General features: G+C 70.6%; 100 protein-coding genes, 1 tRNA gene and 4 pseudogenes (2 of these 105 cut by a window edge). 49 read left to right on the top strand and 56 right to left on the bottom strand.

The genetic code is table 11. From position 1 onward, the window contains the following. The 5 genes from KIS93_RS22730 to KIS93_RS67590 all read right to left on the bottom strand — a co-directional run. Positions 1 to 250, bottom strand: the start of a protein-coding gene (locus KIS93_RS22730; RefSeq protein WP_080045752.1) for a GNAT family N-acetyltransferase. The gene continues 881 nt to the left of window position 1, outside the view; 250 of the gene's 1,131 nt are visible here — the first part of the coding sequence; its start codon is at positions 248 to 250; the stop codon falls past the left edge of the window. Continuing rightward, a complete protein-coding gene (locus KIS93_RS22725; protein WP_080045753.1) occupies positions 247 to 618 on the bottom strand; it encodes a hypothetical protein in 372 nt (123 codons plus the stop codon). The genes KIS93_RS22730 and KIS93_RS22725 overlap by 4 nt, the downstream gene beginning before the upstream one ends. Positions 619 to 885: 267 nt before the next feature. Beyond that, positions 886 to 2,439 carry an RNA polymerase sigma factor gene (locus KIS93_RS22720; RefSeq protein ID WP_155129239.1) on the bottom strand — a complete coding sequence of 518 codons (1,554 nt, stop codon included), beginning with the start codon at positions 2,437 to 2,439 and terminating at the stop codon, positions 886 to 888. A 112-nt stretch (positions 2,440 to 2,551) separates the two neighbouring features. Beyond that, complete coding sequence (locus KIS93_RS22715; protein WP_080045755.1) at positions 2,552 to 4,234, bottom strand: substrate-binding domain-containing protein; 1,683 nt, start codon at positions 4,232 to 4,234, stop codon at positions 2,552 to 2,554. A 262-nt stretch (positions 4,235 to 4,496) separates the two neighbouring features. Further along, entirely contained in the window at positions 4,497 to 5,051 is a 555-nt protein-coding gene (locus KIS93_RS67590) for a cation diffusion facilitator family transporter (protein ID WP_230465852.1), read from the bottom strand. A 235-nt stretch (positions 5,052 to 5,286) separates the two neighbouring features. On the opposite strand from KIS93_RS67590, the gene KIS93_RS22705 reads away from it, so the two are divergent. The 3 genes from KIS93_RS22705 to KIS93_RS22695 all read left to right on the top strand — a co-directional run bounded on the left by KIS93_RS22705 (position 5,287) and on the right by KIS93_RS22695 (position 7,175). After that, positions 5,287 to 6,057 carry a DUF4184 family protein gene (locus tag KIS93_RS22705; protein WP_080045757.1) on the top strand — a complete coding sequence of 257 codons (771 nt, stop codon included), beginning with the start codon at positions 5,287 to 5,289 and terminating at the stop codon, positions 6,055 to 6,057. Next, positions 6,050 to 6,862, top strand: a complete 813-nt coding sequence (locus KIS93_RS22700; protein WP_080045758.1) for a TrmH family RNA methyltransferase — start codon at positions 6,050 to 6,052, stop codon at positions 6,860 to 6,862. Before KIS93_RS22705 ends, KIS93_RS22700 begins: the two co-directional genes overlap by 8 nt. Positions 6,863 to 6,929: 67 nt before the next feature. Continuing rightward, positions 6,930 to 7,175, top strand: a complete 246-nt coding sequence (locus KIS93_RS22695) for a DUF4235 domain-containing protein (RefSeq protein WP_080045759.1) — start codon at positions 6,930 to 6,932, stop codon at positions 7,173 to 7,175. A gap of 10 nt (positions 7,176 to 7,185) precedes the next feature. Here the strand turns inward: KIS93_RS22695 and KIS93_RS22690 are convergent, their stop codons facing one another. Beyond that, positions 7,186 to 7,482: a hypothetical protein gene (locus KIS93_RS22690; RefSeq protein ID WP_080045760.1), complete on the bottom strand. Its 297-nt coding sequence runs from the start codon at positions 7,480 to 7,482 to the stop codon at positions 7,186 to 7,188. 90 nt (positions 7,483 to 7,572) lie between these two features. Continuing rightward, positions 7,573 to 8,622: a LacI family DNA-binding transcriptional regulator gene (locus KIS93_RS22685; RefSeq protein ID WP_080045761.1), complete on the bottom strand. Its 1,050-nt coding sequence runs from the start codon at positions 8,620 to 8,622 to the stop codon at positions 7,573 to 7,575. A 73-nt stretch (positions 8,623 to 8,695) separates the two neighbouring features. Between KIS93_RS22685 and KIS93_RS22680 the strand changes: the two genes are divergently transcribed. Together KIS93_RS22680 and KIS93_RS22675 are read left to right on the top strand one after the other, a co-directional pair. Continuing rightward, positions 8,696 to 8,875, top strand: a complete 180-nt coding sequence (locus tag KIS93_RS22680) for a hypothetical protein (protein ID WP_080045762.1) — start codon at positions 8,696 to 8,698, stop codon at positions 8,873 to 8,875. A 54-nt stretch (positions 8,876 to 8,929) separates the two neighbouring features. Continuing rightward, complete coding sequence (locus KIS93_RS22675; RefSeq protein WP_080045763.1) at positions 8,930 to 9,472, top strand: hypothetical protein; 543 nt, start codon at positions 8,930 to 8,932, stop codon at positions 9,470 to 9,472. A gap of 48 nt (positions 9,473 to 9,520) precedes the next feature. Here KIS93_RS22675 and KIS93_RS22670 read toward each other — a convergent pair whose 3' ends face one another. Then, on the bottom strand, positions 9,521 to 10,330 hold the full coding sequence (locus tag KIS93_RS22670; protein WP_230465853.1) for a D-alanyl-D-alanine carboxypeptidase family protein: 810 nt from the start codon (positions 10,328 to 10,330) through the stop codon (positions 9,521 to 9,523). 139 nt (positions 10,331 to 10,469) lie between these two features. Between KIS93_RS22670 and KIS93_RS22665 the strand changes: the two genes are divergently transcribed. The 3 genes from KIS93_RS22665 (at position 10,470) to KIS93_RS22655 (ending at position 13,581) form a co-directional block, all read left to right on the top strand. Continuing rightward, positions 10,470 to 10,667 (top strand): YegP family protein, encoded by a 198-nt coding sequence (locus tag KIS93_RS22665; RefSeq protein ID WP_080045765.1) that lies wholly within the window; start codon positions 10,470 to 10,472, stop codon positions 10,665 to 10,667. A gap of 116 nt (positions 10,668 to 10,783) precedes the next feature. Then, positions 10,784 to 11,140, top strand: a complete 357-nt coding sequence (locus tag KIS93_RS22660) for a VOC family protein (RefSeq protein WP_080045766.1) — start codon at positions 10,784 to 10,786, stop codon at positions 11,138 to 11,140. Between the two features lie 56 nt (positions 11,141 to 11,196). After that, positions 11,197 to 13,581 carry an ATP-binding cassette domain-containing protein gene (locus tag KIS93_RS22655; protein ID WP_222107750.1) on the top strand — a complete coding sequence of 795 codons (2,385 nt, stop codon included), beginning with the start codon at positions 11,197 to 11,199 and terminating at the stop codon, positions 13,579 to 13,581. Between the two features lies 1 nt (position 13,582). On the opposite strand, the gene KIS93_RS22650 is transcribed toward KIS93_RS22655, so the two are convergent. Continuing rightward, entirely contained in the window at positions 13,583 to 14,122 is a 540-nt protein-coding gene (locus KIS93_RS22650; protein ID WP_080045768.1) for a DedA family protein, read from the bottom strand. A 170-nt stretch (positions 14,123 to 14,292) separates the two neighbouring features. Here KIS93_RS22650 and KIS93_RS22645 point away from each other — a divergent pair, with 170 nt between their 5' ends. After that, the gene (locus tag KIS93_RS22645) at positions 14,293 to 14,802 is read left to right on the top strand and encodes a hypothetical protein (RefSeq protein WP_080045769.1); all 510 of its coding nucleotides are present in this window, start codon (positions 14,293 to 14,295) and stop codon (positions 14,800 to 14,802) included. On the opposite strand, the gene KIS93_RS22640 is transcribed toward KIS93_RS22645, so the two are convergent. The 3 genes from KIS93_RS22640 to KIS93_RS22630 all read right to left on the bottom strand — a co-directional run bounded on the left by KIS93_RS22640 (position 14,771) and on the right by KIS93_RS22630 (position 20,179). Continuing rightward, positions 14,771 to 18,172, bottom strand: coding sequence for an ATP-binding protein (locus KIS93_RS22640; RefSeq protein WP_080045770.1), 3,402 nt, complete (start codon positions 18,170 to 18,172; stop codon positions 14,771 to 14,773). The two genes, KIS93_RS22645 and KIS93_RS22640, sit on opposite strands and share 32 nt — an antisense overlap. A 78-nt stretch (positions 18,173 to 18,250) precedes the next feature. Next, complete coding sequence (locus KIS93_RS22635; protein WP_080045771.1) at positions 18,251 to 19,309, bottom strand: lysylphosphatidylglycerol synthase domain-containing protein; 1,059 nt, start codon at positions 19,307 to 19,309, stop codon at positions 18,251 to 18,253. Between the two features lie 51 nt (positions 19,310 to 19,360). Continuing rightward, positions 19,361 to 20,179, bottom strand: a complete 819-nt coding sequence (locus KIS93_RS22630) for a PIG-L deacetylase family protein (RefSeq protein WP_230465854.1) — start codon at positions 20,177 to 20,179, stop codon at positions 19,361 to 19,363. Positions 20,180 to 20,217: 38 nt separating this feature from the next. Between KIS93_RS22630 and KIS93_RS22625 the strand changes: the two genes are divergently transcribed. After that, the gene (locus tag KIS93_RS22625) at positions 20,218 to 21,315 is read left to right on the top strand and encodes a glycosyltransferase (RefSeq protein WP_080045773.1); all 1,098 of its coding nucleotides are present in this window, start codon (positions 20,218 to 20,220) and stop codon (positions 21,313 to 21,315) included. Between the two features lie 446 nt (positions 21,316 to 21,761). Here KIS93_RS22625 and KIS93_RS22620 read toward each other — a convergent pair whose 3' ends face one another. Together KIS93_RS22620 and KIS93_RS22615 are read right to left on the bottom strand one after the other, a co-directional pair. Beyond that, entirely contained in the window at positions 21,762 to 22,124 is a 363-nt protein-coding gene (locus KIS93_RS22620) for a hypothetical protein (RefSeq protein WP_080045774.1), read from the bottom strand. A gap of 89 nt (positions 22,125 to 22,213) precedes the next feature. After that, the gene (locus KIS93_RS22615) at positions 22,214 to 22,777 is read right to left on the bottom strand and encodes a TetR-like C-terminal domain-containing protein (RefSeq protein WP_080045775.1); all 564 of its coding nucleotides are present in this window, start codon (positions 22,775 to 22,777) and stop codon (positions 22,214 to 22,216) included. Between the two features lie 50 nt (positions 22,778 to 22,827). Between KIS93_RS22615 and KIS93_RS22610 the strand changes: the two genes are divergently transcribed. Together KIS93_RS22610 and KIS93_RS22605 are read left to right on the top strand one after the other, a co-directional pair. Continuing rightward, positions 22,828 to 23,919, top strand: a complete 1,092-nt coding sequence (locus KIS93_RS22610; RefSeq protein ID WP_080045776.1) for an FAD-dependent oxidoreductase — start codon at positions 22,828 to 22,830, stop codon at positions 23,917 to 23,919. A 62-nt stretch (positions 23,920 to 23,981) separates the two neighbouring features. Next, complete coding sequence (locus KIS93_RS22605; protein WP_080045777.1) at positions 23,982 to 25,094, top strand: aromatic ring-hydroxylating oxygenase subunit alpha; 1,113 nt, start codon at positions 23,982 to 23,984, stop codon at positions 25,092 to 25,094. Here the strand turns inward: KIS93_RS22605 and KIS93_RS22600 are convergent. Next, a complete protein-coding gene (locus KIS93_RS22600; RefSeq protein ID WP_230465855.1) occupies positions 25,064 to 25,615 on the bottom strand; it encodes a DUF1707 SHOCT-like domain-containing protein in 552 nt (183 codons plus the stop codon). The genes KIS93_RS22605 and KIS93_RS22600 overlap by 31 nt on opposite strands. A gap of 180 nt (positions 25,616 to 25,795) precedes the next feature. On the opposite strand from KIS93_RS22600, the gene KIS93_RS22595 reads away from it, so the two are divergent. Beyond that, positions 25,796 to 26,716 (top strand): sensor histidine kinase, encoded by a 921-nt coding sequence (locus KIS93_RS22595; RefSeq protein WP_080047567.1) that lies wholly within the window; start codon positions 25,796 to 25,798, stop codon positions 26,714 to 26,716. A gap of 45 nt (positions 26,717 to 26,761) precedes the next feature. Here the strand turns inward: KIS93_RS22595 and KIS93_RS22590 are convergent, their stop codons facing one another. Continuing rightward, on the bottom strand, positions 26,762 to 27,736 hold the full coding sequence (locus KIS93_RS22590; protein WP_080045779.1) for an aldo/keto reductase: 975 nt from the start codon (positions 27,734 to 27,736) through the stop codon (positions 26,762 to 26,764). Then, positions 27,733 to 28,086, bottom strand: coding sequence for a MerR family transcriptional regulator (locus tag KIS93_RS22585; RefSeq protein ID WP_080045780.1), 354 nt, complete (start codon positions 28,084 to 28,086; stop codon positions 27,733 to 27,735). Before KIS93_RS22585 ends, KIS93_RS22590 begins: the two co-directional genes overlap by 4 nt. A 216-nt stretch (positions 28,087 to 28,302) precedes the next feature. Between KIS93_RS22585 and KIS93_RS22580 the strand changes: the two genes are divergently transcribed. From KIS93_RS22580 to KIS93_RS22550, 7 genes are all read left to right on the top strand, one after another. Next, positions 28,303 to 28,923, top strand: coding sequence for a DUF998 domain-containing protein (locus tag KIS93_RS22580; RefSeq protein WP_080045781.1), 621 nt, complete (start codon positions 28,303 to 28,305; stop codon positions 28,921 to 28,923). An 85-nt stretch (positions 28,924 to 29,008) separates the two neighbouring features. Continuing rightward, complete coding sequence (locus KIS93_RS22575) at positions 29,009 to 29,470, top strand: universal stress protein (protein WP_080045782.1); 462 nt, start codon at positions 29,009 to 29,011, stop codon at positions 29,468 to 29,470. A 430-nt stretch (positions 29,471 to 29,900) separates the two neighbouring features. Further along, entirely contained in the window at positions 29,901 to 31,160 is a 1,260-nt protein-coding gene (locus KIS93_RS22570; RefSeq protein ID WP_268966920.1) for an APC family permease, read from the top strand. Between the two features lie 81 nt (positions 31,161 to 31,241). After that, on the top strand, positions 31,242 to 32,219 hold the full coding sequence (locus KIS93_RS22565) for a phosphotriesterase family protein (RefSeq protein ID WP_080047569.1): 978 nt from the start codon (positions 31,242 to 31,244) through the stop codon (positions 32,217 to 32,219). A gap of 41 nt (positions 32,220 to 32,260) precedes the next feature. Next, complete coding sequence (locus KIS93_RS22560) at positions 32,261 to 32,647, top strand: STAS domain-containing protein (protein ID WP_168010020.1); 387 nt, start codon at positions 32,261 to 32,263, stop codon at positions 32,645 to 32,647. A gap of 10 nt (positions 32,648 to 32,657) precedes the next feature. Continuing rightward, positions 32,658 to 33,551, top strand: coding sequence for a sigma-70 family RNA polymerase sigma factor (locus tag KIS93_RS22555; protein ID WP_080045784.1), 894 nt, complete (start codon positions 32,658 to 32,660; stop codon positions 33,549 to 33,551). Between the two features lie 166 nt (positions 33,552 to 33,717). Continuing rightward, positions 33,718 to 34,113 carry a hypothetical protein gene (locus tag KIS93_RS22550; RefSeq protein ID WP_155129242.1) on the top strand — a complete coding sequence of 132 codons (396 nt, stop codon included), beginning with the start codon at positions 33,718 to 33,720 and terminating at the stop codon, positions 34,111 to 34,113. 38 nt (positions 34,114 to 34,151) lie between these two features. Here KIS93_RS22550 and KIS93_RS67585 read toward each other — a convergent pair whose 3' ends face one another. From KIS93_RS67585 to KIS93_RS22540, 3 genes are all read right to left on the bottom strand, one after another. Next, entirely contained in the window at positions 34,152 to 34,274 is a 123-nt protein-coding gene (locus KIS93_RS67585; protein ID WP_268966921.1) for a hypothetical protein, read from the bottom strand. Between the two features lie 43 nt (positions 34,275 to 34,317). After that, entirely contained in the window at positions 34,318 to 35,967 is a 1,650-nt protein-coding gene (gene ilvD / locus KIS93_RS22545; protein ID WP_080045786.1) for a dihydroxy-acid dehydratase, read from the bottom strand. Positions 35,968 to 36,042: 75 nt separating this feature from the next. Then, a complete protein-coding gene (locus KIS93_RS22540) occupies positions 36,043 to 37,263 on the bottom strand; it encodes a saccharopine dehydrogenase family protein (protein WP_080045787.1) in 1,221 nt (406 codons plus the stop codon). Positions 37,264 to 37,363: 100 nt separating this feature from the next. Between KIS93_RS22540 and KIS93_RS22535 the strand changes: the two genes are divergently transcribed. Both KIS93_RS22535 and KIS93_RS22530 read left to right on the top strand, forming a co-directional pair. After that, positions 37,364 to 38,062 carry a TetR/AcrR family transcriptional regulator gene (locus tag KIS93_RS22535; protein WP_080045788.1) on the top strand — a complete coding sequence of 233 codons (699 nt, stop codon included), beginning with the start codon at positions 37,364 to 37,366 and terminating at the stop codon, positions 38,060 to 38,062. Positions 38,063 to 38,240: 178 nt separating this feature from the next. Continuing rightward, entirely contained in the window at positions 38,241 to 38,990 is a 750-nt protein-coding gene (locus KIS93_RS22530; RefSeq protein ID WP_080045789.1) for an Fpg/Nei family DNA glycosylase, read from the top strand. Between the two features lie 404 nt (positions 38,991 to 39,394). Here KIS93_RS22530 and KIS93_RS22525 read toward each other — a convergent pair whose 3' ends face one another. The 5 genes from KIS93_RS22525 to KIS93_RS22505 all read right to left on the bottom strand — a co-directional run bounded on the left by KIS93_RS22525 (position 39,395) and on the right by KIS93_RS22505 (position 45,537). Next, positions 39,395 to 39,778 carry a VOC family protein gene (locus tag KIS93_RS22525; protein WP_080045790.1) on the bottom strand — a complete coding sequence of 128 codons (384 nt, stop codon included), beginning with the start codon at positions 39,776 to 39,778 and terminating at the stop codon, positions 39,395 to 39,397. 62 nt (positions 39,779 to 39,840) lie between these two features. Continuing rightward, complete coding sequence (locus KIS93_RS22520; RefSeq protein WP_155129245.1) at positions 39,841 to 40,902, bottom strand: hypothetical protein; 1,062 nt, start codon at positions 40,900 to 40,902, stop codon at positions 39,841 to 39,843. A 287-nt stretch (positions 40,903 to 41,189) separates the two neighbouring features. Next, positions 41,190 to 43,613, bottom strand: a complete 2,424-nt coding sequence (locus KIS93_RS22515; protein WP_080045792.1) for a Tex family protein — start codon at positions 43,611 to 43,613, stop codon at positions 41,190 to 41,192. 27 nt (positions 43,614 to 43,640) lie between these two features. Next, positions 43,641 to 44,807 carry an amidohydrolase gene (locus KIS93_RS22510; RefSeq protein ID WP_080047570.1) on the bottom strand — a complete coding sequence of 389 codons (1,167 nt, stop codon included), beginning with the start codon at positions 44,805 to 44,807 and terminating at the stop codon, positions 43,641 to 43,643. 319 nt (positions 44,808 to 45,126) lie between these two features. Next, complete coding sequence (locus KIS93_RS22505) at positions 45,127 to 45,537, bottom strand: organic hydroperoxide resistance protein (protein WP_080045793.1); 411 nt, start codon at positions 45,535 to 45,537, stop codon at positions 45,127 to 45,129. An 86-nt stretch (positions 45,538 to 45,623) separates the two neighbouring features. Here KIS93_RS22505 and KIS93_RS22500 point away from each other — a divergent pair, with 86 nt between their 5' ends. Further along, entirely contained in the window at positions 45,624 to 46,184 is a 561-nt protein-coding gene (locus tag KIS93_RS22500; protein ID WP_155129248.1) for a TetR/AcrR family transcriptional regulator, read from the top strand. A gap of 113 nt (positions 46,185 to 46,297) precedes the next feature. On the opposite strand, the gene KIS93_RS22495 is transcribed toward KIS93_RS22500, so the two are convergent. Then, positions 46,298 to 46,732, bottom strand: coding sequence for an RpiB/LacA/LacB family sugar-phosphate isomerase (locus KIS93_RS22495; protein ID WP_080045795.1), 435 nt, complete (start codon positions 46,730 to 46,732; stop codon positions 46,298 to 46,300). A 76-nt stretch (positions 46,733 to 46,808) separates the two neighbouring features. Here KIS93_RS22495 and KIS93_RS22490 point away from each other — a divergent pair, with 76 nt between their 5' ends. The 7 genes from KIS93_RS22490 to KIS93_RS22460 are packed head-to-tail and all read left to right on the top strand — an operon-like array spanning position 46,809 to position 54,534. Next, positions 46,809 to 47,876, top strand: coding sequence for a DUF917 domain-containing protein (locus KIS93_RS22490; protein ID WP_080045796.1), 1,068 nt, complete (start codon positions 46,809 to 46,811; stop codon positions 47,874 to 47,876). Continuing rightward, positions 47,869 to 49,428, top strand: a complete 1,560-nt coding sequence (locus tag KIS93_RS22485; protein WP_080045797.1) for a hydantoinase/oxoprolinase N-terminal domain-containing protein — start codon at positions 47,869 to 47,871, stop codon at positions 49,426 to 49,428. The genes KIS93_RS22490 and KIS93_RS22485 overlap by 8 nt, the downstream gene beginning before the upstream one ends. A 23-nt stretch (positions 49,429 to 49,451) precedes the next feature. Then, on the top strand, positions 49,452 to 51,068 hold the full coding sequence (locus tag KIS93_RS22480) for an ABC transporter substrate-binding protein (RefSeq protein ID WP_080045798.1): 1,617 nt from the start codon (positions 49,452 to 49,454) through the stop codon (positions 51,066 to 51,068). A gap of 4 nt (positions 51,069 to 51,072) precedes the next feature. Continuing rightward, entirely contained in the window at positions 51,073 to 52,089 is a 1,017-nt protein-coding gene (locus KIS93_RS22475) for an ABC transporter permease (RefSeq protein ID WP_080045799.1), read from the top strand. Next, positions 52,086 to 52,934 carry an ABC transporter permease gene (locus KIS93_RS22470; protein ID WP_080045800.1) on the top strand — a complete coding sequence of 283 codons (849 nt, stop codon included), beginning with the start codon at positions 52,086 to 52,088 and terminating at the stop codon, positions 52,932 to 52,934. The genes KIS93_RS22475 and KIS93_RS22470 overlap by 4 nt, the downstream gene beginning before the upstream one ends. Further along, on the top strand, positions 52,934 to 53,665 hold the full coding sequence (locus tag KIS93_RS22465; protein ID WP_080045801.1) for an ATP-binding cassette domain-containing protein: 732 nt from the start codon (positions 52,934 to 52,936) through the stop codon (positions 53,663 to 53,665). The genes KIS93_RS22470 and KIS93_RS22465 overlap by 1 nt, the downstream gene beginning before the upstream one ends. A 2-nt stretch (positions 53,666 to 53,667) precedes the next feature. After that, the gene (locus KIS93_RS22460; protein ID WP_230466625.1) at positions 53,668 to 54,534 is read left to right on the top strand and encodes an ABC transporter ATP-binding protein; all 867 of its coding nucleotides are present in this window, start codon (positions 53,668 to 53,670) and stop codon (positions 54,532 to 54,534) included. Here the strand turns inward: KIS93_RS22460 and KIS93_RS22455 are convergent. Continuing rightward, the gene (locus KIS93_RS22455; RefSeq protein WP_080045803.1) at positions 54,504 to 54,983 is read right to left on the bottom strand and encodes a MarR family winged helix-turn-helix transcriptional regulator; all 480 of its coding nucleotides are present in this window, start codon (positions 54,981 to 54,983) and stop codon (positions 54,504 to 54,506) included. The genes KIS93_RS22460 and KIS93_RS22455 overlap by 31 nt on opposite strands. A gap of 73 nt (positions 54,984 to 55,056) precedes the next feature. Here KIS93_RS22455 and KIS93_RS22450 point away from each other — a divergent pair, with 73 nt between their 5' ends. Beyond that, positions 55,057 to 56,451: an MFS transporter gene (locus tag KIS93_RS22450; RefSeq protein WP_080045804.1), complete on the top strand. Its 1,395-nt coding sequence runs from the start codon at positions 55,057 to 55,059 to the stop codon at positions 56,449 to 56,451. 16 nt (positions 56,452 to 56,467) lie between these two features. On the opposite strand, the gene KIS93_RS22445 is transcribed toward KIS93_RS22450, so the two are convergent. Both KIS93_RS22445 and KIS93_RS22440 read right to left on the bottom strand, forming a co-directional pair. Continuing rightward, positions 56,468 to 56,824, bottom strand: a complete 357-nt coding sequence (locus KIS93_RS22445) for a DUF742 domain-containing protein (RefSeq protein ID WP_043630385.1) — start codon at positions 56,822 to 56,824, stop codon at positions 56,468 to 56,470. Next, entirely contained in the window at positions 56,817 to 58,718 is a 1,902-nt protein-coding gene (locus tag KIS93_RS22440) for a sensor histidine kinase (protein WP_230465857.1), read from the bottom strand. Before KIS93_RS22440 ends, KIS93_RS22445 begins: the two co-directional genes overlap by 8 nt. Before the next feature lie 174 nt (positions 58,719 to 58,892). Between KIS93_RS22440 and KIS93_RS22435 the strand changes: the two genes are divergently transcribed. Continuing rightward, positions 58,893 to 60,452 carry an ABC transporter substrate-binding protein gene (locus KIS93_RS22435; RefSeq protein ID WP_080045806.1) on the top strand — a complete coding sequence of 520 codons (1,560 nt, stop codon included), beginning with the start codon at positions 58,893 to 58,895 and terminating at the stop codon, positions 60,450 to 60,452. Here the strand turns inward: KIS93_RS22435 and KIS93_RS22430 are convergent. Then, a complete protein-coding gene (locus KIS93_RS22430) occupies positions 60,428 to 60,613 on the bottom strand; it encodes a hypothetical protein (protein WP_080045807.1) in 186 nt (61 codons plus the stop codon). The two genes, KIS93_RS22435 and KIS93_RS22430, sit on opposite strands and share 25 nt — an antisense overlap. An 18-nt stretch (positions 60,614 to 60,631) precedes the next feature. Here KIS93_RS22430 and KIS93_RS22425 point away from each other — a divergent pair, with 18 nt between their 5' ends. Then, the gene (locus KIS93_RS22425; protein WP_080045808.1) at positions 60,632 to 61,261 is read left to right on the top strand and encodes a hypothetical protein; all 630 of its coding nucleotides are present in this window, start codon (positions 60,632 to 60,634) and stop codon (positions 61,259 to 61,261) included. Here the strand turns inward: KIS93_RS22425 and KIS93_RS22420 are convergent. Beyond that, positions 61,227 to 62,354, bottom strand: coding sequence for an MFS transporter (locus KIS93_RS22420; RefSeq protein WP_222107593.1), 1,128 nt, complete (start codon positions 62,352 to 62,354; stop codon positions 61,227 to 61,229). The two genes, KIS93_RS22425 and KIS93_RS22420, sit on opposite strands and share 35 nt — an antisense overlap. 73 nt (positions 62,355 to 62,427) lie before the next feature. Between KIS93_RS22420 and KIS93_RS22415 the strand changes: the two genes are divergently transcribed. The 4 genes from KIS93_RS22415 (at position 62,428) to KIS93_RS22400 (ending at position 67,311) form a co-directional block, all read left to right on the top strand. Further along, positions 62,428 to 65,064 (top strand): ATP-binding protein, encoded by a 2,637-nt coding sequence (locus tag KIS93_RS22415; RefSeq protein WP_080045809.1) that lies wholly within the window; start codon positions 62,428 to 62,430, stop codon positions 65,062 to 65,064. Between the two features lie 7 nt (positions 65,065 to 65,071). Continuing rightward, entirely contained in the window at positions 65,072 to 66,043 is a 972-nt protein-coding gene (locus KIS93_RS22410; RefSeq protein WP_080045810.1) for an inositol-3-phosphate synthase, read from the top strand. A gap of 142 nt (positions 66,044 to 66,185) precedes the next feature. Continuing rightward, positions 66,186 to 66,986: an exodeoxyribonuclease III gene (locus KIS93_RS22405; protein ID WP_080045811.1), complete on the top strand. Its 801-nt coding sequence runs from the start codon at positions 66,186 to 66,188 to the stop codon at positions 66,984 to 66,986. Positions 66,987 to 67,167: 181 nt separating this feature from the next. Then, positions 67,168 to 67,311: a hypothetical protein gene (locus KIS93_RS22400; RefSeq protein WP_186404389.1), complete on the top strand. Its 144-nt coding sequence runs from the start codon at positions 67,168 to 67,170 to the stop codon at positions 67,309 to 67,311. An 881-nt stretch (positions 67,312 to 68,192) separates the two neighbouring features. On the opposite strand, the gene KIS93_RS22395 is transcribed toward KIS93_RS22400, so the two are convergent. The 3 genes from KIS93_RS22395 to KIS93_RS67575 are packed head-to-tail and all read right to left on the bottom strand — an operon-like array spanning position 68,193 to position 70,022. Next, a complete protein-coding gene (locus KIS93_RS22395; RefSeq protein WP_080045813.1) occupies positions 68,193 to 69,236 on the bottom strand; it encodes a cobalamin biosynthesis protein in 1,044 nt (347 codons plus the stop codon). After that, a complete protein-coding gene (locus KIS93_RS67580) occupies positions 69,220 to 69,627 on the bottom strand; it encodes a phosphotransferase (RefSeq protein WP_281261991.1) in 408 nt (135 codons plus the stop codon). The genes KIS93_RS22395 and KIS93_RS67580 overlap by 17 nt, the downstream gene beginning before the upstream one ends. A gap of 29 nt (positions 69,628 to 69,656) precedes the next feature. Continuing rightward, positions 69,657 to 70,022: a phosphotransferase gene (locus tag KIS93_RS67575; RefSeq protein ID WP_281261978.1), complete on the bottom strand. Its 366-nt coding sequence runs from the start codon at positions 70,020 to 70,022 to the stop codon at positions 69,657 to 69,659. 90 nt (positions 70,023 to 70,112) lie between these two features. On the opposite strand from KIS93_RS67575, the gene KIS93_RS22385 reads away from it, so the two are divergent. Both KIS93_RS22385 and KIS93_RS22380 read left to right on the top strand, forming a co-directional pair. After that, entirely contained in the window at positions 70,113 to 70,847 is a 735-nt protein-coding gene (locus KIS93_RS22385) for a ZIP family metal transporter (protein ID WP_080045814.1), read from the top strand. A 54-nt stretch (positions 70,848 to 70,901) separates the two neighbouring features. Further along, positions 70,902 to 70,975 (top strand) — tRNA-Arg (locus KIS93_RS22380). 172 nt (positions 70,976 to 71,147) lie between these two features. Here the strand turns inward: KIS93_RS22380 and KIS93_RS69065 are convergent. Further along, positions 71,148 to 71,294, bottom strand: a complete 147-nt coding sequence (locus tag KIS93_RS69065; RefSeq protein WP_080047573.1) for a tyrosine-type recombinase/integrase — start codon at positions 71,292 to 71,294, stop codon at positions 71,148 to 71,150. Positions 71,295 to 71,350: 56 nt separating this feature from the next. Here KIS93_RS69065 and KIS93_RS22370 point away from each other — a divergent pair, with 56 nt between their 5' ends. Beyond that, on the top strand, positions 71,351 to 71,506 hold the full coding sequence (locus tag KIS93_RS22370) for a hypothetical protein (protein ID WP_186404388.1): 156 nt from the start codon (positions 71,351 to 71,353) through the stop codon (positions 71,504 to 71,506). Between the two features lie 491 nt (positions 71,507 to 71,997). Here KIS93_RS22370 and KIS93_RS69060 read toward each other — a convergent pair. The 6 genes and pseudogenes from KIS93_RS69060 to KIS93_RS22340 form a co-directional block, all read right to left on the bottom strand. Next, positions 71,998 to 72,123: pseudogene (locus KIS93_RS69060) on the bottom strand (hypothetical protein); the annotation flags it as partial. A gap of 533 nt (positions 72,124 to 72,656) precedes the next feature. Next, complete coding sequence (locus KIS93_RS22360) at positions 72,657 to 73,709, bottom strand: Wadjet anti-phage system protein JetD domain-containing protein (RefSeq protein WP_080045816.1); 1,053 nt, start codon at positions 73,707 to 73,709, stop codon at positions 72,657 to 72,659. Then, positions 73,706 to 78,121 (bottom strand): coiled-coil domain-containing protein, encoded by a 4,416-nt coding sequence (locus KIS93_RS22355; protein WP_080045817.1) that lies wholly within the window; start codon positions 78,119 to 78,121, stop codon positions 73,706 to 73,708. The genes KIS93_RS22360 and KIS93_RS22355 overlap by 4 nt, the downstream gene beginning before the upstream one ends. Next, the gene (locus tag KIS93_RS22350; RefSeq protein ID WP_080045818.1) at positions 78,118 to 78,849 is read right to left on the bottom strand and encodes a hypothetical protein; all 732 of its coding nucleotides are present in this window, start codon (positions 78,847 to 78,849) and stop codon (positions 78,118 to 78,120) included. The genes KIS93_RS22355 and KIS93_RS22350 overlap by 4 nt, the downstream gene beginning before the upstream one ends. Continuing rightward, positions 78,846 to 80,378 (bottom strand): hypothetical protein, encoded by a 1,533-nt coding sequence (locus KIS93_RS22345; RefSeq protein WP_080045819.1) that lies wholly within the window; start codon positions 80,376 to 80,378, stop codon positions 78,846 to 78,848. Before KIS93_RS22345 ends, KIS93_RS22350 begins: the two co-directional genes overlap by 4 nt. 1,620 nt (positions 80,379 to 81,998) lie before the next feature. Then, positions 81,999 to 84,593, bottom strand: a complete 2,595-nt coding sequence (locus KIS93_RS22340; protein WP_080045821.1) for a tetratricopeptide repeat protein — start codon at positions 84,591 to 84,593, stop codon at positions 81,999 to 82,001. A gap of 752 nt (positions 84,594 to 85,345) precedes the next feature. On the opposite strand from KIS93_RS22340, the gene KIS93_RS63530 reads away from it, so the two are divergent. Continuing rightward, on the top strand, positions 85,346 to 86,062 hold the full coding sequence (locus tag KIS93_RS63530) for a transposase family protein (RefSeq protein WP_080045823.1): 717 nt from the start codon (positions 85,346 to 85,348) through the stop codon (positions 86,060 to 86,062). A 14-nt stretch (positions 86,063 to 86,076) separates the two neighbouring features. Here KIS93_RS63530 and KIS93_RS69055 read toward each other — a convergent pair. The 3 genes and pseudogenes from KIS93_RS69055 to KIS93_RS22330 all read right to left on the bottom strand — a co-directional run. Then, a pseudogene (locus tag KIS93_RS69055) lies at positions 86,077 to 86,235 on the bottom strand (hypothetical protein); the annotation flags it as partial. Positions 86,236 to 86,557: 322 nt separating this feature from the next. Beyond that, a pseudogene (locus tag KIS93_RS69050) lies at positions 86,558 to 86,902 on the bottom strand (hypothetical protein); the annotation flags it as partial. A 179-nt stretch (positions 86,903 to 87,081) separates the two neighbouring features. Beyond that, the gene (locus KIS93_RS22330; protein WP_155129254.1) at positions 87,082 to 87,450 is read right to left on the bottom strand and encodes an SIR2 family protein; all 369 of its coding nucleotides are present in this window, start codon (positions 87,448 to 87,450) and stop codon (positions 87,082 to 87,084) included. Positions 87,451 to 88,259: 809 nt separating this feature from the next. On the opposite strand from KIS93_RS22330, the gene KIS93_RS22325 reads away from it, so the two are divergent. Together KIS93_RS22325 and KIS93_RS22320 are read left to right on the top strand one after the other, a co-directional pair. Continuing rightward, positions 88,260 to 90,830, top strand: coding sequence for a DNRLRE domain-containing protein (locus tag KIS93_RS22325; protein ID WP_080045825.1), 2,571 nt, complete (start codon positions 88,260 to 88,262; stop codon positions 90,828 to 90,830). 14 nt (positions 90,831 to 90,844) lie between these two features. After that, positions 90,845 to 91,243: a hypothetical protein gene (locus tag KIS93_RS22320; RefSeq protein WP_155129260.1), complete on the top strand. Its 399-nt coding sequence runs from the start codon at positions 90,845 to 90,847 to the stop codon at positions 91,241 to 91,243. Positions 91,244 to 91,339: 96 nt separating this feature from the next. On the opposite strand, the gene KIS93_RS22315 is transcribed toward KIS93_RS22320, so the two are convergent. The 4 genes from KIS93_RS22315 to KIS93_RS22300 form a co-directional block, all read right to left on the bottom strand. After that, positions 91,340 to 91,714 carry a hypothetical protein gene (locus KIS93_RS22315; protein WP_155129263.1) on the bottom strand — a complete coding sequence of 125 codons (375 nt, stop codon included), beginning with the start codon at positions 91,712 to 91,714 and terminating at the stop codon, positions 91,340 to 91,342. A gap of 54 nt (positions 91,715 to 91,768) precedes the next feature. Beyond that, the gene (locus KIS93_RS63525; protein WP_222107592.1) at positions 91,769 to 92,248 is read right to left on the bottom strand and encodes an integrase core domain-containing protein; all 480 of its coding nucleotides are present in this window, start codon (positions 92,246 to 92,248) and stop codon (positions 91,769 to 91,771) included. Positions 92,249 to 92,693: 445 nt separating this feature from the next. Beyond that, the gene (locus KIS93_RS22305) at positions 92,694 to 93,566 is read right to left on the bottom strand and encodes an IS3 family transposase (RefSeq protein WP_080045828.1); all 873 of its coding nucleotides are present in this window, start codon (positions 93,564 to 93,566) and stop codon (positions 92,694 to 92,696) included. Then, complete coding sequence (locus tag KIS93_RS22300) at positions 93,563 to 93,862, bottom strand: transposase (RefSeq protein ID WP_186404387.1); 300 nt, start codon at positions 93,860 to 93,862, stop codon at positions 93,563 to 93,565. Before KIS93_RS22300 ends, KIS93_RS22305 begins: the two co-directional genes overlap by 4 nt. A 95-nt stretch (positions 93,863 to 93,957) precedes the next feature. Here KIS93_RS22300 and KIS93_RS22295 point away from each other — a divergent pair, with 95 nt between their 5' ends. Next, positions 93,958 to 94,155, top strand: coding sequence for a hypothetical protein (locus tag KIS93_RS22295; protein ID WP_155129270.1), 198 nt, complete (start codon positions 93,958 to 93,960; stop codon positions 94,153 to 94,155). Between the two features lie 146 nt (positions 94,156 to 94,301). On the opposite strand, the gene KIS93_RS22290 is transcribed toward KIS93_RS22295, so the two are convergent. Both KIS93_RS22290 and KIS93_RS22285 read right to left on the bottom strand, forming a co-directional pair. After that, positions 94,302 to 94,967: a DUF6461 domain-containing protein gene (locus tag KIS93_RS22290; protein ID WP_155129272.1), complete on the bottom strand. Its 666-nt coding sequence runs from the start codon at positions 94,965 to 94,967 to the stop codon at positions 94,302 to 94,304. A gap of 24 nt (positions 94,968 to 94,991) precedes the next feature. Then, complete coding sequence (locus KIS93_RS22285; protein WP_155129275.1) at positions 94,992 to 99,506, bottom strand: NucA/NucB deoxyribonuclease domain-containing protein; 4,515 nt, start codon at positions 99,504 to 99,506, stop codon at positions 94,992 to 94,994. A gap of 405 nt (positions 99,507 to 99,911) precedes the next feature. Between KIS93_RS22285 and KIS93_RS69045 the strand changes: the two are divergent. Then, positions 99,912 to 100,061 (top strand): annotated as a pseudogene (locus KIS93_RS69045) (transposase); the annotation flags it as partial. A gap of 126 nt (positions 100,062 to 100,187) precedes the next feature. Here the strand turns inward: KIS93_RS69045 and KIS93_RS22280 are convergent. The 3 genes from KIS93_RS22280 to KIS93_RS22270 form a co-directional block, all read right to left on the bottom strand. Then, positions 100,188 to 100,442: a hypothetical protein gene (locus KIS93_RS22280; protein WP_186404386.1), complete on the bottom strand. Its 255-nt coding sequence runs from the start codon at positions 100,440 to 100,442 to the stop codon at positions 100,188 to 100,190. Between the two features lie 760 nt (positions 100,443 to 101,202). Next, the gene (locus KIS93_RS22275; protein WP_186404385.1) at positions 101,203 to 103,551 is read right to left on the bottom strand and encodes a WD40 repeat domain-containing protein; all 2,349 of its coding nucleotides are present in this window, start codon (positions 103,549 to 103,551) and stop codon (positions 101,203 to 101,205) included. Beyond that, positions 103,527 to 104,654 (bottom strand): serine/threonine-protein kinase, encoded by a 1,128-nt coding sequence (locus KIS93_RS22270; RefSeq protein WP_186404384.1) that lies wholly within the window; start codon positions 104,652 to 104,654, stop codon positions 103,527 to 103,529. Before KIS93_RS22270 ends, KIS93_RS22275 begins: the two co-directional genes overlap by 25 nt. Positions 104,655 to 105,368: 714 nt before the next feature. On the opposite strand from KIS93_RS22270, the gene KIS93_RS67570 reads away from it, so the two are divergent. Then, the gene (locus KIS93_RS67570) at positions 105,369 to 105,503 is read left to right on the top strand and encodes a hypothetical protein (RefSeq protein WP_281261977.1); all 135 of its coding nucleotides are present in this window, start codon (positions 105,369 to 105,371) and stop codon (positions 105,501 to 105,503) included. Next, positions 105,500 to 106,117 carry a hypothetical protein gene (locus KIS93_RS22265; RefSeq protein WP_186404383.1) on the top strand — a complete coding sequence of 206 codons (618 nt, stop codon included), beginning with the start codon at positions 105,500 to 105,502 and terminating at the stop codon, positions 106,115 to 106,117. The genes KIS93_RS67570 and KIS93_RS22265 overlap by 4 nt, the downstream gene beginning before the upstream one ends. Before the next feature lie 6 nt (positions 106,118 to 106,123). Here KIS93_RS22265 and KIS93_RS65530 read toward each other — a convergent pair whose 3' ends face one another. From KIS93_RS65530 to KIS93_RS22250, 3 genes are all read right to left on the bottom strand, one after another. Then, entirely contained in the window at positions 106,124 to 108,079 is a 1,956-nt protein-coding gene (locus KIS93_RS65530) for a serine/threonine-protein kinase (RefSeq protein ID WP_155129281.1), read from the bottom strand. Beyond that, positions 108,076 to 110,277, bottom strand: a complete 2,202-nt coding sequence (locus KIS93_RS22255; RefSeq protein WP_080045838.1) for a serine/threonine-protein kinase — start codon at positions 110,275 to 110,277, stop codon at positions 108,076 to 108,078. Before KIS93_RS22255 ends, KIS93_RS65530 begins: the two co-directional genes overlap by 4 nt. 75 nt (positions 110,278 to 110,352) lie before the next feature. After that, complete coding sequence (locus KIS93_RS22250) at positions 110,353 to 111,207, bottom strand: hypothetical protein (RefSeq protein WP_080045839.1); 855 nt, start codon at positions 111,205 to 111,207, stop codon at positions 110,353 to 110,355. Positions 111,208 to 111,799: 592 nt separating this feature from the next. On the opposite strand from KIS93_RS22250, the gene nhaC reads away from it, so the two are divergent. Both nhaC and KIS93_RS22240 read left to right on the top strand, forming a co-directional pair. After that, positions 111,800 to 113,317, top strand: a complete 1,518-nt coding sequence (gene nhaC, locus KIS93_RS22245; protein ID WP_080045840.1) for a Na+/H+ antiporter NhaC — start codon at positions 111,800 to 111,802, stop codon at positions 113,315 to 113,317. A gap of 232 nt (positions 113,318 to 113,549) precedes the next feature. Continuing rightward, positions 113,550 to 113,824: the start of a threonine/serine exporter family protein gene (locus tag KIS93_RS22240; RefSeq protein ID WP_080045841.1), read on the top strand. The gene runs 1,021 nt beyond the window's last position; the window shows 275 of its 1,296 coding nt (coding positions 1-275); the start codon lies at positions 113,550 to 113,552; its stop codon lies off the right edge, out of view.

Below are 113,824 nucleotides of genomic sequence, written 5' to 3'. Positions count from 1 at the left end.
ACGTGGTCAGGAAGCCGCCGAGCGGCTTGCCGATGCCGAAGCTGTGCCGCTCGTACGGGAAGAACCCCTGGATGCCGCCGCTGTCGGAGATGACCGCCACCCTCACGTAGTCGCGCAAGCGGTCCATCGCCACGGCGAACTCGACGGACAGGAACGGGTTGTCCAGACTGCGGTCGGCCTTCTGCAGCTCCCGCCATCGGGCCCGCTCGGAGTCTCCGAGCTCTCTCGGCCGAACTACCTGGATGTTCACCTTGCCCTGGCCCCCTGTTCGGTTTGCATGCTCTTCCCCCGGTACAACACGCGAAGCACGTACATGAACCCTCCGAGCACGGCGACCGTCGCGACACCGGCTCGGGGCGACCAAGCGTTGAAGAGCAGCATGGCCTCGGCGAGGAGCACGTTGAGTACGAGACTCGCCGCGGCCCCTACGGATAGGGCGGCGAGGGGGTCACGATCGCGCAACAGTCCCACCACTGCCGCTCCTGGTACGACCAGAAGGAACAAGGAGATGAGGAACGGGCGCAGCGGTGTCTCGATATCGAACAGCGCAATGACCGCTCCCGCTATGCAGGCGAGCGCGACCAGCCAGGCCAGCGCTCTGCGGTGCTGCTTGAGCATCTCCTGATCTCTCTCCTGCCTTGCTGGTTGAAGCGCGGTTGATCGCAGTTCATGGGACCAATCCACGCTACGACACGTCAATGCCGACGCTTGGCCACGCGCTCCGGTTTACAGGCATGCCGAAGTTTCTTATGTGACCTTCGACACACGGTCAAAAGATTGCCTTGCCCCGGTGCGGTTCCCAAGCACACCAGAATGCCCTATGTAGCCTAGGGTTCACGAGTCAGGGTCCGATTTATATACGTTTGTCGTGTTAAATGTGTGAAGTCACTGTGAGTTCGGGCTCGGCTCCCGCACGGGAGCGCCGCCCGACGTGGTGGCCACGCCGGGGCCCGGAGAGCCGGTCGGCTCCTCGGTCGCCGTCGGGCCGTCGGTCGGGGGCTCGGGGCCTTCGTCGCCCTCCCAGGACAGCGCGCACGTGGCGGTGCCGCCGTTCGAGGTGAAGGTGACGCGGCCGCTGCCGGAGACGTCCGGCTCGGCGACCGCCACCGTCACCCACGCCGACCCGCCCGCCCTGACCGAGCCGCTCGCCGGGCGCACGTCGAGGCCCGGCGAGGCGGTCGCCACCCAGGACACGGCCGCGTGGCGGGCGCCGAGCCCGATGCGGGCGACGCCGTCGACCGCGCTCGGGCACGAGAGCCGCAGCCGGGCAGCGGGCACGGGCCTGCGCCGCGTGACCGCCGGCGCGGGGGCCCGCCTGGCGCTCCTGCGCGGGGCCGCCGCCGTCGGCGTGACCCGGGGGGACGGGGTGCGGCTGGGGCTCGCGCTCGGTGTCGGGCTGGGCTCGTCCTCCTGCGTGGGGCTCTCCTCCTCCACGGAGAGCGTGGGCGCGGGGGAGTGGACCGGCCGCAGGGCGGTCGTCCCCGACGTGCCGCTCCCGTTGACCATCACCACCGCGCCCGTCGCCGCCAGCAGGCACGCGCCCGCCAGCACGAGCGGCGCCAGGCGCCGCGACCGGCGCCGCCGCGAGCGGCGATCGGCCGGCACCGGGAACCCCGACCGGTCGAAGCTGTCACCCCGATCCGTGATCAGGACCCGCGTCTGGTCCAGCTCCGGTCGCACGCACGTGTCGATCACCCGGCGGCGCAGCGAGATCGGCGGGTACGCGACCGGCACCAGGTCCAGCAGCCGCGCCGCCGAGACCTGCCGGTGCCGGCCCTCGGTGCACACCTCGCACCCGCCGATGTGCCCCGACAACCTGCGGCGCAGCAACGGGGTGAGCGGGCCCTCCCAGGAGTCGAGCAGCGCCGACAGGTCGGGGCAGTGCGCCCGGCCGTTCCTGGCCAGCAGCACGGCCGCGGCGGCGTTCTCCAGATGGTCGCGGCCCCGGCCCAGCCGGGCGGCCGACTGGCGAGAGGTCAGGCCGAGCACCGCCCCCACCTCCGCCGGGGTCAGCCCGTGACGCAGCGACAGCCTCAGCACCTCGCGCTGGCCCCTGCTCAGCTCGCCCAGCGCCTCCCGGACCAGGCTCGCCAGCTCGGGATCCGCGGGCTCGTCGAGCTCGGGCAGCGGCATGCCGCCGGACGGGGTGCCGGGGCGGCGCGCCATCCTGGCCCGTACCTGGAACCTGGTCAGCGCGTACAACCAGGGCCGCAGCCGGGCGGGCTCCCTGAGCCTGGCCACGCACCCCTGCGCGGTGACCAGCGCGTCGTGCACGGAGTCGGCCGCCACGTCGCCGTCCCCTGACAGGGAGAAGGCGTAGTCGTACAGCCGTTCGCCGTAGGAGTCGTAGAGCGTGGCGGGAGCGGCGGTCTCCGCGCGACGCAGAGCCTCGACCAGCTCCTGATCGCCCGCGCGATCGACGGTCGGCCATCCAGGCACGGATTTCCCTCCCCGCAGGTCGGACGCTCACTCGAGCCCCACGCGGAGAGGACGCCGCCTCGATCGTCCGGGTTTTCCCGCCATGCCCAATGAGCATGGCGGGCCCGGCGGATCAGCCGTCGCAGTTCGGCATGCAGAGGCGGCGTTCCATGCCCTGGAGGAAGAAGTCGCGGACCTGGAGGATGTTCTCGGCGATGTACGCCTCGCCGCCCGTGGCCTTGGCCACCGCCTCCATCTGCGCCTTGCCCTTCTTGGCGTCCGGGCCGAACGCGATGAGCAGGATGGTGAGCGGCCGCTTCGGGTTGTAGGTCTTCTTGAGGAACTGCAGGAGCTCGGCGTTCTTGACGCCGCCGTCCGGGTCGTCGTTGCCCGCGCCGTCGGTCAGGATCAGCAGGGTGTTGACCTTGTCCTCCTGGAACGTCCTGGTCAGCTCGGTGTAGGCCGCCTTGATCGTGTCGTTCAGGCCGGTGTCACCGGTGGCCTTGGCCTGGAGCTGGGCGAACGTCCTGACGAGCTGCTCCTTGCGGGTCGCCCCGTTGATCGACTCGCTCAGCGGGCCGACGGAGACGAGTTCCTTCCAGTCCTTGCCGCGCCCGTCCATGTGGGTGGAGAACGACCACAGGCCCATCTCGGAGCCGGCGGGGAACAGCGCCAGTCCCTCGGTGGCGATCCGGTTGATGGCCTGCATGCGGGTCATGTTCGTGCCGGGGACCGGCAGCGCCATCGTCCCGGAGACGTCGAGGAGGGTGAGCAGGCGGGTGCCGAGGTTCAGCCGGGTCCAGGTCTGCACCATGCGGGCCACGGTCGCGCCGTCCGGCGGGTCCAGCGCCGCCGGGGTCTCCGGGGTGAAGCCCTTGTCCTCCGACAGCGCGTCGCCGGCCTTGCCGTCGGTGCCGCGGAAGCCGGCGTCACGCAGGACCTTCTTGGCCGACTCGGCGGTCAGCGCCTGCTTGAAGTCCGTCGCGGCCTTCAGCACCTGCGGGTCCTTGGTCAGGATCGTGACCGGGTAGTCCAGGCTGAGCGTGCCCTCCTTGGGGTAGAGAGCGACCACCGGCACCTCGGGCTTCTTCGTGTTGTGCGCGTAGATGGCCTGCTCGGAGGTGACGCCCACCGGCACCCGGCTGCCCGACTTGACGGTGAGGCTGGCCAGCAGCGCCGTCGAGTCGGAGGCGAGCTGGCCCGACAGCTCCTTCAGCGCGCCCACCAGCGCCTTGTCCTGCTTGGCCGCCTTGGCCGTGCCCGCCGCGGCCAGCAGCGCCGCCAGGCCCGCCGAGTTCTTCTGCGGGTCGAGGGCGAGCACCCGCACCTTCCTGCCGGGGCCGTCCACGTTGGCCACGTTCGCCGCCGAGATCATGGACACCCAGCTCGGCTGGAGCGAGCCGGACAGCTTCGACGCGGCCGACTTCGCCGCCGCCAGCACCACGGGGGAGGTCGCGATCGACCCCTCCACCTGCGGCAGCGCGGCGCCGCCCTCGGTGGCGCGCATGCTCTCCATGAGCAGGCTGGAGTCGGCCACCCAGAAGTCGGCGCTGACCTTGCCCGCCGCCAGCGCGTTCGCCGTCCTGGCCGCGGCCTCCTTGGCCACCGTCACCTCGACGCACTTGCTGTCGATCGAGTGCAGGGCCTTGTTGTAGGTGCCGGCGATCTTGTTCAGCGCCGGCTGGATGTCGGGGGTGGCGACCACGCGCAGCGCCAGCTTGCCGCCCGAGCAGTCATGGTCGCGATTGAAGATCACGAACGCGGCGACGCCGAGGAGCACGGCCAGGGCGACGGCCCCCGCCAGCGGTACGAGCACCCTCCCCCGGCCGCGCCTGGCTCTCCTGCGCGGTGGTGGTTCGCTGGCCCTGTATCCGCCGTCGAGATCGTCTGTCCGGTGTCGCCCCACGATGTCCTCTTAGGTGTTCTCGTGACCTTCCGGAGACCCTAGCGGGAGATGCTCCGCAATACTTCGGAGACGATACTCGGTGCGGTGGATGCGGCAAAACAGCCCTTTTGATGCGACGATTACCCTCCGCAGTGGGCATTCGCCACGAGCGTGACGATTCTCACCATGAGCATCAGTGGCAGCAGGCGTGGCCGTGCCAGGCCCGCCGGCCCTCCCGTACGGCGAGGGCCGCCAGCAGCACCGCCACCATCGGATCCACCCACCACCAGCCCACCGTGTTCAGCCACAACCCCGCCAGCACCCCCGCCGCCATGACCGCGCACAGCAGGTTCTGGGTGCCCTCGCCCGACGTGGCCGCCGACGCCAGCCGCGCCCCGAGCCGCCGCTTGACCACCCCCAGCACCGGCATGCTGACCAGGCTGACCGTCGTCACCACGATCCCCAGCACGCTCGGCACCGCCCGGTGCCCCGCGTCCAGATCGTGCGCGACGTGAAGGACGAGATACGGGGCCAGGAGCCAGAAGCTCACCGCCACCGCCCGCCTGGCGGTGCTCTCCGCGCTCGGCGACAACGTGCGCGCCCCCGTGAACCGCCACACCACGATCAGGCTCGCCGCCGCCTCCACGAAAGCCGACAGCCCCCACCCGATGAGCGCCACCGAGTGCGCCGCCAGCCCCGCGGCCAGGCCGAGCGTGCTCTCCACGCCCAGCCAGGCCAGCGTCGCCACGGAGAGCGAGCGTGCCGCGCGCGCGGCACGCAACCATTCGGCTGACGCGGCCGGAAGCTCCTGAATCCGCTGATCAGGCACCATGAACCCCCGAACTCCCGGCTGTCCGGCCGTCGACAGCGATGAGTACCGTACCCACTACCGCCCGTGACCTGGTGAAACGCCGGCAAAGCAGGGTCAAGATCCGGCCCGCATAATGATCGCTGGGGGATGTCAACGAGGGGGAGACGACACCGTGCCGTTCACGCCCAGCCATGTCGCCGCCGTGCTGCCGCTGATCGGCTCCCGGCGCATCCGCAGGTATGTCGACCCGTGGGCGCTGGCGATGGGCGCCATGGTGCCCGACCTGCCGGTCTTCCTGCCGTTCATGCCCGACTACACCGACACGCACTCCTGGCTCGGCGTCGTCACCATCGACCCGCTCGCGGTCCTCGTCCTGCTGCCGCTCTTCCACGCCGTCCTGCGCGACCCGCTCATCGCCCTGCTCCCGCCCGGCCTCGCCGGGCGGGCCGCGCTCCTCGTGCCCGACCGGCTGCGCCTGCTCCCCATGGCGGCCGGCGCCGTGATCGGCGCCGCCACCCACGTCCTGTGGGACTCCTTCACCCACTCCACCGGCCCCGCCGAGTGGGGCGCGTGGCTGGGCGTCTCCGTCCTCGGCGTGATCAGGCTCTTCCGCCTCCTGCAGTACGTCTCCTCCGCGATCGGCCTGGCCGTGGTCGTGTGGTGGGGGTGGCGCGGGCTGTCCCGCATGGCGGCGGCACCCGTACCGGAGCGGCTGCGCCTGCCCGCCCGTGCCCGCTGGACCGTGCTGGCCGCCTCCGCCGCCGGCATCCTCGCCGGCGCCCTCCTGTGGCCGCTGATCGACGAGCCGAACCCGAAGTTCGGCATCGCCTCCGTCATCACCAAGACGGGCGCCGGCACCGTGATCGGCCTGGCCGCGGTGCTGCTCTGCTACGCCGTGGTCTGGCAGGTCAGGCGGCGCGTGGCAGTATCGGAAGGTGCTTGAGTACGTCACCGACGCCGCCGACCCCCGCCTGTCCGACTACACCCGGCTGCGGGACGTCGAGCTGCGCAAGAGCCTGGAGGCCGAGCGCGGCCTGTTCCTCGCCGAAGGGGAGAAGGTGATCAGGCGGGCCATTGGCGCCGGCTACCCGATCCGCTCCGTCCTGACCACCCGCCGCTGGCTCGCCTCCCTGGAGGACGTCCTCGGCGACGCCACCGTCTACGTCGTCAGCGACGAGATCATGTCCGGCATCGCCGGCTTCCAGGTCCACAGGGGCGCGCTCGCCTCGATGGAACGCCTCCCCCTGCCCAGCCTCGACGCCCTCCTCAAGAACGGCGCCCGCCGCCTCCTCGTCCTGGAGGACCTCGTCGACCACAGCAACGTGGGCGCGATCTTCCGCTCCGCCGCCGCGCTCGGCGTGGACGCCGTCATCCTGTCGCCCCGCTGCGCCGACCCCCTCTACCGGCGCGCGGTGAAGGTCTCGATGGGCGCGGTCTTCTCCATCCCGTACGCCCGCATGGACGACTGGTTCACCGGCCTCGCCCAGCTCCGCGCCGCCGGCTACCGGACCCTCGCCCTCACCCCCGACCAGAGCGCCGCCCCCATCGACTCCGTCGAACCGGCCGACCGGGTCGCGCTGCTGCTCGGCGCCGAGGGCGACGGCCTGTCCTCGCACTGGCTGGAGGAGGCGGACCAGGCGGTCTGCATCCCGATGAGCGCCGCCGCCCTGTCCAACGGCGTCGACTCCCTCAACGTGGTGGCCGCCGCCGCCATCGCCTGCCACGGGCTCATGCGCGCCGAGAGGTGATCCGTCCGGGGGTTTAAGCGGCTGGCACGGGGCACGGGCAGACACCACGTCAACGTAAGGAGATGCCATGCAACCGGTAGAGAAGGTCACGTCGCTGGGGATGGGTCTGCTGGGTGGTGCGCTGGCGTCGGCGCTGTTCAAGCGGGCCTGGAAGCTGGCGTCCGGTCAGGACGACGCGCCGGACGCCGACGACCTCGAGCGCGGCTGGACCGAGGTCCTCGTCGCCGCCGCCCTGCAAGGGGCGATCTTCGGGCTGGTCAAGGCCGCCGTGCACCGGGCCGGGGCGCAGACGTTCCACCAGCGGGGCCACTAAGGGGGCGTGCTTACGACTGGCCGTCCATGAGCCAGTCGGGGTAGCCCTCGAAGTCCTGGATCACCGGGCGGCAGTCGAGGGGGGCGGTGGCGCCGGTGCTCCTGAGGTGCCCCTCCAGCGCGGGGACCTGCTCGTTCGTCGTGATGAGCGTGAGCTGCCAGGTGGGCGTGTCGCGGTGGACGGGCTGGTGCGGGGCTTCCGCGATGTCGATCGACGTGGCCAGGCCCGCGAGGAGGATGCCGTGCGCGAGCTCGGCCGCCCTCTCGTGACTCTCGATCGTCATGCGGATCTCGACGAATTCCGCCATGAGGGTTCCTTTGTGGAGAGGTGTGCACCTCACCCTACGTGGGCGGCGCGGTGTTCGCGGGCGTTTCCGGCGGTGTCCGGGGCGCGGGCGTCAGGAGCGGGGCGGGGCGGTGGAGGCGCGCACCACCAGCTCGTACGGGAACAGCAGCCGCTCCGGCGCGGCCGTGCCGCCCGACAGGAGCAGCCGGCCCGCCGCCGCGCCCATCTCCTGCTTGGCCTGGCGGATCGTGGTGAGCCCCGCCTCCTCGGCCGCGCTGTCGGAGAAGCCCACCACCGACAGCTCCTCGGGCACCTTGAGCCCCAGGTCGGCGGCGGCGTCGAGGACGCCGAGCGCCAGCACGTCGGTGTTGGTGAGTATCGCGGTGGGGCGCGGGTCGCGGCCGAGCAGGGCGTGGCCCGCCCGCCGGCCCGCCTCGCGCGAGTTGCGCGCCACTTCGTAGAACGGCACCTGCTCCCAGTCGAGGCCGGCCTCCTCGCAGGCCCGCTGGTAGCCCTCGCGGCGGGCCCGCATGGCCGCGAAGGTCGCCGCCCGCTGCCGCTCGGGGCCGGCCCAGCCGGTGTGCCCGTCTTCGTGCAGCCCGACCATGGCCACCCCCAGGCGCCGGTGGCCGAGCTCCAGCACGTGCCGCGCCGCCGTGGCGCCCGCCGCCGGCTCGTCGATGCCGAGGAACGGGTGCCCCGGCACGTACGGCTCGTCCACCACCACGACGGGCAGCTTTCTGGCCAGCACCTCCGCCAGTGCGGGGTGCCCGTCGGGCAGTGACATCACGCAGAACGCGTCGACCACGGCGTCTCTGACCGTGTCGCTGCGCCGGTCGCCGTGCGGCAGGGGCAGGATGAGCAGGCCCACGCCCGCGTCCTCGGCGGCGGTGGCCAGGCCCTGGAAGAAGCCGATGGAGTAGGGGTCGGCGAACGCGTAGGCCAGCGTCTCGCTGAAGATCAGCCCGAGGGCGCCGGCGCGGCCGAGCCTGAGTGAGCGGGCGGTGGGGTTGGGGCCGGCGTAGCCGAGCTCGTCGGCCACCTCAAGGATGCGCCGGCGCAGGCCGTCGCTGAGCTGGTCGGGGCGGGAGAAGGCGTAGGAGACGGTGGCCCGGGACACGCCGAGGCGGTCGGCGATCGTCTGCAGGGTGACCTTGGCCATGGTGCAACGGTAGCGAAGAGCTTGCCGGGCCGTTCTTAATCAATTAAGGTCTTAATGGATTAAGGAGGATCGGATGGATGCCATGCAAGTCCTCGCCCATCAGACCGCGATGGGGTACGAAGGGTCGCTCGGGGCGGCCCTGCCAGGAGCGCCGCGGCGTGCCGAACGGCCGCGGGCCAAGGTGCGGGTGCGGCTGGCGTGCTCGCTGAGATGGACCGCCGACCGGCTCGATCCCGCGTGCCGCGCCGCCTGATGGTGCACAATGTGATCGATCGGACACGGTGAGTGCGCGCACGGGAGGGGCTCTGTGAACGTGGCCTGGGTGATCGCGTTGGCGGTTGCGGCGGGAACGCCGGGTTCGGGGGCGTTCTGGCCCGGGGCGGCGGAGGCCGTCGCGCTGAGCTGTGCCGCCGCCACGCCCGCCGGGCGGCCGCTGGTGTTCCAGCCCAAGGTCGGGCTCACGCCCCGGCGGGTCGAGGCGCGCGGGCACCTGGAGCTGACCGGGTGCACCTCGCCCGACGGCTCGGCCACCGCCCTGCGCTCGGGATGGGCGAGCGTCAAGGCCACCGCCCAGGCGTCCTGCGCCAGCGCCCGCCAGGTGCGCGGCAGCGCCGTCATCACCTGGTTCGGCACGAACGGGCGGCCCGTCGGCACCTCACGGCTGCGCGTCCGGGCCGACCGGCTCGTGGCCCAGCGCCCCGCCGACACGCTCCTCACCGGCAGCGTCACGGCGGGCCGGATGGCGGGGGAGCGGGTCAAGGGCGGCATCAGCCCCGCCACCGCCCTCCTCGACTGCGCCACCCAGGGCATGGCCGCCCTCCCCGGGAGCGGCCGCATCGTGTTCGGCTGAAGGGCCGGCGGGGGTGCCGCGAGCCCCGGGTGACAGGGGCCTGAGCCGTCAGCCGAGGGTGATCTGCTCCTCGGCGAAGTCCAGCAGCTTCTTCGCCGCCGTGAAGCGGCTCGGGTCCTTGCCGTCGCCGAGCAGCGCCCCCACCACCTGGAGGCCGCCCCGTTCGGCGGCGAACAGCAGGCAGTGGCCGGCCGCGTTCGTGTAGCCGGTCTTCACGCCCAGCACCCCGTCGGCCTGCGCGAGCAGCTTGTTCGTGTTCTTCCAGGTGTGCGCCCGGTGCACGCCCGTCTTGGCGACCTTGTGCGAGGTGGTGCCGACCACCGTCGTGAAGACGCTGCTCCGCAGCGCGAGCCTGGCCAGCTTCACCTGGTCGACGGCCGTGGAGTAGCCGCCGTTGGCGGGGGTGGGCATGCCGTCGGGGTTGGTGTAGCGGGTGTCGGTGAGGCCGAGGGCGCGGGCCGTGCTGTTCATCTTGGCCACGAAGGCCGTCTTGCCGGGCCCGTAGTGGCGGGCCAGGGCGTTGGCGGCGTCGGCGCCGGAGGGCAGCATGAGCGCGTACAGCAGGTCCCGGGTCGTGAAGCGCTCGCCCTTGCGCAGCCCGGCGGTGGCGGCGCCGTTCTTGGCGGCGTACTTGACGTCGGTCGCGGAGATCGTGATCGTGTCGCTCAGCCTGCCCTCGCGGAGCACCACGTACGCGGTCATGATCTTGACGAGGCTGGCCACCGGCATCCGCTTCGTCTCCCGCTTGCCGAAGTGGACCGTTCCTGCCGAGTCGATGACGTACGCCGCCTTGGCCCCCACGGTCGGCTCGTCGGCGGCCATGGCGGGGGAGGAGACCCCCACGACCAAGGCGATCACGACAGAGCTCATCAAACGCCCAATACGCATGCCCATCATGTTGACAGAGACAGAGCCGCCGTTTGCCGGACTTCGCCGCGCGGCGGCCTCAGATGGGGGTAAATCATTGATAGATCCGATATGGCGGGGGGCGGCGGCCATGGCAGGAAGATTCATCATCAGCGAGGACGGTCAGGGCGGGTACCGGTTCGCGCTCGTCGCGAGCAACGGGCAGACGCTGGCGGTCGGCGAGGGCTATCCGAACAAGGTGGCGTGCGTGAACGGCATCGAGACCGTGCGCAGGAACGCCCCCGACGCGCCGATCGACGACCGCAGCGGGGACCCCGAGGACGCCTGACCCCGGCCGCGCCAACCGATCAGGAATCGAGAAGCGCCGGCCGGCGAAGCCCGCCTAACCTGCAGATACACCGCCATCCGGGCGGTGCGCATCAAACCGCGACCGCAGGAGGAACCATGGGCGACTCGTCCACCCAGGGCATCAAGACCGTGCTGCACCCCGTCTCCGACCTCGACGCCGCCAAGGCGGTCTACACGGCCCTGCTCGGCTTCCCGCCCCAGACCGATGAGCCCTACTATGTCGGGTTCGAGGCCGAGGGCCAGCACATCGGGCTGGTCCCGGGCGGCGCCGCGCAGGGCATGACGGGGCCGGTGGCGTACTGGCAGGTGGCGGACATCGAGGCGAAGCTCGCCGAGGTGACCGCCGCCGGCGCGACGGTCAAGGACAAGCCGCGGGAGGTGGGCGGCGGCCGCGTGGTGGCCACGTTCACCGACCCCGACGGCAACGTCCTCGGCGTGCTCCAGGACCGCTGACGCGCCGACGGAGACCGTGAGAGCCGGGTCTTGAGGAAGAAGGAGACACGATGAGCATGGAGACGACCACGGACACGCAGCCGGCCGCGCCGCACGTTGCCGACAGTCACGGCTTGATCCGCGTGCACGGCGCGCGCGAGAACAACCTCAAGGACGTCAGCATCGAGATCCCCAAGCGCAGGCTGACCGTGTTCACCGGCGTGTCCGGCTCGGGCAAGAGCTCGCTGGTGTTCAACACGATCGCCGCGGAGTCGCAGCGGATGATCAACGAGACCTACAGCGCCTTCGTGCAGGGTTTCATGCCGACGCTGGCCAGGCCCGAGGTCGACGTGCTCGACGGGCTGACCACGGCGATCATCGTCGACCAGCAGCGGATGGGCTCGGACCCCCGCTCCACGGTCGGCACCGCGACCGACGCCAACGCGATGCTGCGCATCCTGTTCAGCCGGCTCGGGCAGCCGCACATCGGCTCGCCCAACGCGTTCTCCTTCAACGTCCCCACCGTGCGGGCGAGCGGCGCGATCACCGTCGAGCGCGGCAACAAGAAGGCCGAACGGGCGACGTACACCCGCCTGGGCGGCATGTGCCCGCGCTGCGAGGGCCGCGGCACGGTCTCCGACATCGACCTCACCCAGCTCTACGACGACTCCAAGTCGATCGCCGAGGGCGCGTTCACCATCCCGGGCTGGAAGTCGGACAGCTGGTGGACGGTGCGGACCTACGCCGCGTCCGGCTTCCTCGACCCGAACAAGCCCATCCGCGACTTCACGAAGCAGGAGATGCAGGACTTCCTCTACAGGGAGGCCACGAAGGTGAAGGTCGAGGGATCGACGCTCACCTACGAGGGGCTGATCCCGAGGATCCAGAAGTCGTTCCTGTCGAAGGACCGGGAGGCGATGCAGCCGCACATCCGGGAGTTCGTGGACCGGGCGGTGACGTTCACCACCTGCCCGGAGTGCGACGGCACCCGGCTCAGCGAGGCGGCCAGGTCGTCGCGCATCGCCGGGATCAACATCGCCGACGCCTGCGCCATGCAGATCAGCGACCTCGTCGAGTGGGTGCGAAGCCTGGATGAGCCGTCGGTGAAGCCGCTGCTCACGGCGTTGCTGCGGACGCTGGAGTCGTTCGTGGAGATCGGGCTGGGCTACCTGTCGCTCGACCGGCCCGCCGGCACGCTGTCCGGCGGCGAGGCGCAGCGCACGAAGATGATCCGGCACCTCGGCTCCTCGCTCACCGACGTCACGTACGTCTTCGACGAGCCCACCGCCGGCCTGCACCCGCACGACGTCCAGCGCATGAACACGCTGCTGCTGCGGCTGCGCGACAAGGGCAACACGGTGCTCGTCGTGGAGCACAAGCCGGAGGTGATCGCGATCGCCGACCACGTCGTGGACCTCGGCCCCGGCGCCGGCACGGCGGGCGGCACCGTCTGCTACGAGGGCACCGTCGAGGGCCTGCGGGCCTCCGGCACGATCACCGGCCGCCACCTCGACGACCGGGCCGCGCTCAAGCCGGCGGTGCGCCCGCACACCGGCAAGCTGGAGATCCGCGGCGCCACCACCCACAACCTGCAGAACGTGGACGTGGACCTGCCGCTCGGGGTGCTGACCGTGATCACCGGCGTGGCCGGCTCGGGCAAGAGCTCGCTCGTGCACGGCTCCATCCCCAAGGGGGCGGGCGTGGTGTCGGTCGACCAGAGCCCGATCAAGGGCTCGCGGCGCAGCAACCCGGCGACGTACACGGGGCTGCTGGAGCCGATCCGCAAGGCGTTCGCGAAGGCGAACGGCGTGAAGCCGGCGCTGTTCAGCGCCAACTCCGAGGGCGCCTGCCCCGGCTGCAACGGCGCCGGCGTCGTCTACACCGACCTCGGGATCATGGCCAGCGTGTCCAGCACGTGCGAGGAGTGCGGGGGCAAGCGGTTCCAGGCGTCCGTGCTGGACTACCGGCTCGGCGGGCGGGACATCAGCGAGGTGCTGGCGATGTCGGTGACGGAGGCGGAGGAGTTCTTCGGTACGGGCGAGGCGCGCACGCCGGCCGCCCACGTCATCCTCGAACGGCTCGCCGACGTCGGGCTCGGCTACCTCACCATCGGCCAGCCGCTCACCACGCTGTCCGGCGGCGAGCGGCAGCGGCTCAAGCTCGCCACGCACATGGCGGACAAGGGCGGCGTCTACGTCCTGGACGAGCCGACGAACGGCCTGCACCTCGCCGACGTCGAGCAGCTGCTCGGGCTGCTCGACCGGCTGGTGGACGCCGGCAAGTCGGTGATCGTCATCGAGCACCACCAGGCGGTGATGGCGCACGCCGACTGGATCATCGACCTGGGGCCGGGCGCGGGGCACGACGGCGGCCGGGTCGTCTTCGAGGGCACGCCCGCCGAGCTGGTCGCGGCCCGCTCCACGCTCACGGGGCAGCACCTGGCCGACTACGTCGGCGCGTGATTCAGGACGCCAGGGCCTCGTCCTCGGAGGAAGCGGCGGCGGCGCGCCGCCGCTTCCGCCGCCGGATCACCAGCCAGGCGACGAGAGCGACCACGGCCACGGCGACGACCGCGGCCGTGGCGGGCGAGCGCCTGGCCAGCTCCAGCCAGCCGAACACGGCCGCGGTGCCGCCGAACCACCACAGCGGCGCCCACGTCAGGCAGCCCAGCGCGCTGGCGACGACGTACCAGGGGTAGGACACGCGCAGTGCCCCCGCCACCCACGGCAGCGTGTGCCGCAGCATGGGCACCCAGAAGCAGCCGTAGACGGCCAGCGCGCCCCACCGCTCGACGACGCGCTCGACCTTCTGGATGCGCTCGCGGCCGAACCTGACGCCGACGCGGGAGTCGTACAGCCGCTCGCCGAGCCTGCGCCCGACCCAGTAGTAGACCTGGAACGCGCCGAACAGCGCCAGGATCAGGATGGCGCCCACCAGCCAGTAGGGCAGGTTCAGCCAGTACGGTTCGGTGGGCGCGGGGACGGCGATCAAGGCGTGCCACATGTCCGACCCACCATCCCTCCACAAACCTTAGGTCAGGCTTACCTTACCCCGCCGGTGTCGGCGAAAGCCACACCGCCCTGCAAGCCCCCCGCAAAGGGGTGCAACCCGCCGACAACCAGCACTCAACCACCCGGCCGCACCCTGAGCGTGAGCCAAAAGGGGTGTTGAGAATGCCGACCAGAAGCGCAGCCGTCCTGACCAGTGGGACCGCCAGCGCCGCCCGGATCTTCGTGGCGGCCCTCGCGTTCACCAGCGCGTACGTCGGCTTCTCCGCCTACAGTAACGCCAGCTCCGCCCCCGAGCCCGCCGCCCGGGTCACGCTGTCGGCCCGCGAGCTGCCCGTCACCGCCCCGGCCCAGCAGGCCGCCACGCCGGGCCAGGTGACCGTGAGCGTGCTGACCGGCGCCGGAGCCGGCTGCGCCAAGTCGTACGTCGCCCGCAGCCTCGTGGTCAACGCCGACCCGGCCGAGCCCGTCTCCTACCACTGGCGGCTGGCCCGCTGGAGCCCGTCGGCCAGGACGTGGCGCACGTACCTGGCCGACCACGACGGCTTCGCCGCCCCCGAGCGGACGGTCGAGTGGCTGCCCCAGGTCTCGGGGAACCCCGGGTGGTACCGCGTCGAGCTCGAGATCGACGGCGGCAAGACCCTCAGGAGTGACCGTTTCCAGGTGAGCTGCTGACCGACTGCCTGGCTGCCTCCACCCAGCGCGGCACGCCCACCCGCTCGGCCACCTCCAGAGCCTTCTGATAGTGCTCGCGCGCGGCGTCGGGCTGCCCCAGGCGGATGGCCAGGTCGCCGAGCGTCAGCGCCACGGGCCACAGCGCCACCACGCCGGTGCCCGCGCCCGCCACCCGGTCGGAGAACGGCTTCAGCTTGTCGTAGCAGTCGACCATCCGCTCGCGGTCGTCGAGCAGCATGCCGGCCAGCGCCCGCCAGGTCATCGCCAGCTCGTACAGGAAGTCGGGGCGCACCGGCGGCCGGGTGGCGGCCACGGCCTTGGCGTCGTTGTGGTGCCCGGCCGAGGCCAGGGCCAGCGCGTAGGCGTCGAGTGTCCACTTGGCGCCCCGCATGTGCGCCTCGGCGAGCGGGTCGACCATCTCGGCAGCCCGCCCCGCCACCAGGTGCAGGCAGAACGCGGTGATCAGCGGCAGGTCTTGGCGGCCTTCCAGCATGCCCGCCCGCGCGGACACCCTGGCCGCCTCCCGGTAGGCCCGCTCGGCCCCCTCGTAGTCGCCGGCGATCATCAGCCGCTGCCCGGAGTACCAGACGACGACGGCGGCGGGCGCCGACAGGTCGTACTGCCTGGCCAGGCGGTCGGCCGCGGCCGCGTGCTCGTCGGCCACGGCGAAGTCGCCCCTGGCCGCCGCGCACTCCAGCAGCACCAGGTGGGCCAGCGCCTGCGTGGCCATCTGCCCGGAGCGCTGGGCGACCTCCAGCAGCTCCCTGCCGATGCTCTCGCGGGTGTCGACCGCGGGGATGTCGTAGGACTGCCGCAGCCGCCCGCTCAGCGCCGCCGCGATCAGCGTGGGGTCGCCGCTCTGCCGGGCCAGCTCCAGCGCCTCCAGCGACGCCTGGCGGCCCCGCTCGGGCGAGGAGGAGCCCTCCAGCTCCAGGGCCAGCGTGGTCAGCAGGCTGGCGCGCAGCCGCTGCTCGCCGGCGGGCAGCTCGATGAGCGCCTTCTCGGTGACGTCGACGATCTCCCACGCGGTGCGGGTGAAGTCGCGCGTCATGCCTTTGTGCGGCACCGCCAGCGACGCCGCCACCTTCGCGGTGATCTCCAGGTCGCCCAGCGGGAGGGCGGCGTCCATGGCCTGGCGGCGCAGCAGCCGGGCCGCCGTCATGTCGCCGCACAGGGCCAGGGCCCTGATCTGGCGCAGCATGAGCCGCAGGCGCTCCTTGGCCCGCTCGGGCGGCTGCTCGCCGCTCTGCTGGGCCGCGGGCGAGCGGTCGAAGGCGGCGATGGCCTGCTCCCACAGCGTGGCCGCCTCGCGGTGCGCGAAGCGCCGCTCGGCCTGCTCGGCCGCCAGCCCCGCGTAGTGGACCGCCTTGTCGGCGGCGTCGGCCAGGTAGTAGTGGTGCGCCAGCGCCGCCACGTCGGACGGCGTGCGCTGCTCGATGACCGCGGCCACGGCGGCGTGCAGGCGGGTGCGGCGCAGCCGGGAGGCGTCGGAGTAGATCGTGTCGCGGACGAGGTCGTGGTCGAAGCGCAGCAGCCCGGGGCCCGGCTCGGTGACGAGCCCGGCCAGCAGCGCCGCCTCGACGGCCTCGATCACGGCGTCCTCGTCGCCGGAGACCGCGATGAGCACGTCGAGGTCGACGTCGCGGCCGATCACGGCGGCCTGGAGCAGGATCTGCTGCGCTCCGCCGGGCAGCCGCGAGATGCGCCGCCGCAGCACGTCGCGCACGCCCGAGGGCACCCGCGAGAGCACTTCGGTGGCGCTGGCCCGGTCGGCGGCGCCCTCGGCGTCGAGCAGGCGCACGGTCTCGCGGACGAAGAACGGGTTGCCGCCGGTGCGCTCGACGATCGACTCGACCGCGTCCTCGTCGATCTCGCGCACGCAGGTGGCCTTGACCAGCTCGGCCACGGCCTTCGGGTCGAGCCCCGACAGCCCGACCCGTACGGGGCCGAGCCGCGCCAGCGCGGCCAGCACGTCGGACTGGCGGTCGTCGAGCTCGCTCTCCCTGCACGTCACCACGAGCAGCACCCGGCTGGTGGCGAGCAGGCTCGGCAGCGCGCGCAGCAGGGCGAGCGTCTGGTCGTCGGCCCAGTGCAGGTCTTCGAGGGTCAGCAGGACGGGGCCGCGCCGCGCCACGCCCGCCAGGTAGCCGCCGACGGCCCGGTGCAGCCGGAACCCGCCGGACGCCTCGTCCTCGTCGGGGTCGGGGGCGGCGTCGTCGAGCAGCGGCGCGAGGAGCTGGGCGTACTCGCCGGCGCCCGTCATGCCGATGAGCGTGCGCAGGATCTCCACCCACGCCCAGCCGGGCGGGGTGGCGCTGGAGTCGGGGCAGGCGCCGGAGGCGGTGGTCCAGCCGTCGGCGCCGAGCCGGCTCTCCAGCTGGCGCAGCAGCGTGGTCTTCCCCGCGCCGGCGACGCCGGTCACGATCGCGACCTGGAAGCGGCCGGTGCGCGAGGCGGCCGTGGTGAGCCTGGACAGCTCGGCGTCGCGGCCGACGAACGGCTCGGGCTCCAGCGGCGGCGGCTCGATCGGCGTGGCCGGGCGGGGCGGCCACGTGTCGCTGACCGGCGCGGCCGGCCTGGGCGCCCGCGCGGGCGGCGGCGCGAGGTCCAGCTCGGGCGACTGGGCCAGGATGTCGGACTCCAGCTTGCGCAGCGCCGGCCCGGGGTCGATGCCGAGCTCGTCGGCCAGGATGTTCCTGGCGCGGCGCAGCGCGGCCAGCGCGTCGCCCTGCCGCCCGCAGCGGTAGAGGCCGAGCGCCAGCAGCCGCCAGCCCTCCTCGCGCAGCGGGTGCTCGGTGGTGAGCGCCTCAAGGTCGGGGACGGTCTCGGCGTGCAGGCCGAGGCGCAGCCCGGTGTCGGCGTGCCGCTCGCGGGAGACCAGGCGCAGCTCGGTGAGCCGGTTGACCTCGGCCTCGGCCCACGCCTGGTCGGCGAAGTCGGAGTAGGGGGTGCCGCGCCACAGGCCCAGCGCCTTCTCCAGACGGTCGCGCGCGGACTGCGGGTCGCCCTCTTCGAGGTGCTCGCCGGCCGCGCGGACGAGCTGCTCGAAGCGCAGCGCGTCGACCTGGTCGGGGGCCACGCGCAGCGCGTAGCCGGACGCGACCGTCACCAGCAGCCGGTTGGGGCCGCCGCGCGGGCGGCCGGGCTCCAGCACCCTGCGCAGGCGGGAGATGTAGACCTGGAGCCCCGACTGCGCGCCCTTGGCCGCGTCGTCGTCCCACAGATCGTAAAGAAGCGTGTCAACCGGCACGACCTGACCTCTGGCCACGAGAAGTCGGGCGAGGACGGCCCGCTGCCGCAACCCGCCGAGGTCGAGTTCGTCGTCGTGTTCGTACGCCTCGACTGGCCCCAGAACTCGGAACGCCACCATGTCAGCCGCCACGCTATGCGGGCCTGCGAATCACGCACAAGGCCCGTGGTCGATTAGGAGGCGATGGGTTTGGGATTGTCACTGGGTGGCCTTCGAGATCGCGGACGGGGGCTCCGCGCCGGCGTTCCGGCCGTTGCGCCTGCGCAGCAGTGCCCATGCGCCCAGTGCCAGGCCGCCGAACGGGATCTCGATAGTGTAAGTCCAGAACCCGAAAAGCAGTGCGGTGGCTATGGCCGGGGTGTCTCCTGCCCCGAAGTAGATGAGCGAGGCGGCCACGCCGGTCTCCATGATCCCCGCGCCGCTGGGGGTGACGAGTGCGCTGGTCAGCACCCGTGACAGGGCGAAGACCGCGATCGACTCTGCGAGGCCCGGCCAGGCGCCGGTGGCCTGCATGCAGGCCGCCATGATGGCCCACTGGAAGCCGAGGAAGAACACCATGCCGAGCGACAGCCCCGGCCACCGGCCGCGTACGACGTCGGCGGTGTCGGCGCGCAGCCGGTGGAACGCCTCGGAGGCGTGGATCTTGAGCCGCAGCAGCCGGGTCACCTTGTCGAGGCCCTTGCCCAGCACGACGGCGGCGCGGTCCCAGTAGAGGGCGACAGCCACGACCACGCACAGCACGAGGATGGAGATCGCGCCCGTCCAGCCCGCGTTGGCGACGGCCGCGTTGGGCACCCGCCCCGCCACGAGCAGCGCGATGATGCCGACGGCGGGCAGGATGAACCTGAACAGCGTGTTCCACACGCCGCTGACCAGCGTCATCACCACGAAGGGGCGGCTGGTGAAGCCCCAGCCCTTGGTCATCGCCCACGACAGCGCGACGCCCACCGCGCCGCCGAAGGGCACCAGGTTGCTGACCGCGCTGCCGGCCGCGTTGAGCGTGAGCGCCTGGAGGTTGTTCAGGCCGGGCAGGGAGTTGGTCAGCACGAACGTGTACGCCAGCAGGCTCAGCAGCCACAGGCCCGTCATCAGCGCGATCTGGCCCGCGCTGATCGAGCCGAAGAGCCTGCCGATCTCGGCCCACGAGACCTGCTTGCCGGTGAGTGCCTGCACGAGCTGGGGGAGGTAGATCACGAGCAGCACGGCCAGCCCGAGCGACAGCACGGACAACGCGATCTGGAGCCACTTGTTCTTCATGAGGAGTCCAGTCTGCCGGGTCGGGGGGTGCGGCCTCGTCGTCCTCAGGTACTAGGTGGGCCACCGGTCGAAGGGATGAGTGAGGCGGGCGCCGGGGGGAAGGTCGCGGCGGACGTACCACTCGGTGCCGAAGACGAAGCGGTAGAGCGGGCGGGGGACCTTGAGCATGACGGCGAGCGTGCGGTCGCTGTCGCCGCCGCTGGCCTGGGAGGCGTGCGCGGCCATGGAGGCCCGCTTCTGCTTCGTGTACTTCCGGACGTTGACGCGGTGGGTGATCACCTCGCCCGGCGAGTACGCGCTCTCGAACGTCCGCACGTCGAACTCCGGCGGGAACTTGTAGAACCGGCCCGCCACCCGCAGCAGCCACAGCAGCGGATCGCGGTTGACCGTCGCCTCCAGGACGATCTCCGTTCCGGCGATCTTCGCCGCGCGTTTGCCCACCCGGTGCACCTGCACGTGGTCGGGATGCCCGTAGCCGCCCGCCGGGTCGTAGATCGCCAGCAGGTCGGCCCGCTCCTCCTGGAGGATCGCGGCCAGCGCCTTGGCCGCCGCCTCGGTGTCGGCGTCGATGAAGGCGTTGTCGGGCCGCTCCTCGGCGCTGCCGCCCTTGGGGCTCAGCCCCGAGTCGCCGTAGCCGAGACACTCGACGCGCGCGCAGCCGAGCAGCGCGGCCGACTTGTAGAGCTCTTCGAGCCGGGTCTCGCCCAGAGCCTCGCCCGGCTCCATCTCGGCCAGGCCGCGCTCGCCCGCCGTGGCCACCACGAGCACCACGCGGTGCCCCTCGGCCGCGAGCATCGCCATGGTGCCCGCCGTCAGCAGGGCCTCGTCGTCGGGGTGGGCATGGAAGAACACAGCGGTACGTGGAGGCACACGCCCAGATTAGTCTGGGAGGGGTGCGGATCTTTCACGTGAGTGACTGTTACCTGCCGCGACTCGGAGGGATCGAGGTCCAGGTCGCCGATCTGGTGCGCACGCAGCGGGAGGCGGGGCACGAGGTGTCGGTGGCCACGGCGACCAGGGGCGAGCCGCTGCCCGGGGTGCACAGGATCGTCGCGAAGATGCCGTTCGACCTGCCCGTCCACCCGTTCGGAGTGGGGCATCTCACGCGCGCTCTCACCTCGGCGCGTCCCGACGTGGTGCACGTGCACGCCGGGGCCGTCTCGCCGTTCGCGTGGATGGGCGTGCGGGCCGCGTGGCGGGCGGGGCTGCCGTGCGTGGTGACCGTCCACAGCATGTGGGATCCGGTGACGCGGGGGATGTACCGGCTGCTGCGGCTGGCGTACGGGTGGCAGCGCTGGCGGCTGGTGGCCACCACGGTCAGCAACGCCGCGGCCGCCCCCATCCGCGCGGTGGCGGGGCCGGGCGTGCCCGTGCGGGTCGTCTCCAACGGGCTCGACCTGTCGGGCTGGGCGCCGCCCCCCGGCACTCCCGACCGGCGCGAGGAGGTGCACATCGTGGCCGTGGGCCGGCTGGCCCCGCGCAAGCAGCCCGTACGCCTGCTGAAGCTGCTCCAGGCGGCGCGGGCGCGCGTGCCCGCCCGGATCCCCATGCGGGCCACGATCGTCGGCGACGGGCCGGCTCGGGGGCAGATGGAGCGCTTCCTCGAACGGCACGGCATGACCGGCTGGGTGTCCCTGCCGGGGCGGCACACGCGGGAGGAGATCGCGAAGGTGCTGGCGTCGGCCGACGTGTTCGTGGCGCCCGCGCCGCGCGAGTCGTTCGGCATCGCGGCACTGGAGGCGCGGGCCGCGGGGCTGCCGGTGGTGGCCAGGGCCGAGAGCGGGGTGGCCGACTTCGTCAAGGACGGCGTCGAGGGGCTGCTCGGGCGCACCCTCGGCGACCTGGCGCGGGCGGTGGCCCGCCTGTGCGTGGACGCGGAGCTGCGCGAGTCGATCGCCGCGCACAACCGGGCGACCCTGCCCGCCGCCGGATCGTGGCCCACCGTGCTGGAGGGGTTCGAGCGGGCGTACGAGCAGGCGCGCGAGCTGCGCGCCTCCCGGAGATAGACGCCGGAGACAGGCGCCCGGGACAGGCGCCCGGGACAGACGCCGGAGACAGACGTAGGCCACCGCGGCGCTCGACGCGCGCGCGGTGGCCGGACGTTCGTGACGGGGAGGTGCCGTGACGCGCGCCCCCACGCTGCGCCACGACCGGGACGAGGTGCGCCCCCATGCGCCGCACCCGCCGGCGCGCCCCCCGGCCGCGCCGCTGTCCCTGAACGACCGACGCGCCCCCCGGCTGCGCCGTCGTTCCCGGACGGCCGGCGTGCGCCCCCGCGCCGCCCGCCATCCCCGGGACGACCGGCGTGCGCCCCCACGCCGCACCGGTCGTCCCTGCCGGGCCGGCGCGCGCCCCCACGCGCGCCGGCCCCCTTCTCATCCCGTCACGACGCGGCCGCCGTCGCTCCGACCTGCCCCCCACAGGCGGTCGCGGGCGACGGCCGCGAGCCTGGTCAGCTGCAGGCAGCCGTGATCTTGCTGGTGAAGCCGTTGATCTTGGTGCTGAACTCCGTCAGGCTGGCCGCGTCGCCCGGCTTGATGGAGCTGTAGGCGTCGGCCAGGTCGTTCAGCGCGGCGGCGACTTCGCCGTCGTACTTGCCGGCCAGCTCCTTCGTCTTGTCGGACGCGGTCTTCGCGGCCGTCTCCATGGCGCCGGCGTCGGCGGTCATCGAGGAGCTGAACTCTGTGGCGATCTTGGTGGCGTCGCTGGCGGCGGTGTTGCAGTCAACGGCCTGGCCGATCGCACCACAGGCGGTGGTGAAGGCGGCAAGAGTCAGCGTCGCGGCCGCGACGGCGAGGCGACGAGGGGGAGTCATTATCCGTGCCCTTCGTAGGTTTAGCGAACGAAGGGAACATTATGGGCCCTAACTTGATCGTCACTTGCACCCCGCTAACACCAGGGGTGTCAAGCGGGCGTAAAGCCGTGCAAGAGGACCTGCACGACCTCCTCCGGCTCGGGCAGCGGAAGATCCAGGAGCCCCCGGTAGGCGACGAACCCGACGAACAGGTCCGTCAGCATCCACAGGTCGGCGTTCGGCGGCAGCTCGCCGCGCTCGATCGCGCGCTCGTACACGACCCATGAGCGCTCCATCCGGGTGCGCATGGACGTGCGGATGAGCTCGGCCACGGCCGGGTCGCGGCCCGCCTCGCCGTACACCTGCCTGGCCATGCGGGCGATGCCCGGCTGCTGCCACATGGCGAGCGTTTCGGCGATCACCACGCGCAGGTCGCCCTCCAGGGAGCCGGTGTCGGGGATGGCGACGTGCGCGTTCATCAGGCCGGTGAGGGTTTCGAGCAGCATGTCGCGCTTGGAGGCGTAGCGGCGGAACACGCTCGCCCTGCCTACGCCTGCCGCGGCGGCCACGTCGTCCATGGTGAAGTCGAGCCCGTGGGAGAGCACCAGCCCGGCGGCGGCCTGCCTGATGCGGTGATCGACCGTGGGGTCGGGCTTGCGGCCGCGCGACGACATTGTGATACTCCTAGTATCTGATATTCGGGGTCTCACAGTGGGGAGACGTAATGAGGGTAATCGTGATCGGCGCGGGCGTCGCGGGGCTCGCCCTGGCGCGCGGCCTGCTCGCCGCGGGCCACGAGGCCGAGGTGTACGAGGAGGCCCCCGAGCTGCGCACGGCCGGCGGCTCGGTCTCCCTGTGGCCCGGCAGCACCGCCATCCTGGAGGAGTTGAAGGCCGACCACGCGGGCGTCGGCCGCCGCCTGGAGACGCTGGAGTCGTGGGGCAGCGACGGGCGGCGGCTGCTCACCGTCGATTTGACCGTGCCCGAGCGCCGCTACGGCCACCCTGTCGTGCACGTGGCCCGGCGTGAGCTGGTCGAGCTGCTGTCCGACGGCGTGCCCGTCACGTACGGCGTGCGGGCCGAGCAGGTGGTGCCGGAGCGGGCCGAGGCGCGGCTGTCCGACGGCCGCACGGTGCGCGGCGACGTGCTCGTGGGCGCCGACGGCCGCCGCTCGGTCGTGCGCGAGGCCCTGTGGGGCGAGGACCGGGCGAAGCTGAGCGGATGGGTCACCTGGCAGGGGTTCACCACCATCCCGACCGCGCTGACGGAGGACCATCGCGCCGTGATGATCGCGGGCCGGCAGGGGTTGTGCGGGCTCATCCCGGCGGGGCGGGGGCGACTGCTGTGGTGGTTCGACGTCAAGGCGGCTCCCGGCGGACCTTTCTGGGCCGACGACCCGCACGTGGTGGAGCGGCTGCGGGAGCGCTTCCGCGGCTGGGCGGACCCCGTGCCGGGCATCCTCGACACGATCACCGACATCGACTTCTTCCCCCACCACAAGCAGCCGATCCCCGAGGTGTGGGGCAAGGGTCCGACGACGCTGGCCGGCGACTCCGCGCACACCATGCCGCCCACCATGGCCCAGGGCGCCAACCAGGCGCTGGAGGACGCCTGGCTGCTGGCCCGCTCGCTCGGGGACCTGCGCGCGTACGAGAGGGCCAGGTCGAGGGTGGTGCGCAGGCCGGCCAGGATGGCCGGCACGGAGCTGACCGACCGGCAGGGGCCGATCGTGCGGCTGATCCCCGACGGGCTCGCGACCACGGTGTACGCGTCCATGCTGCGCCGCTACAGCACCTACCTCTTGACAGCCTCCTGAGGCCGCCTGACGATGTCGCATATAGAGCAACTCGGTGCGTAATACGCAACAAGGGGTGTCGGTTGACCACCACGTCGAGCTTGATCTCCACGCTTCCCGGCCGTGCCTACACCGACCCCGAGATCTTCGCCGAGGAGCAGGCCAAGATCTTCGAAAGCCTCTGGTTCTGCGCCGTCAGGGCCGGTGACCTGCCGCGTCCAGGCGCGTTCAAAACAGTGCAGGTCGGCCGCGAGAGCGTGATCGTGGTGCGCGGGCGCGACGGCCTGCTCCGCGCGTTCCTCAACGTCTGCCGGCACCGCGGCGCCCGCCTGTGCCTGGAGGAGGCGGGCGAGGTCAGGCGCACCATCAGGTGCGCCTACCACGCCTGGTCCTACGACCTCGACGGCCGGCTCGCCGCCGCCCCCAACCTCGCCAAGATGCCCGACATCGACCGCGTGGAGTACGGGCTGGTGCCCGTCCACCTGCGCGAATGGCTCGGGTACGCGTGGGTGTGCCTGGCCGCCGAGCCGCCCTCGTTCGAGGAGCACGTCACGTACGCGGCCACCGAGCGGCTCGGCGACCCCGCCGCCATCGAGCACTACCAGGTGGACCGGCTCGCGCTCGGCCGCCGCATCGTCTACGACGTCAAGGCCAACTGGAAGCTCCTCGTCGAGAACTTCATGGAGTGCTACCACTGCGCCACCATCCACCCCGAGCTGACCGCCGTGCTGCCCGAGTTCGCCGGCGGCTACGCGGCGCAGTACTACGTGGGGCACGGCGCCGAGTTCGCCGAGCGGGCCGAGGGGTTCACCGTGGACGGCAGCCCCGGCTTCGGCCGCCTGCCCGACGTCTCCGACGACCAGGACCGCCGCTACTACGCGATCACCGTCAAGCCCCAGGTGTTCGTGAACCTGGTGCCCGACCACGTGATCCTGCACCGGATGTTCCCCATGGCCGCCGACCGCACGGTCGTGGAGTGCGACTGGCTCTACCACCCCGACGTCGTCGCGTCGGGTGCCGACCTGACGCTGTCGGTCGAGCTGTTCCACCGGGTCAACGAGCAGGACTTCGACGCCTGCGAGCGGACGCAGCCCGGCATGTCGTCACGGGCGTACCGGGAGGGCGGGGTGCTCGTGCCGAGCGAGCACCACATCGCCCTGTTCCATCAGTGGGTGAACCAGCGCCTGCGCGGATAGCGCACGGTGAGACCGCCGTACCTCGACCGGCCGGTGATCACCACGCTGAGCACGCCGGGCCGGGGCCTGCTCGGCACCTTGGACGTCGGATGGCCCCAGTCGCTCTGGAACCCGTCCACGTTCGCCACCGCGCCCTCGGGCAGGATGATCTTCGCGGAGCCGTAGGTGAGGTCCAGCTCGATGTCCACGACCTGATGGGGGACGACGGCCTCGGTGAAGTCCAGCTCGACGCTGCCGTACTTGGAGGAGACCCGCAGCCGGCGCGGCACGGCCCAGTCGCCGGAGCGCTTGACGTTGCCGTTGCCCGAGCCCAGCTCCACGACGTCGCTGACCTGCGGCTGCGGGCTCGGCAGATCCGCGACCAGCTCGAGCAGGTCGCCGTACGTCTTCGCGCTCAGCGCCAGCCCGAGCCGCTCATCGAGCTCCGAGGGGGTCAGCCGGCCCTCGGAGAACGCCTGCTGGAGCTGCTGCGTCGTGCGCTCCCGGTCCTCGTCGGAGACCCGCATCTGCAAATCCGACATGTGCCGAGCATAGGCGCGACGCGGTCAGAACGGGAGGCGTCGCCCGGAAGGGGTGCGAAGATCGAGAGGGGACGGACGGCGTTCGGGACGGGGGCGGCGGATGAGCTGGACTCTCTTCACATCTCAATAGGTACCCAACAGATTGCCGTGAAGTCCTCAACGTTAGGTACCGTGGTGCTGATGTGGGCGGAACCGTTCGTGCATCCGGCGCTCTTCTACAGGGGCGACGGCGAGTACGTCTCTGCCACGACCGCGTTCGTCCTGGAGGGCCTGGCGGCCGGGGAGCCCGTCGCCGTGTCCGTCCCGCCACGCAACCTGGCGCTGATCGAGGCCGCACTCGGCGACCAGGCCAAAGACGTGCTCCTGCTCGACATGACCAAAGCCGGGCGCAACCCCGGCCGGATCATCCCCGGCGTGCTGCGGGCCTTCGCCGACCGGCACCCCGACCAGCACGTGCGGATCATCGGCGAGCCCATCTGGCCGGGCCGCACCGCGACCGAATACCCCGCCTGCGCCCAGCACGAGGCCCTGATCAACCTGTCGTTCACCGGCCGCAGGGTGACGATCCTGTGCCCGTACGACCTCGACGGGCTGACCGAGGAGGTCATCCGCGAGGCCGCGCGCACCCACCCCGTGCTGCGCGACGCCACCGGAGAGTGGGCCAGCGACGACTACGCCCCCGAGCTGGTCGTCGACGGCCACAACCGGCCGCTCGGCGAGCCGGAGAAGTTCGTCTCGCTGAGCTTCGACCACACCAACCTGTCGGCGGTGCGGGGCCTGGCCGCCCGGGAGGCCATCGCGGCCGGCTTCCAGGGCGACCGGCTCGACGACATCCGGCTCGCCGTGGCCGAGCTCGGCGCCAACAGCCTCGACCACGGCGGCGGCTCCGGCGTCCTGCGGGTCTGGATCGAGGACGACCGGCTGGTGTGCGAGGTCAGCGACTCCGGTCACATCACCGACCCGCTGGTGGGGCGCAGGCCGGTCGACCCACGTGACGCGGGATCGCGCGGCCTGCTCATCGTCAACCTCCTCAGCGACCTCGTACGCCTGCACACCCGCGAGGGCGCCACCACGGTGCGGGCCTACTTCGACCTGCCGTAGCCCCAGCCCTCAGCGCTCGACTTCGACCTGCCGTAGCCCCGGCCCTCAGCGCTCGACCTCGTTCATGCTGAGGTAGCGGGTGCCGCGCACGGCGTCGGCGGGCACGGCCGCGGCCAGCGCGTCGAGCTGCTGCGGCGTGAGCGTGATGTCCGCGGCGGCGGCGTTCTCCTCCAGGTACTTCAGCCGCTTGGTGCCCGGGATCGGCACGACGTCCTCGCCCTGGGCCAGCAGCCAGGCCAGGGAGAGCTGGGCCGCCGTCACCCCGGCCGCGTCGGCGATCTTCTTCACCTCGGCGGCCAGCGCCCGGTTGTGCTCGGCGTTCTCGCCGCTGGTGCGCGGCAGGTGGCGGCGGAAGTCGTCGGCGGGCAGCTCCTCCGGCCTCGGCAGCGCGGCCGACAGCAGGCCGCGGCTGATCGGCGAGTACGCCACCAGCCCGACCCCCAGCTCCCTGGCCGCCGGCAGGATCTCCGCCTCCAGGCCCCTGGTGAACAGCGAGTACTCGCTCTGCAGGGCCGCGATCGGGTGCACGGCGTTCGCCTTGCGCAGCGTGTCGGCGCTCACCTCCGACAGACCCAGATGGCGGACCTTGCCCTGCTCCACCAGCTCCGCCATGGCCCCGACCGACTCCTCGACGGGGACGTCGGGGTTGCGGCGGTGCATGTAGTACAGGTCGATGTGGTCGATGCCGAGACGCTGGAGCGAGGCGTCGCAGGCGGCCCTGATGTACTCGGGGCTGTTCTCGATCGTGCGGGAGTCGCCGTCGCGCTTGACGCCGAACTTGGTGGCCAGGACGACCTCGTCCCGACGGCCCTTGATGGCCCGGCCGACCAGCTCCTCGTTGGCCCCCTTGCCGTACATGTCGGCGGTGTCTAGAAAATTCATGCCAAGGTCGAGGGCGCGGTGAATGACCGCGATCGACTCGTTCTCGTCGCCCTGGCCGTAGAACTCGGACATGCCCATGCAGCCGAGCCCGAGCGCGGAGACCTCCAGGCCGTCGCGGCCGAGAGTGCGCTTGTTCATGCCTGCCCCCTGCGGTAATTGTCGATCTTGTAGTCCAGGACCTCCAGGTCCTGGCTGAGCTGGGCGATCCTGGCCCGGACGCGCTCCCGGTGCAGCTCCAGCATCCGCCTGCGCTCGTCCGCGGTGCGCTGCCCCATGCGGCGCAGCTCCGCGTACCGGCACATGTCGGCGATCGGCATGCCGGTCGTCCGCAGCTTCGTCAGGAACTCCAGCCACTGGAGATCCTGCTCCGCGTAGTCACGGTGGCCACTGCTGTTGCGGCCCACCGAGTGGATCAGCCCGATGCGCTCGTAGTAGCGCAACGTGTGAGCGGTCAGGCCGGACCGCTGCGCGGCCTCCTGGATCGTCATGTGTCCAGGTTGGACCTTAGAGCGCGCTCTAAGTCAAATCACCCCCCGGGCAGCCGCCTCCACCCTGAGGGGGCTCTCCCTACCAGGGGTCACGAACCGGCAGGTCAACGGTGATTCCTAGGGGTCGGTCCGACCAAGGTATTAGGGGGTACTTCAGGGCCGCTTCGGGTCCATCTCCGATGTTCGCAAAGCGCGTGTTCCACGAGCTTAGGAGGCATGAAGGGATTGCTTGTCAGTGGTTTCGCCGCGATCGGCGCCGGCAGCGGCGCCATGCTCACCCTGCACGCCGGATCCGACCTGGACCCGCTGCACAGCGTGATCAGCGAGTACGTGTGGCAGTCGGCCGGATGGCTCCTGCCCGCCTCGCTGACCCTCTTCGCCGCGGGCGCCGCGCTCATGGCCGAGGCCATGCGCCGGGCCGGCGTGAACCGCTGGGTCGTCGCCTTGCTGCTGGTGTGGGGGGCGAGCATGTTCCTGATCGGCGCCTTCCCGACCGACCGGCCCGGCGTGCCGCTGTCGATGTCGGGCGGCATCCACCGCTACGCCGCCTTCGTCGCCTTCCTTGTGATGCCGGTCGCCGGGATGCTCCTCGCCAGAGCCAACATCCGGTACGCCGCGGCGATGCGCGTCCTCAGCGGGCTCGCCCTGGCGGCACTGGTAATGGTCGTGATCCCGTACGTGGTGCGCATGTTCGGCATCCCGCTGACCAACGACGACATCCCCGCCGGGCTCACCCAGCGGGCCGTGGTCGTGACCGAGCTGGCCGTGCTGACGCTGGCCGGGCTGTCGATGCTCAAGCCGTCGGCCCGCCGGGCCGTGTCCCCGGCCCTCGCCTGAGGCCGTAGCGGGGCGCCTCACCAGGCTTGAATCCCGCCGCTCTGGAAAGAAGAGGACCCCGACCTCGCATTCAGGAGTGGCTGAGATGACGATTTTGATTGCTTATGACGGATCCGACGACTCCAAGGCCGCCATCGCCTTCGCCGGCAAGCTGTTCCCCGGCCGGCACGCGGTCGTCCTGACGGTGTGGGAGCGGCTGGCGATGACCTCCGCCAGGGCCTCCGCCGGTCTCATGGTGGCCGTCGACCAGTCGGGGGTGGAGGACGAGGCCATCGGGCAGGCGATGAGCGAGCTGGCCGCACGCGGCGCCGACCTGGCCCGCGACGCCGGACTGGACGCCACCCCGCGCTGCGACGTGGACGCCGTGGCCGTCTGGTCGACCATCGTGGACGTCGCCGACGAACTGGACGCCGAGCTCATCGTGACCGGCACCAGGGGGTTGGGCGGGGTCCGGTCGCTCCTGCTGGGCAGCACGTCCGACCGCGTGCTCCACCACGCCCACCGCCCGGTCCTGGTGGTACCGGGCCCCAACGGCAAGGGCGGCTGACCCCTCCGCCCATACGTTCAGGCGCCCGCCCCTCACAGCCGCTCCGGGCGCCGCACACGGCAGGCGCCTGCTCCGCGCGCACGCTCCAAGGGCGAGCCCTTGCGCACGACAGGCGCAGGCGCCTCGCCCCCGCTCCTCCACCCGCGCACACGGCACCCGCCTGCTCCGCGGGGGCGCTCGGGGCGCCTGCTGCCCGTGCCCGTCCGGCGCCATCCCCGGCACACACCAGGCGCCCGCCCCGCTCGCACCCTCCAGGCGCCAGCCCCGCACAGGGGAGGCGCCCGCCCCCGGCAAGAAGCGCGGGAGGCGGCCGATCCTTGCGCATCTCGCGGGTGCCCTGCGGCGTTCATGTGGGCGTTGGTGCGGGTTGTCGGTGGGATGCGGCAGAGTGGGTGCCTGCCGACGAGACGTGCGGGAAGGGGGTGGCCCGGTGCCGGAGGAGCTGGCGAGGAGGCTGGGCACGGCCGATGCGGTCGTCGTCGGGCTGAGCGCGATGATCGGCGCGGGTGTGTTCGCCGCCTTCGCGCCCGCCGCCGCGGCCGCCGGCCCCTGGTTGCTGGTCTCGCTGGCGCTGGCCGCCGTCGTGGCCTACTGCAACGCCACGTCCTCGGCCCGCCTGGCCGCCCTCTATCCGGAGTCGGGCGGCACCTACGTCTACGGCCGCCGCCGCCTCGGCCCCTTGTGGGGTTACCTGGCGGGCTGGGGTTTCACGGTGGGCAAGACGGCCTCGTGCGCGGCCATGGCCCTGACGTTCGGCTCCTACGCCCTGCCCGGCCTCGAACGGCCGCTGGCGATCGTTGCGGTGGCGGTGCTGACGGTGCTGAACCTGTTCGGGGTGCAGCGCTCGGCGGGGGTGGCCCGGATCATCGTGGCGTTCGTGCTGGCGGTGCTCGTCGTGGTGATCGTGGTGGGGCTGACGGGCGACGACTCGGTGACGTTCGGCTGGTTCGCCTACGCGCCCGGCACGGGTCGCGCGCCCGGCTCGTACCCCTTTGACGTGTGGGGGGTGATGCAGGGCGGCGGGCTGCTGTTCTTCGCGTTCGCCGGTTACGCGCGGATCGCCACTCTCGGCGAGGAGGTGCGCGATCCCGCCCGCACGATCCCCAGGGCGGTCGGGATCGCGCTGGCGGTCACGCTGGTCGTCTACGCGCTGGTCGCCGTGGCGGCGCTGCGGACGCTCCATCCGGAGCTGCTGGCCAGGTCCGGCGCGCCGCTGGCCGATCTGGTCAGGGAGGCGGGGGCCGGGTGGCTGGCGCCGGTGGTGCGGGCCGGGGCGGCGGTGGCGGCGCTGGGCGCGCTGCTGGCGCTGCTGCTGGGCGTCTCGCGCACGGTGCTGGCGATGGCGCGCGAGCGGGACCTGCCGGGCGTGCTGGCCGCCGTGGGCCCGGTCCGGCAGGTGCCGAGGCGGGCGGAGCTGGCGGTCGGCGTCGCGGTGGTCGTGCTGCTGGTGGTGGCGGATCTGCGGGAGGCGATCGGGTTCTCCTCGTTCGGCGTGCTCGTCTACTACGCGATCGCCAACGCCTGCGCGTTCACGCTCCGCCGCGACGAGGGCGCGCCGCCCCGCGCCGTCCCGGTGCTGGGGCTGGCGCTGTGCCTGCTGCTGGCGGCCACGCTGCCGTTGGCGTCGGTGGTGGCGGGCCTGGCGGTGTTCGCCGTCGGTCTGGCGATCTACGCGGTACGGCACCGGTGACCCAGCGCGTGTGACTGTTGACGGAGGTCGTCGAACGGCCTAGGTTGGCGCCCACACCGACCAGCCGGTATGGAGGCGTGCATGCCCACCGTCGAAACCCTGCGCGGCCCTGTGGACGTCGACGAGCTCGGGCAGACGCTGATGCACGAACACGTCTTCGTGGTGGCCACGGAGCACCTCGACAACTACGGCAAGGGCGCCTGGTGGGACGAGGAGTTCCGGGTGGCGGACGCGATCGCCAAGCTGAACGCGGCGGCGGCGAAGGGCGTGCGCACGATCGTGGACCCGACCGTGTGGGGCCTCGGCCGCTACATCCCCCGGGTGCAGCGGGTCGCCGAGCAGGTCCCCGGCCTGCACGTCGTCGTCGCTACCGGCATCTACTCCTTCGAGGAGCTGCCCCACCAGTACGAGCACCGCGGCCCCGGCCTGTTCATCGACTGCCCCGACCCGATGATCGACGACTTCGTCCGGGACCTGACGGTGGGCATCGCCGACACCGGCGTGAAGGCGGCCTTCCTCAAGTGCGTGGTCGAGGCGAAGGGGCTGACGCCGGGCGTCGAGCGCATCTGCCGGGCGGTGGCGCAGGCGCACGTGCGGACGGGAGCGCCGATCACGGTGCACACGAACGCGTTCACGCAGAGCGGCCTGATCGCGCTCGACCTGTTCGCGAAGGAGGGCGTGAACCTGGAGAAGGTCGTGGTCGGGCACGCCGGCGACAGCAACGACCTCGACTACCTCATGCGGCTGGCCGACACGGGCGCAATCCTGGGAATGGACCGATTCGGTCTGGACGTCTACAACCCGACGCCGCAGCGCGTCGCCACGATCGCGGCCCTCTGCCAGCGGGGATACGCCGATCGCATGGTGCTCAGCCACGACACGGCCTGCTTCATGGACTATTTCGGCGGGGCCTGGGACGAGGCCCGCCGTACGCTGGCGCCGAACTGGCGCTACGATCACATTCACGATGACGTCTTGCCCGCCCTGCTCGACGCGGGTGTGACCGATGACCAGATTGAGCAGATGCTGGTGTTCAACCCGAAGCGCTACTTCTCGTAAAGTAAGTGGATCGGGAGAGCGACGCGGGTAGGTGGAGCTGGGTGACTTCGGAGCAGGCCTTGTCGATCAGCCTCGGACTCCAGGGACCCTGCGTCATCGCGCGGCTGACGGGAGATTTCGACTTCGGCTCCGCGGCCGAGGTGCGTGACCGTGTGACCAAGGCGCTCGATCTCACGCAGCCTCCGATGCTCGTCATCGACATGCAGGCCGTCAGCGTCTGCGACTCCTCGGGTCTTTCGGTGCTGGTCTATCTGCACAAGGCGGTCACCGCCTCGGGCGGGCGGCTGCTGCTGTCGGGGCTCAACGGCCGGTGCAAGCATCTGTTCGCGATCACCGCGCTTGACAAGTTCTTCGATATCCGCAGTACGGCGGAGCTGGCCATCGCCGAACTCAACGAAGAGGGGAATTCGCCGCCGTTTACCGGGTAGTTGCCGGGGCATGTCGGCCGAAGAGCCCGATCTGCTCGGTACGTACCTCGAACAGATCGGAAAAACCCCCTTGCTCTCCGCCGCGGACGAAGTGGAGCTCGCCCGGCGGATCGAGGCAGGCCTGTACGCGGGCCATCTGATCGAGCGTGGTGAGGGCACGCCAGAACTCGAACTCGTCGCGCTCGATGGCAAGCGCGCCAAGGACCTGCTGATCAGGTCCAACCTCCGGCTCGTGGTGTCCGCCGCCCGGCGGTACTCCTACCGGGGGCTGCCGCTGCTCGACATCATCCAGGAGGGCAACCTCGGGCTGATCAGGGCGGTGGAGAAGTTCGACTACACGCGGGGATACAAGTTCTCCACGTATGGGATGTGGTGGATCCGCCAGGCCATCGAGCGCGGGATCCACGACAAGAGCCGTACCGTGCGGCTGCCGATCCATGTGGCGGAGGAGCTGTCGCGGCTGATCAGGGTGGAGCGGCAGCTCGCCGCCGAGCTGGGCAGGGAGCCGACGGACGCGGAGCTGGCGAGCGCGGCGGAGCGGTCGGCCGCGCAGGTGGCGGCGTTACGCCGGCTGGGCCAGGACATGGTCAGCCTCGACGTCCCGGTGGGCGAGCACGGCGAGGGCCGGATCGGGGACATGATCGCCGACGAGGACGGGCTGCAGGTGCAGGAGCTGACCGAGCTTCGCGCGCTCAGCGCGGAGCTGCGCGAGGTGGTCACGACGCTGCCGCCGCGGGAGGCGTTCGTGATCAGGCTCAGGTACGGGCTGACGGGGGAGGAGGTCCGGACCTATACGGAGATCGCCCAACATCTCGGCCTCACAAGGGAGCGCATCAGACAGCTGGAGAAGCAGGCGTTGAGACGGCTCAGGCAGGGCAAGCCGTTGCTGGCGTGGGCGTCCTGACCTGGCCAGGTTGCGGGTAGATAAGCCCGATATAAAGGGATAACCGTTTCGTATCGGATCAAGCCCGGCGAACCCGGACGAGCGGGATGCCTGGTAGTAGTCGGACACGTACGTGTCGCTGCCACAGGGGGGAGCGACAGTTGTCTGTCTCGACTATGGGGGCGAAATGTTCAAGCGCCTTGCCGCCACGGCATTAGTGGCCGCCGCTGCCACCACGCTCATGTCCGCGCCGGCCGAAGCCGCGACGACCAGCGCTCAGCTCATCAGGACGAAGTCCTCCTGGGGCCACTGCGAGGACACCTGCCGCGTCAAGGTGCGGATCCAGAACATCTCCCGCAAGAACCTCTTCAACGTCAAGCTCAACGTCACCCTCAAGGTGAACGGCCGCAAGGTCGGCTCGTGCTACGACAACGTGGGCCGCATCGGCGCGCGCAAGGTGCGCTACGCGTCCTGCACCGTGCGGACCGCCAGGCTGTCGGAGGCGTGGAACGACTACGTCGACGGGTACGGCAACTTCCGCACCTACGCCAAGACCTCCGTGTACTACCGGTACTACCGCTGACGACGGCTGAAGGGGCCGGGCGGACCGGCCCCTCCGGCTCACGCGGTGACGAGGAGCGCGACTCCGATCAGCACCACGACCGGGACGAGCCACATCACGACCTCGCCGGCGAACTCCTTGTACATCGCGCAAGTCTCCTCAAAGTCAGGGGGCGGGGGCAAACGTCAATGCGCAGCATAGCCGCCCCCGCCCGCTGCTCGATCCTCAGGCGGTGACCGCTCCGTCGGAGGCGGAGCCGACCGTGGCCACGTACTTGGTCAGGACGCCGCGCTCGACCTCCCGCTCGGGCCGCACCCACGCGGCCCGCCGCTCGGCCAGCTCGGCCTCGGGCACCAGCAGGTCGAGCGTCCCGGCCGCGCTGTCGATCACCACCGTGTCGCCGTCGCGCACCAGCGCGATCGGCCCGCCGTGGTACGCCTCCGGCGCCACGTGCCCGATCACCAGCCCGTGCGAGACGCCGCTGAAGCGGCCGTCGGTGACCAGCGCCACGGACGTCCCGAGGCCCCGCCCGACCAGCGGGCCGGTGATGGAGAGCATCTCGCGCATGCCGGGGCCGCCCGCCGGGCCCTCGTACCGGACCACGATGACGTCCCCGGCCACGATCCGCCCCTCCTGGATGGCGACGTAGCAGTCGGCCTCGGAGTCGAACACCTTGGCCGGGCCCTCGTGGCGGAAGTCGTCCTTGCCGCCCAGCTTGAGCACGCACCCGTCAGGGGCGAGCGAGCCGCGCAGGATGGCCAGCGCGCCGCGCCGCTTGAACGGCTCGTCCGCGCTCCCCACCACCTTCTGCCCCGGCGTCTCCTGGGCCTGCGCGGCGACGTCCGCCAGCGAGCGCCCGTCCACCAGCGTGACGCTCTCCCGCAGCAGCCCCGCCTCCAGCAGGCGGCGCACCACCAGCGAGGTGCCGCCCGCCTTCCACAGGTCGAGCGCGGTGGCGTCGCCGCCGCTCGGCTTGAGCCCGGTGATGATCGGGACCTCCCGGCAGACCTCGCCGATCCGGTCGATCTCCAGCGGCAGCCCGGCCTCGCGGGCGATGGCCAGCAGGTGCAGCACGGCGTTCGTGGAGCCGCCCATGGCCGCCACCGACACGATCGCGTTGTGCAGCGCGTCCTCGGTGAGCACCCGCGACGGGCGCGCATCGGCGGCCAGCGCCCGCATGGCGATCTCCCCGACGCGCCGGGCCGCGGCGTTCTTCTCCCCGGCCACCGCCGGGATGTCACCGATGCCGAACGGCGCCAGGCCCAGGAACTCGGCGACCGTGCCCATGGTGTTGGCGGTGTACTGGGCGGCGCAGGTGCCGGCGCCCGGGCAGGCGTGCCTGGCCAGGTCGTCGAGGTCGGCCTGGTCCATGCGGCCCACCTCGCGCTCCCCGAGCGCCTCCCACATGTCCTGGATCGTCACGTCGCGCCCGCGCCAGCGGCCCGGCATCATGCTGCCGCTGTAGAGGACCACGGACGGCACGTCCAGCCGGGCCAGCGCCATGATCGCGGCCGGGACGGTCTTGTCGCAGCCGACGATCGCCACCAGCGCGTCGAACTGGTGGGCGCGGCCCATCAGCTCGATCGAGTCGGCGATGACCTCCCGGCTGATCAGCGAGGCCCGCATGCCCGGGGTGTGCATGGTGAGGTTGTCGGAGACGGCGATGGTGTTGAACTCCATGGGCAGCCCGCCGGCCGCCCGCACCCCCGCGGCCACCTCGGCGGCCAGCTCGCGGTGGGTCAGGTTGCACGGCATGGTGCCGGTCCAGGTGGAGGCGATGCCGACCACGGGGCGGCGCATCTCCTCCTCCGACATGCCCATGGCGTACAGGTGGGAGCGGGCCGGTGCGCGGTCGGGGTCGTCGGCGATGCTCAAGAGGTTCCTCCGATGTACGGGTTGCGGCACCTCAATGATCCAATGTCCGGATCGGGTGGCGGCTCCCGGCCCCCCTCACTGCTCCCGCAGGCCCCACGGTGAGCCGTACTCGACCAGCAGGTCCAGGAACGGGCGCGGCTCGAACGCCTCCGGCCCCAGCACGCCCGTGCCCCGCCACACGCCGCCGGCCAGCAGCTCCAGGGCGATCACCGGGTTGACCGCGGTCTGCCAGACGACCGCCTGCGAGCCGTACTCGCGCATCGACCACTGGTTGTCCACCACGTGGTAGAGGTACACCTCGCGGGGCCGGCCGTCCTTGACGCCCTTGACCCAGGTGCCCGCGCAGGTCTTGCCGTGCATGCGCGCGCCCAGCTCGGCCGGGTCGGGCAGCACGGCGGCGACCACGTCCCGGGGCGACACCTTGGCGGTGCCCTGGTCGGTCCTGACCGCGACCGGCTCCGTCCGGTCCACGCCCAGCGCGTGCAGCGTCTTGAGGGTGCCGATGAACTCCTCGCCGAGCCCGTACTTGAACGTCACCCGCTGCGCCGGGATCCACCGCGGCACCAGCACGACCTCCTCGTGCTCGACGTTCACGCACTCCACGGGGCCGATGCCGTCGGGGAAGTCGAAGATCTCTGGCTCGCTGAACGGCTCCGTCGTGTACCAGCCACGGCCCTGCTCGTAGATCAGCGGCGGGTTGAGGCACTCCTCGATCGTGGTCCAGATGGAGAAGGAGGGGGCGAAGTCGTAGCCGTCGACAGTGAGGTTCGCGCCGTCCCTGATGCCGATCTCCTCGATCTCGTCGAAGAGCTCGTCGGCGGCGTAGCGGGCGAAGACGTCGGCCAGGCCGGGCTCGACGCCCATGCCGACCAGCGCCAGCCGGCCCTTGGCGGCCCACTCGGGCGCGCGGGCGAACTGCTCGTCGCCCAGCTTCACCCCCACCTCCTCGTACGGGCGATCGGGGTGCGGCTTCGACATCGACATGGCCATGTCGAGATAGTCGGCCCCGGCGGCCAGCGCGGCGTCGAACAGCGGCAGCACGAAGCGGGGGTCGGTGGCGTTGAGCAGGACGTCGCAGCGGTGCTCGGCCAGCAGCGCGGTGACGGCGGCGGTGTCGGCGGCGTCGATCCGGACGGGGGTGAACCGGGCGGCCTCGTCACCGAGCGCGGCGACGGCGGCCTTGGCGCGGGGGAGGTCGTAGTCGGCGACCACCATGTGGTCGAAGAAATGTCGGCGGGCGGCGATCCGGGTGATGGCGGTTCCCACACCGCCTGCTCCAACGAGAAGGATACGCATGACGATAGATCCCCTTTTATGGCTTTTTTGGGGGTGTGTCGTACATCAAACGCTCGTATGCTCAACAACGTCAATGGCGTTGGCATAAGGGAGGCGTTCCATGGCCAAACGCGTCGTGCCGGAAGCGGCCCGCCGGCGGCGGCGTCCCACCAAACAGGGACAGGTGCTCACCCACGCCCACATCGTCGAGACCGCGCTGCGCATGCTGCGCGAGCACGGCCCCGCCGGCCTCACCGCCCGCCGCCTCGGCCTCGCCCTCGGCGCCGACGCCAGCACCGTCTACCGGTACTTCCGCGGCATGGACGACCTCATCCTCGCCATCGCCGACGAACTGTTCGGCCGCGCCATGGCCTCCTTCTCACCCAGCGGCGACTGGCAGGCCGACCTCCGCGAGCTCGGCCTGCGCATCCACAACGCCTACCTCGCCCACCCGCAGGCCGCCGTCCTCACCGCCAGCCGCGTCACCGGCCGACCCAACGAGGTCGCCAGCGACGAGACCATCCTCGGCATCCTGCGCGGAGCCGGCTTCCCCGACGCCGACGCCGTGCGCATCTACCACGCGTTCATCGACCAGAGCCTCGCCTTCGCCATCCTCGACGCCGCCACCCTCGCCCTACCCAAGGCGGCCCGGGAGGCCGACGAGGAGGTGTGGCGTGACACGTACGCCCGGCTGCCCGCCAGCACCCACCCCAACATCGCGGCCACGGCACCGCTGCTGGTGGCCCGGATGAACGACAGCGCCTACCCGACAGCCCTCGACCTGCTCCTCGCCAGCGCGGCGGCCCAGCTCGCGGGATAGCCCTTCGGTGGGGCGGCCCAGCTGGTGGGATAGCCCTCTAGCGCGGCGGCCTGGCTCGTGGGGTAGCCCTGGGGCGCGGCGGCGCAGCTCGCGGGATAGCCCTGTCATGGCGGGGTGGCCTTGTCATGGCGGGGTGGCCTTCGGCGCGGCGGGGCCGGGCGCGGGTAGACCCTTTGGCATGCCCGAAGGTCACCTCATCCACCGGCACGCCCGCGAGCAGCACACCGCCCTGTCCGGCCGGACCGTCCGCGCCTCCAGCCCGCAAGGCCGCTTCGAGGCGGGACCGTACGACGGGCGGACGCTGACGGAGGTGGAGGCGCTCGGCAAGCACCTCCTGTACCACTTCGAGAACGGCCTGCCCGCCATCCACGTGCACCTGGGCATGCGCGGCATCTACCTGCACCACGACGATCCCACGACCCCGCCCCGGCCCGGCACCCGCCTGCGCCTGGCCACCGACAACACGGCCTACGACCTCATAGCCCCCATCCGCTGCGAGCCCATGGACGCGCCGGCCGTCGCAACACTGCGCGACTCACTCGGCCCCGACCCGCTACGCGACGACGCCTCCCCATCGGAGGCGGTACGACGCCTGACCTCCTTCCGCGGCCCGGTGGGGGCCGGCGTGCTCGACCAGGGGGTGTGGGCCGGCATCGGGAACGCCTGGCGAGCCGAACTGCTGTTCCTCGTGGGCATCCACCCCGGCACGCGCAACGTGGACGCGTCCACGGCACTGCGGCTGTGGGAGGCGGCGGCCACGTACCTCGCCCTGGGGAGGGACGCCGGGCAGGTGGTCAGCGACCCGTCGGCGCCGGACGAGCGCTGGGTCTACAAACGCGAGCACTGCCGCCGCTGCGGCACCCCGGTCGAAACCTGGCAACTCGCCTCCAGAACGGCCTACGCCTGCCCCCACGACCAACCACCGTAAGCCCGCCTCCCCCTACCCCCACCTCCTGCACTCGCCTCGCCTTACCCCTCCGGCCACCCACCCGTGGCTCGATGGGGTGGTTGCCCGTCGAATGCCCACCCGGAAAGGGCTTCGCAGGGGGGCGCTTACGCGCGATGGGGCTCAGACGCTTTGCTCAGGCGCCTGACGGCGCAACCCCCCGCGCCTCCGGCGCTCTCGCCCACCCGTTGCCCGATGGGGTGATTGCCCGTCGAATGCCCACCCGGAAAGGGCTTCGCGAGGGGGCGCTTACGCGCGATGAAGCTCAGACGCTTCGCCCAGGCGCCTGACGGCGCAACGCCACGCCTGACGGCGCACTCGCGAACCCGTGGCCCGGTTACCAACGGCTGCAAACAGAGGCCTTGAAACCAAGGCCATCGGAAGACTCAATCCCCATAGGTGCTGAGCTCGATGAGGTTCCCATCCGGATCGCGGACATACACGCTGAGAATCCCCCCAGTCGCCCCGGTACGCCCCACCGGCCCCTCTTCAATCTCGACACCGTGCGCCCCCAACTCGGCCACGATTGTCTCCATCGACTCGGCGACGATGAGGCACAGATCGGCACTCCCCGGCACCGGCCGGGCCGCCTTGGGCTCGAACTCGTGCCCGGCCTCATGCAGATTGATCTTGCTGCGCCCGAACCTGAGCGCCCGACGCCCCTCGCCGAACGTCACCGCCTCCATCCCCAGCACCTGGGTGTAGAAGGCAACCGTCGCATCAAGATCGGAGACGGTCAGCACGAGATGATCAAGCCGGTCGATCTCCACATGAGCACCGTACAAGGCCGCCCTTGGACGTCAGGCGACACCTCCGCCGCACACAACAGCCCTCAGTCACGCCCAGACCGCGCATCGCCCGCCTGAGCCAGCCGCTTCTGAAGGGACGCCAACGACTCATCGGCCATGAGCGCAGCCAGACGCGGCGCCTCCTCATCGACCCGCCGCAACACCTCCGGCTGCCCACCCTGCTGCCGGCTCCAGGCCCGCACCACCTCCGGCATCGCAGTAATGGCCTCCTCGCTGAGGATCGCCTCCCTGGGCAGCCACCGCGTCAGGAACTGCGACACCCGAGCCGGGCTCCACCACAACGGCCGGTCGCCCACGAACTCGACCAGCTTCCCGAACGCCTCCCGTGCACCGGGCACATCAGGCAGCCCGTGCAGGGTGATCTCCGACGCGGTGTCTCTCGCGCGTCCCGGCACGCCACCGTCGGCGTGCCCCGGCGAGGCGTCGTGCGTACGGGTGAGCAAGGACCGAGCACGGGCGATCGCGAACGGCCGCACACCCGGCAACGTGTCAGCCACCTGCGCCCCCAAGACCCGGTCGGTCAGCTCGAACGCATCCAGGATCCGCGCCGCCACGCTCTCCGGCGGCGTAGGCCGCAGCTCCAGCTCATCAAGGAACTTCGCCTCTTCGACCACCGCGTCCACGGCCAGCCCGCCGCTGGGCTGATCGATGCCCACGACAAGGACGTGCGGCTCCTTGCCGTTGTCGTACCGGAAGGACAGGGCCGCCAGCACCTGCTCCCCGTAGGGATCGCCCTTCCCGTACCAGCCGCCGTCGCAGGTCACGCGCCCCATCCGCGCCACCCACCCGGGCAGGCTGACCGCCACACCCTCCCCGGCCATCGTGTAGGGCCGCTCCTCACGATCTTCCGGCTCGGCAGGACCGTTCACGATCGCCAGGGCGGCAAGGGTGAGACGCGCCTCCGGGCTCCCGTCCTTCGCCAGCCGCCGCAGGAACGCCGCCACCCGTCCGGGCACATCTTCCTGCTCCGACGCCTCCAGCTCGCCCGTGAGGCGGGCGGCCCAGAGCTCCGTGCGCAGCGGGGAACGCCATCGGAGCAGGTCGCGGGCCTGAGTGATCGCGGTGTCGAACATCGTCGTGCTCACCTCTAGACCGTATCGCCACCCCACCACCCCGGGGCTCGACTACGCGCTCAGCCCAATCACAACGGCGGGTCGAGAACGGCGGATAGCGGACGCCGCCCATCGCACCGGCCGATCCGCCCCGAGAGGCGATGATGCACCGAACCCTGCCATGGGCGTCGAGGATGACGCCTGCGACGCTGACCGAGTGGCAACCATGGCGCTCCACGTCCCGGCACCTCAGCGCGGCGTACTGCCCTGGCAGTGCAGATGCCGGGGCAGTACGCCGTTCCTCTTCCGGTCTATGTCGGTCAGCGGTTGTCGCCGGTCAGGCCGGCCTTGCGGAGGGCTTCCGCCATGGCGCCGGTCGGGGCGGGGCGGTCCTGGCGGCGCTGGCCACCCCGGCCGCCGCCACCGTCGCCGCGACCACGCTGCCCGCCGTCGCCGCCGCCACGCTGCCCATCGCCCTTGCCGCGACCGCCGTCACCACGCCCGCCGTCACGGCCACCCGCACCGCGACCACCGTCACGGCCACCCTGACGGCCGGCGCCCGCGCCCCGGCGGGGGCTGTCGCCGTTCTGCTGCTGGGCGGCGGTCTCGTCCTCCAGGCGGAGGGTCAGAGAGATGCGCTTGCGGGGGATGTCCACGTCGAGGACCTTGACGCGGACGATGTCGCCGGGCTTGACCACGTCGCGCGGGTCTTTGACGTAGGTGCGGGACATGGCCGACACGTGCACCAGGCCGTCCTGGTGGACGCCGATGTCGACGAACGCGCCGAACGCCGCGACGTTGGTGACCACGCCCTCCAGGATCATGCCGGACGTGAGGTCGGAGATCTTCTCGACGCCTTCCTTGAAGGTGGCGGTCTTGAAGGCGGGGCGCGGGTCGCGGCCGGGCTTCTCCAGCTCACGCAGGATGTCGGTGACCGTGGGCAGGCCGAAGGTGTCGTCGGTGAAGTCCTCGGGGCGCAGGGTGCGCAGGGCCGCGGTGTTGCCGATGAGCGACTTGAGGTCGGTCTTGGCGGAGGTGAGGATGCGGCGGACCACCGGGTACGACTCGGGGTGCACGGCGGACATGTCGAGCGGGTCGTCGCCGCCGCGGATGCGCAGGAAGCCGGCGCACTGCTCGAACGCCTTCGGGCCGAGCCTGGGCACGCTCTTGAGCGCCGAGCGGGTGCGGAAGGGGCCGTTGGCGTCGCGGTGGCGGACGATGCTCTCCGCGAGCGTGGAGCCGATGCCGGACACGCGGGTGAGCAGCGGCGCCGAGGCGGTGTTGACGTCGACGCCGACGGCGTTCACGGCGTCTTCCACGACCGCGTCGAGCGAGCGGGAGAGCTTGGACTCGGCCAGGTCGTGCTGGTATTGGCCGACGCCGATCGACTTGGGGTCGATCTTGACCAGCTCGGCCAGCGGGTCTTGCAGGCGGCGGGCGATGGAGACGGCGCCGCGCAGCGACACGTCGAGGTCGGGCAGCTCCTGCGAGGCGTAGGGGGAGGCCGAGTAGACCGACGCGCCCGCCTCGGAGACCACGATCTTGGTGAGCGACGGCATGTGCTTGACCAGCTCGCCGGCCAGCTTGTCGGTCTCGCGGGAGGCCGTGCCGTTACCGATGGCGATCAGCTCGACGCCGTGCCGCTGCGCGAGCGCGCCCAGCACCGCGAGCGACTGGTCCCACTGCCGCTTGGGCTCGTGCGGGTAGATGGTGGCGGTCTCGACGACCTTGCCGGTGGCGTCGACCACGGCGACCTTCACACCCGTACGCAGGCCGGGGTCGAGACCCATCGTCGGCCGTGCGCCGGCCGGGGCGGCGAGCAGCAGGTCGCGCAGGTTGGCGGCGAAGACGCGCACCGCCTCGTCTTCGGCCGCCTGCCACAGGCGCATGCGCAGGTCGATGCCCAGGTGCACGAGGATGCGGGTGCGCCAGGCCCAGCGCACGGTCTCGGTGAGCCACTTGTCGGCCGGGCGGCCCTGGTCGGAGACGCCGAACCGGGAGGCGATGCGCAGCTCGTAGTCGGGGCTGTCGTCGGGCTCGAGCGTGACCGACAGCACCTCCTCCTTCTCGCCCCTGAACATCGCCAGGATCCGGTGCGAGGGCAGCTTCGTGAACGGCTCGCCGAACTCGAAGTAGTCGGAGAACTTGGCCCCCGCCTCCTCCTTGCCCTCGCGCACCCGCGACACCAGCCGCCCGCGCTCCCAGAACTGCTCGCGCAGCCCGCCGATCAGGTCGGCGTCTTCGGCGAAGCGCTCGATCAGGATCGCCCTGGCGCCTTCGAGCGCCGCGCCCGCGTCGGCCACGCCCTCGGTGACGAACGCCTCGGCGGTGGCCACCGGGTCGAGATTGGGGTCGGCCAGAAGCTGGTCGGCCAGCGGCTCCAGCCCCAGCTCGCGCGCGATCTGCGCCTTGGTGCGCCGCTTCGGCTTGTAGGGCAGGTAGATGTCCTCGAGCCGGGCCTTGGTCTCGGCGGCCATGATCTGCTCGCACAGCTCGTCGTCGAGCTTGCCCTGAGACTCGATGGACTCCAGGATCGCCGCCCTGCGCTCCTCAAGCTCGCGCAGGTAACGCAGCCGCTCCTCCAGCGTGCGCAGTTGCGCGTCGTCGAGGGCGCCGGTGGCCTCTTTGCGGTATCGCGCGATGAACGGCACGGTCGCGCCGCCGTCGAGCAGGTCGACGGCCGCCTGCACCTGCCCGTCGCGTACGCCGAGCTCTGCGGCGATCCGCTGGTGAATAGAGAGCACTTGCCTGCCTTTCGATGGTCCCGCCGGTCAATTGTGCAGGACGACGCCGTCCTTCATGACCAGAGTGCGCGCAGGGTGAACGACCACGGCCTCCGCCGGGCTCCCGGCGGGCACCACGACGAGGTCGGCCCGGTCACCCGGAGCCAGGCCGTAGTCGTCGAGCCCGAGCGCCCGCGCGCCGCCGACGGTGGCGGCCTCCAGCGCCAGCTCGATGTCGTCGTCTCTGCGGAACGTGCTGCGGTAGGCGACGTGCATGGCCCGCTCCAGCATGTCGCCGCTGCCGTAGGGGCCCCACAGGTCGCGGATGCCGTCGTGGCCGCACGCGACCGTGACCCCGGCGGCCCGCAGCTTCTTGACGGGCGGCACGGGGAAGTCGTAGACGGCCGCCGTGACGATGGCGACCCCGGCCTCGGCCAGGCCGTCGATCAGGCGGGCCTGGTAGGCGCCGTCGAGCTGGCCCAGCGCGTAGGCGTGGCTGACCGCGACCCGGCCGCCCAGCCCGAGCGCCTTGGTGCGCTCGATGATCAGCTCCAGCTCCCATCCGCCCAGCGAGCCACCGTCGTGCAGGTGGAGGTCGAGGTGGGTGCCGTAGCGGCCGGCCAGGCCGAAGACCAGGTCGAGGTGGCGGACCGGGTCGCGGTCGATGCCGGCCGGGTCGAGCCCGCCGATCTCCTCGACGCCGCCCTTCAGCGCCTCCTCCAGCAGCTCGGCGGTGCCGGGGTTGGTGAGCACGCCGTGCTGGGGGAAGGCGACCTGGCGCACGTCGACGGGGCAGCTCTCGGCGGCCTCGCGCACGGCCTCCACGCCGCGCAGGCCCACCTGGGGGTCGATGTCGGTGTGGGTGCGGACGTGCGTGGTGCCCGCCGCGCTCATGCGTCTGAGCAGCGCGGTGATCCGGGCCACGCTCGGCACGCCCAGCTCGGCGCGGCGGCCGAGATCGTTGGAGATGCGGCCGGCGAGCGTGTCGTCGGCGGAGTGGGGGACCCACGGGCCGCCGAAGAGGGTCTTGTCGAGATGGCAGTGGGCCTCGACGAGGCCGGGCAGGACGAGCTGCCCCGGCACGTCGATGACCTGGGCGCCGGGCGCCTCGATCGGGTCGGACGAGACCCGTGCGACGCGGCCGGCGCGGACCAGGATGTCGGCAGGCGCCCCGAGGCCCCAGGGGAGCCCTCCGCGGAGCAGCACGTCGGTCATGTCCAGCACCCTAAAGGGTGGGACCGACGATTTCCCTGCCTCCGGTGTGACGGGTGGCTGTCCCGGAGGTGCGGCCGGCCGATGGCGGCGGTCCTCCGAGGTGCGGCTGCCTCGGTGGGTGACGGTCCTCCGAGGTACCGCTGCCCGAGGTGCGGCTGTCCGCGTGGGTGGCCATCTCCCCGGGGCGCGGCTGCCCCGGGGAGCGGCCGTTCCCCACGGTGTGGTTGTCCGGTCGGTGGCTGACCGGTGGATGGTCGTCCGCGGATGCGGTGCGGGTGCGGACGCAGGTGCGAGTGCTGTGCCGGACCGGTTGTCGGATCTACTCGATGACCAGCTCGACCGGGATGTTGCCGCGGGTGGCGTTGGAGTACGGGCACACCTGGTGGGTGGCCTCGACGAGCTCGCGTGCCACCTCCGGCGCGATGCCGTCGGGCAGCTCGACCCGGAGGGTGGCGTCGAGCTGGAAGCCGCCCTTGCCGTTGGGCGACAGGCCGACCTCGGCGGTGACGGCGGCGTCCGAGACGTCGATCTGCTTGCTGCCCGCGACGAGCCGCAGCGCGGAGGCGAAGCAGGCCGCGTAGCCGGCGGCGAAGAGCTGCTCGGGGTTGGTGCCCTCGCCGTCGCCGCCGAGCTCCTTCTGGAGGGCGAGCTTGACGTCGAGCCGCCCGTCGGAGGAGACGGCGCGGGCGTCGCGGCCGGAGGACGTGGCGATGGCGGTGTAGATGCTCATGTTCGGGTGACCTCTCCCTCAGTAGACAGACCTGTCTGTCCGTCTGAGAAGAAGAGTAGACAGGTCTGTCTGGTATCGTCAACAGGGTGAGCACAGAAACCCGGCAGAGCCCCGCGCGGACGCGGGTGCTCGAGACCGCCACCCGCCTGTTCTACGGCGAGGGCGTGCACACGGTGGGCATCGACCGGATCATCGCCGAGGCGGGGGTCGCGAAGGCGACCTTCTACAACCACTTCCCGAGCAAGGACGACCTGGTCAGGGCGTACATCGTGGAGCAGTCCACCCTGCAGCGCGGGCTGGCGGAGAGTGTGCGCGAGGGCTCACCGAGGCAGCGGCTGGAGGCCATCTTCGCGTTCATGTGCGACTTCGGCGCCGGCCTCACCTTCCGCGGCTGCCCGTTCGTCAACACGGCGGCGGAGTACCCGGATCCGTCGCATCCCGTGCGCAAGGCGATCGAGGCGCACCGGCGCTGGAACCGCGACCTCTACCGCGACCTGCTGACCGCCGCCGGCCACCCCGACCCGGCGCGCACCGCCGACGTGCTCATGCTGATCAGGGACGGCCTCGTGGTCGGCTTCGACCTCGACGACCCCGCCACCGTCAAGGCCGCCGTCGAGGAAGCCCTGCTCCGCGTGCTCGGCCCCTGAAGCGGACGCCGGTGTCGCGAAGCGTGGGCCGGGGTCCTGAGGCGGATGCTGGGGTCGTGAAGCGGAGGCTGGGGTCGTGAAGCGGAGGAGGCTGAGGTCGTGGACGCGGACGGTCAGATGGCGTCGAGGTGGGCGACGTTCGCGACGTCCGCCGGATCCGTGCTCGGCCGCCCCGCCAGCCACGCGTCGAGGATCTCGTCGAGCACCACCTCGGAGGTGAGCCGGAGGCTGAGCGCCAGCACGTTGGCGTCGTTCCACTTGCGGGCCCCGTCGGCGGTGTAGGCGTCGACGCACAGGGCGGCGCGCACCCCCGGCACCTTGTTGGCCGCGATCGAGGCGCCGGTGCCGGTCCAGCAGCAGACGACCGCCTGCTCGGCCCGGCCCTCGGCGACGTCGCGCGCGGCCAGCTCGCAGGCCCACGCCCAGTCGTCGCGCTCGCCGTCGTTGAGCGCGCCATGGGTCACGACCTCGTGCCCGCGCCGGCGCAGCTCGGACACGACCCGCTCGGCCACGCCGTCCTTGCTGTCGGCGGCCACCGAAATCCGCATACGCACCAGAGTAGGGGGCGGCACAAGGCGCTGAGACTGGCGTTGTGCGGCGGTATGTGCTTGGTTGTGGCGGCATATGAGAATTGACGCGAACGATATTCCGGCCCTCGCCCGCGGCTGCGCGGTGCTGGGCACCGGTGGCGGGGGAGACGTCCGTACGGGGTCGCTGGCGGCGGTCAGGGCCATCCGCGAGTACGGCCCCGTGCCCCTGCTGACGCTGGACGACCTGCCGGGCGACGCGCTGATCCTGCCGCTGTCCGGCATCGGCGCGCCGACCGTCAGCCACGAGATGATCCACGGCGAGGACGAGCCGAAGCGCATCGCCGAGGAGGCCGAGCGGATCTTCGGCCGCCCGCCGAGCGCGATCATGTCCTCCGAGATCGGCGGCGCCAACGGCGTGGCGCCCGTCGCCTGGGCCGCGCAGCTCGGGGTGCCGCTGCTCGACGCGGACGGCATGGGGCGGGCCTTCCCCGAGGTGCAGATGGTCTCGATGTACGTGGCGGGCATCCCGGCCGACCTGGTGATCATGTCCGACGTGGCGGGCAACGTGGTGACGATCCGCCCGGTGGACGGGCTCTGGTCCGAGCGCATCGCGCGGGCCGTCTGCGTGGCGGCGGGCTCACATGCGCTCATGTCCGACTACGTGCTGACCGCCGACCGGGCCAGGGGCGCGCTCATCGAGGGTACGGTCACCCGCGCCCTGGAGGTCGGCCGGGCCACGGAGGGCGCCGCGGACCCGCTCGAAGCGCTGAGGGAGCGGCTGGGCGCCGCCCGGCTGATCACCGGCAAGCTGACCGACGTCGAGCGGCGCACCACGGGCGGCTTCGTCCGGGGCACGGCCACGATCGAGGGCACCGGAGACGACCGCGGCCGCCGCCTGACGCTGGAGCTGCAGAACGAGAACCTGGTCGCCGTCGAGGACGGCCGGACCCGTGCCATGGTGCCCGACCTGATCACGGTCGTGGACACCGAGACCGCCGCCGCCGTCCAGACCGAGGGCCTGCGTTACGGCCAGCGCGTCACGGTGCTCGCCTGGCCCTGCGACCCCCTCTGGCGCACCCCGAAGGGCCTGGAGACGGCCGGGCCGCGGGCGTTCGGATACGACCTGGACTACGTACCCGTCGAGGAGCTGACGCATGGCTGACCTGCGCATCGGGATCGACGTCGGCGGCACGAACACCGACGCGGTCGTGCTCGACGCCGGCGGACGGGTGATCGCCAAGGCCAAGCGGCCGACCACCCCGGAGGTGACGGACGGCCTGCGGGCGGCGCTGGACGCCGTCCTGGAGATGATCGAGGACCGGGGGCGCGTCGGCCGCGTCATGCTCGGCACCACGCACGCCACGAACGCCATCCTGGAGCGGCGCGGCCTCGGCCGGGTGGCCGTGGTCCGGCTGGGCGCGCCCGCCACGACGTCGGTGCCGCCGCTGTCCGACTGGCCGGACGACCTGCGCAAGGCGGTCTCGGCGGGCGAGGCGATCGTCCCCGGCGGCCACTACGTGGACGGCCGCGAGATCAGCCCGCTCGACCTGGACGCGGTCCGCCGCTTCCTCGACGGCGTGCGGGCCGACGCGGTGGCCGTCACCAGCGTGTTCAGCCCGGCCGACGACGGCCACGAGCGGCGGGTGGCGGAGCTGGTCAGGGCCGAGTACGGCCTGCCGGTGTCGGTGAGCTGCGAGATCGGCTCGCTGGGCCTGCTGGAGCGCGAGAACGCGACCGTGCTGAACGCCGCGCTCTACGGCGTCGCCGGGCACGTGACGGAAGCCCTGGTGACGGCGCTGGCGGAGCGGGGGCTGGGGGCGCGGCCGTACCTGGCGCAGAACGACGGCACGCTCATGACGCTGGAGCACGCCGCGCGCCTGCCGGTCGCCACGATCGGCTCGGGCCCGGCCAACTCGCTGCGCGGCGCCGCGTACCTGTCGGGGGTGGCGGACGCGGTGGTGGTGGACGTGGGCGGCACGTCCACGGACCTCGGGGTGCTGGCCGGCGGGTTCCCCCGGGAGTCGGCGGCGGCGGTCGAGATCGGCGGCGTGCTGACGAACTTCCGCATGCCGGACATCCTGGCCATCGCGCTCGGCGGCGGCACGGTCGTGCGCCCGCACGGCCTCGGCCCGGACTCGGTCGGTTACCGCATCGGGAGCGAGGCTCTGGTGTTCGGCGGGGCGACGGCGACGATGACGGACGCGGCGGTCGCGGCGGGCCGGACCCCGCCGGGGGCCGATGGCTGGCCCGAGCGCCTTCAAAGAGCCATCAAGGGTGACATGTCGGAAGAAAAGGCAGACATTCTGGAAAGCGCGGTTACCAGAGCCGACGAGATGGTGATCGACGCCGTGGACCGGATGACGCTCGGCCGCAGTGACCGGCCCCTGGTGGCGGTGGGGGGCGGCGCGTTCCTGCTGCCCGATCACCTCCCCGGCGTGAGCCGCGTGATCAGGCCCGAGCACGCCGACGTGGCCAACGCCGTGGGCGCCGCCATCGCCCTCGCGAGCGGCAGAGTCGATACGATCTTGCCAGCGGGAGACAGCCGGGCCGACGCGATCGAGAGCGCCAAGGAGGAGGCGCGGGCGCGAGCCGTGGCGGCGGGGGCGGACCCCGCCGGGGTCGAGATCGTGGACCTCCTCGAGGTGCCGCTGAGCTATCTCTCCGAGCCCGCCGTGCGGGTGCACGTCAAAGCAGCCGGACCCCTCGCCCGGTGACACATCGAAAGGACCCCCCCACCATGCACTGGCACAAGCGTCTGCTCGTCGCCGGGGTAGCCGGTCTCCTCGCCCTGTCCGCGTCCGCGTGCGGGGGCGGCCAGGTGCGCGGCGCCGGCGGGACCCCTCAGCCCCGGGCGAGCAGCGGCAGCCCGGCCGGCCAGACCGGCGGGCCGGCCAACGACGCCACGTTCGTCTACGCGCCGAACCACGGCGTGGTCACCGACTGGGACCCGGCGACCTCCTACTCCAACGAGATCATCGCCCTGTCGAACATCTACGAGGGCCTGACCAGGTACAACTCCCAGACCAAGAAGGCCGAGCCGCGCCTCGCGACCGAGTGGACGTCGTCCGACGACGGCAAGGAGTGGACGTTCAAGCTGCGGCAGGGCGTGAAGTTCCACACCGGCGACCCGATGGACGCCGAGGCCGTCAAGAAGTGCATCGAGCGCACGATCGAGAAGAAGGGCGGCGCCGCCTACATCTGGGATCCGGTCGACAAGATCGAGGCGGTGGACGCGAGCACGATCAGGTTCACGCTCAAGTACGCCGCCCCGCTCGACCTGTCGGCCTCCTCCGGCTACGCCGCCTGGATCTACGACGCCGACGCCGTGGACGCCGACGGCAAGACGACCGCCGGCACCGGTCCGTACACGATCGACTCCTGGCAGAAGGGCAAGGAGACCGAGCTGACGCTGAAGGCGTTCGACGACTACTGGGGCGGCTGGAAGCCGGAGCAGTACAAGAAGGTCGCCTTCCGCGTCACGCCCGAGATCACCACCGCCTGGCAGCTCGTCCAGAAGGGCGAGGTGAACTTCGTCGAGCGGCTCAACCCGCAGCTGTTCGCGCAGGCGGGCAGCACGCAGGGCGTGCAGACGGCGCAGTCGCCGTCGTTCCAGAACCTGCTGGTGCTGTTCAACACCGCCGAAGGCGCCACCAAGGACGTCAGGGTGCGGCAGGCGCTGCAGCTCGCCATCGACTACGACGGCCTGGTGGCGGCGCTGGAGGGCGCCGGGCAGAAGGCCAGCGGCCTGGTGCCCGACGGCCTGCTCGGCCACACCCCCGGCATGGCGCCGAAGCAGGACCTGCCCAAGGCGCAGGCGTTGCTGGCCGAGGCCGGGTACGGCCCCGACCTGGAGGAGCTGAAGCTCAGCCTGACCTACGGCATCGGCGACGAGGACCAGAAGCTGCTGGTGACGCTGCTCAGCTCGACGCTCAAGCAGCTCAACGTGACGCTGCAGGCCAAGCCCATGAACTGGGGCGCGCAGTGGGACCTGGGCAAGAAGAAGGGCCAGGACGTCTTCGTCATGTACTGGTACCCGGACTATCCGGACGCCTACTCGTGGTTCCGCAACGTGTTCAGGAGCAACGACAAGCCGCAGTTCAACCTGTCGTACCTGAAGGACCCGGCGATCGACGCGGCCATCGACAAGCTGCCCGAGCTGACCGCCACCGACAAGCCGGCGGCCGAGCAGGAGTACCTGAAGCTCCAGCAGCAGATCATCCAGCAGCAGGCGGCGGTGGCGGTGCCGTACGTCCAGACGTACCAGCGGGCGCTGACCGCCGACGTCCAGGGCTACCAGGACAACCCGGCCTATCCGAACGTGGTCTTCTTCTACGACCTCAAGCGCGCAAGCTGACGCCATGCTCGCCTATCTGGCCCGCCGGCTCGGCCAGGCCCTCCTGGTCGTGGCCGGCGTGGTCGTGCTCACGTTCGCGGTGATGCGGCTGGTGCCGGGCGACCCGGCGGTCGCGTTCGCCGGGCCGAAGGCCACGCCCGAGCAGCTGGCCGAGGCCCGCGCCCGGTTCGGCCTGGACGACCCGCTGCCCGTGCAGCTCCTCACCTACGCCCGCGACCTGGTCACCGGCGACTGGGGGACGAGCCTGCGCACCAGGCAGCCGGTGCGCGACGACCTCTACCTGGCCTTCCCCGCCTCGCTGGAGCTGGTGGGGGCGGCGCTGCTCGTCGCGATCGCGCTGGGCGTCCCGCTCGGGGTGCTCGCCGCCCGCCACAAGATGCGGCTGCCCGACTTCGGGGTACGGCTCGGCAGCATGCTGGCCGTCTCGGTGCCGGTCTTCTGGCTGGCCCTGGCGCTGCAGACGGTGTTCGCCAGCAACCTGGGCTGGTTCCCGATCGCCGGCGAGTACGACACCTCGCTCGACACCACCAGCCCGCTCACGCTCTGGACGAACATCACCGTCGTCGACGCCCTCATCACCGGCAACTGGCCCATCTTCACCAGCACCCTGGAGCACCTGGTGCTGCCCGCCCTCGTCGTGGCCGCCTACCCCACGGGGGTGATCGCCCAGATGACCAGGGCCGCGCTCATCGAGGAGTCGGGGCAGGACCACGCGAGGCTGGAGCGGGCACTCGGGTTCGGGGAGACCTCGATCCTGACCAGGTTCGCGTTACGGCCGGCGCTGAGCCCGGTGCTGTCGCTGATCGCGCTCGTCTTCGCGTACGCGATCGTCAACGGCTTCCTCGTCGAGGCCGTCTTCAACTGGCCGGGCCTGGGCCGCTACGCCGCCGAGTCCATCCGCTCGCTGGACACCCCGGCCATCGCGGGCGTCACCCTGCTGGTCGCCCTGGTGTACGTGCTGGCCAACCTGGTCGTGGACGTGCTCCAGGGCTTCGTGGATCCCCGTACGAGGTCGCGATGACGGATGTGCAACCGCTGCGCCGCAGCCTGCCGCGGATCCCGGACCGGTTCGCCGCGTTCGGGGCGGTGCTGCTGGCGGTCGTCGTGCTGGCCGCGCTGCTCGCGCCGTGGCTGGCGCCGTACCCGCTGGACGAGCCGCGCCCGCTGGAGCGGCTGCTGCCGCCGAGCGGCGCCCACTGGTTCGGCACCGACCAGGTGGGCCGGGACGTGCTCACCCGCATCCTGTACGGCGGGCGCACCTCGCTGACCATCGCCGTGGCGGTGCTGGGCGTCTCGGCGGCGGTCGGGGTGACGCTGGGCGTGGTCGCCGGGTACGCGGGCGGCTGGGTCAGGGACGTGATCATGCGGGTCACGGACGTGTTCCTGGCCTTCCCCGCGCTGCTGCTCTCGCTGGCGCTGGCCGTCGTGCTGCAGCCGAGCGTGAACACCGTGATCCTGGCCATCGCGGTGACCTGGTGGCCGTGGTACACGCGGCTGGCCGCTTCCGTGGCCGCCTCGATCGCCACCCGCCCGTACGTGGACGCGGCCCGCTGCCTCGGCGTGCCCGCCCCGCTGATCATCGTGCGGCACGTGCTGCCGAACTCGCTCACGCCCGTCCTGGTGCAGCTCTCGCTGGACGCGGGCGGGGTGATCCTGACCTCGGCGGCGCTGTCGTACCTGGGGCTGGGCGCGCAGGAGCCGACGGCGGAGTGGGGGCTGATGGTGCAGCAGGGGCAGACGCTGTTCACCACGAACTGGTGGGTGGTGACGTTCCCGGGGCTGGCGATCCTGGTGACGGCGTTCGCGTTCAACGTGCTGGGTGAGGGGCTGCGCAACGCGCTCGACCCGCGGAGGGCGGTCAAGTGATGATCTCGGTGCGCGACCTCCAGGTGCGCTACGCCGGGCGGCTGGTCGCCGACGTGCCCGAGCTGGACGTCGGCGCGGGGGAGTGCGTGGCGATCGTGGGGGAGAGCGGGTCGGGCAAGTCCACGACGCTGCTCTCGCTCCTCGGCCTCACCGAGAACGCCGAGATCTCGGGACGGGTGCGCGTGTGCGGCGTGGACGTGCTCACCGCCTCCCCGAAGGCCCTGCGCGAGATCCGCGGCGCCCGCGCCGCCCTGGTCATGCAGTCGCCGCAGGCGGCGCTCAGCCCCGCCACCCGCCTCGGCACCCTCATGCGCCGCGCGCTCAAGCTGCACGGCCGGCAGGGCAACGACGTGGACGCCGCCCTGGAGGCGGTCGTGCTCGACCGCGAGATCCTGCGCCGCTACCCGCACGAGGTCTCCGGCGGGCAGGCCCAGCGCTTCGCGATCGCGCTGGCCATCGCCCTGGGCGCGGAGGTGATCCTGGCCGACGAGCCCACCAGCGCGCTCGACGTGACCGTCCAGGCCGAGGTGGTGGGCGTGCTGCGGCGGCTGCGGGCCGAGCGGGACCTCGCGCTCCTGCTGGTCTCCCACGACCTGGCCCTGGTCTCGACGATCGCCGACCGGGTGCTGGTCATGAAGGACGGCGCGGTGGTCGAGTCGGGCCCGGCCGCCGAGGTGCTGGCCGAGCCCGCGCACCCGTACACCCGAGAGCTGCTGGAGGCGCTTCCGTGACGATGCTGAGGGCCGAGAGGGTGACGCTCGGGTACGGCCGCCGCCCCGTCGTGCACGAGGTGAGCCTGGACATCACCGAGGGCGGCGTGGGCCTGATCGGGGAGAGCGGGTCGGGCAAGACGACGCTGGCGCGCGCGTTCCTGGGCCTCCTGAGCCCCATGTCCGGAGATATCTGGTACGGGGATCGCCCGCTGCGGAAAGCGGACCTGAGGGCGTTCAGGAGGGACGTGCAGCCCGTCTTCCAGGCCGAGGCCCTCGACCCCCGGATGCGCGTCGGCCGCTCCGTCGCCGAGGCGCTGCCGCGCGCCGCCCGGTCCCGCGTCGGCGAGCTGCTCGAACAGGTCGGCCTCGACCCCGCGCTCGCCGACCGCCGCCCCCACCAGCTCTCCGGCGGCCAGCGCCAGCGCGTGGTGATCGCCCGCGCCCTGGCCGTCGGGCCCCGGCTGCTCATCCTCGACGAGCCCACCAGCGCGCTCGACGTCACCGTCCAGGCCAGGATCCTCGACCTGCTGGCGGCGCTGGACACCGAGCGGCTGCTCATCACGCACAACCTGGCCGTGGTCGAGCGGCTCTGCCGCACCTCGCACGTGCTCTTCGCGGGCCGCGTGGTCGAGTCGGGCCCCACGGCCGAGCTGCTGGCGAGCCCGGCGCACCCGTACACGAGGGCGCTGCGCGACGCCGTGCCGAAGCTCGGCGGCCCGCCGCCGCAGGCCAGGGGCAGGACCGAGGCGGTGCCGGCCGCGACCGGCTGCCCGTTCAGGCTGCGCTGCCCGCTGGCCGTGCCGCAGTGCGAGCAGGCGCCGGCCCTGCGGGACGTGGACGGCCGCCGGGTGGCCTGTCACCGGGCGGAGGACGTCCTGTCGAGCTGAGGCTTCAGATGGACGTACATGTCGTCGGCGAGCTTGTCCATCAGCCGCGCCAGCTCCGCCTGGTCCGACTCTGACCAGTCCTTCAGCGCGCCCTCGAACCAGTCGGAGGTGACCCGGCGGCACGCGGTGGCGGCCTCGGCGCCGTCCTCGGTGAGCGCGATGCGCCAGGCCCGCCCGTCGTCGGGGTCGCGGACGCGTTCGAGCAGCCCGCGCCGCTCCAGTGCGGCCACGTGCCGGGTCACGTGCGGGCTCTCCACCTGGAGAGCCTCGGCGATCATGCCGATCCGGCGCGGCTCGCCCGCGTCCAGCAGGGTGACCAGGATCTGAACGTCGGGCCGGTCGAGCCGGATGCCCGCGGCCTCGGTCAGCCGTTCGTGGGTCTTGGCGCGGTTGAACATGGTCGCGAGCCGGCGATAGGCGTTCACCGTGCGGTGCAGATTCTCGTCCATCCGCTTGCTTACCTAACTTACGTATGTATTATCGGTTCTCGGTTACTTACCCAAGTTATCTAAAGGAGCCGACATGGCGACAGTCGTCGTCCCCGAGTCGCGCGAGACCACCCGCCTGAACCCCTGGCCAGGGGTGATCTCCCTGGCCTTCGCGGCCTCCATCGCCGCCTTGCAGAACACCGCGGTCGTGCCGCTGCTTCCCGTGCTCCAGCGGGAGCTGAACACCTCGCTCACCGCCGTGAGCTGGACACTCACCTTGAGCCTGCTGGTCGGCGCGGTCTCCACCCCGCTGCTGTCCCGCTTCGGCGACATGTACGGCCGGCGCCGCATGATCCTCGGCGCCCTGGCCCTCCTGGTGATCGGCTCCGTGATGGCCGCCCTGGCGACCTCGCTGACCTGGCTGATCGTGGCAAGAGTGCTCCAGGGCTTCGTGGCCGCGCTGGTGCCCCTGTCGATCGGCGTGGTCCGCGACGCGCTGCCCCGGCAGCAGCTCGCGACCGGCATCGGCGTGCTGAGCGCCACGATGGGGTTCGGCAGCGGCGGCGGGATGATCCTGGCCGGGCTCGCCTCCGGCGACTTCCACCTGGTCTTCTGGATCACCGGCGGCATCTCGCTGGTGGCCGGGATCGTGGTGGCCTTCCTCGTGCGTGACGCCGCCCCGCCCGTCAAGGGCCGCCCCGACCTGCTCGGCGCCGCGCTGCTGACCGCCTGGCTGGTTGCGCTGCTGCTGGCCGTCAGCGAGGGCGGCTCCTGGGGCTGGACCTCCCCGGGCGTGCTCGGGCTGCTCGCCGCCGCGGCCGTGCTGGCCGCCGTCTGGGTGCTCGTCGAGCGCAGGGTGGCCGAGCCGCTGGTGCAGATGGCGATGCTGGTGCACCGGGGCACGGTCGGGGCGACGGTGTCCTCGCTGCTGCTCGGGTTCTCGTTCTTCACCCTGCTGACCGGCATGTCCGGCTTCGCCCAGGTGCCCGCGGCGGCGGGCGGCTTCGGCGCCACCACCCTCCAGGTCGGCATCTACCTGCTGCCCAGCACCTTCTTCATGCTGGTGATCTCGCTGTTCGCGGGACGGATCATGCGCCGGCTCCCGGCCTCCGCCATGGTCGCGACCGGCTCGGGCATCACCGCGCTGGCCGGGCTCTGGCTGGTGATCGAGCACACGGCCCCGGTGCACCTGTACGTGGCGTCCTCGCTGATGGGGATGGGCCTCGGCGTCGGCTACGCGGCGCTCGGCACCATGGCCGTGGAGCACGTCGCCGCCGACAGGACGGCCGTGGCGGCCGGGGTGAACGCGCTGGTCAGGATCGTGGGCGGCAGCGTCGCGGGCGCCGCGATCGCCGCCGTGCTGGCCGCGGGCGGCGGCTACCCCTGGGTCTTCGGGGCAGCCGCCGTGGCGGGCGTCGTGGCCGCGCTGTTCGCGGCCGGGTACGGCTATCTCAACCGCGGGCTGGTCACGGCGCCTTCAGGCCACTGACTCAACCGCGGGCTGGTCACAGCGCCTTCAGGCCACTGATCACTTCGAGCAGCACCTTGGCGTCCGGGGCCGGCGGCGGCAGCTCGACCTGCACGAGCTGCTGGGCGTGCAGGTCGCCGACCAGCACCCGGACCACGCCGATCGGCAGGTTCAGCTCGGCCGCCACGTCCACGAGGCGCGTGGGCTGCGTGCACTTCTGCAGGATGATGAGGTGCTCCGGGTCGAGGCCACGGGGCGGCGTCAGGCCGCCGGCGGTGATGATCACCGCGATGAGGTCGATGGCCTCGCTCGCGGGCACCGTCCGGCCCCTGGTCAGCAGGTAGGCGGGGACGATCGGACCGGCGTCCTCGTCCAGCCAGCGCTCTTCAGTCACTTCGCACCACCCGCATGGGGCGAGCGGCGGGCTCCTTCTGCACGGCCTTCGTCGGGGCGTCGGGCTCCGGCTCTGCCACGTGCTCTTCCGGGATCAACACGATCGCGGTGGTCCCTCCATATGGTGAACCGCGCAACGTCACGCGGATGTCATGCCTGGCGGCCAGGCGGGAGACGACGAAGAGGCCGAGCCGGTCACTGTCGGCCAGGTCGAACTCCGGCGGGCTGGCCAGCCGCTCGTTGTACTCGGCCAGCTCTTCTGGTTCCATCCCGAAACCCCGGTCCTCGACCTCGAAGGCGAAGCCCCGGGCCGCCCCTTCGCCGCGCACGATGACCGGCGTGTGCGCGGGCGAGTAGACGGTGGCGTTCTCGATCAGCTCGGCGATGAGGTGGATCACGTCGCCGACGACGGCGCCGGCCAGGCGCTGGCCGGACATCGGCTCGACGACCACCCGCTGGTAGTCCTCCACCTCGGCGGCGGCGCCGCGGGCCACGTCGAGCAGCGGCACCGGCCGGCTCCATCCGCGCCCCGGCGTGGCGCCCGACAGGATGATCAGGCCCTCCGCGTGGCGGCGCATGCGCGTCGTCAGGTGGTCCAGCTTGAACAGGTCGTCGAGCTGCTCGGGATCGGTGGCCCGGTGCTGCATGTCCGCGAGCTGGATGCGCTGGCGGTGCAGCAGCGTCTGGCTGCGCCGCGCCAGGTTGCGGAAGACATGCCCGACCCCCTCGCTGAGCTGCGCCTGCCCGACCGCGGCCTCCACCGCCGTCTGCTGCACGGTGGAGAACGCCTTCCCCACGTCGTCGATCTCGACCGTGGTGCTGGCCACCGACAGCTCGGGCATCTCGACCTTCTCGCCCTTGCGCAGCTTGGCCACCACGTGCGGCAGCCGCTCCTGCGAGACCTCCAGCGCCGCCAGCCGCAGCGCGCCGAGCTCCTTCGACAGGCGGGTGCCCATCCGCAGCGAGAACGCGATCGACACGATCACCAGCGCGAGCGCCGTGCCCGCCAGCAGGAACGCCCGCGACAGCACCTCGTCGGCCACCGGCTCCGCACGCTCGTTCAGCAGCGTGCTGGCCCGCATCTGGGCCTCGTTGAACGCCTTGGCCAGCCCCTCGGTGGTGCTCAGCCAGCCCATCGGCGTGCCGCCCGCGATGATCTGGTCCTCCATCATCCGCATCCGCTGGTAGGCGGGGGAGCTGATGAGGGCGACCTGCGGGTCGCGCAGCGCCGGGTCGAGCTCGGCCAGGCCCTGGTCGATGAGGAAGCGCCGGTTGCCGGCGAGCTGGGTGAACAGCCTGCGCTCCGCCGCGCTGACCGTGCCGAGGCCGAGGGCCTGCTCCCTGCTCAGCAGCTCCCGCGCGTAGCCCATGTCGATGACCACGCGCGACTGCTCGTAGATCGGGATGTCGTCGATCAGCGCGACCTTGCGGTGCAGGCTGTACAGGGTGTCGATGACCGAGTTGTACGCCTCCACGCTGTGCAGACGGTCCGACAGACCCGCGTCGATCTCCCCACGGACCGAGTCGAGCCTGTCGAGTTGCGTGTACACCGCGTCCACCTGTGTGCGGATCTCTTCCGATCTGTCCTTCGACTTGCTGGAAAGCTGGGCGAACGAGTCCCGGGCGGCGTCGGTCTTGGTGCGCTGCGCGGCCACGGCGGACTCGTCCGCCACGTTACGCAGGAGCTGAGCCGAGATGAGACGTTCGCGCTGGATCTCGCTGATCAGTTTGTACGCGGGAAGACGGAGGTTCGTCCAGACTGTCTTGTATTCGCGTAGCTCCAACCCCTCGCCGGCAGTGACGGCGGTGATGACCCCCCACAACACCACCATGGAGGTCAGTGGCACCAGTAGTAGTCCGATGATCTTCATGCGGATCGTTCGGCTACGACCCATGGCACCTCACTCCGGTCGGTCCCAAGCTGGCAACCCCGGACGGGACAAGCCCCGAGAATAGCAATTCGATCACCAGAATGCCCAATTTTTCGGGACTTTTGGACACGTGTCACGTCTCGGCTTGATCTTGGAGTAGGTTTCCCGGGAATCACATCCGCCACAGAGGGAGCCGCGTTGGGCCGTCGACTCGTAGCGGCCGTCGCGCTGCTCGCGCTCGCCGCCTGCTCGACGCCCCCCGAGCCGCAACGCGCACCGGCGGGCGAGTCGCCCTTCGTCTACGTCAAGAACACCGACATCGTCACCGAGTGGGACCCCAGCCGCTCCTACTCCAACGAGATCATCGCCTTCCAGAACGTCTACGAGACGCTCACGCTCTGGAACCCCGTCACCAAGAAGTCCGCCCCCCGCCTGGCCACGTCCTGGCGCTCCTCCGCCGACGGCCGCACCTGGACCTTCACCCTGCGCTCCGGCGTCACCTTCCACACCGGCCGGCCCCTGGACGCAGAAGCGGTCAAAGCCTCCATCGAGCGCACCATGAAGGCCGGCGCCGGCGCCTCCTACATCTGGGACGCCGTCTCCTCCATCAGGGTCGAAGGGCCGCTCACCGTCACGTTCGCGCTGAAGTACCCCGTGCCGCTCGACCTCGTCGCCTCCGCCGGGTACGCCGCCTACATCTACGACACCAAGGCCGCCCCCGACCTGAACGCGTTCTTCCGCCAGGGCCGGGACGCCGGCTCAGGCCCGTACACCGTGACCAAGTGGAACAAGGGCAAGGAGGACGAGCTCACGCTCTCCGCCTACGACGGCTACTGGGGCGGCTGGCGGCGGCCCCACTACAACACGATCAAGTACAAGGCCGTGCCCGACACCGAGCGCGCGTACCGGATGCTGCAGGACGGCGAGGCCAGCTTCGTCGACCGGCTCGACCCGAAGCTGTTCGCCCGCGCCTCGGCCGCGCCCGGGCTGCGCACCTCCGACCGGCCCTCGTTCACCACCGCGATGATGCTCTTCAACACCGCCGCCGGCCCCATGAAGGACATCCGGGTGCGCAAGGCCGTCCAGAAGGCCATCGACTACCGCGGCCTGATCAAGGCGCTCAAGGGCTCCGTGATGCCCGCCAGCGGCATCGTCCCGGAAGGGCTGCTCGGCCACGTGCCGGGCCGCGAGCCGAAGCAGGACCTCGCCGCCGCCACCCGGCTGCTCCAGCAGGCCGGCTACGGCCCCGGCGGCCGGCCGCTGCGGCTGCGCCTGACCTACGGCGAGGGCGAGGCCGACGAGCAGGTGCTCGTCCGGCGGCTGCGCGCCACCCTGCGCACGCTCAACGTCACCCTCGAAGCGCGCGGCATGCACTGGAACGAGCAGTGGGAGCTGGGCAAGAAACGCGGCCAGGACATCTTCGTCATGTACTGGTGGCCCGACTACGCCGACGGCTACTCCTACTTCGGCCAGGTCTTCCACAGCGCGAACCCGCCCGTCATGAACCTGTCGTACCTCAACGACCGCACCCTCGACGCGCTGCTCGGCACGCTGCCCGAGCTGACCGTGACCGACAAGCCGGCCGCGCAGCGCGGCTACGAGCAGGCCACCAGGCGCGTGCTCGACCTGCGGGCCGCCGCCGCGCTGCCCTGGGTGGTCAAGGCGCGGCGGGCCTACCTCGGCGGCATCCAGGGCTACGACGACAACCCCGCCTACCCCGACGTCGTCTTCGTCTACGACCTGCGGCCCTCGGGCTGAGCGTCGCCGGCCTCCCGGGCGCTCTCCACCCGCTCCCGCAGCCGGGTCCTGATCTCCTCCGGCGTGTACGCGCGGCGCCGCCGCTCGGCCCGCGCGATCACCACCCCCGTGGCCGCCACACCCATGATCCCGGCCAATCCCAGCATCTTCCACCAGCGCATGTTGCCTAGGCTAGCCCTGTGCTGACTCTCGACGAGGCCGTCAAGGTGACGAGAACGGGCGATCTGTGGATCTTCCGCGGGCGTTCCGTGCCCGACCGTGCCATCCAGACGATGACCAACAGCCCGGTCAACCACGTGGGCATGGCCATCGTGATCGAGGACCTGCCGCCCATGATGTGGCACGCCGAGCTGGGCAAATCCCTGCTCGACCTTTGGTCGGGCACCCACCAGCGGGGCGTGCAGCTCCACGACCTGCGCGACGCCGTCAAGGTGTGGGCCGACCGCTACGACCAGCGGGCCTGGCTGCGCCAGCTCGACCCCGAGGCCACCCCCGAGATGGAGGACGCCGCCCTGCGCACCGTGGCCAGGCTCGACGGCACCCCGTTCCCCTCCACCGCCCGCCTGGCCGCCCGCTGGGCGAAGGGGCGCGTCCCGCGCCGGAGCCGCAAGGAGGCGACCCTCGAGAGCGCCTACTGCGCCGAGGTGGTGGCCGTCACCTACGAGGCGATGGGGCTGCTGCCGGGCGGGCGCCGGCCCAACTGGTACGACCCCGGCCGGTTCTGGAGCGGCGACGACCTGGAGCTGCTCCTGGGGCGGCGGCTCGGCAACGAGATCACCGTGGGAGTGGAGCGCACACGGCGGCCTTGACTCTGGCTTCGGCCCTGGTCAGCGGCAGCATCACCGCGACGATCAGGGCCACCAGCGCGAACCCCGCCGCGTACCCGGTGTGCCCCAGCACCAGCCCGAACCCCATCGCCCCCACGCCCATCCCGGCGTCGTAGGCCAGGTTCCACAGGGCGCTCACCCGCGCGGCCCCGCCGCGCTCGAACATCAGCGCCAGCGTCGCGTTCTGCAGCACCCCGAACCCGGCCCCGAACAGCGCCATCCCCGCCACCACCACGACCGGGCTGCCCGCCCAGACCTGCAACGCGACACCGGCGGCGCAGGCCAGCACGCCGGGCGCCAGCAGCCCGGCCGAGCCGCGCCGGTCGCCGTGCCGGCCCGCCCACCAGCGGGCCGCCGGCGTGGCCAGGGACTGGACGAGCAGCGCGCCCGAGGCCAGCTCCGGGGTGCCCGCCAGCGGCAGGAACGTCACCAGGACGCCGGTCGCGGTCGTCACCGCCGCGAAGATCAGCGCCAGCCCCGCCAGGCCGCCGCTCGCCGTGGACCCCGTCGGGGTCTTTCTCGCGGCGGGCCTCATGGCAGGCAGCCCGAGCACGGCAGGCAACCCCGCCAGCGGCACGAGCCCCGCCACCGCGAACACCGGCCCGAACCCCAGCGCGTGACTCGCCCACAACCCCAGCGGCAGCCCCAGCACCGACGGGATCCCGACCGCCACCCCGTACAGCCCCAGCCCCTCGCCGCGCCGCTCCGCCGGCACCAGCTCCGCCGTCAGCGCCGTGCCCGCCACCACCAGGACGCCCAGCCCCGCCCCGCGCAGCACGCTGACCGCCAGCACCCAGCCCAGCGCCGCCGACAGCGGCAGCAGCAGCGCCGGCAGGCCGAGCAGCGCCAGCCCGAGCCCCATCACCGCCCGGTAGCCGAGCCGGGACAGCAGCCACGGCACCGCCAGCTCCGCCGCGACCGTGGCCAGCATCATGGCGCCGGTCACCGACCCGGCGCCGAGCCCGCCACCGCCGCCGGTCGCGGCGTACAGAGGGGCGGAGGAGAACAGCAGGTAGAAGCCCAGCAGGCCGGCCGTCGACGCGGCCATCATCAGGTTCATCTCGCGCGTCATCATGCCTACGACGGTCGCGGAAACCGCCTCAGGACACATCGGGCATGATGCGTAGCCGCCTCTTCATAATGGGGGCGTGTTCGTAGGACGTGCGGCCGAACTGGCCCGGCTGGCGGCGGCGCGGGAGCGCACGCCCGGCCTCGTGCTGGTCGTCGGCGAGGCCGGCATCGGCAAGTCGCGGCTCGTCGGCGAGTTCGTCTCTGGGCTCGACGCGTTCGTGGCCGAAGGCGGGGCCGACCCCGGGTGCGTCGCGTACGCGCCGTTCGTACCGGTGCTGCGCGGCCTCGTCCGCCAGTACGGCGCCGGTCTCGTGCCCGGCGGCGGGCACCGGGGGCTGGCCCGGCTGCTGCCCGAGCTGGGCGAGGTCGAGGAGCTGCCCGGCCTGGGGCGGGCCCGGCTGTTCGAGGAGGTGCTGCTCCTCGTCGAGCGGTCGGCCGAGCGGCGGCCCCTCGTCCTCGTGCTGGAGGACCTGCACTGGGCGGACCAGGCGAGCATCGACCTGCTGGTGTTCCTGGCACGCAACCTCATGGCGCCCGGGGTGCTGGTGGTCGCGACGTCGCGGGAGGCGCTGCGGGTGCCGGGCGCCGAAGTGATCAGGGTGCCGCCGCTCGGGCGCGACGACGTGGCCCGCATGCTCGGCCGCGATGCGAACGGCGAGTCGTCGGAGCTGGACATCGACCTGATCGCGGCGCGCAGCGAGGGCAACCCGCTCTTCGCCGAAGCCCTCGCCGACGCCGGCGCCGCCACGCCGGCCTCTCCGGCCAGGCGCGCCTCACCCCCCACGCCCGCCTCGCTGCGGGAGCTGCTGCTGGCCGGGGCCGAGCGGCTGCCGCCGGAAGGGCTCGACGTGCTGCGGATCGCCGCCGTGGCCGGGCGCACGACACCGCACGACGTGCTGCGGGCCGTGGCCGGGCTCGACGACCTGGCACTGGACGAGGCGCTGCGGCCGGTCGTACGCGCCCGGCTGCTGCTCGTGGACGGCGACGGCTACACCTTCCGCCACGCGCTCATCCGCGACGCCGTCTACGACGACCTGCTGCCGGGGGAGCGGCGCCGGCTGCACGCCCGCTGCGCCGAGGCCCACCCCGAGCTGGCCGCCGACCACTGGTACGCGGCGGGGGAGCGGCGGCGCGCGTTCGAGGCCGCGTGGGCGGCGCGCCGCTGGGAACGGGTGCTGGAGCTGTGGGACCAGGCGGAGGACGGCGCCGACCACGTCCACGTCCTGGAGCTGGCCGCCCGCGACGCCCTGTGCGAGGGCGACGCGGAACGCGCGGAAGCCCTGGCCACCCGCGCCCTGGAGGAGGTGTCCACCCCGCCCGGTGGCTCCGGCGTCCTGGCACACGGCTCCGGCGACCCGGCCCGTGGCTCCGGCGGTCTCGGAGGACCCTCGTACCGGGACCCGGTGCGGGCGGCGCGGCTGCTGGAGCTGCGGGTCGCGATCCGCGACCTGCTCGGCGAGGAGGGCCTGGACGACCTGCGCGCGGCCGTCCGGCTGGCGCCGCGCGAGTCCAGGCTGATCGGCGCCCTGGCCACCGTGCTCGCCTGGAACGGCCAGGACGCCGAGGCCCGTACCCACGCCGAGGAGGCGCTCGCCCTCGGCGACGCCAGGTCACTGACCACCCTGGCCGCCCTCACCGCGCTGGACGGCGACCTTGAGGCCGCGTCGCGCCTGTACGCGCGGGCCAGGGCGGCCGCGCCGGACGACGACAGCCTGCTCGTGACGTACGCCAGCGAGGCCGACGTCCTGGAGGCGGCGGGAGAGCACGCCAGGGCGGAGTCCGTGGCCCGCGAGGGCATCGCCAGGGCCCGCCGCCTGGGCCTGGCCCGGTCGAGGGGCGGCCACCTGGCGGCGAACCTGGCCGAGCCGCTCGCCTCCATGGGCCGCTGGGCGGAGGCCCGCGAGGTGATGCGGGCCGCGCTCGCGCTCGACCCGCCGCCCATCCACCGGGCCTGGATTCTCATGGTGCTGGGCACGATCGCCGTCTGGGAGGGCGCGCTCGACGAGGCCGAGGAGATCGTCGGCAAGGTGCGGCCGCTCATGCGCGGGCGCTCGCGCGGCTACGACTCCTGCCTCGAACCCGACCTGCTCGAATGCCGGCTCGCCCTGGCCCGGCGCGACCCAGGGCGGGCGGGCCGCGTGGTGGACCACGTGCTGGCCGAGCACGACCTGACGCTGAGCCGCCGCTACGCCTGGCCGCTGCTGGCGCTGGCGGCGGGGCTCGGACGGGTCCGCGAGGCGCCGGCGGGCGTCGCGACGACGGGACGGGTGCAGCAGGCGCACCGGGCCACGTTCGAGGCGGAGTGCGGGGGGTCCTGGGCCGAGGCCGTGGCGTGCTGGCGGGCGGTCGGGCAGCCGTACGCGCTGGGTCAGGCGCTGGTGCGGGCGGCCGAGCAGGACCCGGCGCACGCCCGCGAGCGGCTGCGCGAAGCGGTCGCGATCGCCGGCCACCTCGGCTCCGAGCCGCTGCGGCGCGCGGCCGGGGCGGCGGCGGCCACGCTGCGGGTGTCCCTCGGCGACGAGCTCGTCCTGTCGGCCAGGGAGCGGGAGGTGCTCGGGCTGGTCGCGGAGGGGCTGAGCAACCGGCAGATCGCCGAGCGGCTGTTCATCTCCGCCAGGACGTCCGGCGTGCACGTGTCGAACATCATGGCCAAGCTGGGCGCGGGCTCCCGGGTGGAGGCCGTCGCGGTGGCCCGGCGTACGGGCCTGATCTAATCCGGGCATGAGTTTTGTCAACGTGGCCGTGATCGGGGTCGGGAACTGCGTGTCCTCGCTGGTGCAGGGCGTCGAGCACTACCGGGACGGCGACGCCCCCGGCCTGCCGAACCCCGTCTGCGCCGGATACGCCGTCTCCCAGGTGCGTTTCACCGCCGCCTTCGACGTCGGCCGGGCCAAGCTCGGCCAGGACCTGTCGCAGGCCATCTGGACCGCCCCGAACAACGCCCGCAGGTTCGCGGACGTGCCGTACCTCGGTGTGCCCGTCACCGAGGGCATCCTGGCCGACGGCGTCGGCCCCGGCTCGTCCGAGCTGATCGACCCGAGCGGCGGCGCCACGCCCGCCGCGGTCGCCGCCCACCTGCGCGAGACGGGCAGCCACGTCGTCCTCAACTTCCTGCCGACCGGCGCCCAGCGGGCCGCCGAGCTGTACGCGCAGGCCGCGATCGAGGCCGGGTGCGCGTTCGTGAACTGCATGCCGGCCGTCCTCGCCCGCTCGCCCGAGTGGCGCGCCCGTTTCGCCGCCGCCGGCCTGCCGTTGATCGGGGACGACCTCAAGAGCTCGTTCGGCGCCACCCTCGTGCACCGCGCGCTGGTCGACGCCCTGACCCGCAGCGGCGTCCACCTCACCGGCGGGCACCAGCTCCTCGGCGGCGGCAACATGGACTTCGTCAACCTGGAGGACCCGGCGCGCATGCGCGGCAAGAAGGCCACGAAGGCGGCGGGCGCCGGGGCGTCCGTGCACGTCGGCGCCCAGTACGTCCCCTTCATGGACGACCGCAAGGTCGCCTACATCCGGCTGGACGGCGAGGGCTTCGGCGGGTCCCCGCTGGAGCTGGAGCTGCGCCTGGTCGTCGAGGACTCACCCAGCGCCGCCGGCAACGCCCTCGACGCCGCCCGCCACGCCAAGGCCGCGCTGGACCGGGGGGTGGGCGGGCTCCTGGAGGAGGTGTCGAGCACGCTGATGAAGGCCGCCTGACCCGCGTATGGAGGGCTGAGGCGGCCGTCTGCCCTGCGCGCCCGGCCCGCCGATGAAGGCGGCCCGGCCTGAGCAGGACCGCCATGCCCAGGCCGGGCGCCGGTTGCGCCTCTCATGGGTGCCGGGGTGGCAGGCTTGAGGGATGCGCCTGGCAACCTGGAACGTGAACTCCGTCAAGGCGCGGCTCCCCCGCCTGCTCGAATGGCTGGCCGAGACCGCGCCCGACATCGTGTGCCTACAGGAGACCAAATGCGCCGCGGAGGCGTTCCCGGTGGCGGAGGTGAGCGAACTCGGCTACACCGCCGCCGCCCACGGGGACGGCCGCTGGAACGGCGTCGCCCTGCTGTCCAGGGTCGGCCTGGCGGACGTGACGCTGAGCTTCCCCGGCGAGCCCGGCTTCGGCGAGCTCGACGGGGTCGGCGCCGCCCGCCCCGAGGCCCGCGCCATCGGCGCCACCTGCGCCGGGATGCGGGTCTGGTCCCTGTACGCGCCCAACGGCCGCACGCTCGACTCGCCCCACTTCGTCTACAAGCTCGACTGGTTCGCCGCGCTGCGCGACGCCCTGGCCGCCGAGGTCGCCGCCGGGCTGCCCGTGGTGGCCTGCGGCGACTACAACGTGGCCCCGACCGACGCCGACGTCTGGGACGCCTCCCTGTTCGCCGGCGCCACCCACGTCACCCCCGCCGAACGCCAGGCCCTCGCCGCCCTGCGCGACCTCGGCCTGCACGACGTGGTGCCGACCCCGATGAAGGGGCCGCACCCGTTCACGTACTGGGACTACCGGGCCGGCATGTTCCACCAGAACAAGGGGATGCGCATCGACCTCGTGTACGCCAGCGGCGACGTCGCCGGGCGGGTGCGCTCGGCGTACGTGGACCGGGAGGCCCGCAAGGGGAAGGGGCCGTCCGATCACGCGCCGATCGTGGTTGACCTGGAGGCATAAATATGGTCACAAATCGCTGTCGCGCGAGTATTCTGTGTTCTCACAGTTTCGGGGGCGGTAAGCAACTCCAAGGACCACAGGGGGGATACCCGTGGAACCTGCAGATGGCCGCGTCATCTTATTCATCCTGATCGGACTCGCCGTGTTCGCCCTGGGACGCCGGTTCCAGACCATGATCATTATGCGTCAGGTGTGGAAGCAGAGCGCCAGGCAGGTCACGGCCCGGAGGACCGTCGCCCACAACGCCGCGAAATCGATGATCGGCATCACCCTGGTCGCCATCTTCGTGATCTGGCTCGTCCTCAACCTCAACCGCGCCATGTAAGCGGGGGCGCGGGGTCACGCGTGGATCGCGCCGGCGCTGTGCGGCGCCCGCTCGCGCCGCACAGCACCTCGCCACGCGTCACCGCACGGCATTCGACCACGCCCCACAGCGCTTCGCCACGCGGCCCTCGATCCCGCCGCACAGCGCCTCGCCGCGAGGCCCTTGATCCCGCCCACAGCGCCTCGCCGCGCGGCCCTTGACCACGCCGCACAGCGCCTCACCGCGCACCTGACACACCGGCGCCTCGCCCACATGCCGCATCCCACCTGCGCCTCGCTTCTCCGCCTTGCCCGCTTCGGTACCGCACCCCACTTACGCCGCTTCGGCGCAGGCGCCTCGCCTACACACGGGCGCCCCCTTGTGCCCCGCTTCCCCGCCTGCTTCCCGCCCCCCACCAGCTTGCGCTGCGCCGGTCGGCTCATGTCGCCCCACGTGCTCGCGCCGTGTCTCGCCCACCTGTGCCGCTTGCTCGCGCTGCGCCCACTTCGTCGCCCCGCTCGCTTTCCCGGCCCCGCTCCCTTCGGCACCGCGCCCCGCCTGACCCCGCTTCGGCACGGGCGCCCCGCCTGCGCACCGGCGCCCCCGGCCTGCGCACCGGCGCCCCCTCCTGCGCGCCGACCCCCGCCTGTGCGCCGCGCTCCGCCTGCGTCCACTTCCACACGCGCGTGCGAACCGCTTCGCACTGCACCGAACCCGTAGCGCGGGGGCACCCCGCCCCCGTCCGCGCGCCCCTCGTCCGCGCGCCCCTCGTCCGTCCGCCACCGCTTGTGCGCCGCCCGCTTGCGCGCCCCGCCCTTCTTCCGCACCGCCCCGCTTGCGCCTCCTGCCCCCGGGAGGCTGTGGCGGCCTTTACCGCGCGCCGATGGGATGCACCTTCGCCCTCACGGCCGGGAGGCGGTGGCGGCGCGGGTGCGGAGCCAGGCCGATGCGGCCAGCCCCGCCACTCCCGCCACACCGGCGGCCACTCCTGCCATCCCCGCCACGCCTGACGCCTTCATCCTCGCCATGCCGGCAGCCGTCACCACCGCCACCCCGGCGGCCGCGAGGCTGACGGCACGCGTCAGCCGTACCGCGCGAGGAATGTCCTCGACCCCGGGCGGCGGCCCATCACCCATGGTCGGCCGCTCCTCGACCCGCCCCCCGTAGACGTTCTTCCCCCCGAGCGTGACCCCGAGGCCGCCCCCGAACGCCGCCTCGCACCGCCCGGCGTTCGGGCTGGGATGGCGGTGACCGTCCCGACGCAAAATCGCCCGCGCGCGGCCCGGATCGGGTGCGGTCAGGACGGTGAGGACGCCGGTGAGCCGCGCCGGCACGTAGTTGGCCACGTCGTCGAGCCGCGCGGCGGCCCACCCGAACCGCTCGTAGCGGGGCGAACGGTGCCCGATCATGGCGTCCAGGGTGTTGATCGCCCGGTACGCCAGCATCCCCGGCACCCCCGCCACCGCGCCCCAGAACAGGGGTGCGACGACGGCGTCGGAGGTGTTCTCGGCGAGCGACTCGACGGTGGCCCGGGCCAGTTCGGGCGCCTCCAGCCGGCTGGGGTCCCGGCCGCACAGGTGGGGGAGGCGTGCGCGGGCACGTTCCAGATCATCGTGCTGGAGGGCATCGGCCATGTAGGCGCCCTCCCTGGCCAGCGTGGTGCCGCCGAGCACGGCCCAGGTGGTCAGGGCGGTGAGGGACGTACGGAGGACTCTGCTGCGGGAGGCGGCGCGCCCGGCGAGTACGCCGAGCGTGGCCGCGCCACCGACGCAGACGGCGACGTGCAGCACGCCGGGGGCTTTGCCGTCCGCGTACAGGGCCTGCTCCAGCCGCGCCGCGCCCCGCCCGAACACTGCGACCGGGTGTGCGGGGCTCTGCGGGTCGGCGAGGAGCCGGTCGAGGGCCACGCCGAGGGCAAGCCCCAGAGGGTCATACCAAATGGGCATGAAGCTCATCTTCGTGCACATCCAGCCACGCGGCGGCCCGCCGGATGCGCTCACCGGCACCGCCCGCCCACATCTTGGCCCAGTTGCCACCGGCCGTGGCGCGGGTGCGCATGACCGTGTAGGAGCGGTGGAACCGAAGCCGGGCAAGTTCGAGCAGCCGTCGGCGATCGCGCGGCGGCACCCCGTACGCGTCGCAGAACAACCGCAACCGCGCCCCCACCTCCACGCCGCGCAGGAGCGGAGCCCGATCGACGGGATCGGAAATGGGCGCCCAGTGCCGCAGAGTGGTCACGATGTCGAAGAGCCGGGTGGTCGGCCGAGCAAGATCAAAGTCAATGAACGCGTACGGCCCGGGTTCGCCGCCACCCTCCGTGCCCCGCCGAAAAATCACATTCTCCGGCGTTAAATCACAATGCCCGATCACCTCAGGAGGCCGATCATCGTTCGACCCCCTTCCCACCCCACATCCGCCAGCGGGAACCCGGCCGTCGCATCATGAAAGCGCCGCAACAACCCGGCAAGCTCCGCCAGCGCCTCATCGGTCACGCTCTCCAGCCGGAGCCCGGTCGTACCGGGAAGATAGGTGAGAATCTCGCGCCCGAACTCATCCATCCCCACCACCCTCGGCGCCCCGTCGAACCCGGCGGCCTCAAGGTGTCTGAGCAGGGCGTGCACGGCGGGCGTGGACCTACTGGCCGGTCTGCGCACGGTGTCACCGACACGCACCACCCCGTCTGTCACGTCCCCGCCCTGCAGCGGAATCTCATGCAGGAGCGTCGCGACCATGCCCAGACAGCTTAGACCCATTTGCCCCGCCCCCGCCTGGCCTTTTCCAACTCAGCACGCGCCGGCCCAGGCCCGCTAGCCTGCGGCTTCATGCCGATCCTGCTGTCGCTGGCGGCGTTCGTGATGACGCTGCTCGGCGGGCTCGTCGCCGACCGCATCGGCCGCCGCCGCCACCTCGTGCTGGGCTTCGCGGCCGGCGTCATGCTGGGCGTCGTCGCCTTCGACCTCCTCCCGGAGGCGCTGGCGCTGAGCCTGCCGTACGTGCACGGCGTCCCCCTGCCCATGCTCACGCTCGCCCTGGCCTTCCTCACCATCCACGTCGTGGAGCGCTCACTGGGCATGCACGACGCCCACGAGACCGACTACGCCACCCACCGACACGCCCGGGCGAACGTCGGCCTCACCGCCGCCTCGGCCCTCGTCCTCCACAGCTTCCTGGACGGCTCCGCCATCGGCGCCGCTTACCAGACGAACCCCTCCCTGGCGGTGGCCGTGGCAATAGGCGTCATCGCTCACGACTTCACGGACGGCTTCAACACCTACACGCTCACCTCCCTCTACGGCAACGCCCGCCGCCGCGCCCTCACCCTCCTCACCCTCGACGCCCTCGCCCCCATAGCCGGCGCCACCCTCACCTCCCTCCTCCCCATCCCCGACCCCGCCCTAGGCGCCTACCTCGGCCTTTTCGCCGGATTCCTCCTCTACCTCGCCACGTCCGATATCCTCCCTGAGGCCCACACGCCAAGACGGGCCACCGGCTGGACACTGACCGCCACCGTGCTGGGAGCCCTGTTCATGTGGGGTGTGATCGGGTTGACAGACTGACACGGGGAAAACATGTGCGTGACATGTCGCCGGATCATGCACAATAAGGCGGGAGCGCCCTTAGCTCAGCTGGATAGAGCACCGGACTTCTAATCCGTAGGTCGTAGGTTCGAATCCTACAGGGCGCGCTTTTCACCAGCGGAAACTCCGGCCGCGCCTGCGCCCTGGCGCGGCATGGGGCAAATATGAGGCAAAGCTGAGTCAGCTGCCCAGCGGCCGCCCCAGCGCGGACGCAGCGGTCAGCACCAGCCGGGCCGTTTCTCGGGCGGCGTGATGGGCCACCTCTGGCAGCACCGAGACTTAGGTGTCGGCGGTCAGCACGATGCTGGCATGCCCCAGCATCGCCTGCACCACCTTCAGATCGATGCGCGCGGCCAGCGCCAGAGTGGCGGCACCATGGCGCAGGTCGTGCAGCCGGACCGGCGGTTGTCCGGAGGCCGCGACCAGGCGGCGGAACCGGCCGGTGAGGTAGTCCGGGCCGTACCGGCGCGCCGCCCGTGGTGGTGAACACGTATCCCGAGTCCCGCCAGCGGGTGCCTGCCGCCGCGCTCAGCTTCTCCTGCCGCTCGCGGTGCCGGCTCAGCACCCGCACGGTCTCCGCCTCCAGGGCGACCACCCGGCAGCCGGCGGCACTCTTCGGCGGTCCGACCACGACCTGACCGTCGGCGTGCACCCGCTGCTGCGCCACCGTCAGCTCTGCGGCCTGCAGGTCGACGTCCGTCCAGCGCAGCCCGGCCAGCTCACCGCGGCGCAGCCCGCGCAGCGCGGCCAGCCACCACGCGGCATACAGGCTGTCCTGCGCGACGCCGGCCAGGAACGCCGCGAGCTGTTGTTCGGTCCAGACCGCTACCACTGGGCGTTCTCCCGTTTGTCGCCAGCGGGCCGTCCGCACGGCGGTCCAGACGACCGGATGCGGTCGGCGCGGCCGGGGCAGCGCCGCTCCGTTGGCCGGGTTGATGGGCATCAGCCGGGCGCGCACCGCCGCGTTCAGCGCGGTCCGCAAGGTGGCGTGGATCCGCACCACGGTCGCGGGCGACAACCGGCGGCCGGTCGGCGAGGGACGGGACGCCAGCGTCGCGAGCAGTCCGTTGACATCGCGCGAGGTCAGTTGGTGGAGCAGGATCCGTCCCAGCTGCGGGATGAGGTAGAGGCGGATATGGGTGGCGTAGCCCTGCCGGGTCGACGGACGCAGAGCGTCCTTGGTGGCCAGCCAGCGTGCCAGCCACTCACCGACGGTGCATCCGGCTCCTGCGCCGTCGCGGTGGGCAGTGGCCAAAGCCCGGCCTGTCGCCTGCGCTTCCTCGGGATCGGCGTAACCACCTTGGCGGATACGCTGCCGCTAGCTGTCCAGGCCGCGTACCTGCACCACGAAGTACCAGCTGCCGTGATCGTCATCTACCGGCAGCCGCGGACACGTCACGCCTCGCTGACGTCCTGTTTCCGTATCCACGCAGCTGCATCGCCTGCTGACCTGCACACGAGTCTTTGGCATCTGTCCCACCTCCACCTCCACGGTGTGCTACGACAGACGCGCCAGCCAGGGCTCGCACTCGATCAGGGATGGCCTCAGGTCAAGTGTCGGGGAAGCTCAAGCCGAAAGGAACCGATCAGTCGGCGTGAACGCGGGCTGGTCACCTGCCGCTGCAGTGCGGTCAACTGGTGCCGTATCACCAGGATTCGATCTCCTTGTCACGATCGGTTCGGCGGAGCAGTTTCAGGGACGAGAGGGTGGTCGTGGCCGTGGGGTAGGCCAAGACGGCGGACGAGCCACCTCACACCGATCCACCCACCAAGATCTTAAGGACACTCCTAAACCCTGTCGAGCACGTCCGGACGAGTCGACAGCAGCTCGTACCCAACCGCTTCCTGCGGAAGCCGGATGCCACTGACCAGCACGTTCCTGGCTCGTCCGGCGAGCGGGCCGAGCCACGCCGACACGCGCGCAGCCGAGTCCGCTGGAATGGGCACAGCAGGCCGTTCGTGGCCTGCCTCGAAGAGCAGTTCGTAGAGCGGAAGTGCCGGCACAACCGCGGGGAGGCCGGCGAGGACGGCGCTGGCGTAGGCCGCTGCGGGGATCTGCAGTCCTTGCAGATCCACGTCGCCGAAGTAGACGATCCGGTCGGGTCTCGGGGACAGCAGCGGTACCGACAACACCGCCGATGGGAACTGGTTACCGGTACCGTAGCCCACATGCCGTCCCGGACCTGCGGCAGCGTGGCGCCGAGTGGCCTCCAGAAGTGAGGTGTAGGTGTGGTGGTTCTCCGCGATCAGCAGTGCCGTACCACGGGGGTCGGGGCGCCCAGGAACCCATTGGGAGACGAACGGGATGGGCACCGGGTGACAACGCAGCAGTTCGAGGGTCAGCGCCCCTGAGACGAATAGCCGGTTCGTCACAAGCCCATCAAGCCGTTTCTCATCGCCGAACAGCTCCAAGGACCGTTCTCTCATCGGCACGCTCGGCCTCGCCGCCCCTCCGTTGCGAAGAAAGGCGGCCACCGTCTCGAGCACGCTGAACTCGTCGTGCCTGGTTGCGATCCGTCCGGCGGATTCGAGCGCGGGTGGCCACACTCGTACGGCCCTCGCCTCGCGCACGACCCGTTCGCGAGGAGGGCGGCGGACCCAGAGCGGCAGGGGGGGCGCGTCTCGCGTGTCGAAATGCCGGGAGGTGCTTGGGAATATCACCGACCCGGCAACGGCCAGCTCGTTCAGCGCGTGGTGGATCTCGGCACGTGCGGTCGGCGCCGTCGCCAGGCGCCGATCGAATGCGACCGCCGCGTCGTACAGCGTCTCGATCTCGATCTTCTGTCGCGGTGATGTCGTGACCTGTTCGGCGAGATGTTGGGCTAGGGAGCTCAGCTTCATGATGCAGCGCCGTCCGTCGTCTCATCACGTGTCAGGCGGACGCCGGTGATGCCCTCCACCGCGGATCCGAAGCGTTCCTCCAGGACGACGTACCTCCGCGTACGGAGTGTTCCTGGTGCGTTGCGCATTCGCAGCACGTTCGGGAATTGGCCGACGGCGCCGAGGTCCTCCACTCCGGTGGTGTAGATGAGTTGCACGCCATGAGCGGTCGCCACCTCGCGCTGCAGCCGCAGGAGCGCCACGTGGCTCGCGGTGCCCAGCGGATTGTCCAACACGAGGGTGCCGCCGAGCGCTGCCCTTCCTCTGCCCCGGTTGACGGCGCGCAGCCGGGCGAGTGTGCAGTAGAGCGCGACGCACACGGTCAGCTTCTCGCCGCCGGAAAACTTGCCGAGGCGGGTCACGTCGACCGGTTCGACCGCCAGATCGCTGTTGGGTTTTAGTACTTTGACGGTGAACCCGCGTGGTGCCACAGCTTCGTGGACACATCGCTTGAGGAGCGCGAAACCCTCGGGTTTCGACTTCTCGACCACGATCCGGTCAACGACCGCGTCAATTCGTGCGTGCAGGTCCTCCTCGCTGCTGGGGCGGGCGAACCGGATTCGGAGGAAGTGCTGATCGGCCCATCCGCCCAGGGTCCCGGGCAGTTTAGAGTGCCGGTTTGCGGACTCCAGGTTCGCGAGCACGTCCTGAACTAGTGCGGCGATCTCCACCACGACGAGCCGCTGATCGCGTCCGATGTCGGCGAGCTGGCCGTCTATGGTGGTGCGACGCGCCCGCATCTCTTCGGCGCGGACGGCGGCACGCTCGCCGAGCGTTTCAGGATCGTCACCGGTGAATCGATCTCTGATCGCATCGGGGATTCCGGAGAACCTGCCCTCCGACGCCAGCCTGCGCACAGCGTCGATGGCTTCGTTCGTCTTGATCCTCGCTACGGTTACGATCTCCGCGGTAGAGGCCAGGCGACCGAGTACCGCCCGTGTCTCCGACTCGGCCCGCGCATCGTCGCCGTCGAACGCTGCCACTCCATCCACCACGTCGGCCGGCGCGGCAGTGTCGGTGAGACGATGCGCGCGCTGTGCGAGCACCTGCGCCGCGGTGTCCGCCTCGCTCGCGGCTGAGACCGCGTCGTCGGCCTCCCTGTTCAGAGCGGTCACTTGTCCACTCATGTCGGTCGCAGTCGCCGCCTGTATCGCGGCGAGCTCCCGCGCCTCGGCTTCGCCTGCGGGCTCGACGTCGAGCTGGGCGTGCCGCAGCCTGTCGCGCGGCGTCCGCTCAGTGACCTCTTTGCGCGCCTGTTCGAGCTGGAGAATGGCACGGCTCAACCCCTGCTGGGCCTGATCGGCCTTCTCCCGGGATCGGCGTCGCGCGATGGCACGCCGTTCAGGATCCTGCCCATCGCCCGTTTCGAGCAACGACGCCGCACGTTCGCGAATGGCCTCCGGATATCCCACGAGCGCCTGTTCGGCGCGTTCGGCGCGACTGATGAGCCCCGTTAGCCGTTCTGCGAGCACGGATTGCGCTGCCACAGCATGCCATTGAATGTCGAGATCGTTGAAACGGCTCGTCAGCATGGACAGGGGGTCGTCCGTCGGGGTGGCGACGTCCTTGCGGCCCGCATCGAGCATGGAGATCGCGCGGCCTTCACGTTCGTATCGTTCCTTGTTGGATCTGTGCTCGGCGGCTTCTCGTTCAGCGGCGCGCTCGGTCTTGCGCCACTCGTTCGCGAGAGTGGTGGCTTCGTCGGCGACCCGCGTGTACGCCCGGACGTCCCGGTCTCGTTGTTCGATGTCTCGCTTGAGTTCCTGCAGTGTTGAGACCTTGGCGACGAGGGCTGTCAGGCGCTCGATTCTGCTCGCGAGCAGGTTGAGATTGTCGGACAGCCGTTGCTCTGTGGCCGCGTCCGCGAGGTCATGGGCTTCGAGTTCGTCGATCTGAGAACCAAGTGTTGCGTCGGTGCTGTCGATCATGTCGATGGCCTGCCGGCATTCCTCGGCCCTGATCTCCAAGGTGTGCAGGTAACCGGTTGGGCAGTCGCGCAGCAGGGATTCCAGCACCTCCAGCAGCGTTCGGTCCGCCTGTGTCTGCTCGTGGAGTTCGGCGATTCGCCGTTCCTGCTCATGGCGCCGGCGTTCACGTTCTGCCCGCGCATGTTCCGCCGCGGCCGGATCGTACAACGCCGGGTCACTGGGCACCGCCGACCATTCAGGGGCAGCCGCATTCAACGCCTGCTGCATCTGGGTCGCGGAGCATACGGTGACGTGGGCGATCGACCAGCAGCCCTGCTTTTCCAGAGCGAGGTGGGCCTTGCCGAGGTCTGCGTCCGCGACGACCACGCCCGCGGCGAGTTCCGCAACGATGGAGTTCCGCAACGCGACGGCGCGTGCGGGCTCGCTCACCAGGTCACGCAGCAGCTCCCATCCCGGCTGCGCAGTCACTTCGCCGGCGATCGCCTCGGCAACGCGCTGGGCATCACGTGTGGTCGGGAGGAATGCGTCGGTGCGCAACCCGTCCAGCGCACGATCGTCGTCGGCCGCATCGACACGGGTTTCCACGATGACCGATTCGGCCGTCGAGACCGCATGTGTCAGCGCGGCACGAAGGTTGGCCGCTTCGGCCCACAGATCGAGCCGCCCATCCTCGCTGAGCTCCATGAGTTCAGCGAACCTGGCGTTGGTGGCCAGCATGCTGACGCGAGCGGAGAGTTTCTCGTGGTCGGAGACGAGTTGATCCCGTTCGGAGTTCCTGGCGGCCCGCTCGGTCGCCAGGGCTCTCCGCTGCTCACTCAGTGATGTGCGCAGCGCCGGCCGGCCAGCGCGCCGTGCGCGTACCTCATTCAGAAGCTGGTTCGCCTCGTTCTTGGCTGCCCGTGAGTCGCCGAGAACCTCAGCGGGAACCGCTTCTCGATCGGGTAGGTCGCCCAGGTTGGCTGCGGTTTCGATGGCTTCTTCGATGCTTGCCATCTGCAGGCGGAGGTTGTCCGCGCGTTCCTCCGCTTTGGCGGAGAGTTCCCGGTTGACGCGCACGCGCTCCTCTTCGGTCGCGGCATGGGACCTCGCGGTCTCCGCCGCTGAGGTCATCTGCTCCTCGGCGGTACGTTCGTCAGCCGCGAGAGCGGCGTAGCGGGCCTTGAGAAGGGCCGCGGCGTCATCCCGTGCCCTGCGCAGCGGAGCGGTCTCTCGCTCCGTCTCGGTCATCTGCCGGCGCACCGACCGTGCTTGATCCTCTGCCTCCGCCCGCTCGGCCAGGGGGCCGACCGCTTCCCAGGCCAAGTCGTCATTCTTTGTGGCGGTGGCTGCCGACTTCGCCTCTTCGGCTGCCTTGGTCACCGCAGCGAGCCGATATGTGGCCGCGATCCTGAGCAACTCATTCGCGACGTCGTTCAGTCGGCCGCGTTCGCTGTCCAGCCTATGAGCCTCGCCGCGAAGCCGCTTCGCCTCCCCGGCGAACCATTCCCTGTCGGTTTCCTGCGCCGAAGCCGCGCTTTGGAACGCGGCTGCCAGCAGAGCGGCCGCCTGCTTCGCCTCGCCTGCTTCTCGGTCCGCTTCGTTGGCGAGATGGTGTCTTTCGGCCAGCGTGTCAAGTATGCCGGACATCTCAGCACAGAAGTCACGATCCACAAGCAGATCTGGTTTCCGACCAAGGACGTCGATGACCTTCCGCAGATTGGCCGCGACGAGCTCCGGCTGAGCGCTGTCCACGGTCAAATCGATCAGGAAGTCGATGAATTTGTCCGTGGAGGGGAAATTGAACAGCTCGGCGACCCCGCCCTCCGAGTGATTCATCTCCTTCTGATAGCCGAACAAGATCGGATCGACATTTCGCGCGATAAGTGTTTCGGTCCACACACCGCGCTGATCAGTGATCGCGAACGAGAACTGCTGCGGCCGTGACGCCGCGATCTCCCGCAACAGGCGAACGAACTCGGCCATCGGCCGGGTGCGGCCCGTTTCATCGTGAACGGGAAGGTGATCGAGATCGAGCACGCCAGGCACCTCGAAGAACGAGTAGTACCACCCTCTGAGCTTCTCACGATCACGATCGGGGTCGACGGGTTTGCGGCGGTCGATCCATTCGTATAAGGCTCCGGTGATGAGTCGCGGCGGGGGCAACAAGCTGTCGTCGGACTGCGCGATCCATTCAGCGACCGTGTGGCTCGTGTCGCCGGAGGCGATGTAGTCCTCCAGGTACCGCTTGACGGACTTGCCCATGAAGTCTTTCCGCAAGGGCAGGAGCAGGGCGAAGAAGAGCGAGAGCAGACTTGACTTGCCGCCTCCGTTACGCAGCCAGAGGATCGAGTCAACGGGCTCACGCGAACCGTCTGCGTCTGACGACACGTCCAGTGTGAGATCCGTGAACCGGGCAGCCCTGTCGCCGACGTTCGCCAGCCGCAGACGAGACAGCTGATAAGTCACGGTGCCGCCTCCCGGTCGTGGTCGCCACGTCTGATGGCGGCCAATACGTCATATGCGGCGTTGCCAGCGAGTTCAGCGGCCTGGATACGGAAGCGTTCGAGCAGTTGGAAGACCTCAGGACCGCGGGCAGGTGCTGACCGGGCGAGGGCTTGGTCGACCATCCAGGTGAGCACGTGCGCTACCCAGTAGGTGGAGGACGCGGGGGACCGGCGTGCCTTGCCCTTTCCTCTGTCCGCCTTGTAGCCGGGCGACAGACGGTCATAGGTACGCCACGCTTCGTCAAGCGATCCCTGTGCCTGCTCGGGTGTGCGCTTGAACCGTTCGCACGTCTCGCGGAGAAAGCGTTCGAGCTCGTCGACCGACACCCACCTAACTCGGTCGTCATCGAAGTCGGCCGGCGTCGGGAACGCGTAGGCGGCGACCGCGACGCTGACGAGTCCCACCAGCAATCGTTCGGTCACACCACCGACGTTCGGCAGGTCCGAGATGCGATAGGCGAACACCGACTCGCGGCGCACGCCGAGGACAAGTCCCAGATCGGAATCGGACAGCACCTGAGCCTCGAGTCCCTCGAGGACGCTGTCCACGGCGTTGCGGAACTCCACGTCGGCGCGGTAGCGGCTCAGCAGTGCGCGATAGTCGTTGTCCGCGCCGGGCCGCATCTTCGGCCTCAGGGCGCAACCGATGAGCACACCCACATCGGCGAGATCGCGTTGGCTGAGGGTCATGAGGCATCCCGGTCCGCCACCGCCGCCCACCGGCTGAGCGACTCCTCGTCCTGCGCGACGATCAGATCATCGCCCGACCAGCCGGGCAGGGTGATCCGCGCGCCATCGGCGTCGACCGCCGCCGCGGCGCCGAGGACGCGAGCAGCCGTGTCCACCGCCGTGGACACGTCCTGCGCCGTCTCGGGTGCGTACTTCCACAGCGCGGCGAGAACGATGACCTGCTCGACCTCCGCGGGCAGGTCCGCCGCCCGGGCGGAAAGCAGGAGATCTGACAGGCGCGCGGGCAGCCCGACCTCGTCCACCAGGCGTGCGGCGGCACCCAGCACCTCCGGAGGTATGGCGGGAGGATCGGGATCGCCGAGCTCCTCGTCGGGAACTGGCGGATCTTCCGGTGAAGGCGCGCGTCGTGGCGCGAGAAGGTCATCGACCAGGTCGGCGACGCGCACGACCCTCGGCACCTGGCCGCCTGACACCAGGACGGCGAAGGTCTCAGCAGGCTCCACCGCCACGTCGGCGCGCAGGACAAGCAGCGGGAGGAACAGGCCATCCATGATGTCAGGGTTCCGCAGCCCGCCGACCGGCCGGAAGGACTGGCGGGCCTGCTCGTCAAGAAAGATCGTTCGTGCGTTGACCAGCTTTCCGTGGAGCTCGGTGTGCCGATGACGGCACTTCTCCAGCAGTGCTGCGATGCGCGCCGAGGCCTTGGAGACCTCCGGTTCGGTGTCAGGAGCGTCCAGCGCTCTTCGGAGATGGCCGAGCAACGTGGACTCTGCCGCGAGCCGTTCCTCCAGGTGCGTACGGTTGCGCTCCAACTGTTCCGGCACCTCCCTGACCCATTGGGGAAGCACGGTCCGAATGTCCCGCACCGTGTCCGCCAGCAGCGTCCGCAACTCATCGGCATAGCGGATGGACAGGAGCAGCGATCGTTCCGCCGCCTTCTCAGCCTGGCCGAACGCTCCGCGTTCGAGCTGCCGCGCGAGCATGAGCTCGATCGCAGCCTGCTCGTCCTCGACGTCGAACTCCAGCCCGCCCACCAGGGCGTTGATAGCGTCCGTCGAAGCCCGCAGGACGTTGACGCCTCTGCGGTGATCCTCATGCTCGGTCAGTAGCCGGAACTCGGCCGTTCCGACTCGATGGCGGACCGAGCCGTCGTCGTCACGTCCGAAGATCGAGATCTGGTAGCTGAACGGCGCCTCACGTTCCTTGCGGTTGAGCAGCGCGTCCACCACATACCGCGCCACCGCGCCGTGTTCATCGATGGAACGTTCCGGGTGGGCGGCGGCGGCCAACACGGCCAGCCCCGCAACCGCTTCGTCGTAGGTGACCTCTTGATCGAATCCCTGCTTAGCGATCACAGCATCGATGGCGGCCAAGGCGAGCGTCACGACGTCGTACTCGCATCCGCCCCACATCTGCCGTGCGGCGTTGTCCGCCGCGTCGGCCACCGGCCGGGCCCGCAGGAGCGCTCGCACGCGATCCCCGAACGACTCCTCGAACACCGCCCCGCCCACGGTCGAGAGATCGCTCACTGAGGCGTAACCCCCTTGGTGTGCCGACATCCGCCGCAACAGCGTGATGGCCGGGCAGCGCCCGCATCACAAGTCACTATCTTTTGATCGCAGAAAAGCCGGCTACGGTTACACGCGGCGAATAGCGGGAGCTCTGCCGGGCCGGACCGACTCCTTCGCTACTTTCCGCCTCGTTAGGCCCGGTTCGGGAGCACTCTGGAGGCATGGCGAAGACGCCCCGTACCAATCGAGCGGCACGTTTACGGCTGTGGCGGATCATGGCGATCGTCGTGCTGGCGGCCGTGCTGGTGTGGTTCTTTGCCGATCCGCTGCACCTGCCCACAGAGGTGCTGGAGGTGCTGGATCAGCGGGCCAGCGTGGTCGGCATGTTCACTGGCATGGCGTTGGGCGCGGCCGCCCTGCTGGTCTCCGTGGCGGCGCTGCGCGCGCAGGTCCGTGTCGAGCGGGCCCAGCAAGCCGAGCAGCCCGCCGCTGGCGCCAGGCACCGTCGCAGGAGTCGCCGCGGGTGTCGGCCTCGGGGGAGCGGTCGGTCGCCATCGGTGGCGACAACTCCGGCATCGTCTCCATCGGTGACGGGGCACGGAACGTGCAGATGCGCGCGCAGGCCTCAGGCCAGGGCCGGGTGTACCAGGCGGCCGGCGACCAGACCATCCATGAGGGCGATGACCGGCGGCACACCTACGGCGGCGATCACCTTGAGTTCCACCACAACACCTTTCATGGCGAGGTCGTCGGCAAGCAGGTGATCAGCCCCGAGTCCGCCGCACCGGACCGGGATAACGATGGGCGGCACCGACGGCGGCCACGACGCAGACGACCACAGCGCCGGCACCCCACGGCGCGGGCCACCACATCGACTTCAACCACGACGACATCGGCAAGGCCGTCGGCGTCGAACACCACTACACCTATCCGCCGCCGCCGGGACAGATCGTAGAAGGTGACGTCCCGCGATGCCCGCCCGGGTTCCAGCGGCGTGAGCAGCTGCTGCAGCGGCTGGCCGGCTTGCTGGGTGACCTGGCTCCGGCCTCAGGCCAGGGTCAGGGCTGGCAGAAGGGTGAGACAGGCGACCGGCACTGTGGGGCGGTGGTGAGCGGCGCCCTGGGCGGCACCCCCCGGGGTGGGCAAAACCATGCTGGCCGCCTCTTAAGGAAGTGAACTTCACCGCTCCCGCGCGCGGGGACCATGAATGACCCGCACCGGGCGGTTCGAAGCGATCGCGGTGATGGCGTGCCAGGGTCTGCTGGTACAGGCTGCTGGCGGGTGCTGCAGGTGTCCGAGTCGAGCTACTACGCGTGGCGCGGCTGTGCGTCCGTGGCCTGGGCGGCGCGGCATGCCTGGCTGACCGATTTCATCCGCCAGGTGTACGCCGAGTTCGCCTGGGACCCGTGGCGTCGCCGATCGGGCACGACGCGGTGGCCATCTTGATGCAGTGCGCCGGACTAAAGGTGCTACCCGGCAAGCGGCGGCGTCGTCCGGTCGCGTAGTTGCTGGCCGCCGACGGCTTCGTCGATCGCGGCATTGTCCGCAACGGGCTGATGTGTGGGTTACCGATGTCACTGAGCATCGCACCCGTGAGGGGAAACCGTATTGCTGCGAGGTGCTGGAGGTCTACTCTCGTCACATGGTCGCCAGAGTGGCCAGGTACTCGGCGGCCGTGGTCTCCTCGGGGACGCCGAGTCGCCTGTAGATCTCCACGGCACGCAGCAACTCGGTCACCGCGACTTTCCGATCCGCTGTCGCGGCCGCGCAGCGGGCGACACCTTCCAGCGCGTGCGCCTCATCCAAAGGGCTTTTGATCTGCTGGGCAAGGTCCAGTGCCTGCCAATACATTGGGACTGCCTGCTCTGGGCCAGCGCAGGCGGCCAGCAGGGCTCCGGTGTGGTTGAGTGCCTCGGCCTCTCCCTGGGGGTCTCCCACCTGGCGGAACAGTGCCAGTGCCCGCTTCAGCAGGTCAGCCGCCGCTGGGTGCTTCCCGGTTCGGGTAAGAAGGCAGCCAAGCTGCTGCATCGCGTTGGCCTGTCCGAGTCGGTTGCCGAGCTGTTCATATAGCGCCAGCGCCCGCTCGTGCAGGTCGGCCGCCTGCGTGTACTTTCCGGTCAGGTGTCGGGTGCGTCCCAACGCGTTGAGGGCGTGGGCTTGCCCACTACGGTTGCCGAGCTGTTCATATAGCGCCAGCGCCCGCTCGAACAGGTCGGCCGCCTGTGCATAGTCCCCGGTGATGCGCAGGGGACGCCCCAGATCGGTGAGGGCATGGGCCTGCCCGAGGCGGTCGCCGAGCTGCTCAAACAACGCCAGCGCCCGCTCATGCAGGTCGGCCGCCTGCAAGTACTCCCCGGTCACGCGTCGGACCCACCCCAGGCTGTTGAGGGCGTGGGCCTGTCCGAGGTGGTCGCCGAGTTGGTCGTAGAGCATCAGCGCCCGCTCGAACAGATCGGCCGCTTGCGTGTACTTCCCGATCACGCGCCAGACGCGCCCCAGATCGGTGAGGGTGTGGGCCTGTCCAAGCTGGTGGCCGAGTTGGTCGTAGAGCGTCAGTGCCTGCTTGAGTAGGTCAGCCGCCTGCGTGTATTCCCCAGTCATGCGCTGAACCCACCCAAGGTTGTTGAGGATATGGGCCTGTCCGAGGTGGTCGCCGAGTTGTTGATGGAGCTTCAGTGTCCGCTCGAACAGGCTGACCGCTTGCGCGTACTCTCCGGTCAGATAGCGGATGTCGGCCAGTTGGTGCAGGGCGGTGGCCTCGGCGGCTGGATCATGCTGCATGTGGGCGGCGTTGGCGGCGGTGTGGTGCAAGGTGGCGGCCTGCTGCCAGGGGCCTTCCTGGCGTAGGTAGGCGGCCATGGCCGCGGTCAGCTCGATGAGAGGGAAGGGCAGGCTTTGGGTAGTGGCATGCTCCAGACAGGCCAGTAGATTGGCGTGCTCTGTGCGCATCCACGCCAGCGCGGTGTCACGGTCGGCTAAGTCTGGGCCGTCCAATGCGGGATCGGGGCCAGCTGGGGGTAGGGCAGGGTACGGGGTGCGGGTCAGGTGGGAATCGGCGGTTTGGGCGGTACGAGTGTAGTAAGCCAGCAGCCGATCGGCTGCCCGCTCGCGTTGCTCGGCCGTCTCACAGACGGTGGCCAGGTCGCGGGTGTAGGCGCGTAGTAAGTCATGGAGTCGGTAGCGGCCAGGGCCGGGCTCGTCTAGGAGATGATCGACATACAGCGCCTCCAACTCGCGACGGGTTTGAGTCAGAGGGATGTCAGCCAGGGCGGCAGCGGCATAGAGGTCGATGTCCGGACCCGGGTGTAGTCCCAGGTGTCGGTACAGCCGCTGCCGGGCGGCCGGCAAATGCTGGTAGGACATATCGAAAGCGGCGCGCACCGCCCGGTCCCCGGCCTCCAACTCGCCCAACCGGTCGGTTGCGGCGGCGAACTCGGTGGCAAACGCATGCAGCGGCCAGGCGCGCTTGTGCGCGATCCGGCCAGCCAGGATTGTGATCGCCAGTGGCAGATGGCCGCACAAGTGCACCAAGCCTGCCACCGCCTCAGCGTCCGCCCTGGTCAGGGTGCCGCGCCCGGCGAGCCGGGTGAACAACGTGATCGCCTGCTCGGGCGGAAGGGGGGCCAGGTTGAGGGATTCGGCGCCATCCAGGCCGATCAACCGGCTGCGGCTGGTGATCAGTACCAGGCAGTTGGGCGCGCCGGGAAGAAGGGGCTCCACCTGGGCGTGCCCGGTGGCGTCGTCCAGAATGAGCAGCACCTTCTTGTCGGCCAGGCGGGAGCGCCAGCGGGCGGCCCGCTCGCCGAGGTCGTCGGGGATCTGGCGCGGGTCCATGCCGGTGCGAGCCAGGAGCCGACCCAACGTCTCGCCGGGGTCAGCGGCGGGGACGTTGGGAGTGTGGGCGTACAGGTCGACAAAGAGCTGCCCATCGGGATAACTAGCAGTCAGCAGATGCGCCACGCGAACGGCTAAGGCAGTCTTGCCGACGCCGGGCATGCCGTCGATGGCGTGGATGGCCACGATCCCGGTGCTCTGTGCGGCGGCGGTGGTGAGGTGACGCAATTCCTCTTCGCGGCCGGTGAATGCAACCATGTCACGGGGAAGCGTGCGCATCTCCGGCGATACCGGTGGCGACAGTTGGTGGATATGTTGGTCACCGGCGGCGATGTACTGGCGAGCCTGACCGTCGGCGTGAGCGTCGATCCGCACCTGGGGTTGGTCGTCGCCGCTCATAGCACGGTGGTCTGCTGATCGTGGCCTGTGATGTACCACCGCGCCGGGTCATCCGCGCGGTCGGGGACGTTTATGGTCGGGGCGCTGATCTGCTGTCCAATGGACAAGGGGAGGCGCAGATGCTCACTCGGTAGGTGCTGCAGAAGCGGCCCTAGCGTGGGACCGCCATCCAGCAGGCAAGGCAGCCATAGGCGCCACATATTTTCCAGGGCATGTGCGGTGTCGGCGGTGTTCAGCCGACTAGCCTGCTGGGGGCTGGATGTGGGCGGTATCCGGGTCACTCTGCACCCCCTTGGCCCTCTTGGGGCACGGGGTACGCCACGTGGCCACCATCCTGGTACGAGTCTGGGTACAGGCGTCGGTAGCCATCGCCCCCTGCAGCTTCGTCGCCGCGGCCGACATGATCGGGTCCATCCCATTCCACTCCTGCAAACAACTTAGGACTTCACGGTAGACACGCCCAGGGATCACGTACACAGAAAACGCGAACATGATCTGGAAATCGGGATGGTAGAAACGGCGCGGTCTGCCTGATCGTTGCCAGTTCGGCTCGTCGGTCGCTACCACAACCACGTCTGCCGATATCTCATTGCCAGTTCACGCAGCCCTTTCCAACCTGAAGTTGCAGTCACGTCTGTCAACGACGACCCAATCCTGGATCAGGCACACTTTCCGTGATCGGAGCCGTCGAGTAGATCACGGTTCGGCCGTTCCGGCCGGTAGCCGAGTCTCCGATCACGAGCATCTGCAGCGTGTTGATCAAGGAGCTGTTTGGCGTCCTGTTCCCTCATCTGGTCGGCGTGTGCGTTGATCAGGTCTTCCGGTCGGGGACCACGGTAAGGATCCGGGCCAGGACCGGCACCGTGGAGGCCGCCTGCCCGGCCCGTGGAACGCCGTCGCAGCGGGTGCACAGTCACTACGAACGTCGGCTGTCCGATACCGCGGTCGGAGGCCAGGAGGTGCTCATCCACCTGCGGGTGCACCGGTTCTTCTGCCGCACATCCACGTGCGCGAAGGCGACGTTCGCCGAGCAGATCCCGGGTCTGACCGTCCGATATGGCCGCCGCAGTGTCTGGGCGGCGGGAGCGTTGCAGGCCATCGCGCTGGCGTTGGGCGGCCGTGCCGGAGCCCGGCTCGCCGGCCGGCTGGCGTCCTCGGTGAGCCGGATGACGCTGATCAGGCTGATCCGTGCCCTGCCCGACCCCGGTCTTGAAGCCGGTCCGCGGGTGCTCGGCGTGGACGACTTCGCCCTGCGGCGGGGCCTGAAGGGTGTCAAAACTGGGCCCGAGGCCCTGACCTGCCTCTTCATGACTGCATCCGTTGGTCAGCCAGCGCGCTGGTACTCGTTGATCAGCTTGCCGAGGACTTGCCGGCGTTCGATCCGGCCCAGCGGCAGCGGGATCACGACGGAGTCATTATCGGTGGGCGCTCGGAGGGAGAGGGAGCGGTGTGGCCGGTGGCGATTGTAGTGATCGGTGTACTCGTTCAGGACGGTGTGAAGGTGCCGTTCGCCGAAGATCAGCAGCCGGTCGGTGCACTCTGTGCGGGCGGTCCGTACCCATCGCTCGGCAAACGCGTTCGCGCGAGGCGCCCGCGGCGGGATCTTCAGCACGTGAAACGTCGTCGCTGACGAAGACCTCATCGAAGCTGCTGGTGAACTTCGTGTCCCGATCCCGGATCAGGAACCGGAACGCGCCGGCACGGTCCTTCAGATCGGCGAGAAGGTTACGGGCTTGCTGGGCAGCCCAAGCGCCATCAGGGTGGGCGGTCACGCCGAGCACGTGTACGAACCGGGTGCCGACCTCCACCACGAAGAAGACGTACAACCGGCGCAGCGTGACGGTGTCCACCGTGAAGAAATCACACGCCAGCGTGCTCGCGGCATGGGCGCGCAGGAAGTCGCGCCAACGGTCATCAGCCCGTCGCGGTGCCGGACCGAGCCGTGCTCGTTTCAGGACTCGGCGGATCGTCGCACCGCTGACTCGGTGGCCCAGATGCCGCAGTTCGCCACGGATACGCTCGTAGCCCCAGCGAGGATTCTCCCGCGCCACCCTCTGGATCAATGCCACGACCGCCGAATCGGTCGCAGGCCGTCCCATCCTCCGGTGCGGGTAGGTCCAGTGACGCGCGACCAGACGCCGGTGCCAGCGCAGCAGCGTCCCTGGTGTCACCAGTCGGTGGGCGCGCAGCACCGCCAGCAGTCCTTGGGCCAGCGCGGACAGCACTGCTCGATCGGCCCATGACAGCCTTGGACGACCAACCTGACGGCGCAGCACTGCGACCTCGTGCCGTAGTACGAGGATCTCCATGTTCTTGGTCGCGTCGTTACGAACCAGCAGCGTCAGCCAGCTCATGATGCGGCAGAAGATCAGATAGAAGAGACGGAGCGTCACGAGCCTCGAGCATGCCGGGCCCAAGCCACTGCTCAGACCAAGAAGCCAAGACAAACCCGCAGGTCACGGCTGTGAACGCGGAGTATTGACACCCTTCAGGCCCGCTCGATGAGCGCATCGTAGTTCGTGGTTGCGATCGTGTCGACCGGCAGGCTGGAGAGTGCCTCGTGGACGGATGTGGGCAGTACAGCATTGCGACTGAGCGCAAGTCGCAGATGTAAGATCAAGCTGTTGCGGCCGTATTCGGTCTCGTAGGCTTCAGCCAGGAGAGGAAGTTCGTTGCGGACCGATCCCGCCCAGCCACTCGGCGACTCTACATCGGGAAGGCTGTCCTGGAGTGGGGCGAACAGCTTCTCCCACGATGGCAAGCCCGCGCCGATCGATAGGCCGGCGCCCACAAAAAGGGAGAGTCGACCGAGCCGAAGCTGGTTAGCCAAATGTGTCAACGCTTCGGGAGTCACCATGGCCACACTCCGCGATCATTGACGCACCGACAATTGTGCGCCGCGTGCATCCATCGTCATGGATCGCTGAACGCTTGGGAAGCAAATCTCAAAACCTGCTCTGCGCAAGGTTGAGTTGCACAGGCATCAGGCATGGGGATGACGGAGCAATGCTTGAGACCTGTGGATCGGTCGGGAAGCGGTGTACCCTCCCGGTGATCATGTGATGCCACCAAGCATGACCGATCACTTGCGCACCGACCTGGTTGCCAAGGCTCTGCGGCAGGCCTGCGCCCCTCGCCGGCCGAGCGGGCCGGTGATCTTTCACTCGGATCGCGGCTGTCAACTTGGGTTCGGCCGCCCGTCGCCAGGGGGCCAGGATTGGGTCGCCGTTGATACTGCTGGCCGGCGCCGCCCTTGGGCCGTTCATCTGTACGTTGCCTGTCCGTTGGCGAGCTGACGTCCTGCCCTGACCTACGGTCTTGCGACCACGGGCGGCGGACCGGACCTTACACGGCTATTGCGTATCCGTAATTCCTGAAGTAACTTGACGGCGCCTGACAGCGATCATGGAAAGGAACGACTTAGTGTTCGCAGCCTCCAGATCCCGGCGACGCTTATTACCCGCCGTAACAGTCGGCTCCCTCTTAATCAGCGGCCTGGTGGCCACCCAAGTCCCCGCCTCCGCAAGCTCCCCATCAAGCGTCAGACTCGTCCAGGAAGACCCTGCACAGCCGGTAGAGCTCCTCGGAGCCGCGACCGAGACCATGCGAGCCACACGACACCCCGACGGCCGCATCGGCGTAGAAATCTGGTCCCAGCCCGTCCGCGTGAAGCAGACCGCGGGTGACTGGGCGTGGATCGACACCACACTCACTGAGCAGAACGGCGTGCTACGGCCCAAGGTCGCCAAGGCCGGAGTCGAGTTCTCGGCCGGAGGCGACGGCGCACCGCTGGTGTCGTTCAGCCCCTCCAGCGAGAAGGCGGTCAGCCTGAGCTGGCCGACGGCCCTGCCCCGCCCCACAGTCACGGGCAACAAGGCGACCTACACCGACGCTGCGGGCCCGGGCGCCGACCTGGTGCTGACGGCGCTCCCCACGGGGTACCGGCAGGAGATCCTCCTGCGAGCCAAGCCCGCCCGACCGCTGCGCCTCACTCTTCCCGTCAAGGCTGATGGTCTCAAGATCGCGACTACCAAGGATCGACGGCTCGAGCTGACGGACTCGTCAGGGCGCAGGATCGCGCACGCCTTCAACGCCTCCGCGTCGGCCGCGCCAGTGAACGGTAAGGCGGCCACGCGCAGCGCGCGTAAGCCGGGCCGGGTCGAGACGAGCCTCGGCGGGACGGCGGATCGGCAGTCGCTGACGATCGCGCTGAGCCAGGAACTCCTCGACGACACGGCGACCAGGTATCCCCTGACCATCACCTCGACAGCCACGCTGTCGCTGGAGAGTGACGCCGACGTCGCCGACGATGGTCTCGTCACCGACCCCGCGCGCGCGTTCCTGACGACCGGGACGATCTTCGGCTCGCTGAACAGAACGTACCTGCGCTTCAATACCAGAGGGCTCATCGGCAAGCAGGTGGTCGATGCCAAGCTCTCCATCCTCAACACCGACGCGCCCGGCTGCGGCGATCCGGTCGGCGACGGGATCCAGGTGCGCCGGGTCACCAGCAAATGGGACACCGAGACTCTCACCTGGGAGAACAAGCCCTCCTCCACCGATGAGGGAGCCCAGACGATCGCCGGGGCCTACGCCTCGGACTGTGGTCCGGAACGGCTCGAATGGCCGGTCAAAGACATCCTGCAGAGCTGGGCGAGCGGCGGCGGAAACTTCGGGCTGGAACTCCGGGGCGCCGACGAGCCGAGCCTTGACGACAACTGGCGGGTGCTGGCCTCCTCGGAGTACGGCGGACCCGACTCGGCTCCCAAACTGACGGCGACGTTCGACAGCTTCGGCGAGCCCACCGTCGTGTACCCCGCCGGCAGCGACGGCGTCGAGGTGTTCACGGCTCCCGACCTGTGGCGCAGGGGGATGCCGATGGCCGAGGCGCAGGCCCACGCCCTCGACGTCGCGGACGCGCGGGTCGAGGCGGCCTCATCCGTGCTCGCCCCGCCCGTGGTCGACATGGTCACCGGTGAAGTGGTGACGCCGGCAGTCACGGCCGAGGGCCAGGGCACCGCCTCGCAGCCCCTGGTCGGCGCGGCCTACCTGAGCAACGGCGGCGCGGAGTGGAGCTACGGCGGCGGCTACGACGGCGCCGACGAGACGGACGAGGACGGCGACGGCGCGCCGGGCGTCTCCGAGCCCTTCAACCTCAGCCCCCGTTCACCTCTGGTGACCAACAGCGCCGCTCGGCTCCAGGGCATCGCCGACGAGATTCTCAACCTCGACGCCCAGATCCCGGGTGCGGACAAGCTGATCGCGAGCTCCATTTGGGAGGCCCGTAACCAGGTCATGGTGCAGGCCAGCGAGGTCACTCCGGAACTGCGGCTCGGGCTCGCGCAGCGTTATGGGGCGACGACGGTGTCGATCTGGCTGCGCCCCGGGCTGCAACGCCCGTCCCGGCTGATCGCGGGGCCAAACGACCCCGACCCGGACCTGTCCACGTTCAAGTGCTCGAACGACAGCAAGGGTAACGAACTCGACTGCCGTCTCAAAGACGGGATCGTCAACAATCCCCGCTGGGCTCTCGGCGTGGACTTCTACATCAACGGAGGCAGCCGCTACGCGGCCCATGGCGGCAAGTGCACCACCGGGTTCGCCTGGGGCACCAAGTCGGACAACTACTTCCTTACGGCGGGGCACTGTCTGCCCACCAACATGCCCGCGAACGCCAAAGTCGGCCTGACCGATGGCCGCGTCCTGGGCGATCAGGCGGGCAGCACGTACACCGACGGCAAGGGGAGCGTCATCGGTCAGAACGGCCTCCAGGGCGACCTGGCGCGGTTCAAGCTCGCCACGCGCGCCCAGACCGCTTCGATCTTCATCAGCGACAACAACAAGGACAGCGAGAAGGCCCCGGTCGCCGGTAAGTGGAGCCGCAGCCCCCGGGAGAACGACGAATACTGCACCGGCGGTTACCGGACAGGGCAGGAATGCGGCTGGGTGGTCTCCGACGCTTCGACGAGGGCGGAGTATGACGATGGCTCGACCACCGAGGAGGTGATCCCCGTGGTGGAAGGCCACAGATTCGGGACATGCACCTGGAGCGGAGACTCCGGAGGCCCCGTATACACTATCGTCGACAACGGACCTGCCCAGGGCTATATAACGGCCAAGGGCATCATCAGTGGCGGCACAGCGGCGGAATCCGGGCTCTGTGCCCAATACTTCACCGATATCCGGCGGGCGACCAAGGCATTCGGAGGCGATATCAAGAAGCGCAAGGTCAGCTGAGCGAGCCGGAACGAATGATGACCCGACGGACGAAAGCCACACCGACATGGGCGCTGGCGGCGATCGGCGTGCTCCTGGCCGCGGGGTGCGCCCGGCAGGCGGACTGGTATCCCATCGAGTCGGCAGAGGCCGGCCCGGACGGCCGTACGATCACCGCCACCATCCTCACCGGCAAGCCGGGGTCCGATGGAAAGTTCTGCGATGAGGTCACCGGCACCATGGTGTCCGAGACCGGCGACCGGGTCGTCCTCGGCGTTGAGGTTCGCGATGTCTGCGAGCCGCTCTTGCCGTGGGAGAAGCGGATCTCCTCGAACATGGGGTACGCGCGCGAGTATCAATTCCACCTTGACAGCCCGCTGGCTGGGCGGCCCCTGATGGACCGGGCAACCGACCAGCGGATTCCGATGTTGTAGGAGCCGCCGTGTGGGCGGCGGAAGGAAACCGCCGCCCGCACGGCACGATCACCGGACGGTCTGGCCGTGAAGCTTCCACCAGGCGCCTTGTGAGGCTCAATAGGATTCGGGGGCTGACCGGCCAGTTCTCGGAGTGGTGCCGCTGGTCAGCTGACGATAGGCCGTGAGGTCGAGGCCACCTCGACGTTCGGGGAGGTCGGCTCTCCTCGCCACGGCCACGACGATCGCCTGCAGCCCGGCGGTGCGACGCTGGTACCGCACCGTCAGCCCAGCGATCTGTTCGGCGAAAGTGACCTTCGGGCAGGCAGGGTTCTCGCAGTACAACCGGCGGACCAACAAATCGGTCCGCACCGGACGGCCACCGACCGCTTCGTCGGCGACATGCCGCTCGTACCGGCTGTTCTCCCAGTCGGAGGAACGGCCACAGCCCGTGCACATGGCCGATCCCGCCCGGGACCGCGCGGAGATCACCTGTGCGGTGCCAAAACGCGGACACTGCTGCTGAGCTGGGCGTTTGCCGAGTGATCAGGCTGCTCTGCGGTACTCGTTGACCAGGCCTGCGACGGTCCTTCGACGGCGAATCCGGGAAGTCATGTCGATCACCTTGCTGGGGTCGTGCAACGGCGGGCGGAGCGAACGGCCCTGATGCGGGCGATGATGGTTGGAGTGGTGTTTGTACTCGGCCAGAACCTTACGCAGGTGCCGCTCACCATGGATGAGCAGGTGATCGAGGCACTCACGGCGTAGCGTTCCCACGAACCGCTCCGCGAACGCGTTCGCTCGTGGCGACCGCACGGGCGTCTTGATGACCCGTACGCCGGCGGCGGTGAACACCTCATCGAACGAGCGGGAGAACTTGCCGTCACGGTCCCGGATGAGAAACCTGAAAGCGCCGGCGCGCTCGCCCAGATCCATCAGCAGGTTCCGGGCTTGCTGGGTGGTCCAAGCGCCCGTGGGGTTGGGAGTGAGGCCTAGCAGGTGTATGCGGCGTGTCTCGTTCTCCATGACGAACAGGACGTACAGGCGTTTGAGGAAGACAGTGTCGACGTGCAGGAAGTCGCAGGCCAGGATGCCGGAGGCTTGGGAGGCGAGGAACTGCCGCCAGGTCGGTGAGCTCTGGCGTGGCGCTGGGCCGAGCCCGCCCGCGATGAGGATGCGGCGGATGGTGCCTTCTCCGATCTGATGGCCGAGGCTGAGCAGTTCACCCTATATCCGCCGGTGCTTCCATCGTGGGTTCTCTCTGGCCAGCCGGATGACCAGCTCACGCAGTTGGTCCGGGATCGGTGGACGTCCGGTCGCGTTCGGGTAGGTCCAGCGTTGATTGACCAGCCGGCGGTGCCAGGCCAGCAAGGTGCCCGGCGTCACGATCCGATGGAGACGTAGCCGCGTGGGCAGCAGTCGCGCCAGTGCTGAGCTTGCTCCGTTTCGACGGACACGATCGTTGTGGTGGTCAGGCCGCTGCGACTGCCTCGTAGTCGGCGGGGCTACGGTAACCCAGGCTGCTGTGCAGGCGATGCAGGTTGTACCAGCCCTCGATGAATTCGAATATCGCGCTGCGGGCTGCGGCGCGGGTCGGCCAGGACCGCTGATCGAGGAGTTCGCCCTTGAGAGTGGCGAAGAACGACTCGGCCAGCGCGTTGTCCCAGCACTGACCGGTCCGCCCGACCGACAACCGCACCCCGAGCCGTGCGGCCAGCCGAGCGTAGGCGGCACTTGTGTATTGACAGCCCCTATCCGAGTGAAAGATCACCGGCCCGGCCGGCCGGCGACGGGCCCAGGCCTGCTGCAGAGCCTCGGCAACCAGGTCGGTGCGTAGGTGATCGGCCATCGCCCAGCCGACCACCCGCCGGGAGGCGATGTCGATCACAGTGGCCAGATACAGCCAGCCCTCCTCGGTCGGCACGTAGGTGATGTCGCCGCACCAGCGCCGGCCGAGCCCGGTCGGATCCGGCCTGAAGTCGCGCAAGATCAGGTCCGGCCGCAGGCTCACGTGCGGGTCGGGGATCGTGGTCTGTCCCCGCCAGCGCCGATACCGCCCGGCCAGGCCCAGCACGCGCATCAGCCGGGCCACCCGCCGCCGGCCGCACCGCTGCCCGTCCCGCTGCAACTGCGCGTGCACCCGCGGCGCACCATAGCTGCCCCGTGAGCGCGCGTGCACCTCGGCGATCTGCCCGGCCAGCTCAGCATCGCGCACCGCACGCGGACCGGGCACCGCACTGCGTCGGGCGTAGAAGGCGGCACGGGAGACCCCCAGCAGCTCACACGCCCGTTTGACGCTGTGACCGCCCTGCTTCTCCGCCTCGATGAACGGGTGCACGCTCACCGGGTCTCCCTCACGAAGAATGCCGTCGCCCGCTTGAGCACATCGACGTCCTCGCGCAGCCGCCGGTTCTCCCGCCGCAGCGCCGCCAGTTCCTCCCGCTCACTGCTGGTCAGCCCGTCCCGCTGTCCCTCGTCGATCTCGGCCTGGCGCACCCACTGCCGCACCGCCGTCTCGGTCAGATCGAAGTCCCGGGCCACCTCACGGATCGACCGGTCGCCCCGCCGGCACAGCTCAACGATCTCGGCCTTGAACTCCGGCGTGAACGAGCGGCGAGGACGCGGCTTCTTCTTCCCCATGCTCTCCATCATGGACATCCTTCCGGGGACGAACCCCTGATCTCGGATGTCCGTCAAACCGGATCAAGCCCAACTGCTGGCTGCGCCTGCTGACCTTGCACGACCAGGACGGCCTGGCCCGCGCCGAACCCGGCACCATGCGCTACCGGCTCTACCACCTGCTTGCCCGCCTGGCCCACCGCGTCCGCCACCGCTGCTTGCGGATCGACCGCACCTGGCCCTGGGCCGGGGCGGTCGTCCTGGCCTGCAACGGCTCAACGACCTGCCCGCTTCCACTTGAGAGCTGGACCTGAACCCGGACAATTCGGGAAGGAGCCTCATCCAGGTCCCCCGGAGTCCGGGCCTCACAGCGTCACGCGACGGCCGCCCCAACCGCACCGGGACATTACGGGCAAGCCGCAGAGCCACTCACACAGCGCAGTCCGCTGCAGAACCGATGCTAGTCCCAGTCCTCCCACCGCAGCCAGCGGTGCTTGCTGAACAGCCAGTCGTGGGTCAGGCGGACGCCAGTCAGCCGCTCGGCCACGGCCAGCGCGAACGCCCGGAAGTCCGCGGCGCGCTCACCGGAAAAGTCTCCGATAAGGTCGTCCAGCAGGTGCGGCTGATCTCCCTGCCGGTGGAAGGGCTCCTCTCCCCACTCCAGGAACTGCAGCGTCGTCAGTGGCCGCGCATCCCGGTAGTAGTCGAGGCTGTGGCTGTTGACGCCCGAGTAGACGTTGAGGGCCCTACCATCCTTCGCGGACAACTCGCGCAGGGTCTCGTGACCGGAACCGGTGTCGCCGTATTCGGGCTCCACGACCACCACCCAGGGGCCGAGTTGCCCGGCCATGGCGCTGCAGGCGACGCCGCCTGCCTCCTCTCGCGCCTCGAAGCCGGCGTTCTCCGCCTCGGCCACGTTGTAGCGCAGGCCGGTGTCCAGGCCGCTGCCGAAGACGCCGGCCACCTCGTCGAGGGTGAGCCCCTGGCACCAGGTGATGCAGAGCGTTTCCGAGAAGTAGCCGGCGATGTTCCGGTAGTGCTCCTCCACGTCGTTCACGGGCATTCCTTGTTCGTCGGCGAGCGCCGACCAGCCGGGCTGGCTGGTCGGCGCCTTGTCGTGAGTCACCTTGACATGCCGGGCGACGTACTGCTACTGCGGGTCGACGTAGAACCGGTCGCCGTGCAGGATGCGGTAGCGCGCCCAGAAGATACTCTGAGTGGATCCGCCCGCCTTGTTAGCCTTCTCACCGATGAACTTGAGCGAGAAGTCCCTCCCGTTGTATCCGGCGCCTTCCACGGTTCGCGCGAACGGGAACTCGTCACATCGCACCTTCTCGCCGGACGGCCGTGTGGCGCGATCGGCATCAGTGAACACCGACTGGGATCCGTAGCAGTAACGATTTTTGACATCCACATTCTGTTTGTAGGTGGACTCAATGGTCGTGCGGGTCAGCCACTTGTTGCGTGCGGGCAGCCCCGGGATGTTCTTGACGCCGAGCTGTGGTTTGGTGACCTGCGGCGTATGAAGGGCCTCGTAGACGTGATCGGCGTGTTCCTTCATATGGTTGGTGAGGTTCCTGTTCTTGTACTTGATCTTCGCGCTGCGGGGCATGCCCCACGTCGGGATGCCGCTCAGGAACGTGCATCCGGTGTAGTTGTCTCTGATCAAGTCAGAGCTGTCGCATCGGACGGTGGGCCACAGATGCCGCTCCAGGTCCGACAGAAGCGGATAGTTGAAACTTTCGTGGTCGTGGCCGAGCCCGAGCTGGGGCAGGAATGTACAGCTGGAGACACGATCGGAGTCGCTGGACGTCGCCGGGTTGGAGACGTGGGTGAAACGCCACAGCGAATTGCTGTTCCACTCCTCCACCTCGCGTCTTGGCCCTGCTTCTCCGCCGGGGGCCGTGCACGAGTAGGCGGGGGCACCGTAACCCGGTGAATAGACCGAAGGCACTAGGTAGACGTCTTCCCACCAATCCCCTCCGGCCCGGCTCTTGTCGAAATCGTGGATGCGAGTCTCGATGTGGATGTTCCGGCCGTCCTTGGCGGCTGCGCTCCGTTCGGCCGGCGTGGGATCCCGCGTCACCCTCTTGCCCTTGTCGTCCAGCAAAGGCTTACCATCGGAGCCGACAGCGTAGAAGGGACCGAGCTTCTTGCCGGTGACCGTTCTGATCAGCGCGGAGAACACGAACTCGATGGAACCCACCTTCACCCTGGTGGTTCCGTACCGGCCCATGGTCGTCTTGATGTAGGTGTATTTGACCATCCTGCTGTGGCACCAGCTGTATGGGCTCTTGTACCACCCCTGAGGCCGCGCCTTGTTGGCGGACAGATCCGGCTTGTCCATCCAGCACTCCTTGAACGACGCGTGCTCGTAGAACTCATCGCGCGTTCCCCAGGGGCCCGGGTCGGGCGGCAGAGGCGTCGGATCCGCGGCCGCGACTACCCGCGCCGCCAGGCCCGACGTCTGAATCTTGAACGTTTGGTATGCGGACCAGGCGCCCGTGGCTCCACCGGCGGTGGCCCGAGCCCGCCAGCGCACCTCCCACAGGTCCTGCAGCGTGCCGGACCCCACCGTGATAGAGGCATAAGCGCCGCTGTTCACGTTGCTCTTGGTGCCTGACCAGACCACCACGCCATCGCGTTCCACCTGGAACTCGACGTTCGATACGCGACTGTCGGGATCGGTGACGTAGGCCCACAGGGTCGGAGTGAGCGACGAAGCCACCTCGACACCGTTCACCGTCGTAGCAGGTGAAAGGTCGAGATCGGCCGCCGACGGCTTGGCAAGGTCAACCTTCAGCGTCTGCCACTCCGACCAGGCGCTCGACGCGCCGCCCACGCTGACCCGCGCGCGCCAGCGCACCTGCCAGAGGTCGGCCAGCTTGTCCGTGGGAATTGTCACGGAGCCGAAGGCGTCGTTGGCCACTCCGGTGACGCTGCCCGACCAGATCGGACCCGAGTCCTGCTGGGGAAGCGCTGGATCGTGCTCCACCTCGAACTCGACCGTGCCACTGCGTCCGTCCGGGTCCAGGAGGCGCGCGTACAGCGCGGGAGTCAGTGACGAGGTGACCGGAGGGTCGCTCCCCTCGCGGACAGGCCCCGCCTCCAGGTCGGCAACCATCGGCTTGGGCAACTCTACCGTCAGGTTCCGCCAGTCCGACCAGGCTCCGACGCTGGCTCCGACACCTGCCCTGGCTCGCCACCTGACCTGCCATAGATCATGGAGCTTGTCCTCCGGTAGGGTTACCGTCGCGAAGGTGTCACTGGCCACACCGGTGACGCTGCCCGACCAGATCGGGCCCGAGCCTTGCTGCGGGAGCGCCGGATCGTGCTCCACCTCAACCTCGACCGTGCTCTCACGGCGGTCGAAGTCCTGCACCCTCGCCAGCAGGGACGACGTGAGCGTATGGGTCACATCGCCGTTCGAGCCGGGTACGGACGGCTCGGCCTTCTGCTCCCCGATCACAGGGGCCGCCGGTCCGTCGATGGCGGTGAAGTGCTGCCACTCGCCCCACTCCGAGGCGGTCTCACCAGCGATGGAGCGTGTCCTCCAGCGGACGTCCCACTCATCGGACAGCGTCCCGGCGGGAATCCGCACTGAAGCCTCGGTCGCGGAAGCGACCGCGTCCACCGCCCCTGACCAGATCAAACCGGTCCCCTGAGCCGCGGCCTCGGGGTCATGCTCCACCTGGAACTCGACCTTCGACTGCCTGTCCTGCGGGTCGGTGACGAAGACCTTCAGCTCGGGGTCGAGCGAGGTGGCGACCACGCTGCCCGCGACCCGGGCCGCCGGGGAGACGACATGCTCGCTCACCGGCGACGCCGGCGTCTCACAGGAAGAAGGCTCCGGACTGGCCGTCGGTGTCGTCTCCGCTGCGGTGGGCTGCGGCCCCTCGGGTGCCGTGGGGTCGGTCGTGGGCTCCGGCGTCACCGTGGGCTGGGGCGTCGCCGTCGGGGACGGCTCGCCCGCTGTCGGCGTCGGCGTTGGTGTTGGTGTTGGTGTTGGCGTGGGTTCCGGAACACAAGGCTCATCAGATTCCGGAACAGTGTCGGACCAGCCCTCTTCGTCACCTGTGACCAGGTTTGCGGTGTCAGCCGAGAACTGTTCGCCGATGCTGTCCCGCAGGCCCTCGGCCTCCTGGGCGCTGAGGGCTGGCCACTCACCGTTGCGGGGATGCACCTGATGGGCCTCGACCTCTTCGATGCTGTGCGTCATCCCCCGCTCCGAGGCGGGATGAATCGACACGACACCTTCGTAGGTCGCGATCGCCGGCGTGTATTGGACCATGAGGGTGGGCGGGTGCCGGTGGCCTGGATAGGGGTCGCCGCTGTATTCGCTGGCGTAGTACTGACGCCAGTTGATCGACGCGTTCTCGGGGAGGGCCCGCAGGACGAGACCGTGGTTGGGTTTGTCCTCTTCGATCCAGGCCCGGGCCATGGCGTCGACGTCGTGCACCAACGTCTGTTCTTTGGCGCACCAGCTCGAAGGGTCAGCCTGATAGTTGTAGCCAGCGCCCTCAAGCGCCGGATCCTCGGTGTTGAACTTCAAGTAGGTGCGGGCGATGTCGGCGCTGGTGGAGGTTGTGCCGGCGCGCAGCCACCCGGCCGCTGAGTTGTTACCAGCGGTATTCTTGCTGACCCAGGCGTCGGTGGGCTCCCCGCCACCGAACCAGTCATCGGCGGCGGCGATGGTCACTGGATAGGTCACCGTTGGGTCGGCGAGAAACTTCTCGTCCGGCGTGAACACCAGCTCTGGCGACGTGCCGGAGGTCTCCACCCGCGCGTCAACGGCAGCGCTCTTGCCTTCCTCGGGGGAGGCCTCCACCTTGGCATCCATCGCGGTCAGCCCCACCGGCGCCGCCGCCGCCTCACCCTTGGCGTCCTTTAGCTGCGGCAGCCCTTGGGACGTCTTCCCGAACTTGGTGCCCTTGGGCAACATGAGCGGCAGCCGTACGGTCACCGGGCCGGTCGGCCGCTGCCGGAAGACCACCTGTGAGATGAACCCATCGGCCTGGGCCAGGACCACCAGGTCCACTCCCGGTGCGACGGCGTCGGGGTAGGTGACCGCACTGCCGGAAATCTTCGGCGCCGGCAGCGCCCGGGGCACCTTCAGCCCGCTCCTGCCCCGTTTGCCATCCGCCGACACCAGCTGCATGGCGCCGCGCTGGCCGAAGGTCAGCGGACTCTTGACCCGCGTGGCCTGCAACTTGCCGTCGCGGGTGACGATCCGGGTGTCGATGGGCTCCCAGGCGCCGCTGGCGGAGTTCTTGAGCTGGACGGGCCGGGTGTACAACTCGGCCCGCAGGTTCTTGCCATCCGGGTTCGCCCAGACCTTCATGGTCTCGGTGAACTGGGCAGGAACCTCGACCGGCTTACCGGATTTGGCCGCCTGATCCCAGGCGGCCCTGAGCGCCGGTTCGTGAGCGGCGGTCGACAGTGCGGTCGGCGTGGAAGAGGGAGTGGGGGATAACGCGGGGCCCTGGGCGATCGCGGGCGCGCTCAGAAGCGAGAGCGGCAGCGTGAAGGCCGCGACCAGGGCAGCACGGCGGCGCGTCCGGCCAGATAAGCCGACGCTAAGGAAGAAGTGTTCACTCCAGCCTTTCGAACGACGGTACGAAAACGGAGTGATCATCACATAAGCCGTCGATAAAGTATAGATCATCTTCGATGATGGGAAATGCGCCTACCGTAGCGGACGCCCTGTATCCGGGCGTCCGCGACTTACGAGAAGCATGGAAGCTCGCGATAAAAGGAGTGATGCGAGTCGTACTTTCGAGCAGGCGAAATGAGTTGCGAGGAGGGGTCACTCCCCAAGTTCTCCAAGTGGCCGAACGCCCAGATTTCCCCTCTGGCTGCCAAGGTGTACACCGTGTGGTGTGTCTTGTACGCCGGGATGAGTAGCTTGTGGCCGAGGCTGGTTAGAGGGCGATTCGTAAGTTGATGTCTGGGATGTCGCAGTGGGATTGGGTGAATCTGTAGTGTTTATGCCTGCCCGATGGGCGTGGCTGTGCTGGGATAGCGGCGTGAGTGAGCGCAAGCCATACGCGAGCGACTTGTCCGACGAGCGGTGAGCCCTGATCGAGCGGTCATCACGGCCTGGAAGGCCGCGCATCCCTCGGTCAGCGGCCACCAGGGCAGATACGAGATGCGGGAGATCGTCAACGCCCTGCTGTACCAGAGCCGCGCTGGCTGCCAGTGGGGCATGCTGCCCCACGACCTTGCGCCTGCCGAAAATTCCATCCGCCCAGGTCAAGCGGCATGTGAGTACTCGTGGAGGATGCCGCCAAGCCGGTCTCTTCGGCGTACGTTGAGGTTAGCGATTAGGGCTGGCTCGGTGATTGAGTCAGTAGAGCGCAGTGGAGCAGCTTGGTCCAGGGCTTGGTGGGGACTCGGTGGTGGTTGTGGAAGTGTTCGTACTCGCGTTGGGCGTGCCGCAGGTGGCGTTCGTCCAGAGCAGGTAGCGGTCGAGGAGTTCGTGGCGGCAGGACTGCACCCACCGCTCCATGATCGAGTTCATGCGCGGCATTCGAATGCCGGTGAGCATCGTCTTGATGCTGGCCTCGGCGAGGACGTCGCCCTGGTGCGTCCCGGTCGACATCGTGAGGCGACGATAGGTGACGACAGGTACGGTGGGCAGGTGTGGCGCCGCCGTGCTCGGTGCGTGCTCGTACGCCCCATCACGTGTCGTCAGCGCCCGGCACTGCCGGACACACAAATGCGTGGAGGCGGCACGAACCACCATCAGACGGCACCGCACGACACTAAAAGATCTTGCTTCTAATCCGTAGGTCGTAGGTTCGAATCCTACAGGGCGCGCTTTGATCATGGTCTGACCTGCGGTTATGCGGGATCGGACGTGTTCTAGAATTTTCCTCTAGCGACGGCGTGCTCCGTACGTGCTCGCCCGCACCAACCCCGCACACTGCGCCTGCCGAAAATTTCATCCACGCAGTTCAAGCCGCTTGTGAGTACCCGTGGAGGACGCCGAGCCGGTCTCGTCGGCGTACCGCAGCCGGGTTCTCCTGAACGAGGCGCAGGACAAGAGCGTGGATGGAGGGGACCGTGGGCGGGCGCCCACGTCGCTTCGGCGGGCAGGTACAGGCATGACGCCGTCTCGTCAGATCGCGATACCAGTGCAGGACGGTATCCGGTTGGATGAGTAGCCGCAGCTGGCGCAGGACCTCTCGGGGCAGCGAGGGCAGGGGCGCGCCGCCGGTCCGCCAGCCCGACCCAGTCCAGGTGTTCCATGGTGGGGCCCCGCGGCGCGCGTGGGTAGCTCATCACTCCGTACCTGGGTGGCCAGCGTCCCCATCAGTACGTTCTCCAGTGCTGATAGCCGTCCGGCGAGACACGGTGGCTCAGGATGGTGCGCACACCGTCTGGAAGGGCTCGCCGGGCAGGTATTGCTCCCACTCCTCGGTGCTGAGCGTACGGCCGGCGCGGGCGCAGGCGGCGGCCACCAGGTCGGCGGGTTCGGCCACGCCCCATATCCGGAAGGTGTCGTCATCGTTCACCGTGGCCAGCACGCCGTCGCCGAACTCCACCTGCGAGACCCTGCTACGGCCGGGAAGAGCGGCGCCGACCTGCTCGTGCGTGGCGACGTCCCACAGCCGGACGCTCTTGTCGTCGCTCGCGGTGGCGAGGGTGGCGCCGTCGGCGCTGAAGGCCACGGCGGTGATCACGCCGGAGTGCCCGCCGAGGTCGCGGCCGAGCTGCTTGCGGGAGGCCAGGTCGATGAGCCGTGTTCCCGCGTTGCCGGCTACGGCCAGGGTTCTGACGTCGGGGGAGAAGGCGACGCTCTTCGCCCTGCCGATGGGCGGGCCGGCCGCGGTGCGGGTGGCCAGCTCCCACAGCTGGGCGTTCTCCGCGATGTCCACGGCGGTCAGGTATCTGCCGTCGGGGCTGATGACGAGCTGTGAGATGTTCTCGGGGCGGACGATGCGGCTGGTTCGGCGATGGGTGCGCGTGTCGAAGAGCCATATTTCGGGCTTCGCGTCGGTCTCCGGGTCCGGTGTGAGCGCGATGGCCAGGGTCCGGCCGTCCGGGCTGTAGGCCGCCGGCCCGATGACGTGCTGGGGGGTTCGCACCGAGCTCACCTGGCGCCGGCCGGCGACGTCCCACCAGGTCAGCTCGGACTCCAGGCCGATCGCCAGCGTGCCACCGTCCGGGCTGCGCACCGCGGTGTTGATGGGCTGTCCCGGCCTGATGGTGAAGATCGGCGTTCGCGTGGCGAGGTCCCAGAGCCTGACCTGCCGCGCGTCGGAGGTCAGGATGCTGCGCCGATCGCTGCTGAACGTCGCGGCGCGCGCGGTGGTGCCCGCCGTGGGCAGGGGAGCGCCCAGCTGCCGGTGGGTGAACGGGCTCCACAGCCGCAGCCCGTCGAGGCCGCCGGCGGCCAGCAGTTTCCCGTCGGGGCTGAAGGCCACGCTGTACAGGCCGATCGTGTGACCGGCGAGCTTGGGATTGAGCTCCTCGCGGGTGGCCACGTCCCACAGCCGGGCCCGGCCGCCGTCGCTCGTGGTCGCCAGGACCGAGCCGTCCGGGCTGAACGCCACGCGGATGCCGCCGATCTGCCGGTTCATGAGCGGTTTGCCGATGGGCCGCCATGTGGCGACGTCCCACAGGCGCAGCGCGTGGCTGCTGGTGACCAGCCGCTTCCCGTCGGGGCTGAAGGCGAGGTGGCTGATGCCGGAGGGGGAGAGGTGCGCTTCGAGCGAGGCGACCTGCCTGTGCGAGGCCACGTCCCAGACGTGGGCCTCGGCCTCGCGGGAGGAGTGGGTCGCCAGCAGCCTCCCGTCCGGGCTGAAGGCGACGGCGTTGGCGCCGGGAAGCGCGTCACCGACCTGTGTGCGCGTGGCCACGTCCCAGAGCCGCACCCTGTCGCCGCCGGTGGCCAGGAGCTTGCCGTCCGGGCTGAACGCGACGGTGCCGCCGCCCCGGAGCGGCTCGCCGACCTGCTTGTGCGTGGCGGCGTCCCAGATCCGCACGTCCTCGGCCGCCGCCGCGACGAGCCGGCCGTCGCCGCTGAACGCCACCTCGGTGGCCATCTGCTTCTGACCGGTCAGAGAGCCGGTCGGACGGTGGGTGACAGCGTTCCAGAGCGTCACGACGCCCTCGTTCCCGTTGGTCGCGAGGACCTTGCCGTCGGGGCTGAAGGCCAGCGCGAGCGCGGGGCCCGGCCTGGTGAAGACGGCGGGTCCGGCGAGCGCGTTGCGGAGGCTGTGGCGGGCCTCCTTGGTCGGCGCGAGCCGCCAGGCGGTGACCGCGAGCAGGTTTCCGACCGTCGGCTCGGTGCCGACGAGCCGGACGCTCTGCGTCGCCAGTTGCCGGGACAACGCCTGCCGCTTCTGCGCCTCCGCCCGTTCCCGCTCCCTGTTGGCCTCGCCCGCGGCGGACACGGCCGCGACCGCGCCGGTGAGAGCGACGACGAGCAAGGTGACGAGCGTGACCAGCGCGCCGCGCCGCAGCTTCCTGGATCGGGCCAGCGCCCGGCGGCTGGAGTCGAGGAAGTCCCGCTCCAGCCTGGTGAGCGTCATGTGGCGGCGCTCGGAGGCGGCCCAGCTCTCGACCGCCTGCAGCCGGCTGCCGCGCAGCAGGTCGCCGTCGCCGCGACCGTTGTCGTCCCAGTGGCGGGCGGCCTGGCTGAGCTGCCCGACGACGGCCAGGCCCGGTCTCTCCGCGCTCACCCAGCCGCGCAGGCGGGCCACGCGCGCAGGACGGCGGGACGGGTCAGGACCATCTGGCCCTCACGCTCGGACAGCACGTAGGAGAACGCCCGGAGGATGGCCCGCAGGTCCTGCCCGCCGTACTCCAGCTCGGCCACGGGCACCGGGCGGGTGGTCTCCATGTCGTACTCGTCCAGGGTGAGCAGCCGCAGGAACACTCCGGGCACCAGCCGCCGCTGCTCCTCGGGGAGCGCGGTGTAGGCGTCCTCGGCGATCGTCCCCAGCCCCGGGTCCAGGCCATCGTCCGAGGCGATCTGCCGCGCCCGCTCACTGCCCGCCCGCAACAGCCCGGTCGCCTCGCCGCTCCCGCTGACCAGGGCGAGCAGCAACTCCCGGGCCGTCGGCCGCGCCTGCGGCTCCTTCGCCAGCGCCGCCGCCACCAGCGGGCGCAACGCCGGCGGTAACCCGCCCACGTCGGGCATGGCCGACAGGACCTGGTGGATCACCGCGGCGGCGTTGTCCCCGGCGAAGGCGTCCGCTCCCCGTGCGGCGAAGAGCACCACGGCGCCCCACGCGAACACGTCGCCCGCCGCGTCCGCCCGCCGCCCGCTGAACGACTCGGGCGGCATGTAGGCGGGCGTGCCGGCGACCAGTCCGGTGGACGTCACCGACATCTCCTCGGTACGCGCGATACCGAAGTCGATCACCCGCGGGCCGTCCGGACCGAGCAGGACGTTGTCGGGCTTCAGATCACGGTGGATCACCCCCGCCTCGTGAACCGCGGCCAGCGCGGTGGCGATCGCCGTGGCTAACCGGTGCAGGTCGTCCCCCGCGAACGACCGCCCCTCCCGTACGGCTGCGCGCAGGCTGGGCCCGCTCACGTACTCACTGACGATGTACGGCCGCGGGCCCGTCAGATCGGCGTCCAGCACCCGAGCCGTGCAGAAGGAGGCCACCCTGCGCGCGGCCTCGACCTCCCGGGCGAAGCGCTCCAGTTGCGTGCGGCCGCCGTCGGCGTGCAGGAGCTTGAGCGCCACCCTCGTGCCGTCACCGTCGTACGCCTCGTAGACGACACCCTGGCCTCCCTGCCCCAGGCGGCCGGCCAGCCAGTAGCCGCCGACCGTGTGCGGGTCCTCTGCCAGCAACGCTTTCGACGTCGCTGGGACGCGCACATGCGGCCAAGGGCTCGGGCGCCCGGAGGCCGCCGGCGGCGGCGCGGCCCCTGCCCGGAGACTCGGACTGGTGGCGGCTGTAGTCGAACGGACATCTCTCTTGCGCATATGGGGTCATCCGTTGTGGGGTGGGAGGTGAACCGGCTGCTGCGGGTGAGGAGGCAGGCAGGCGCCGACCACGTCACGACCTTCTGGGAGCACGGCTCAGTAGTCGGCGGCCGGGATCTTCACGCGGACGGCGCCGGTCGTGGTCGCGCAGGCAACCGTCGGCGTAGGAGAACTCGCGGCAGTCGGCTGTCCACCGGCCGCTGACGTGGTGGATCCGCACCATGTCACCCGGCTCGACGTGGACGCCCGCGTTCTGCCGGCCGCTCTCGGAGCTGATCCGTTCGCTCTGCCGTAGGGCGGGCGAGGACGCGGCTGCCGGCGGTGACGGTAGCGAAGAGCAGGGTGGCCGGCTTCGATTGCCATCAATGAACGTCTTTCCTGTCTGTTTTCAGGTCCGCCGTACATGGGGGTTGGATGGCGCAGGGGGGAGGAAGGTTCGCCGCCTTGCGATCTTTTTTGGCCCCGCTCAACCGCACGAACGCGAGTCGGCTGGTCGCAGGGGCCGTGCCGCCACAAACCCCTGCCCACCCGTGCTATCAAAGATCCAAAAGGTTCGTGTACGCGGAGTTCCGGGGTGAGATGGAAGTCGGGTTCAACGAGTTGTACGCGGCCTGCCAGCCGATCATCTACGGGGACATGGCGCGGGGGCGGCAGGCGTTGACGGCGCTGCTGCCGGAGGCGTGGCGGCGGGGCCGCGCTGGGGGCTCGCGATGATCCACGCGATGCTCGCCGACCTGCACGGCCGGGGCGGGGACGTGCCCGGCGGGATCCAGCACTTACGGGCCGCGGTCGAGCTGGGCTGGAACGACTGCCTGTCCATCTGGTCCGATCCCGGATTCGCCGTCCTGTCCCGCGCCCCGCACTTCGCCGAGATCTACGGCCGCGTGTGGATCTCGCCCGCCGACCTGGAGGAGCTGGGATGGCTGCGGGCCGAGGCGACCGCGATCGGCCAGGAGCTCAGCCGGATCGCGGCCGAGAACCTCGACCGCGTCGATCACGGCCTTACCGACGTCTTCCACGTTCCCCTGCCCACCCGCGCCCCCGACGGCGCGGGCGTGCTCGCCGCCCGCATGTCGCTGGCCATCATGCAGCGGGTCGGCCTCGACCTCGTCGCCTCCTCCGACATCAGCCGCATCAGCGGCCGCATAGCCGTCGACGCCATCGACGGGCCCGCCTACTCGCAGTGGGAGACCTGGCACTCCGCGGACCTCGCCGGCTCCCGGGCCGCCGCCCGCCGCGCCTCCGCGCAGGCCCGCGCCTTCCGGCCCACCCCGGGCCTGTCCACCGTGCCGGTCCCCGCCACCTCCCTTCCCCGGAACGGCGGGTGAACCCGGTCATCGGAGGGTCAGCCCGACCGCCATCCGGCCGAGCTCCTTCGCCGGGCCCTCCGCGAGGGTGCGCACCGGCTCGCCCTCCAGGTCCGCCATCACCAGCTTGGTGAGGCCATCGGCTGAGATCCTGGCGAGGTAGTGGCCGGGATCCAGCCAGCCCTCGAACGCGTGGCCGTCGCGGAGCGGCACCTCGGCGGCGCGCTCGCCGGTGGCGGCGTCCCACAGGCACAGGCCGCGGGCCGGCGGCGGGCAGCGGGTGCTGAACACCGTGCCGTGCCCCGGGCCGGTCACCGCGTTGACGGCGAACAGCTCACCCACGCCGGTGAACGAGCGCAGTTCGGCGCCCTTCAGGTCGAAAGAGCGGACCGTGCCGTCCTCGCCCTGGTGCAGCACGCTGTCGCCGGCCCCCCAGACGTACGGACCGGAGCCGCCGCCGGGAACCTCGCTGACGGTGACGGCCCGGATGGCGGGATCCACCACCACGAAGCCCGTGGCGCGCCGGCTCTTGCCCGCGCCCTCGTGAACGCTCAGGAGCAGGCGCTCGTCGTCGCTCCAGCGCAGGTCCGTGGTGTCGCCGGGCTTGTCGGAGGTGCGGATCTGGACGTCCTCACCGGTACGGCGGGTCACCAGGCGCAGCACGTTGAAGTCGGTGCGCGCCAGGTTGCTCATGGCCAGGGCCGCCACGTACGCGCCGCCGGGGGAGACCGCCGGCGCCTGGAAGGCGCCGAAGAAGGTGAACCGCCGTGACGCGGGATCGCGGACGTACGCGGGGTAGCCCGTCGCCGAGTCCTCCGCCGGGCCGGCGACCGACGACACCCACAGCGGGTCCTCCGGGTGGTCGTACACCTTGATCTCCGAGTCGGGGAGCCGGACGGTCACCGACGAGGAGGTCCGCATCGGTTTCGAGAGCGAGCGCCGTGGAGCGGCCACGGCCGTCTGAGTGCTCTGCTCACCGGGGGTCCGCGCCAGCAGGTACGCCGCGCCGCCCGCCGCCAGCAGCACCAGCGTCGCGGCGACGGCGCCGTACCGAGCCCACCGCCGCCGGGGAACGTCCTCGGAGGCGGGCGGGGCGGCGGGCGGGGCGGCGGACGCCTGCCCGGCCGCGAGCAGCCGCCGGGGCGGCACGGGATGCCCGAGCAGGGTCAGCAGCGCGTGGGACGCCGTGGGCCGCTCCGCCGGATCCTTGGTCAGGCAGCGCAGCACCAGCTCCCGCAGATCGCCCTGGAGGTCACCCACCTCGGGCTCCGCCGTGAGGATGCGGTGGACCACCATCGGGGTGGGAGCGGAGCCGAACGGCGGCCGGCCCGTGCCGGCCGCCACGATCGTGGACGCCCACGCGAACAGGTCGGCCGGCGCGCCGGATCCCGCCCCGGAGAACTGCTCGGGCGCCATGTACGGCGGTGTCCCCATCAGCTCGGCGGTGCCGGCGCCGCCCGCGTCCAGCTCGCGCGCGATCCCGAAGTCGATCACCCTCGGGCCGTCCCGGCCGAGCAGCACGTTGCCCGGCTTGAAGTCGCGGTGCACCACCCCCGCCTGGTGGATCGCCGCCAGCGCGGTCAGCGTGCCGATCGCCAGCCGGCGCAGTTCCGCGCCGCGCAGCGGCCCGCGCCGGGCGATCGCCTGCGCCAGCGACGGGCCCTCCACGTACTCGCTGACGATGTACGGCAGCCCGTTCAGCTCCCCGGTGGCCAGCACGTTCGCGGTGCAGAACGTTTTCACCCGGCGGGTCAGCTCGATCTCCCGCGCGAAATCCGCCCCGCTGCCCGCCCCGCTGTCTGCCCCGCCGCCCGTCCCGGTGTCCGCCGCCGGGCCGTACCGCAACATCTTGACCGCGACCTTCTCACCTCGCGGCGACTCGGCCAGGTACACCACGCCCTGGCCGCCCACCCCGAGCCGGCCCCGCACGCGGTACGACGCCACTTCGGCCGGGTCGTCGCCGAGCAGCGGCCCGGCCGTCACCGTGCCGCGGGCGCCCAGTTCAGGGCGCCGTTGAGCGGGTTGACGTCCGCGAGGACCCGCGACACGCCGCCGGTCAGGCTCACGATGCGCACCTCCGCGCGCTTCTTGCGTTTCTTGTCCGGCTCCTGGACGAGCAGATGGGCCTCGTCGAACCAGCCGAGCAGGTTGCTCTTCGGGCTGATCCCCGGCACGGTGGCCGTCCGCACACCGGTCTCGGCGTTCCACACGCACACCGTCCCGCCCTTGGGGCAGACGGTGTAGAACAGCTTGCCGGAGGGGGAGAACCAGTCGCGGTTGCGCGGTTTGCCCACCCAGTGCATGCTCCGGGTCACCTGGCCCGCGTCGTTGTAGAACTCGACGCCGTAGGTGTCGCCGTCGTGGTAGCCGCGCGCCGGCCCGCCGTCCGGAGTGAAGGTGAACGCCAGGCTGATGTCGTCGGAGTACTCCGCCTCCACCACCTTGGCGGTCCTGGCGGCCACGTCCACCAGCGCGAAGCCGCTGATCCTGGTCCGCTTCTCGTCGGTGACCGACAGCACGAGCCGCCTGCCGTCGCGGGACCACGCCGGGAACCACGTCTGCCTCGGCTTCTTCACGGTGCTGACCGCGAACTGCTCGCCCGTCTTGAGGTTGACGAACCTGACCTGGTCCAGGTCGGAGTTCTGGAACTTCAGCCACGGGTTGAGCGCGACCCAGGTGCCGTCCGGCGAGACCGCCGGCTCCTCGCCGAAGCCGACCCCCTTGAACGCGCCCGAGGCGTCGCGGGCGAACGTGGTGTACGGCTCCTCGGTCTGCAGGTACGCGGCCAGGCGCAGCGCGTCCGAGCTGTGCTCGTGCAGCGTGGCCTCGATGTCCGGCAGCTTGACGTCCTTGTCGGCCTTCTTCGCCACCGGCGGCATGGGCGCGGCCGTCGCGCCGGCCGTGATCTGCGGCGCCGCCGTGATCACCATGCCCGCCGCCTGGGTGGGCGCCGCCTGCGCGGCACTCGACGGCGGGGCGGTGCCGGCCGACGCGGCGGGAGGCCCGGCGGGTGTCCCGCGCCGGTCCGTCAGCGCGTACACGCCACCGCCGGACAACACGGCCCCCGCGACGAACGCGGCCACCGCGATCAGCGCCGTGCTCCGCCGCCGGCCGGACGTCGCGCCCGGTCGCGCTTGCGGCCCAGGTGACGGCTTGCCGGAGGTCGCTGGGCGGGGTGATGGCGGCTCAGGTGCTGCCGGGCCAGATGATGACGGGCCAGGTGATGACGGGCCAGATGATGACGGCGCAGATGATGACGGGTCAGGAGCTGTCGGGCCAGGTGGTAACGGATCAGGAGCTGTCGGCTCAGGGGCTGTCGTCTCAGGGGCTGCCGGCGTCTCACCGGCCGCGGGCCTCTCCGCTGCCGCCCCGGGCGCGGGCACGATGCCGGTCAGGAAGCTCGTCTCGCCCACCAGGCGTAACAGCACGTCACTCGCGGCCGGGCGGCGGGCCGGGTCCTTCTCCAGGCACGCCCGCACCAGCTCCCGCAGGTCGCCCAGCTCGGGCAGCTCAGGCTCGGCGCCGGTGATCCGGTTCACCGTTCCGGCCACCGAGCCGCCGTCGAAAGGCGAGCGTCCCGACGCCGCGTACGCGATGGTCGCCCCCCACGAGAACAGGTCCGCGGCCGGACCGGCCTCACCGGTCCGCAAGCGCTCCGGGGCGGTGAACGCGGGGACATCCACCTCGCGGGTCGTCGCCTCGACGGAGGTCCCCATCGCCCGTACCAGCCCGAACCCGATCAGCCGGAGACCGTCCGGCCCGAGCACCACTGTGTCCGGCCCGAGGTCACCGTGCACCGACCCCGACTGGTGCAGGGCGACCAGGGCCGTCACCGTGCCCACCGCGAGCCGATGCAAGGCCGCGTCCCGCAGCGGCTCGCCCGCCGCCACGGCCTCGCGCAACGTCGGCCCGTCGATGAACTCGCTCACGACGAACGGCCGTCCGTCCTCCAGCGCGCCGGAGCCGAGGACCTGCGCCGTACAGAAGGCGGAGACGTCACGGAGCGGCTCGACGGCCCGCCGGAAGTCCTCGGGGTCCACGTCCGCGGGCAGCACTCTGATGACCACCCGCTCGCCGTCGTCGCTCTCCCCGGCATAGGTGCTCGCGTCCAGCCTCCCCATGAGCCGCCAAGATCCGATCTCGGCGGGGTCGCCCTCACGCAGCGGCTGGATCACCGACATGTTCCGCTTGCTCCCCTCGCCCGCCCACCCCGTAGATCATCAATTATGGTGACACCGTCACCGGCGCACCAGGCTCTACCGATGGCGGGGACGAGGCGCAGGCAGGGGATGCCGGCGTTCATGGCGCAGCCGGAGTTGTCGCTGGGACTTGGACCTGTGTACGGCAGAAAGCTCGCGCACTCCCTGCGGCTCGAAGTCGAAGATTCGGTTGTTGACCTGGACGCCGTCGACGGCACCGACGAACGGGGTGTCCCTGCCCTTGTTGATCCCCAGGCTGAACGTGATCACCGCGTTGGGCAGCGCCTCCTTGAGCTCGCTGAAGGTGCAGGGACTTGACAGGCTGCATCCTGTGGCCGCGGCCGTCCGCGCGTTGGTGGCCCACCAGGCGCTGCCCGCCGCGCTGGGCACGTACCGCTGCCAGGTGCTCGGTAGGCGCGTCGGGGGAGAGGCGGGGCGGGTGGCGCTTTCCGGCAGGAAGACCAGACTGGTGAAGTTGACGCCGGGATCGAGGTTCGGGTCGACCTCCATGATCAGGTTCGGCGGGAGGTTCGTCAGCGGAGGCGTCTGGCCCTCGAACACCCAGTACGACAGGGTGTTGATGCTGCTGAGCCGCATGCCGCCGAAGTCGCTCTCGTCGCCCCACACGATCTTGTCGTCGCCGGTGCCGACGATGAGGCCCAGGCTGCCGGCCCCGTACGGCGGCGGCACGGTGGCGCGGAGATCGTCGGCGGAGTTGCGACCCCAAGGGCCGAACCGCAGGACGGCGCTCGGCCCTCCCAGCGTGTTACGGCCAACGACCCCCCATCTCTCGTCGAAGTCCGCGTCGGTCGCGCCGGACGCTCTGCCCGCGCCGGACGCTCTGTCCGCGCCGGCCGGGAGGGAGGCGATTCCGCTGGCGAGCACGACGCTCGCGAGAGCGACGCCGGGCATCGCCAGTGATCGAACCCGTGAAGGTCTCATGTACGTATTCCCCAGAATGGTTCCGCGCTCTTCCTGGTACCGCCAGAACGTCGCAAATCCGCTACGGAACCGACAACGCCCAACCACCGCTTTTGCCGGATCATGCCTCAATCCAGCGGTGAACTTGGAGAGACATTCCTTTTCCGGATATTTGATCTGAGGTCGCCCTTTGTCATCACCACGCGGCCGCCAGTTTGCCGCGGTGAGCTATCAAGTCATCGACCACGCCGCCCGGGCCAACGGGTGTCTGAGACAACGGCGGCCAGGTGACATGGAACGAACTTGACCTGCCGTGAACCTTGTCGCCGCGCCGATGGGGTACGTCGCCTCGCATGTCATGCGGTTTCCCTCGGGTGGTGAGGGGACAGATCAGAGACCCTCAGGAGGCGGCAATGCGGTGTCGATCTTGGGCGGGTCTCGGTTCCTCGGCGTCGGCGACAGGCGTGGGCCGGGCTGTCCGGGAAGGCCGCTGTCGAATCGGATGCGATCGGAATGCGGCACCGCCCGGTGAGGCCGGCGGACGGCGAGCGGCGGGAACGGCGGGTGCGCCGGCGACGAGGCGATGAGCGACAGCACGGAGGGCGACGCCCAAGGGGACACGGGTAGGTCGGTTCGGCCGCCGTCGCTGGCCGATCTGGTGATCGTGCTGGGCGCGCTGGTGGTGCTGATCGGCGGCTCCCTGGCGCTGTTCGGCCTCGATGCCCTCAACGGGCCGCTCCAGGTGGCGCTGGTGTTGTGCGCGTTGGTCGCGATGCTGGTGGTGCTGAGGAACGGAAACCGGTGGGAGGAGGTCGAGGCCAGCGGGCAGCGCGCGCTGTCGTCGATCACCAGCGCGGTGTTCATCCTGCTGGCCGTGGGCGCGCTGATCGGCACCTGGAACATGTCGGGGACGATCCCCACCTTGGTCTACTACGGGATCCAGGTGCTGTCGCCTGGCTGGTACTACGCGGCCGCCGCGCTGCTCTGCGGCATCGTGGCGATGTCGATCGGCAGTTCGTGGACCACGGCCGCGACGATCGGCGTCGGGCTGGTGGGCATCGCGACGATGCTGGGGGTGTCGGCGCCGATCACCGCCGGAGCGGTGATCTCGGGTGCGTACCTTGGGGACAAACTGTCCCCGTTGTCGGAGACCACGGTGCTGACCGCGCAGATGGTCCGGGTCAACGTCTATGAGCACATCAAGCGGCAGGCGTGGACGTCGATCCCGGCGTTCCTGATCGCCTTCGTGCTGTTCCTGCTGATCGGCTGGGTCTGGGGGCCGGCCGCGACCGACCTGGGCGACACCGGCAGTGAGCTGAACGCTCTGGGCGACATCTACTGGATCACCCCGCTGAATCTGCTCCCGCTGCTGCTGCTGGTGGTGCTGTCGGCGCGCAAGGTGCCGGCGACGCTGGCGCTGATGGCGGCGGCCATCTTCGCCGGGATCGTGGGGAGCTTCACCCAGCCCGCGGTGATCCGCGCGTTCGTCGGAGAGCCCGGGCTGAATCCTGTCGTGGCCGGGATCAAGGCGGTCTGGCGGGCGATGGCGAACGGGTACGAGAAGAGCTCCGGTCTGGCGGATGTGGATCGGCTGCTGTCACGCGGCGGGATGGACAGCATGCTGCCGACACTGTGGCTGATCATCGGCGCGGTCACGTTCGGTACGTTGCTGGAGGAGTTCGGGCTGCTCAACCGGCTGATCGAGCTGATGGTGCGGGCGGCCAAGAGCACCGGCCGCCTGTCGGTGGCGGTGTTCGCCAGCGCCTTCGGGCTCAACATCGTGGCCGGTGACCAGTACATCGCGCTGGTGTTGCCCGCGCGGGTGTTCCGGGTCGAGTTCGCCAAGCGCGGCCTGGCGCCGACGAACCTGTCGCGGTTGACCGCCGACAGCGGCACGGTCACCTCACCGCTGGTGCCGTGGAACTCCTGCGGCGCGTTCATGGGCGCGGTCCTGGGCGTGCCGACGCTGGCCTACCTGCCGTTCTGCTTCTTCAACATCGCCAGCCCGCTGCTCAGCGTCGTGTACGGGTTCACCGGCTTCAAGATCGAACACGTACCGCCAGAGAGCCGGCACGAAGACGCGGAGCCGCGGGGTGGATGAGACCGGTACGAAGGCGGGCACCCTGCGCAAGGTCATCGTCCAACAGCGACGAGCTGCTGTTCGACGACATCGTGCGGGTGGAGCCGGCAGGCCCGCGAGCGATGGAACTCAGGAGACAACTGCTTCGCCCTGGTCCCGGGAGTGGTCGTCGGCTCGGCGGCGCCCACCGCATGACATGCCGCATCCAGCGGGACGCCGTCTGAATGCCGCGGCCGGCCAGCGAGATCGGTGAATGAGCGGAGCCGTCTCCGACGCCGACGCCAACCGCGCCGTCAGCCTGACGCTGCGCATCGGCGAGTTGCTGCTCGCCAGCGGAGAAAGCACCGAGAACGTCACGAACGCCATGCGCGCGATCGCACGAACCTACGGGGTGCGCCGGATCGAGGCAGACGTCAACCTGTCAGCGTTGACGTTGTCCAATGTCCCGGACGACGGCAGTATGCCGGTCACGGCCGAACGGCGAGTCCGCAGGCGCGAACCGGACTTCGCCCGCCTGGTCGCGCTGCA

It is taken from the genome of [Actinomadura] parvosata subsp. kistnae (assembly GCF_900323885.1).
GTDB lineage: Bacteria > Actinomycetota > Actinomycetes > Streptosporangiales > Streptosporangiaceae > Nonomuraea > Nonomuraea composti.
The sequence above is the reverse complement of the archived record's forward strand: the minus strand, read 5'-3'. Positions and strand labels throughout refer to the sequence as shown.

Bases quoted from the DNA above. Each gene is read 5' to 3' on its own strand.
- KIS93_RS22725 (WP_080045753.1), bottom strand. From the start codon at position 618: ATGCTCAAGCAGCACCGCAGAGCGCTGGCCTGGCTGGTCGCGCTCGCC.
- KIS93_RS22695 (WP_080045759.1), top strand. From the start codon at position 6,930: ATGCAACCGGTAGAGAAGGTCACGTCGCTGGGGATGGGTCTGCTGGGT.
- KIS93_RS22690 (WP_080045760.1), bottom strand. From the start codon at position 7,482: ATGGCGGAATTCGTCGAGATCCGCATGACGATCGAGAGTCACGAGAGG.
- KIS93_RS22685 (WP_080045761.1), bottom strand. From the start codon at position 8,622: ATGGCCAAGGTCACCCTGCAGACGATCGCCGACCGCCTCGGCGTGTCC.
- KIS93_RS22680 (WP_080045762.1), top strand. From the start codon at position 8,696: ATGGATGCCATGCAAGTCCTCGCCCATCAGACCGCGATGGGGTACGAA.
- KIS93_RS22665 (WP_080045765.1), top strand. From the start codon at position 10,470: ATGGCAGGAAGATTCATCATCAGCGAGGACGGTCAGGGCGGGTACCGG.
- KIS93_RS22660 (WP_080045766.1), top strand. From the start codon at position 10,784: ATGGGCGACTCGTCCACCCAGGGCATCAAGACCGTGCTGCACCCCGTC.
- KIS93_RS22655 (WP_222107750.1), top strand. From the start codon at position 11,197: ATGGAGACGACCACGGACACGCAGCCGGCCGCGCCGCACGTTGCCGAC.
- KIS93_RS22650 (WP_080045768.1), bottom strand. From the start codon at position 14,122: ATGTGGCACGCCTTGATCGCCGTCCCCGCGCCCACCGAACCGTACTGG.
- KIS93_RS22645 (WP_080045769.1), top strand. From the start codon at position 14,293: ATGCCGACCAGAAGCGCAGCCGTCCTGACCAGTGGGACCGCCAGCGCC.
- KIS93_RS22640 (WP_080045770.1), bottom strand. From the start codon at position 18,172: ATGGTGGCGTTCCGAGTTCTGGGGCCAGTCGAGGCGTACGAACACGAC.
- KIS93_RS22635 (WP_080045771.1), bottom strand. From the start codon at position 19,309: ATGAAGAACAAGTGGCTCCAGATCGCGTTGTCCGTGCTGTCGCTCGGG.
- KIS93_RS22620 (WP_080045774.1), bottom strand. From the start codon at position 22,124: ATGACTCCCCCTCGTCGCCTCGCCGTCGCGGCCGCGACGCTGACTCTT.
- KIS93_RS22615 (WP_080045775.1), bottom strand. From the start codon at position 22,777: ATGTCGTCGCGCGGCCGCAAGCCCGACCCCACGGTCGATCACCGCATC.
- KIS93_RS22610 (WP_080045776.1), top strand. From the start codon at position 22,828: ATGAGGGTAATCGTGATCGGCGCGGGCGTCGCGGGGCTCGCCCTGGCG.
- KIS93_RS22600 (WP_230465855.1), bottom strand. From the start codon at position 25,615: ATGTCGGATTTGCAGATGCGGGTCTCCGACGAGGACCGGGAGCGCACG.
- KIS93_RS22595 (WP_080047567.1), top strand. From the start codon at position 25,796: ATGTGGGCGGAACCGTTCGTGCATCCGGCGCTCTTCTACAGGGGCGAC.
- KIS93_RS22590 (WP_080045779.1), bottom strand. From the start codon at position 27,736: ATGAACAAGCGCACTCTCGGCCGCGACGGCCTGGAGGTCTCCGCGCTC.
- KIS93_RS22585 (WP_080045780.1), bottom strand. From the start codon at position 28,086: ATGACGATCCAGGAGGCCGCGCAGCGGTCCGGCCTGACCGCTCACACG.
- KIS93_RS22580 (WP_080045781.1), top strand. From the start codon at position 28,303: ATGAAGGGATTGCTTGTCAGTGGTTTCGCCGCGATCGGCGCCGGCAGC.
- KIS93_RS22575 (WP_080045782.1), top strand. From the start codon at position 29,009: ATGACGATTTTGATTGCTTATGACGGATCCGACGACTCCAAGGCCGCC.
- KIS93_RS22565 (WP_080047569.1), top strand. From the start codon at position 31,242: ATGCCCACCGTCGAAACCCTGCGCGGCCCTGTGGACGTCGACGAGCTC.
- KIS93_RS22555 (WP_080045784.1), top strand. From the start codon at position 32,658: ATGTCGGCCGAAGAGCCCGATCTGCTCGGTACGTACCTCGAACAGATC.
- KIS93_RS22550 (WP_155129242.1), top strand. From the start codon at position 33,718: ATGTTCAAGCGCCTTGCCGCCACGGCATTAGTGGCCGCCGCTGCCACC.
- KIS93_RS22540 (WP_080045787.1), bottom strand. From the start codon at position 37,263: ATGCGTATCCTTCTCGTTGGAGCAGGCGGTGTGGGAACCGCCATCACC.
- KIS93_RS22535 (WP_080045788.1), top strand. From the start codon at position 37,364: ATGGCCAAACGCGTCGTGCCGGAAGCGGCCCGCCGGCGGCGGCGTCCC.
- KIS93_RS22530 (WP_080045789.1), top strand. From the start codon at position 38,241: ATGCCCGAAGGTCACCTCATCCACCGGCACGCCCGCGAGCAGCACACC.
- KIS93_RS22510 (WP_080047570.1), bottom strand. From the start codon at position 44,807: ATGACCGACGTGCTGCTCCGCGGAGGGCTCCCCTGGGGCCTCGGGGCG.
- KIS93_RS22505 (WP_080045793.1), bottom strand. From the start codon at position 45,537: ATGAGCATCTACACCGCCATCGCCACGTCCTCCGGCCGCGACGCCCGC.
- KIS93_RS22495 (WP_080045795.1), bottom strand. From the start codon at position 46,732: ATGCGGATTTCGGTGGCCGCCGACAGCAAGGACGGCGTGGCCGAGCGG.
- KIS93_RS22490 (WP_080045796.1), top strand. From the start codon at position 46,809: ATGAGAATTGACGCGAACGATATTCCGGCCCTCGCCCGCGGCTGCGCG.
- KIS93_RS22485 (WP_080045797.1), top strand. From the start codon at position 47,869: ATGGCTGACCTGCGCATCGGGATCGACGTCGGCGGCACGAACACCGAC.
- KIS93_RS22480 (WP_080045798.1), top strand. From the start codon at position 49,452: ATGCACTGGCACAAGCGTCTGCTCGTCGCCGGGGTAGCCGGTCTCCTC.
- KIS93_RS22475 (WP_080045799.1), top strand. From the start codon at position 51,073: ATGCTCGCCTATCTGGCCCGCCGGCTCGGCCAGGCCCTCCTGGTCGTG.
- KIS93_RS22470 (WP_080045800.1), top strand. From the start codon at position 52,086: ATGACGGATGTGCAACCGCTGCGCCGCAGCCTGCCGCGGATCCCGGAC.
- KIS93_RS22465 (WP_080045801.1), top strand. From the start codon at position 52,934: ATGATCTCGGTGCGCGACCTCCAGGTGCGCTACGCCGGGCGGCTGGTC.
- KIS93_RS22460 (WP_230466625.1), top strand. From the start codon at position 53,668: ATGCTGAGGGCCGAGAGGGTGACGCTCGGGTACGGCCGCCGCCCCGTC.
- KIS93_RS22455 (WP_080045803.1), bottom strand. From the start codon at position 54,983: ATGGACGAGAATCTGCACCGCACGGTGAACGCCTATCGCCGGCTCGCG.
- KIS93_RS22450 (WP_080045804.1), top strand. From the start codon at position 55,057: ATGGCGACAGTCGTCGTCCCCGAGTCGCGCGAGACCACCCGCCTGAAC.
- KIS93_RS22440 (WP_230465857.1), bottom strand. From the start codon at position 58,718: ATGGGTCGTAGCCGAACGATCCGCATGAAGATCATCGGACTACTACTG.
- KIS93_RS22430 (WP_080045807.1), bottom strand. From the start codon at position 60,613: ATGCGCTGGTGGAAGATGCTGGGATTGGCCGGGATCATGGGTGTGGCG.
- KIS93_RS22420 (WP_222107593.1), bottom strand. From the start codon at position 62,354: ATGATGACGCGCGAGATGAACCTGATGATGGCCGCGTCGACGGCCGGC.
- KIS93_RS22410 (WP_080045810.1), top strand. From the start codon at position 65,072: ATGAGTTTTGTCAACGTGGCCGTGATCGGGGTCGGGAACTGCGTGTCC.
- KIS93_RS22405 (WP_080045811.1), top strand. From the start codon at position 66,186: ATGCGCCTGGCAACCTGGAACGTGAACTCCGTCAAGGCGCGGCTCCCC.
- KIS93_RS22400 (WP_186404389.1), top strand. From the start codon at position 67,168: ATGCGTCAGGTGTGGAAGCAGAGCGCCAGGCAGGTCACGGCCCGGAGG.
- KIS93_RS22395 (WP_080045813.1), bottom strand. From the start codon at position 69,236: ATGCCCATTTGGTATGACCCTCTGGGGCTTGCCCTCGGCGTGGCCCTC.
- KIS93_RS67575 (WP_281261978.1), bottom strand. From the start codon at position 70,022: ATGGTCGCGACGCTCCTGCATGAGATTCCGCTGCAGGGCGGGGACGTG.
- KIS93_RS22385 (WP_080045814.1), top strand. From the start codon at position 70,113: ATGCCGATCCTGCTGTCGCTGGCGGCGTTCGTGATGACGCTGCTCGGC.
- KIS93_RS22360 (WP_080045816.1), bottom strand. From the start codon at position 73,709: ATGAAGCTGAGCTCCCTAGCCCAACATCTCGCCGAACAGGTCACGACA.
- KIS93_RS22350 (WP_080045818.1), bottom strand. From the start codon at position 78,849: ATGACCCTCAGCCAACGCGATCTCGCCGATGTGGGTGTGCTCATCGGT.
- KIS93_RS22340 (WP_080045821.1), bottom strand. From the start codon at position 84,593: ATGAGCGGCGACGACCAACCCCAGGTGCGGATCGACGCTCACGCCGAC.
- KIS93_RS22330 (WP_155129254.1), bottom strand. From the start codon at position 87,450: ATGGTGACTCCCGAAGCGTTGACACATTTGGCTAACCAGCTTCGGCTC.
- KIS93_RS22320 (WP_155129260.1), top strand. From the start codon at position 90,845: ATGATGACCCGACGGACGAAAGCCACACCGACATGGGCGCTGGCGGCG.
- KIS93_RS63525 (WP_222107592.1), bottom strand. From the start codon at position 92,248: ATGGAGAACGAGACACGCCGCATACACCTGCTAGGCCTCACTCCCAAC.
- KIS93_RS22300 (WP_186404387.1), bottom strand. From the start codon at position 93,862: ATGGGGAAGAAGAAGCCGCGTCCTCGCCGCTCGTTCACGCCGGAGTTC.
- KIS93_RS22285 (WP_155129275.1), bottom strand. From the start codon at position 99,506: ATGATCTATACTTTATCGACGGCTTATGTGATGATCACTCCGTTTTCG.
- KIS93_RS22280 (WP_186404386.1), bottom strand. From the start codon at position 100,442: ATGTCGACCGGGACGCACCAGGGCGACGTCCTCGCCGAGGCCAGCATC.
- KIS93_RS67570 (WP_281261977.1), top strand. From the start codon at position 105,369: ATGGAAGTCGGGTTCAACGAGTTGTACGCGGCCTGCCAGCCGATCATC.
- KIS93_RS22265 (WP_186404383.1), top strand. From the start codon at position 105,500: ATGATCCACGCGATGCTCGCCGACCTGCACGGCCGGGGCGGGGACGTG.
- KIS93_RS22255 (WP_080045838.1), bottom strand. From the start codon at position 110,277: ATGTCGGTGATCCAGCCGCTGCGTGAGGGCGACCCCGCCGAGATCGGA.
- KIS93_RS22250 (WP_080045839.1), bottom strand. From the start codon at position 111,207: ATGCCCGGCGTCGCTCTCGCGAGCGTCGTGCTCGCCAGCGGAATCGCC.
- nhaC (WP_080045840.1), top strand. From the start codon at position 111,800: ATGAGCGACAGCACGGAGGGCGACGCCCAAGGGGACACGGGTAGGTCG.